Annotated in this window: 100 protein-coding genes, 1 tRNA gene, 1 other RNA gene, 4 pseudogenes and 1 other annotated feature (1 of these 107 running past the window's edge); of the genes and pseudogenes, 33 read left to right on the forward strand and 73 right to left on the reverse strand. The window is 42.5% G+C overall.

Translation table 11 applies throughout. The features are described from left to right. The 4 genes from MHN79_RS13435 to MHN79_RS13450 form a co-directional block, all read left to right on the forward strand. Positions 1–2,629: hypothetical protein (locus tag MHN79_RS13435; RefSeq protein WP_239173314.1), on the forward strand; the 2,629-nt coding region annotated here is incomplete at its 5' end. Beyond that, positions 2,622–3,335, forward strand: a complete 714-nt coding sequence (locus MHN79_RS13440; RefSeq protein ID WP_239173315.1) for a hypothetical protein — start codon at positions 2,622–2,624, stop codon at positions 3,333–3,335. The genes MHN79_RS13435 and MHN79_RS13440, both read left to right, overlap by 8 nt. Positions 3,336–3,369: 34 nt before the next feature. Next, positions 3,370–4,083 carry a hypothetical protein gene (locus tag MHN79_RS13445; RefSeq protein WP_239173316.1) on the forward strand — a complete coding sequence of 238 codons (714 nt, stop codon included), beginning with the start codon at positions 3,370–3,372 and terminating at the stop codon, positions 4,081–4,083. A 35-nt stretch (positions 4,084–4,118) separates the two neighbouring features. Further along, positions 4,119–4,832: a hypothetical protein gene (locus MHN79_RS13450; RefSeq protein WP_239173317.1), complete on the forward strand. Its 714-nt coding sequence runs from the start codon at positions 4,119–4,121 to the stop codon at positions 4,830–4,832. Positions 4,833–4,994: 162 nt separating this feature from the next. Here the strand turns inward: MHN79_RS13450 and MHN79_RS13455 are convergent. The 6 genes and pseudogenes from MHN79_RS13455 to MHN79_RS13480 form a co-directional block, all read right to left on the reverse strand. Next, positions 4,995–5,441: pseudogene (locus tag MHN79_RS13455) on the reverse strand (nucleotidyltransferase); the annotation flags it as partial. Positions 5,442–5,664: 223 nt separating this feature from the next. Further along, positions 5,665–6,720 carry a DUF6765 family protein gene (locus MHN79_RS13460; RefSeq protein ID WP_239173318.1) on the reverse strand — a complete coding sequence of 352 codons (1,056 nt, stop codon included), beginning with the start codon at positions 6,718–6,720 and terminating at the stop codon, positions 5,665–5,667. Positions 6,721–6,728: 8 nt separating this feature from the next. Further along, positions 6,729–6,998, reverse strand: a complete 270-nt coding sequence (locus MHN79_RS13465; RefSeq protein ID WP_239173319.1) for a hypothetical protein — start codon at positions 6,996–6,998, stop codon at positions 6,729–6,731. Beyond that, positions 6,995–7,660: a hypothetical protein gene (locus MHN79_RS13470; RefSeq protein WP_239173320.1), complete on the reverse strand. Its 666-nt coding sequence runs from the start codon at positions 7,658–7,660 to the stop codon at positions 6,995–6,997. The genes MHN79_RS13465 and MHN79_RS13470 overlap by 4 nt, the downstream gene beginning before the upstream one ends. Next, entirely contained in the window at positions 7,657–8,424 is a 768-nt protein-coding gene (locus MHN79_RS13475; protein WP_239173321.1) for a hypothetical protein, read from the reverse strand. The genes MHN79_RS13470 and MHN79_RS13475 overlap by 4 nt, the downstream gene beginning before the upstream one ends. Positions 8,425–8,794: 370 nt before the next feature. Continuing rightward, positions 8,795–8,965 carry a hypothetical protein gene (locus tag MHN79_RS13480; RefSeq protein ID WP_239173322.1) on the reverse strand — a complete coding sequence of 57 codons (171 nt, stop codon included), beginning with the start codon at positions 8,963–8,965 and terminating at the stop codon, positions 8,795–8,797. A 241-nt stretch (positions 8,966–9,206) separates the two neighbouring features. On the opposite strand from MHN79_RS13480, the gene MHN79_RS13485 reads away from it, so the two are divergent. After that, positions 9,207–10,145 (forward strand): WYL domain-containing protein, encoded by a 939-nt coding sequence (locus MHN79_RS13485; protein WP_239173323.1) that lies wholly within the window; start codon positions 9,207–9,209, stop codon positions 10,143–10,145. Positions 10,146–10,422: 277 nt separating this feature from the next. On the opposite strand, the gene MHN79_RS13490 is transcribed toward MHN79_RS13485, so the two are convergent. From MHN79_RS13490 to MHN79_RS20915, 3 genes are all read right to left on the reverse strand, one after another. Next, the gene (locus MHN79_RS13490; RefSeq protein ID WP_239173324.1) at positions 10,423–11,625 is read right to left on the reverse strand and encodes an IS256 family transposase; all 1,203 of its coding nucleotides are present in this window, start codon (positions 11,623–11,625) and stop codon (positions 10,423–10,425) included. A gap of 289 nt (positions 11,626–11,914) precedes the next feature. Then, entirely contained in the window at positions 11,915–12,193 is a 279-nt protein-coding gene (locus MHN79_RS20910; protein ID WP_275436350.1) for an NYN domain-containing protein, read from the reverse strand. Continuing rightward, complete coding sequence (locus tag MHN79_RS20915) at positions 12,193–12,423, reverse strand: NYN domain-containing protein (RefSeq protein WP_275436351.1); 231 nt, start codon at positions 12,421–12,423, stop codon at positions 12,193–12,195. The genes MHN79_RS20910 and MHN79_RS20915 overlap by 1 nt, the downstream gene beginning before the upstream one ends. A gap of 1,061 nt (positions 12,424–13,484) precedes the next feature. On the opposite strand from MHN79_RS20915, the gene MHN79_RS13500 reads away from it, so the two are divergent. Genes MHN79_RS13500 through MHN79_RS13520 form a run of 5 tightly spaced genes read left to right on the forward strand, consistent with a single transcriptional unit; the run spans position 13,485 to position 21,766 of the window. Next, positions 13,485–15,311, forward strand: a complete 1,827-nt coding sequence (locus tag MHN79_RS13500; protein WP_239173325.1) for a hypothetical protein — start codon at positions 13,485–13,487, stop codon at positions 15,309–15,311. Between the two features lie 2 nt (positions 15,312–15,313). Further along, entirely contained in the window at positions 15,314–19,303 is a 3,990-nt protein-coding gene (locus MHN79_RS13505) for an AAA domain-containing protein (protein ID WP_239173326.1), read from the forward strand. Next, the gene (locus MHN79_RS13510) at positions 19,303–20,106 is read left to right on the forward strand and encodes a hypothetical protein (protein ID WP_239173327.1); all 804 of its coding nucleotides are present in this window, start codon (positions 19,303–19,305) and stop codon (positions 20,104–20,106) included. Before MHN79_RS13505 ends, MHN79_RS13510 begins: the two co-directional genes overlap by 1 nt. Beyond that, on the forward strand, positions 20,100–21,266 hold the full coding sequence (locus MHN79_RS13515; RefSeq protein ID WP_239173328.1) for a hypothetical protein: 1,167 nt from the start codon (positions 20,100–20,102) through the stop codon (positions 21,264–21,266). Before MHN79_RS13510 ends, MHN79_RS13515 begins: the two co-directional genes overlap by 7 nt. Next, positions 21,266–21,766, forward strand: coding sequence for a hypothetical protein (locus tag MHN79_RS13520; RefSeq protein ID WP_239173329.1), 501 nt, complete (start codon positions 21,266–21,268; stop codon positions 21,764–21,766). Before MHN79_RS13515 ends, MHN79_RS13520 begins: the two co-directional genes overlap by 1 nt. Position 21,767: 1 nt before the next feature. On the opposite strand, the gene MHN79_RS13525 is transcribed toward MHN79_RS13520, so the two are convergent. The 4 genes from MHN79_RS13525 to MHN79_RS13540 are packed head-to-tail and all read right to left on the reverse strand — an operon-like array spanning position 21,768 to position 24,546. Next, positions 21,768–22,259 (reverse strand): hypothetical protein, encoded by a 492-nt coding sequence (locus MHN79_RS13525; RefSeq protein WP_239173330.1) that lies wholly within the window; start codon positions 22,257–22,259, stop codon positions 21,768–21,770. A gap of 19 nt (positions 22,260–22,278) precedes the next feature. Then, positions 22,279–22,584 carry a hypothetical protein gene (locus MHN79_RS13530; RefSeq protein WP_011149152.1) on the reverse strand — a complete coding sequence of 102 codons (306 nt, stop codon included), beginning with the start codon at positions 22,582–22,584 and terminating at the stop codon, positions 22,279–22,281. A 43-nt stretch (positions 22,585–22,627) separates the two neighbouring features. Next, entirely contained in the window at positions 22,628–24,010 is a 1,383-nt protein-coding gene (locus MHN79_RS13535) for a DEAD/DEAH box helicase family protein (protein WP_239173331.1), read from the reverse strand. Next, on the reverse strand, positions 24,004–24,546 hold the full coding sequence (locus MHN79_RS13540; RefSeq protein WP_239173332.1) for a phage tail tape measure protein: 543 nt from the start codon (positions 24,544–24,546) through the stop codon (positions 24,004–24,006). Before MHN79_RS13540 ends, MHN79_RS13535 begins: the two co-directional genes overlap by 7 nt. 92 nt (positions 24,547–24,638) lie before the next feature. Here MHN79_RS13540 and MHN79_RS13545 point away from each other — a divergent pair, with 92 nt between their 5' ends. Both MHN79_RS13545 and MHN79_RS13550 read left to right on the forward strand, forming a co-directional pair. After that, entirely contained in the window at positions 24,639–24,845 is a 207-nt protein-coding gene (locus tag MHN79_RS13545; RefSeq protein ID WP_239173333.1) for a helix-turn-helix transcriptional regulator, read from the forward strand. 147 nt (positions 24,846–24,992) lie between these two features. Further along, positions 24,993–25,853, forward strand: a complete 861-nt coding sequence (locus tag MHN79_RS13550; RefSeq protein WP_239173334.1) for a thymidylate synthase — start codon at positions 24,993–24,995, stop codon at positions 25,851–25,853. A gap of 21 nt (positions 25,854–25,874) precedes the next feature. On the opposite strand, the gene MHN79_RS13555 is transcribed toward MHN79_RS13550, so the two are convergent. The 9 genes and pseudogenes from MHN79_RS13555 to rppH all read right to left on the reverse strand — a co-directional run bounded on the left by MHN79_RS13555 (position 25,875) and on the right by rppH (position 38,238). Further along, positions 25,875–26,372, reverse strand: coding sequence for a hypothetical protein (locus tag MHN79_RS13555; protein ID WP_239173335.1), 498 nt, complete (start codon positions 26,370–26,372; stop codon positions 25,875–25,877). Further along, positions 26,372–28,429, reverse strand: coding sequence for a site-specific integrase (locus MHN79_RS13560; protein WP_239173336.1), 2,058 nt, complete (start codon positions 28,427–28,429; stop codon positions 26,372–26,374). The genes MHN79_RS13555 and MHN79_RS13560 overlap by 1 nt, the downstream gene beginning before the upstream one ends. Positions 28,430–28,431: 2 nt before the next feature. After that, complete coding sequence (locus MHN79_RS13565) at positions 28,432–31,836, reverse strand: tyrosine-type recombinase/integrase (protein ID WP_239173337.1); 3,405 nt, start codon at positions 31,834–31,836, stop codon at positions 28,432–28,434. After that, the gene (locus tag MHN79_RS13570; RefSeq protein ID WP_239173338.1) at positions 31,826–33,085 is read right to left on the reverse strand and encodes a tyrosine-type recombinase/integrase; all 1,260 of its coding nucleotides are present in this window, start codon (positions 33,083–33,085) and stop codon (positions 31,826–31,828) included. The genes MHN79_RS13565 and MHN79_RS13570 overlap by 11 nt, the downstream gene beginning before the upstream one ends. Before the next feature lie 145 nt (positions 33,086–33,230). After that, a pseudogene (locus tag MHN79_RS13575) lies at positions 33,231–33,788 on the reverse strand (thymidylate synthase); the annotation flags it as partial. Positions 33,789–33,802: 14 nt separating this feature from the next. After that, positions 33,803–34,624, reverse strand: a complete 822-nt coding sequence (gene lgt, locus MHN79_RS13580) for a prolipoprotein diacylglyceryl transferase (protein ID WP_160931992.1) — start codon at positions 34,622–34,624, stop codon at positions 33,803–33,805. Between the two features lie 45 nt (positions 34,625–34,669). Continuing rightward, complete coding sequence (locus MHN79_RS13585) at positions 34,670–35,440, reverse strand: sulfite exporter TauE/SafE family protein (RefSeq protein ID WP_239173396.1); 771 nt, start codon at positions 35,438–35,440, stop codon at positions 34,670–34,672. 33 nt (positions 35,441–35,473) lie between these two features. Continuing rightward, on the reverse strand, positions 35,474–37,717 hold the full coding sequence (ptsP, locus tag MHN79_RS13590; protein ID WP_239173339.1) for a phosphoenolpyruvate--protein phosphotransferase: 2,244 nt from the start codon (positions 37,715–37,717) through the stop codon (positions 35,474–35,476). Positions 37,718–37,719: 2 nt separating this feature from the next. Beyond that, positions 37,720–38,238 carry an RNA pyrophosphohydrolase gene (gene rppH, locus MHN79_RS13595; protein ID WP_114786956.1) on the reverse strand — a complete coding sequence of 173 codons (519 nt, stop codon included), beginning with the start codon at positions 38,236–38,238 and terminating at the stop codon, positions 37,720–37,722. Between the two features lie 616 nt (positions 38,239–38,854). Between rppH and mutH the strand changes: the two genes are divergently transcribed. Beyond that, positions 38,855–39,520 (forward strand): DNA mismatch repair endonuclease MutH, encoded by a 666-nt coding sequence (mutH, locus tag MHN79_RS13600; protein WP_160931986.1) that lies wholly within the window; start codon positions 38,855–38,857, stop codon positions 39,518–39,520. On the opposite strand, the gene MHN79_RS13605 is transcribed toward mutH, so the two are convergent. Continuing rightward, positions 39,517–39,828 (reverse strand): DUF6482 family protein, encoded by a 312-nt coding sequence (locus tag MHN79_RS13605; RefSeq protein WP_114786958.1) that lies wholly within the window; start codon positions 39,826–39,828, stop codon positions 39,517–39,519. The genes mutH and MHN79_RS13605 overlap by 4 nt on opposite strands. 124 nt (positions 39,829–39,952) lie before the next feature. On the opposite strand from MHN79_RS13605, the gene MHN79_RS13610 reads away from it, so the two are divergent. Beyond that, positions 39,953–40,987, forward strand: coding sequence for an NADP(H)-dependent aldo-keto reductase (locus MHN79_RS13610; RefSeq protein ID WP_239173340.1), 1,035 nt, complete (start codon positions 39,953–39,955; stop codon positions 40,985–40,987). Between the two features lie 70 nt (positions 40,988–41,057). Here MHN79_RS13610 and MHN79_RS13615 read toward each other — a convergent pair whose 3' ends face one another. From MHN79_RS13615 to rpsO, 6 genes are all read right to left on the reverse strand, one after another. Continuing rightward, complete coding sequence (locus MHN79_RS13615; protein ID WP_239173341.1) at positions 41,058–41,309, reverse strand: DUF1127 domain-containing protein; 252 nt, start codon at positions 41,307–41,309, stop codon at positions 41,058–41,060. A gap of 502 nt (positions 41,310–41,811) precedes the next feature. Further along, a complete protein-coding gene (gene vpsR / locus MHN79_RS13620) occupies positions 41,812–43,146 on the reverse strand; it encodes a cyclic-di-GMP-binding transcriptional regulator VpsR (RefSeq protein WP_239173342.1) in 1,335 nt (444 codons plus the stop codon). Between the two features lie 370 nt (positions 43,147–43,516). After that, complete coding sequence (locus MHN79_RS13625; protein WP_239173343.1) at positions 43,517–44,857, reverse strand: MATE family efflux transporter; 1,341 nt, start codon at positions 44,855–44,857, stop codon at positions 43,517–43,519. Positions 44,858–45,008: 151 nt separating this feature from the next. Beyond that, a complete protein-coding gene (nlpI, locus tag MHN79_RS13630) occupies positions 45,009–45,929 on the reverse strand; it encodes a lipoprotein NlpI (RefSeq protein ID WP_239173344.1) in 921 nt (306 codons plus the stop codon). Between the two features lie 99 nt (positions 45,930–46,028). Beyond that, a complete protein-coding gene (pnp, locus tag MHN79_RS13635; RefSeq protein ID WP_239173345.1) occupies positions 46,029–48,164 on the reverse strand; it encodes a polyribonucleotide nucleotidyltransferase in 2,136 nt (711 codons plus the stop codon). 318 nt (positions 48,165–48,482) lie between these two features. Beyond that, the gene (gene rpsO / locus MHN79_RS13640; RefSeq protein ID WP_006957756.1) at positions 48,483–48,752 is read right to left on the reverse strand and encodes a 30S ribosomal protein S15; all 270 of its coding nucleotides are present in this window, start codon (positions 48,750–48,752) and stop codon (positions 48,483–48,485) included. Positions 48,753–49,028: 276 nt separating this feature from the next. On the opposite strand from rpsO, the gene mtnN reads away from it, so the two are divergent. From mtnN to btuF, 3 genes are read left to right on the forward strand one after another with little or no spacing between them, the layout of a single operon-like run. Then, a complete protein-coding gene (mtnN, locus tag MHN79_RS13645; protein WP_239173346.1) occupies positions 49,029–49,727 on the forward strand; it encodes a 5'-methylthioadenosine/S-adenosylhomocysteine nucleosidase in 699 nt (232 codons plus the stop codon). Between the two features lie 23 nt (positions 49,728–49,750). After that, on the forward strand, positions 49,751–50,704 hold the full coding sequence (locus tag MHN79_RS13650; RefSeq protein ID WP_239173397.1) for a cobalamin biosynthesis family protein: 954 nt from the start codon (positions 49,751–49,753) through the stop codon (positions 50,702–50,704). Then, positions 50,705–51,547, forward strand: coding sequence for a vitamin B12 ABC transporter substrate-binding protein BtuF (gene btuF / locus MHN79_RS13655; RefSeq protein ID WP_239173347.1), 843 nt, complete (start codon positions 50,705–50,707; stop codon positions 51,545–51,547). A 33-nt stretch (positions 51,548–51,580) separates the two neighbouring features. On the opposite strand, the gene thrC is transcribed toward btuF, so the two are convergent. The 3 genes from thrC to thrA are packed head-to-tail and all read right to left on the reverse strand — an operon-like array spanning position 51,581 to position 56,296. Beyond that, the gene (gene thrC, locus MHN79_RS13660; RefSeq protein ID WP_239173348.1) at positions 51,581–52,867 is read right to left on the reverse strand and encodes a threonine synthase; all 1,287 of its coding nucleotides are present in this window, start codon (positions 52,865–52,867) and stop codon (positions 51,581–51,583) included. Further along, positions 52,864–53,820 carry a homoserine kinase gene (gene thrB / locus MHN79_RS13665; protein ID WP_239173398.1) on the reverse strand — a complete coding sequence of 319 codons (957 nt, stop codon included), beginning with the start codon at positions 53,818–53,820 and terminating at the stop codon, positions 52,864–52,866. Before thrB ends, thrC begins: the two co-directional genes overlap by 4 nt. A gap of 16 nt (positions 53,821–53,836) precedes the next feature. Beyond that, entirely contained in the window at positions 53,837–56,296 is a 2,460-nt protein-coding gene (thrA, locus tag MHN79_RS13670) for a bifunctional aspartate kinase/homoserine dehydrogenase I (protein WP_239173349.1), read from the reverse strand. A gap of 29 nt (positions 56,297–56,325) precedes the next feature. After that, positions 56,326–56,444 (reverse strand) — a sequence feature (Thr leader region). 278 nt (positions 56,445–56,722) lie between these two features. Here thrA and MHN79_RS13675 point away from each other — a divergent pair. Further along, positions 56,723–57,184, forward strand: a complete 462-nt coding sequence (locus MHN79_RS13675; protein ID WP_239173350.1) for a hypothetical protein — start codon at positions 56,723–56,725, stop codon at positions 57,182–57,184. A gap of 26 nt (positions 57,185–57,210) precedes the next feature. Here the strand turns inward: MHN79_RS13675 and MHN79_RS13680 are convergent, their stop codons facing one another. Beyond that, the gene (locus MHN79_RS13680) at positions 57,211–57,696 is read right to left on the reverse strand and encodes a putative 4-hydroxy-4-methyl-2-oxoglutarate aldolase (protein ID WP_239173351.1); all 486 of its coding nucleotides are present in this window, start codon (positions 57,694–57,696) and stop codon (positions 57,211–57,213) included. A 35-nt stretch (positions 57,697–57,731) separates the two neighbouring features. Continuing rightward, entirely contained in the window at positions 57,732–58,121 is a 390-nt protein-coding gene (locus tag MHN79_RS13685; protein WP_239173352.1) for a DUF3293 domain-containing protein, read from the reverse strand. A 325-nt stretch (positions 58,122–58,446) separates the two neighbouring features. Between MHN79_RS13685 and arcA the strand changes: the two genes are divergently transcribed. Next, on the forward strand, positions 58,447–59,163 hold the full coding sequence (gene arcA, locus MHN79_RS13690; RefSeq protein WP_152429586.1) for a two-component system response regulator ArcA: 717 nt from the start codon (positions 58,447–58,449) through the stop codon (positions 59,161–59,163). A 63-nt stretch (positions 59,164–59,226) separates the two neighbouring features. Here arcA and hldE read toward each other — a convergent pair whose 3' ends face one another. Together hldE and glnE are read right to left on the reverse strand one after the other, a co-directional pair. Then, on the reverse strand, positions 59,227–60,657 hold the full coding sequence (gene hldE, locus MHN79_RS13695) for a bifunctional D-glycero-beta-D-manno-heptose-7-phosphate kinase/D-glycero-beta-D-manno-heptose 1-phosphate adenylyltransferase HldE (protein WP_114786978.1): 1,431 nt from the start codon (positions 60,655–60,657) through the stop codon (positions 59,227–59,229). Between the two features lie 61 nt (positions 60,658–60,718). Continuing rightward, positions 60,719–63,559 carry a bifunctional [glutamate--ammonia ligase]-adenylyl-L-tyrosine phosphorylase/[glutamate--ammonia-ligase] adenylyltransferase gene (gene glnE, locus MHN79_RS13700; RefSeq protein WP_239173353.1) on the reverse strand — a complete coding sequence of 947 codons (2,841 nt, stop codon included), beginning with the start codon at positions 63,557–63,559 and terminating at the stop codon, positions 60,719–60,721. Between the two features lie 417 nt (positions 63,560–63,976). Here glnE and MHN79_RS13705 point away from each other — a divergent pair, with 417 nt between their 5' ends. Further along, positions 63,977–64,759: an ion transporter gene (locus MHN79_RS13705; protein ID WP_239173354.1), complete on the forward strand. Its 783-nt coding sequence runs from the start codon at positions 63,977–63,979 to the stop codon at positions 64,757–64,759. Between the two features lie 8 nt (positions 64,760–64,767). On the opposite strand, the gene MHN79_RS13710 is transcribed toward MHN79_RS13705, so the two are convergent. Further along, positions 64,768–66,285, reverse strand: coding sequence for an inorganic triphosphatase (locus MHN79_RS13710; RefSeq protein WP_239173355.1), 1,518 nt, complete (start codon positions 66,283–66,285; stop codon positions 64,768–64,770). A gap of 203 nt (positions 66,286–66,488) precedes the next feature. Here MHN79_RS13710 and MHN79_RS13715 point away from each other — a divergent pair, with 203 nt between their 5' ends. From MHN79_RS13715 to MHN79_RS13725, 3 genes are all read left to right on the forward strand, one after another. Then, entirely contained in the window at positions 66,489–67,169 is a 681-nt protein-coding gene (locus MHN79_RS13715) for a TIGR00153 family protein (protein WP_162814037.1), read from the forward strand. 125 nt (positions 67,170–67,294) lie between these two features. After that, entirely contained in the window at positions 67,295–68,554 is a 1,260-nt protein-coding gene (locus tag MHN79_RS13720) for an inorganic phosphate transporter (RefSeq protein ID WP_239173356.1), read from the forward strand. A 168-nt stretch (positions 68,555–68,722) separates the two neighbouring features. Next, positions 68,723–69,334, forward strand: a complete 612-nt coding sequence (locus tag MHN79_RS13725; RefSeq protein WP_239173357.1) for a TIGR04211 family SH3 domain-containing protein — start codon at positions 68,723–68,725, stop codon at positions 69,332–69,334. 39 nt (positions 69,335–69,373) lie between these two features. Here MHN79_RS13725 and MHN79_RS13730 read toward each other — a convergent pair whose 3' ends face one another. Next, positions 69,374–70,129: a general secretion pathway protein GspB gene (locus MHN79_RS13730; protein WP_239173358.1), complete on the reverse strand. Its 756-nt coding sequence runs from the start codon at positions 70,127–70,129 to the stop codon at positions 69,374–69,376. After that, on the reverse strand, positions 70,129–71,733 hold the full coding sequence (locus tag MHN79_RS13735) for an ExeA family protein (RefSeq protein ID WP_239173359.1): 1,605 nt from the start codon (positions 71,731–71,733) through the stop codon (positions 70,129–70,131). Before MHN79_RS13735 ends, MHN79_RS13730 begins: the two co-directional genes overlap by 1 nt. 90 nt (positions 71,734–71,823) lie before the next feature. Here MHN79_RS13735 and MHN79_RS13740 point away from each other — a divergent pair, with 90 nt between their 5' ends. Further along, entirely contained in the window at positions 71,824–73,044 is a 1,221-nt protein-coding gene (locus tag MHN79_RS13740; protein WP_239173360.1) for a multifunctional CCA addition/repair protein, read from the forward strand. A gap of 395 nt (positions 73,045–73,439) precedes the next feature. Here the strand turns inward: MHN79_RS13740 and MHN79_RS13745 are convergent. The 13 genes and pseudogenes from MHN79_RS13745 to MHN79_RS13805 all read right to left on the reverse strand — a co-directional run. Continuing rightward, positions 73,440–73,560 (reverse strand) — tRNA-OTHER (locus tag MHN79_RS13745). A 197-nt stretch (positions 73,561–73,757) separates the two neighbouring features. Further along, positions 73,758–75,077 carry a hypothetical protein gene (locus MHN79_RS13750; RefSeq protein ID WP_239173361.1) on the reverse strand — a complete coding sequence of 440 codons (1,320 nt, stop codon included), beginning with the start codon at positions 75,075–75,077 and terminating at the stop codon, positions 73,758–73,760. A 45-nt stretch (positions 75,078–75,122) separates the two neighbouring features. Next, complete coding sequence (locus MHN79_RS13755; protein WP_239173362.1) at positions 75,123–75,734, reverse strand: glutathione S-transferase family protein; 612 nt, start codon at positions 75,732–75,734, stop codon at positions 75,123–75,125. Positions 75,735–75,747: 13 nt separating this feature from the next. Further along, entirely contained in the window at positions 75,748–76,209 is a 462-nt protein-coding gene (locus MHN79_RS13760; RefSeq protein WP_239173363.1) for a GNAT family N-acetyltransferase, read from the reverse strand. A gap of 326 nt (positions 76,210–76,535) precedes the next feature. Then, on the reverse strand, positions 76,536–77,597 hold the full coding sequence (locus tag MHN79_RS13765) for a dipeptide epimerase (RefSeq protein WP_239173364.1): 1,062 nt from the start codon (positions 77,595–77,597) through the stop codon (positions 76,536–76,538). Then, positions 77,597–78,523, reverse strand: coding sequence for a diiron oxygenase (locus MHN79_RS13770; RefSeq protein WP_239173365.1), 927 nt, complete (start codon positions 78,521–78,523; stop codon positions 77,597–77,599). The genes MHN79_RS13765 and MHN79_RS13770 overlap by 1 nt, the downstream gene beginning before the upstream one ends. 45 nt (positions 78,524–78,568) lie before the next feature. After that, a complete protein-coding gene (locus MHN79_RS13775) occupies positions 78,569–79,807 on the reverse strand; it encodes an ATP-grasp domain-containing protein (protein ID WP_239173366.1) in 1,239 nt (412 codons plus the stop codon). Between the two features lie 3 nt (positions 79,808–79,810). After that, positions 79,811–80,857: an Ldh family oxidoreductase gene (locus MHN79_RS13780; RefSeq protein ID WP_239173367.1), complete on the reverse strand. Its 1,047-nt coding sequence runs from the start codon at positions 80,855–80,857 to the stop codon at positions 79,811–79,813. Beyond that, on the reverse strand, positions 80,857–81,597 hold the full coding sequence (locus tag MHN79_RS13785; RefSeq protein ID WP_239173399.1) for a TauD/TfdA family dioxygenase: 741 nt from the start codon (positions 81,595–81,597) through the stop codon (positions 80,857–80,859). Before MHN79_RS13785 ends, MHN79_RS13780 begins: the two co-directional genes overlap by 1 nt. Positions 81,598–81,615: 18 nt before the next feature. Further along, on the reverse strand, positions 81,616–82,491 hold the full coding sequence (locus MHN79_RS13790) for a branched-chain amino acid aminotransferase (protein ID WP_239173368.1): 876 nt from the start codon (positions 82,489–82,491) through the stop codon (positions 81,616–81,618). A 160-nt stretch (positions 82,492–82,651) separates the two neighbouring features. Then, entirely contained in the window at positions 82,652–83,839 is a 1,188-nt protein-coding gene (locus MHN79_RS13795; protein WP_239173369.1) for a sugar efflux transporter, read from the reverse strand. 127 nt (positions 83,840–83,966) lie between these two features. Further along, complete coding sequence (locus tag MHN79_RS13800; protein WP_239173370.1) at positions 83,967–84,149, reverse strand: hypothetical protein; 183 nt, start codon at positions 84,147–84,149, stop codon at positions 83,967–83,969. 177 nt (positions 84,150–84,326) lie between these two features. After that, positions 84,327–85,422: pseudogene (locus tag MHN79_RS13805) on the reverse strand (IS256 family transposase); the annotation flags it as partial. 110 nt (positions 85,423–85,532) lie between these two features. Between MHN79_RS13805 and MHN79_RS13810 the strand changes: the two are divergent. Together MHN79_RS13810 and MHN79_RS13815 are read left to right on the forward strand one after the other, a co-directional pair. Then, positions 85,533–86,036 (forward strand): hypothetical protein, encoded by a 504-nt coding sequence (locus MHN79_RS13810; protein WP_239173371.1) that lies wholly within the window; start codon positions 85,533–85,535, stop codon positions 86,034–86,036. A gap of 135 nt (positions 86,037–86,171) precedes the next feature. After that, positions 86,172–86,636, forward strand: a pseudogene (locus MHN79_RS13815) (ATP-binding protein); the annotation flags it as partial. Positions 86,637–86,875: 239 nt separating this feature from the next. Here the strand turns inward: MHN79_RS13815 and eno are convergent. The 5 genes from eno to rlmD form a co-directional block, all read right to left on the reverse strand. Further along, positions 86,876–88,174 carry a phosphopyruvate hydratase gene (gene eno, locus MHN79_RS13820; RefSeq protein WP_114786990.1) on the reverse strand — a complete coding sequence of 433 codons (1,299 nt, stop codon included), beginning with the start codon at positions 88,172–88,174 and terminating at the stop codon, positions 86,876–86,878. A gap of 80 nt (positions 88,175–88,254) precedes the next feature. Beyond that, positions 88,255–89,895, reverse strand: coding sequence for a CTP synthase (locus tag MHN79_RS13825; protein ID WP_152429571.1), 1,641 nt, complete (start codon positions 89,893–89,895; stop codon positions 88,255–88,257). Between the two features lie 163 nt (positions 89,896–90,058). Then, positions 90,059–90,853: a nucleoside triphosphate pyrophosphohydrolase gene (gene mazG, locus MHN79_RS13830; RefSeq protein ID WP_239173372.1), complete on the reverse strand. Its 795-nt coding sequence runs from the start codon at positions 90,851–90,853 to the stop codon at positions 90,059–90,061. 70 nt (positions 90,854–90,923) lie between these two features. Continuing rightward, positions 90,924–93,143, reverse strand: a complete 2,220-nt coding sequence (gene relA / locus MHN79_RS13835) for a GTP diphosphokinase (protein ID WP_239173373.1) — start codon at positions 93,141–93,143, stop codon at positions 90,924–90,926. 64 nt (positions 93,144–93,207) lie between these two features. Beyond that, positions 93,208–94,530: a 23S rRNA (uracil(1939)-C(5))-methyltransferase RlmD gene (gene rlmD / locus MHN79_RS13840; RefSeq protein WP_239173374.1), complete on the reverse strand. Its 1,323-nt coding sequence runs from the start codon at positions 94,528–94,530 to the stop codon at positions 93,208–93,210. Between the two features lie 170 nt (positions 94,531–94,700). Between rlmD and barA the strand changes: the two genes are divergently transcribed. After that, positions 94,701–97,475 (forward strand): two-component sensor histidine kinase BarA, encoded by a 2,775-nt coding sequence (gene barA, locus MHN79_RS13845; protein WP_239173375.1) that lies wholly within the window; start codon positions 94,701–94,703, stop codon positions 97,473–97,475. Here the strand turns inward: barA and acpS are convergent. From acpS to rpoE, 11 genes are all read right to left on the reverse strand, one after another. Further along, on the reverse strand, positions 97,460–97,843 hold the full coding sequence (gene acpS, locus MHN79_RS13850) for a holo-ACP synthase (protein WP_239173376.1): 384 nt from the start codon (positions 97,841–97,843) through the stop codon (positions 97,460–97,462). The genes barA and acpS overlap by 16 nt on opposite strands. Positions 97,844–97,848: 5 nt before the next feature. Next, the gene (gene pdxJ, locus MHN79_RS13855; RefSeq protein WP_239173377.1) at positions 97,849–98,580 is read right to left on the reverse strand and encodes a pyridoxine 5'-phosphate synthase; all 732 of its coding nucleotides are present in this window, start codon (positions 98,578–98,580) and stop codon (positions 97,849–97,851) included. Further along, positions 98,577–99,302: a DNA repair protein RecO gene (gene recO, locus MHN79_RS13860; protein ID WP_239173400.1), complete on the reverse strand. Its 726-nt coding sequence runs from the start codon at positions 99,300–99,302 to the stop codon at positions 98,577–98,579. The genes pdxJ and recO overlap by 4 nt, the downstream gene beginning before the upstream one ends. Before the next feature lie 77 nt (positions 99,303–99,379). Beyond that, a complete protein-coding gene (era, locus tag MHN79_RS13865) occupies positions 99,380–100,354 on the reverse strand; it encodes a GTPase Era (protein ID WP_114786999.1) in 975 nt (324 codons plus the stop codon). Beyond that, entirely contained in the window at positions 100,347–101,024 is a 678-nt protein-coding gene (gene rnc, locus MHN79_RS13870) for a ribonuclease III (protein ID WP_239173378.1), read from the reverse strand. The genes era and rnc overlap by 8 nt, the downstream gene beginning before the upstream one ends. 15 nt (positions 101,025–101,039) lie before the next feature. Beyond that, positions 101,040–101,936, reverse strand: coding sequence for a signal peptidase I (lepB, locus tag MHN79_RS13875; protein ID WP_239173379.1), 897 nt, complete (start codon positions 101,934–101,936; stop codon positions 101,040–101,042). A gap of 87 nt (positions 101,937–102,023) precedes the next feature. Next, positions 102,024–103,817 carry a translation elongation factor 4 gene (gene lepA / locus MHN79_RS13880; protein WP_239173380.1) on the reverse strand — a complete coding sequence of 598 codons (1,794 nt, stop codon included), beginning with the start codon at positions 103,815–103,817 and terminating at the stop codon, positions 102,024–102,026. Between the two features lie 105 nt (positions 103,818–103,922). Continuing rightward, entirely contained in the window at positions 103,923–104,393 is a 471-nt protein-coding gene (locus MHN79_RS13885; RefSeq protein WP_239173381.1) for a SoxR reducing system RseC family protein, read from the reverse strand. Then, the gene (gene rseB, locus MHN79_RS13890) at positions 104,390–105,355 is read right to left on the reverse strand and encodes a sigma-E factor regulatory protein RseB (protein WP_239173382.1); all 966 of its coding nucleotides are present in this window, start codon (positions 105,353–105,355) and stop codon (positions 104,390–104,392) included. The genes MHN79_RS13885 and rseB overlap by 4 nt, the downstream gene beginning before the upstream one ends. Beyond that, entirely contained in the window at positions 105,352–105,984 is a 633-nt protein-coding gene (locus MHN79_RS13895) for an RseA family anti-sigma factor (RefSeq protein ID WP_275436364.1), read from the reverse strand. Before MHN79_RS13895 ends, rseB begins: the two co-directional genes overlap by 4 nt. A gap of 14 nt (positions 105,985–105,998) precedes the next feature. Continuing rightward, on the reverse strand, positions 105,999–106,577 hold the full coding sequence (gene rpoE / locus MHN79_RS13900; protein WP_114787006.1) for an RNA polymerase sigma factor RpoE: 579 nt from the start codon (positions 106,575–106,577) through the stop codon (positions 105,999–106,001). 383 nt (positions 106,578–106,960) lie between these two features. Between rpoE and nadB the strand changes: the two genes are divergently transcribed. Further along, a complete protein-coding gene (gene nadB, locus MHN79_RS13905; RefSeq protein ID WP_239173384.1) occupies positions 106,961–108,574 on the forward strand; it encodes an L-aspartate oxidase in 1,614 nt (537 codons plus the stop codon). Positions 108,575–108,579: 5 nt separating this feature from the next. Here nadB and MHN79_RS13910 read toward each other — a convergent pair whose 3' ends face one another. Both MHN79_RS13910 and MHN79_RS13915 read right to left on the reverse strand, forming a co-directional pair. Next, complete coding sequence (locus MHN79_RS13910; RefSeq protein ID WP_239173385.1) at positions 108,580–108,987, reverse strand: hypothetical protein; 408 nt, start codon at positions 108,985–108,987, stop codon at positions 108,580–108,582. Further along, positions 108,959–109,219, reverse strand: a complete 261-nt coding sequence (locus tag MHN79_RS13915) for a succinate dehydrogenase assembly factor 2 (protein WP_114787008.1) — start codon at positions 109,217–109,219, stop codon at positions 108,959–108,961. The genes MHN79_RS13910 and MHN79_RS13915 overlap by 29 nt, the downstream gene beginning before the upstream one ends. Before the next feature lie 188 nt (positions 109,220–109,407). Between MHN79_RS13915 and ygfZ the strand changes: the two genes are divergently transcribed. From ygfZ to MHN79_RS13930, 3 genes are all read left to right on the forward strand, one after another. Next, complete coding sequence (gene ygfZ, locus MHN79_RS13920; RefSeq protein WP_239173386.1) at positions 109,408–110,376, forward strand: tRNA-modifying protein YgfZ; 969 nt, start codon at positions 109,408–109,410, stop codon at positions 110,374–110,376. After that, entirely contained in the window at positions 110,366–110,839 is a 474-nt protein-coding gene (locus MHN79_RS13925) for a YbaK/EbsC family protein (protein WP_239173401.1), read from the forward strand. Before ygfZ ends, MHN79_RS13925 begins: the two co-directional genes overlap by 11 nt. 620 nt (positions 110,840–111,459) lie before the next feature. Further along, positions 111,460–111,666, forward strand: coding sequence for a DUF1107 domain-containing protein (locus MHN79_RS13930; RefSeq protein WP_114787010.1), 207 nt, complete (start codon positions 111,460–111,462; stop codon positions 111,664–111,666). A 43-nt stretch (positions 111,667–111,709) separates the two neighbouring features. Here the strand turns inward: MHN79_RS13930 and MHN79_RS13935 are convergent, their stop codons facing one another. The 3 genes from MHN79_RS13935 to MHN79_RS13945 are packed head-to-tail and all read right to left on the reverse strand — an operon-like array spanning position 111,710 to position 114,727. Continuing rightward, positions 111,710–112,936, reverse strand: a complete 1,227-nt coding sequence (locus MHN79_RS13935) for an FAD-dependent 2-octaprenylphenol hydroxylase (protein ID WP_239173387.1) — start codon at positions 112,934–112,936, stop codon at positions 111,710–111,712. Positions 112,937–112,959: 23 nt separating this feature from the next. Beyond that, entirely contained in the window at positions 112,960–114,138 is a 1,179-nt protein-coding gene (gene ubiH, locus MHN79_RS13940; RefSeq protein WP_239173388.1) for a 2-octaprenyl-6-methoxyphenyl hydroxylase, read from the reverse strand. A 13-nt stretch (positions 114,139–114,151) separates the two neighbouring features. Further along, a complete protein-coding gene (locus MHN79_RS13945) occupies positions 114,152–114,727 on the reverse strand; it encodes a YecA family protein (protein WP_239173389.1) in 576 nt (191 codons plus the stop codon). A 236-nt stretch (positions 114,728–114,963) separates the two neighbouring features. Here MHN79_RS13945 and zapA point away from each other — a divergent pair, with 236 nt between their 5' ends. Both zapA and ssrS read left to right on the forward strand, forming a co-directional pair. Further along, the gene (gene zapA / locus MHN79_RS13950) at positions 114,964–115,272 is read left to right on the forward strand and encodes a cell division protein ZapA (protein ID WP_160931851.1); all 309 of its coding nucleotides are present in this window, start codon (positions 114,964–114,966) and stop codon (positions 115,270–115,272) included. A 22-nt stretch (positions 115,273–115,294) separates the two neighbouring features. Beyond that, positions 115,295–115,343, forward strand: a non-coding RNA gene (ssrS, locus tag MHN79_RS13955) — 6S RNA; it runs 135 nt beyond the window's last position.

The following is a 115,343-nucleotide window of genomic DNA, read 5'->3' on the forward strand; positions in this document are numbered from 1 at the left end:
TGAAGAGCTGAAAGTGGGCCGCAACCAAGAAAACGAGATCTTTGGTGATCGCAAAGAAGACATCCACGGTCATAAAACTTCTGTCACTAAGCAAACCTTTAAAGATCAAGTCGAGCAAGATGTGACTATCACCTACAACGCGAATGAATCCAAACAGGTTGCGGGTGAACAAAAGCTTACCACTTATGAAAATCGTAAGACGCTCATTGGTGATAATGATTCGCGAGAGGTTGGAAACGATTTAGATGAAACCATTCAAGCATCTCGTTCCGTAAATATCGGGAGTGATGACTCTCAAGGGGTAGGAAGGCACTTAGATGTCGAAGTCAGTGGGAATACTTCTCTTCGCTCAGATGGACAAACCGCCATTGTGTCTGCGGATGAAATAGCAGTGAAAGTCGGGTTTTCTGGACTGGTCTTAAAAAGTAATGGCAATATTTTATTGTATGGCTCTGATATAACGATAGATGGCCTGAGTTCAACGAAAATCCAAGGCGCACAAGTAAAAACGAACCCAGGAAAAGCAGCGGTACGGTTTACAGAGGTTACCACTCGAACACCCAAATCGGTTTCAGAGCTGCCTAAGCTACCAGTAGGCAATAACCAATCCGCTTTACCAATCACCTATATTGAAGCCCCCACACAATCAAAACATTGGTTAGCCTTAGAGCTGCGCAGTGAGTTAGATGTGTCTTTAGATGGGTTAGAAGTGACAATCACCCACTGCGCAACAGGACAACAACTTACTCAGACCATTCAACATGGTGGGGTGATTTTTGATGATATTCTTGATGGGGATTGGCGTATTACCGCGATGCGAGATGATTTGCTGAGCGAGGTAGAAAAGCATGCAAGCCGAGACGAGGCTTTGCTTTCTCCCGTTAAGCAAAGAGCGCACAGCGAGAAAGACGCTTCGGGTCAAAAGGCTAAGCATTATACCTACGCTGCTGTTGGTGACTTGTGGGATCAAGCGCCTGAAGATAAATTTTTGCTAAAGTACCACAATGCACTTGATAGCCAGCATGATAGAGAAAAAGCAGGCTTAAAACTTACTTCCAACCAAACGACGGTTGTTGAAATTAAAGCGCTTCGCAGTTATATGCCTTTGATTATCGACACTGATGAATACAGTCTTATCAACAGTTATACCTTTGCGCTTTTGACAAACCAAGCTTATGCAGGTGATGAATTTGGTATTCCAGATAGCAAGTCACCTTCAATACCTGACGGAGGGTTAACTAACGTGGCTGAGCAGATGAAAGCTAAAATTCGCCCAGTCTATTGCGCGGCTTTCAAAGAAGATTGGTTACTGCAAGAGGTGCCGTATTCTCAGCATTTAAATAGTAAATTTTACCAAGATTCGGATATTGGCTGTGAAGGGTATATTTTAAGCAATGATGATATAGCGATTATCGGCATTCGGGGCACGCAAACCTACTTTGGGAATGAAGAGGTGTATAAGCTTGGTGATACCACTTGGGCCCAAGGCGTAAAACAAGTAAATGGGGTGGCTTTTAAAGCGATAGAAACCCAAGATGGTGTTCGGGCATTTTTCCAGTCTGAGGGCTATAAGGATGTAATGACAGACTTAGATGCTTCCCAAGTTCCTATTGCTGAGCTTCAAGGAACCTACTTACACCAAGGATTTTATCAATACGCATCAGCATTTTGGGCATTGATCAAGAAAGATATAAAAGAGCTTCATAGTGACAAAATGTTTTATATATGTGGACATAGCTTAGGCGGTGCGGGCGCACTTATCGTCAGCGCACTATTGAAGCGGTATTTTTCACCAAAAGCACTTCGTCTTTATACCTATGGGATGCCAAGAACAGGCACACATTCATTTGTCGGGGCATATAACGACATTAGCCATTATCGCCATGTCAATAACCATGACCTAGTGCCCCAAGTGCCTTTTAAGTGGACGAATACCAACCCAGATGACACTTCTGATGCGAGTGTGTCAAAGCTTTCAGAGTCACTGCGCACATTAGTTTTAGAGCGTTTTGTAGATAATGATGAGGATAATTATCACCATCATGGCAATCTTGTTCAGTTACTGACTTATAGCCGCGAAAAGCACCAGCCCAAAGAGGTCAAACAGGTATTACTGACGCCTAAGCAAACTCATATTACCAGCCTAACATTTGCACAGAATAAACAAGATGATACATTTGTGTTAGCAGATACCCTTAGCAAAGAGCATATTGATCTAAACGGCTATGCGGCGACCATTCTTGATTCAGGGCTAAATCATATGATGTCCGAGTATATTCCTAACCTAAAATCGCAACTGGAAATGCTAATCCAAGGCACGTTATCCCAAAGTTATGACAGTGCCAATACAGAACTTACGGCGACAATAGACAATTTAAATCAAGCGATTCAAACCTTACAAGAAGAGTATCAACACAGTCAAAACATCCCCTATCATGTCGGCGAAGCCAAACGTGGCAGCTTAAAGCATGAAGAGGAAACCATAACCCAATTACTAGCCAATCTTAAGCGCATTCAACGAGAGCTAGGAGTACTGGTTAACTCCCCAACAGTACTTCCCCCTAGTGTGTTACTGTATGGTGATAAGAAACCATTACAGATTGATTTAGAGGGACAAATTGATGGCTAAGGTTTTAAAAATAGGCGCGATATTGGTAGCGCTCTGGGTCGCACTTTTTTATGTGGTCTACCCAGCCTTTGAGTGGTATGAGAGCAACAAGCCACCGTTTGGTTCATCTCCTGAAGATAGCTATATCTCAATTCAAGGGACAAAACCCAAAGATGCCAAGGTCAAAGCCTACGGCACTTTTTACGGAGGCGGAGATGAGTGTAAATCGTTTTCTTGGAGTGCCTCCGATGGTAAAAAGCGCTCTGGTGGGAAAGCGGTACTGCGTATCACTCATAACTTTTCCAGCGACGAGAATCATTATGAACTGCGCATGCCATATAAAAACTTTATATCCAGTGGTTGTGATATGAAGCTCTACAGCATAGTAGTGGATGCAGAAAATGCATACGATACCGTTGGCTTTGCTGAATTACGTATTTATCCCCCGAGAATGGCAAGTGACGAATTTATTTCAACGCAGTCAGTAATTGAAGCTAATAACTGTAGAGCAAAATACTATGAAAAATGGAAAGATTGGTCTGATGGTTTTGCTTGTGACTATTTTATAGATGAAAAATTAGAGGAAAAAATTGAGTTTAGTTATATGAAAATTAGGCTTGATTTCACTCAGTTCTCTGACGACACTGTGATTCAATACAATATCGTTGCTGGTGACAACTACCGTACAGAGCCGAAAGAGCAAACAAAGCCCAATGATCCGTCTTAGTGATGTATTGGGTACTGGCTTAAAGAGCAAATTGATGGCTAAGGTTTTAAAAATTGGCGCGATACTGGTAGCGCTCTGGGTCGCACTTTTTTATGTGGTTTACCCAGTCTTTGAGTGGTACGAGAGCACCAAGCCGCCGTTTGGTTCGTCTCCTGAAGATAGCTATATCTCAATCCAAGGGACAAAACCCAAAGATGCCAAGGTCAAAGCCTACGGCACTTTTTACGGAGGCGGCGATGAGTGCAAATCCTTTTTTTGGAGTGCTTCCGATGGTAAAAAGCGCTCTGGGGGGAAAGCGGTATTGCGTATCACTCATAACTTTGCCAGCGATGAGAATCATTATGAACTGCGTATTCCATATAAAAACTTTGTATCCAGTGGTTGTGATATGAAGCTCTACAGCATAGTGGTGGATGCAGAAAATGCATACGATACCGTTGGTTTTGCTGAATTACGTATTTATCCCCCGAGAATGGCAAGTGATAGATTTATTTCAACGAAGTCAGTAATTGAAGCTAAAAATTGTGAAGATTTATATATTTCTGATTTAAATCGATGGGCAGGAGGATACGCCTGCGACTATTACATTAATAACAAAGTAAAGCAGAAAGAAGAGTTCAATGCATATTCCGTTCGTTTTGACTTCACCCAATTTACTAACGATACCGTGATTCAATACGATATCGTTGCAGGTGACAACTACCGTACAGAGTCGAAAGAGCAAACAAAGCCCAATGATCCGTCTTAGTGATGTATTGGGTACTGGCTTAAAGAGACAAATAGATGGCTAAGGTTTTAAAAATTGGCGCGATATTGGTAGCGCTCTGGGTCGCGCTTTTTTATGTGGTTTACCCAGCCTTTGAGTGGTATGAGAGCAACAAACCACCGTTTGGTTCATCTCCTGAAGATAGTTATATCTCAATTCAAGGGACAAAACCCAAAGATGCCAAGGTCAAAGCCTACGGGACTTTTTACGGCGGCGGCGATGAATGCAAATCGTTTTTTTGGAGTGCTTCCGATGGTAAAAAGCGCTCTGGGGGGAAAGCGGTATTGCGTATCACTCATAACTTTGCCAGCGACGAGAATCATTACGAACTGCGCATGCCATATAAAAACTTTGTATCCAGTGGTTGTGATATGAAGCTCTATGACATAGTGGTGGATGCAGAAAATGCATACGATACCGTTGGTTTTGCTGAATTACGTATTTATCCACCGATAATGGCAAATGACGAATTTATTTCAACGCAGTCAGTAATTGAAGCGATAAATTGCAACGTGCAATTTTCACAACATAGACAAAAATGGACGGAAGCATTTGCCTGTGACTATTTTATAGATGGGAAAATCAAGGAAAAAGAAGAGTTTAGCTATCAAAATATTACACTTGACTTTTCTCGGTTCTCTGACGATACCGTGATTCAATACAATATCGCTGCTGGTGACAACTACCGTACAGAGTCGAAAGAGCAAACAAAGCCCAATGATCCGTCTTAGTGATGTATTGGGTATTGGCTTAAAGAGCAAATAGATGGCTAAGGTTTTAAAAATAGGGGCGATATTGATGCGCTCTGGGTCGCACTTGTTCTTCCAAACTCTTCCCATTTTGCACAGCTTCCGAAGGTTGCGGTTCTTCTGATCCACGAACTCCTTCATTGCTTTAATCTCTTCTCTGGGCTTAGTGATCTTCCATGAGCCTCCGTTATATGTATCTGGGTACTTGAAGCTTCTATCTGCTTGCTCAAACACGGGTTGAACCTCAACCATAAAGTCTTTGTAAAGAACCTGAACAACCAATCGATCTACTTTAACCTCAGTTTTTGGGTATCGGGTTTTGATGGCATCACGGGTATCAATAAGGAGTTTGGACTGCTTGCCATCCTTATAGTCGTCCCACTTACCCGCTGGCATGATGTACAACATATCCAAGTCAGAGATACCTCGGATCCCTGTCCAGCGCCCATAAGAGCCGACCTGAAGGCTGTTGGCGATTTTCGACTCAGTATCTCTAAACTTTTTGTTCAAGCTTGCCGTAATCTCACCGTATCTATCGCTTATCGTCTGTCCGTTGTTGATAGTCAGGTTTCCAAGAAAACTCTGGAACATCTCAGATGTAGTCAAAGTAATTTACCTCTTTGTTTACATTTAATTTGCAGGGCAAGAGCATGAAGCCCTTATATCTAAAGAGATACCAGTGCCTTTACAAGCTTTGCTGCGTAATTCGAGTTAACTAAATCTAGGATCTTACGCTCAGAACGTATCCTAAGGATACCTAAAGCTGCCCTCCAATAAGTTGTATTCTTGGCCCGCTCCAACGGGCCAAAATATCCTAGCTCACCATCAAACCATGCTGTGGCAAGAGCTCTCGCAATACATACCAACGATGATAAGAGGCCGCCTGATAGTAACGATAGATAGGATGTTCCATCGCCTCAGCGCTACTGCCATGGCGAAGAGCGTCAAACCCATCATTCCAATCTCGGTACTCTGGAATATCTTCTGCGATATTGAATAAATCACCATACTGAGCTTCGTGTTTCCACTTATCGATACGATCATTCCCTTTAGCTTGGAATGCGAGAATGCTCTTTATTTTTCCCTCGAGCACTGACCATTCCTGTTTTTGCACGGGATCAGTATACTCATCTGGTAACTCTGACAGCATGGAATGAAGCCTTTGGCAGTACTCGAGGAACGTTGCAGGATTATCTCTCCAACCTGAATCATGACCGCTGTCGTAATCGAAGCGCCACTTCAGGTACGGTCTGTCAGGAAATGTCACCACTCCTCCATGCCCCAACGCCCCAGACAACTCCTCCGCTAGATGAGATTTAATGTTGCGAACAAAAGGGGTAAATCGTGCAAAAAAGGTGTCCTTTTTACCCACAATATAAGCTTCCATTTGCTCGTCTAATTCTCTGAACTCAAAAGAGTCATTGACTACCTGATTATGACGAGAGCTTACTCCTGAGAAACCGTAGTGTGCGAATGTGTCAGCGTAGACGTGTGCCATTATCCCAAGTAATTCAAGGAAATAAGGTTTTGCAGCCTGCTCCAAGTGGTTTTGACACATTTGCTGGGCAATCACGCTGTCTTTGCGACATACCAAACGCTCAGTGAATGAACTGCCTTCATTTCCCGGCAAGAAATGGAAAGGAACCCAAACTTGTCTTTGGTCATCAGGATCAATGTTGCTTACATCCGCAGTGTGGTGAGCAGTTGCTTCAACTCGACAAGCCGAAGCATCCACCAAATCAATGCCGTTTGGCTGTGCGTTGTCGTCAACAAACTGAGCTGCGGTCGCAATAATACGAGCCGATTCTCGGTTTAAGCCTGCGGCGCGAGCCACACAATATGTTCCGTAATAGTGCATATCAATTTGCATAAGTCCTCCTAGCGAACGGCTTTGATAATATCTTGTGTGAGCTCCCAAGCCTCTTCACCCAACTGGCGAACATTGCTTTCAAACTCAGCCACACTCAAATTGCGTTCGGATGCAGCCAGTATCACATCCATCAAGGCTTGATATTGGGCATGGCCTTTAATTGCAGGACTTAACGTCTCTAGATTAAAACGAGTGTCTAACAATAACTGAAGCTCCCGCTTTGCCAATTGACTGTTTGCAGTTGCTACAGACTTCTTAATTCGGTTTCTCATACTCATTTGACTTTCTCCAGGTAAGGTTGTGCTTTCTGATCGAGTTCACGAACCTTATCTAAGCCTTTAGAAGCCTGATCCGATAACTCACTAAGTTGTTGATTGATATTATTTCTTAATTGATCTAAATTGCCACTTTCAAGTAGGTCGTTCTGCACATCTTGCACCTCTCTGATGCTATTAAGATGAGCAGTAATGGTCTGATTTCCCTGCTTCATTAATGTGAAGCTCTGACGGATATCAGCTAACATCACAGACTCCGCTGTTTCCAATGGGACTATGAGCTCACGGCGCTTCGCCTCTATTTCTTCAGTAGCAACAAGCGCCCATTCCTTCACGCCATTTAACTGAGCCGGCCTATTCAGCTTGTCAACGGCAACGAAATCTTCCACTTGGTTGTCGTAAACCACTTTCCCCTGAGCTATTTCAATCAGCATTCCTTCGACTATCCAATCCTCCAACAATGCAGGCACCCACTCGTAGTACAAGTAGTCTTCTCGCTGCTTTTTTAGGACAGCGATGTGCTGGCGAACCAAGTCCATATAGGCCAGTTCGATATGTGTCATGTCCCTATCCACTTTGTAAGACAATTCAACGACTTCTTTGGGTATTGAGGCCGAGCAAGCTGAGAGGAGCAAGGAAAGCATGGCTATCCACAGTGCCTTCATATTACTTCTCCTATAAAGGTTATGATCTGGGTGTTAACAGCCTCAAGGTTAAGCAGATACAACGGCATTGCTAATGCGATTGCCATCACACCGAGCTTTTGAAAATTGTTTGCGAAACCTCGCTCCGCATGTATGGTTCGAATAATATGAGACGCAAACACCGTGAGAGATAAAGCCCCTGCTTGGCTAATTGCAGTCAAAATGATGTGGAAAGGAAGGTAATCCAAACGGATAGCTTCAATATAGGCTTTTAACCCTTGCCCCTTTAACGCCTGGACGACACTGACGTAGTAAGGGTCTATTGGGGAAAGATAGATGGAATAAAGAATGTAAAACAGAACACCATAAGCTAGGGTTTTAATAAATTTTGTGTTCTTAGATTCAAAATAGCCGAGAGTAAAAGCGGCATTAAAAAGAAGAAACAATAGACTTAAACCTAGAGCCCATTCTTGATGTCGAATATAGAGAATAGCGGCGATAACCCCGAGCACTCCAAAGATAAAGACCTCACCGTCGCCATGCGACTTCGGTGGCAGGCCTCCGTTGTAATTATGGTTGTGATTGGTAACGTTATTGCCATGACCAATCTGGATATTACTGTCATCGCTCGCGGCGATTATACCGCTATTCGAGACGTTAACATGGTCCTTTGGTAGCCCCTCGCCGTTGCGAGAGTCTGCATTAAGTATTTTTGTCCAAACAATGCCAGCGATCGGGCCAATTAGAACCGCGAGCACGATTGGATCTGTCAGTAGATCTAACATAGGTTTGTACCTTTCTATAAGGCGGGTAACCCCGCCAAACTAAATTGATGTCACTTATCGTGGGTATGAGCGTTTATGCTTACAAACATATTCGAGTCGGCCGAAACGGCGACGCACATACGCGCAAACATCAACGAGTTTTGGTCGAATACTCATGAGAGATTCCTCCATACTTCTGAACCAAGAGGGAACTCAACGATTGAAGTGAATGCTATAGAAAGGTAGTATCGCAATTCTCACCGAGCGATTGGGTTTCTATAGAGACCTGAGACCTCTTAGTATTGGGTCTTGTAATCGATCACGCCAATGACGACTACATTTCACTTCGCTAGTAAAAAGGCACTTTTAGTAACTTACCGAAAGTGCCTTTTTATTTTTCTTTTCGGACGCATTTAAAGGGTGTACCATCTAGCTTCACATCCATAAAACGCCCTGTATTCGCATCACGCTTGACCCAATGACCCGAAGGGGTTTGAGTTTGTGAACGTTCGCGAACCATACCATAACGACGGTTATCGCCTGTTTTCCCGTTAGTTGCCATACGGTTCTTCTGCAAGTTCTATTAAAGTATCTTGGGGCAAAGCTATCTAGCATTGACCACATTTATTACTATGTCATAAAAACTGAGCAGAGATCAATAGAATGTTAAAAAATTAACCCATTATGATTAATTTTTTAATTATAAATTATTAATTATAATTAGCTAGATTCGAAGTTAAGCTTCTTTTTCTTGCTATACTATGGTTAAATTTAGTTAGCAAGAAGCTGAAAGAGGCATACAGATGTACACTATAAATGACTTGATAGAAGAAGTCGGTAACCAATCAAAAGCGGTTCGACTCGCGTTTATCGACTTTAAGGTTAGATTTAGTGGAAAGATTTATAGAACAGAAATAGTAGATGAATTTGGTGTATCTGAGCCTTTAGCAACAAAAGACCTTAATGAGTATAAGAAACTTACTCAACAAAATAATATTCACCCGAAGTCTCACCAGATCAAACTCGATACTTACTCCCCGTTGGTTGCTATAGATGCCTATAAGGCTCTCGAAATGCATTTTGAAGGTTTCTGTCGCCATAAGCTACATAACCACGAATCCCCGTATTATAAACGAGCATGTGATTTGAAGACCGATTTAGACCCAAATGCAGTCGCTGTAATTACTAGAGCTATTACAGACAGAAAACGTGTTGTAGGAGAGTACATATCTGCTAATAGTGATAATCGTAATATTCGCACATTGGAACCCTCTACAGTTTTCTTTGATGGGTTAAACTGGGTTTTTCGAGCAAAAGATATTAAAGAAGACTCAAATCATTCCATATTCAAAAGTTTTCATTTTTCACGCTTTGAGAGTATAAGGCCTGCTAATGAAGATTCACTATCATCAGTTAATGATGATAGTGAGTGGAATACGCTTATTCCGATCCAATTAAGCCTGCATCCCAATCTCGATGATAAAGGAAAAGAAGCTATTCGTATCGAGTTTGGCATGGGTAACGATGAAGACCTAGTGGTGGTTGAAAAAGCCGTGTTTGCTTGGTCATTATTAGAAAGATGGTCCGTCGACTCAGGTACAACACCTTGTATGATCCCTACGGAAGCGAATAGGTTCAATTTCTACTTGAAGAATGCTGATATGTTAAGACACGTAAACAGTGTCGAACGAATGATGCATGACTATGTAATAACAACTGAAATAAAGATGAGTACTGTCTGAAATATACTCCCATAACGACACGACCACAGCTGCGCCATTAACTTACAAACGAAAATCTAGTGGCGTTGTACCAACCCACCGCTAGTACCTTTTATAGACTGGGCAATCACGGGATGATGATTGATCAATTCAATCAGACAAGTTTGAGCAGAGCAAACACGGGGGGCGAGGTATGGATGAGTAAAAGATCTAACAAGCTAAGAGAGGCTTTTCCAAGCTAGAAAGTACCCACCGTACGGTTCGAGGGCGTTCAAAAATCTGTGTCAGCTAATTTTGGCTAGATATCTAAGACGTCATCCAAGCGCCCATCAAAATGAATCGCTAACTGAGACAATGTCATATTCCAGTTTTGGATTGGCATTGTCCACTTCTTAGAAGCATTCAATATCCCAGCGTACAGCAGTTTTAGCAAGCTATTTTCGTTCGGAAACCCACCCTTGGTTTTAGTCAGTTTACGGAACTGGCGGTGTACTGCCTCGATAGCATTCGTTGTGTATATGGCCTTTCGGACGTACTCTGGGTACTTAAAGTAAACCGATAGGTTCGCCCATTTGTTACGCCAAGAACGAAGCACGATTGGATAGTGCTGCCCCCACTTGGACTCTAAGCGATCTAGCTCCATCTCAGCTGCTTCTTTACTGACAGCTCGATAGACAGGCTTTAGGTCAGCCATGAACTCTTTTTGGTGCTTGGAAGCCACATACTTCAAGGAGTTGCGGATTTGATGAATCACGCACTGCTGAACCTCAGTATCAGGGTAAATGCTCGCAATGGCTTCAGGAAAACCGGTTAGACCATCGACACAGGCAATCAAGATATCTTCAACACCACGGTTATGGAGATCCGTTAATACAGACAGCCAGTAGTTTGCTCCCTCTGACTCGGATAAGTACAACCCAAGGAGTTCTTTCTTACCCTCAACCGTGAGGCCTAAGATGGTGTAGATAGCTTTGCTGACGTAGCGGCCATCTTCTCGAACTTTATAGTGGATAGCATCAAGCCAGACAAAGGGATACAGCGCATCCAGCGGTCGTTGCTGCCACTCCTTAAGCTCAGGTATCAAACGGTCGGTAACGCTCGTGATGGTGGCTTCAGAGACATCAATACCGTACATGTCTTCGACATGACCACGAATGTCACGATAGCTCATACCGAGCGAGAACATGGATAAGATCTTACGGTCGATCTCGTCAGTCAGCTTAGTCTGATTCTTCTTGACCAGTTTCGGCTCAAACGAGCCTTGGCGATCGCGTGGTGTATCGAGTTCAAATTCACCGACAGAAGATTTAACCGTATTCTTACTAGAGCCATTTTTACGGTTCGGTCGCTCATCCGTTTCTAGATGTTGTTCAAGCTCTGCCTTTAAAGCAGCTTCTGTGATTTGTTTGATGAGAGGTGTTAAAAAGCCATCTTTCCCCGTCAGATCTTGTCCTGATTGGAGAGCTTTAATGGCTTGTTCTAAATCGAAGTCTTTGGTCATGTGTCATTCCTGTTTTGTATATTCTACTGAAATGACACAGATTTCTAAACACTACCTACGGTTCTGGGCAATTTTGAACGCCCTCAGTTCGTTTGAGCCATCAGTGAAGACAGCAAATCATTTTTGTTTGCTAGTCTTTATTATCAACTGAAACTCCATACCAGAACTTTTAGTGTTGCGTGTTCTATAACGCGTTGGATACTTATCGAAAAATCAGATAACTTCTTTAACCGTAGTTTCGAGGGTCAAAATCTGGCTTCAATCTCTTTAAAATACTTGCCAATTCACCTCAATAGTTCTGCCAAGCTTGATGCATTAATCGCCATAATTCGCGTTCTGTGTCTTGACTAGAGCTTGATTCAACGTCTGCGTTTAAGTTATCTATAACTACCAAGTCGTCACAAGCATTTTTAAACGAAGTCGGAGTCATCGCCTTTCCGACGCCGATAACGTGTATCTCTGACTCTCTTAATCTAGTGGCAAGATTTGTAAAGTCACTATCACTGGATATCAAAGCAAAAGCATCAAACCTTTGGCTGTACAAAAGATCCATTGCATCAATAATCATTAAAAAGTCTGTCGAGCTTTTCCAGATGTATAGGCGAATTGTTGCTTAGCTTGAATCGCTAGCTCATTCAAAGGCTGCTTCCAGTTTTTTAGTTGTTCAGCAGAAAAATCACCATATGCACGTTTGACGATGATCTGCCCAAAACTAGATAACTCTTCAATAATCAGATTTAACTTTGAGTATGAAGTGTTTTCTGAATCAATTAATACAGCGATTTTTCTATTGCCCATAATCCGTGCGCAACCATGCTTTACGCAGTTAGTTGCACATATAGATATTGGTAATATATATTCAAATATTGGGCTTCAAAAATGTTATGAGTAACAACTCTAAACAGAAAATGGGCAAATCTGATCTAGCTCACAATAGCTAGATCATTCTTGGACATAGCTGAGTGAGTGACTTTGCCAAATTGGCAACTCATGGATAATTCCAAATATGTTGCTTAGTCGTGTATCCAGCAATACTAGTGCAGTTAAGTCTGGAACAAACCTTTGATTACTGCTTGCCCCCCTTCGCGCCAAAAGTGGTTTCAGTTAAATTAGTTAGGTTTGTTTGAGATGTAGTAGAACCTTATTTCTAAGGTCTGTTGACCTTTAGCAGTTGAATTTTATTCGAGATAACTGTGTTTTAGTCACGGTGGGAGATTTATGGCCCAGCCATTCTAAGCAAAACACCTTTCTACAAAGAACACTTTTAGATGCCCCCTCGGGCTAAGTTTGTGGTTCTTTTCTTCTGCATTTTCCGCTTTTCCGCGTGGGCAACTATAACCCTAAGTGTCAGCCTTGCATCACGAATCCACCATCTACTGCAAAAATCAGCTCAAAAGGTCAACGGTCTCTAGTGATTGTAGCCCAAAAATGAGTTATTTTACAGTGCATTAGAGTTATCAGCTCATTCAAATCTTCATCATATTGCGCCATTGAAAGTTCGTAGCACTGATTTTCACTTGGAGTCTATTAACATACATCATCGTATGTCGGAGTTTGTGTTGACACCTCTAGATTCATATTAGAAGTTCAAATGAATCGATTATTTTTTTGGGGCTCAGATCGGAAGTAACTTTCAAAAGGCCTTGTTTGTACATATTTTTACCTATCAATAGTTTGGGATTAAAAATAGAATTATGTTAATTGGGAATGATACCTATTTGGACCCTAGGGATTGTGGAACTTTTCTCTGTTGGAGATTCACCACAAAAAATGGGCAAACAAGAAAGGCTGAAGAAAAACTGACAAACGAAACTTTAAATAAATCAAAGCTAGTGTTTCAAGGTAAAAAAGAGCCTGTAATGGCCATTCGAGTCAAAAGCCAAGACGGTTATAAAACGGTTGACCTACTTCCAGCGTCATTGCCATTGGATCAAACACTTCTCATCGAGACAATGGAAGAAAAAGCCGAAAAGATACTTATAACTCTTAAATCACCTCACAAGCAATGGCAAATTTTAATTCAACCTTCAGACCCTTTTTGCAAATATCTTTGGCTGCTTGAAACCGATATCCAAATTCAAGTACAACTGGTTAAAGGAAAAGATCGATTTCATCTGAAATTGCTGGGGTCAGAAGTTCCAAAATCACTATCTGGAACTCTTGGTAAATTCACAGCAACAAAGTTTGGCTATGAAGCATGGATGGAGAGCTCTCTTGGTGGGAAGAACATTAGCGTTCCTTGTTCCTTGGCTAAACAAGTGTGCTGGTCCAATTGTATTGATTCCTTCCTCAATCCTGAGAGCACAACATTATCAGCAACCATATCATGGTCAGAAAAATACAAACAGTATCAGGTCTCACACATTGAGCCACTGTTAAAGCCTGGAATACACCGTTTCGAGTTTATGAGCTACAGTACAAACTCAGGCAGACAATTTTTAAAGCTAGTTTCTGACTGTCAGGAACTAGCGGGCATCCAATTCAGTGCTTTTTATCCGCAGTTCGCTCCACACATTGAGTCTTTCCAGCGATCTAGCACACATCCCATTTTCTTAAACGTGGATATCCTCGAAGATGGCGATAATCTTCAGTTGAATCTTATGAACTTTGACGTACCTCCTGAGCTGTCACTAACAGGAAAAATATCCGCTGTATCAAGTGAGGGAGCATTAGAGCAAGCCCAATCGATGTACCAAATAGAAGTGCTCGGTTTAGGTGGTGTCAAATTAACCATGCTTTCAAAGCTGAAGGTCCCTGCAGATATCGAACTCACTTCAGCAGCATCTCAGCATGAAGTACCCATCAAATTCTCACCGGATAAGTTAAGCCTACTAATCGGGCTCTCGCGTAATGAAGGTACAGAAATAAAAGGCACTTTTTATTCAATTGGCTTTTCAAAGGACTTACCCGATTACGCCCTCTTCACACAGAAAGTACAGGCAAACACCTTTGCCTTCCGTATTCATATGAGTGAACTTCATAGATTTGGTATTGCACGCATTCAAAAACGAATACAAATAGAGCTTACACTCATCAGCCATAAACCACCTTCAGGCAAAGGTCTTGAGTGGAAAATCGCTGAGATCCATAACATGGAAAACTTGGTGAGTGGATTAAAACTCGCTGAAACAATCACTTCAAAAAGTACTCATGTAATAAGGAACTGGTCTGCAATGCAGCCCAGTCCATCGGTAGAGCTCTGTGATCTTTCTTCTTTTTACTACCATGGCGGTGCTCTAGCAGCTGTATCGGTTGACTCTGCCGTATATTTTTTGTTGCCTCTCTCCGCGTCGCTTCTTTCCAAGAAAGGAATTTTCCACCTGAAAGAAGACGAAGAACTTTCTACATCGTTTCAAATCAGCCTAGACCGAAAAGCGAGGAAGTATGTTTTGGCATGCTCTGACTTAGATGAAAATAGAATTTCGAGCAATCAAACTCAGTATTCTGAACTTAAGTACATTGGGCAACACAAAGAGAAAGAAAACACGCTCATATTTAAAGTAACCAAGTCAGAAAGTAGTGGTCCTGCTGTTAATAGTGAGATCAGCTACACGCTGAGAGAAAAAGAAAAAATACCTTTTAAGTCAATCCTTAATCAAAAGGAAGTGAGATTTACTGTTGTAACAAAACAGTTCCGAGGTAAAAACTATATTGCCCAATTTTCAAGAGTAGACATAGGCCGGTAATCATGAAAAAACACAGATACCTTAATCTGCTTAAAAACCTATGTACGCTTCCCAAGTTTGAAGATTTACAGATATTGAAAGGCACAAGACATAAAGATGTTCTTGCAAAAGAGATTGAAGTTCACGGTGTATTCAACCTACCAGATGAGCCGAGACTGCTGGAAGAGTTTATAAAAAAAACAACAGCAAAGAACCAATATTCGCCTAAACCACCTATCTATATTGTCTATCAGCTGTTCATGGAAGATCTGAATGAGGCGATTCCTTTTCTAGCCATTCCAACAACCATAGATCGTCTAGATACAGACGCCAGTTTTTGTTCTCTAAAACCAGCACTGACACTACCGATTTTGTTTAACTCCTCTTATCTTCGCCATAAAGAGAAACCAACACCTGATCGAGTGCTTGGTGATGGCGAGCAATACACCCAGTTTCGATTAAAAAATCCACCACCAGAGACAGATAGCTGGTCAAAATGGCATGATCATGGTGAGCGGATCTGCCAAGCGACAACTGGAGTCTCTATTGACGATTTAGCGCCTTATCTTGCCAAGCGTATTGATACGGAATGTCGCCTTGACGTAGCTATAGCATCATTTTCTGCTGGAGATACGAGCTCAATAAAAGCCGTCTTGGAGTTATATGAATCGTTAGATGCGTCTAATCAACAGAGTCCACTTATTGCCGCGATATCCGCTCATGAGCAAGGGAAACCAACATCCCCCACCCAAGACGATACGCTAGCAGAAGATATATTGACCCACCCTGGCTATCTATTGGGACACATGGATGAACAGCTTTCAGAGAGCCTTGCATCAAGAACAGATAGAGAAATGTTCGCTTTGGACAACTCTCAACGCCTCGTTGTCCATAAGTTGTCTCAGTGCCTTGCTGGTGATGCTCTCGCGGTAAATGGCCCTCCTGGATCAGGGAAAACAGCAATGTTGAAGGCGGTGGTTGCCAACCAATGGGTTCTTGCGGCTTGGCAACGCAAGCCCTGCCCGATAACAATAGCCGTAGGCGCCACTAACCAATCAGTGACAAATGTAATTGGCGCGTTTCCTAAAGTCCTTTATCAAGGGGATGAAAATCCCGACTCATGCCTTTTGCACTTTAAACGTTGGATACCGCACGCTGAAAGTTATGGCACTTACTTTCCTTCATCTTCTGAAAGGGAAAAAATAAATGAAAGTGGGCGTGATAATGATTACGTTCTTGGGGCAATAAGCAAAAACGACGAGCCATCCGTTTTTTGCTGGCAAGGCAAAGATACCCCGCTCTCTGAATACGAACAGTTAGCAAGCTTGAAGTCAACATACCAAGAGCATGCATGTGCTTTTTTTCAAGAAGACTTTGATGATATGCACGAAAAGATCGTTGATGCATGCCATAAAAAGCTATCTGTAGTTTGTGAAGCAATTGTGTCTTTACTCAAGGCACTCCCTCGTCATAAGAGAGATATCAACTGGTTATATAAAGTGTGTAAAGTATACAATCTTGTACCCGATATTCAGGCTCAAGAGGCCCACAGCAGCAGGGAGCAAGCTCATCAAACGGCGGGTAAACTGCTAACAATATGTGGAAACGATAGAAAAGCACAGGTAGACGTATTATCTGAGGTACTTCGTGAACGAATCTCAGATAACGCGATTATCCTATCCTCTCTGCCAGATAGGGACTTTAACCTCCTATGTGATGACGCTTTCACTTTACTCTTTGATCGATTACTCGATGTCACCTTACGTCCTGAAGCCTTTCACCTAGCGGCTAGATATTGGGAAGGTGTATATCTTTCTGAGAGTTCTTCATCACTCCTGATATCTCGTACAGAAGCCAATGTGGAACAAGGGTTACGACGATTATCGATGTTGACGCCTTGCCTCGTCGCAACACTCAACACAGCCCCGAGGTTATTTGCATTACAAAAAGCAAGCGCTGCTTCAAAGCAGCATTTCCTCCTCGGCCAGGCCGACTTACTAATCATGGATGAAAGTGGACAAGCACAACAGCGCCTCGCAATGCCTTTACTCTCACTGGCAAAAAATGCACTTGTCGTCGGAGATGTCGATCAGCTCCAGCCAGTAATAACAGATGTTTCATTGGGTGATGAAGCATATGCTTATTCCACGCATGGTTACTCCAACAAAGAGTTCATGCATGCTTACGCACACAATATGACAACGGGACGCGGAAGTATGCTAAGTATTATGCGCCGAGCGTCTCGTTTCTCGCATCAAGGACATGGTCTCATGCTAAGGGGACATTACCGTTGCCAAACCAACATCATCCAGTTTTGCAATGAGGTGGTTTATGACAACAAGCTCATGTTCTTACCTCATAACAGTAAAGAGCGGGGGCCCTTACACTCTTTTTCATGGGTCAATTCAGATTTCAAAAATGCTCGAAAAGGTACATCAAGATACAGTGTTGGGGAGGCAAAGCTGATCGCTGGGTTTATATTGAAAAAATGGGAAGAAATATTTCATTTCTATCGAGAGAAAGACCAGAAAAAGAATAAACCTGTGCGAACTGCTTCAGAACTGATTGCTATTGTCACCCCTTTTAAGGCGCAAGCCGAGCAGTTAAAGAAAACACTCATTGAACATGTGACAGCCCCATCTGTTGAAATGGAGGGGCTCGATAAATGTGAGGTAGAAGACATGGTTATTGGGACCGTCGACTCCCTCCAAGGTGCAGAAAAACCCATAGTCATATTCAGTGGCGTTCATGGTGCGAGCGAAAATGGTACTCCTTATTTTGACGAACAGCCTTTTTTACTCAACGTGGCAGTTTCCAGAGCTCAAGACTGTTTTGTGGCTTTTATCTGTGAGAAAACATACGGGGTCGGGTCATCCAAGCGACTTCCTATTCAAGAAAAACGCAGTTCAGCACGTAGTCTAGGATACTACCTTGGACATGCAGAACATGAGCCTGGAGGTTTACGTAGATGTACACGTCTATTTCCAAAGCGACTCGTTATAATCGAAGCAGCAGGCAAAAAGAAGGTGCTATCAGAGTATCTAGGACAAGAATACCTGGTCTTGGACACCCAAGGCTCCATCACTGAATATGAAGAATCATCAAGGTCGCTGGAATATTTATTTAAATCAGGGTTTAAACCTCGTTTTAAGCTTCGTGAACATGCTGGTTTGCTCCTTTCTAGTATCACAGAGCAAGCACCTATGGTGGATGAAATTATTCTCGCCACAGATGCGGACTACGTTGGAGAAACTATCGCGTGGCATTTGTACATGCAGTTTCGCGATATGCCGGATGTTCAGAACAAGATGACTAGAGTGCGATTGGGCGCAATGACCAAGGAAACAATATCGGAAGCGTTTGACCTGCAAAGTGTTGCTCAATTGGATAAGAAAGTAGCATTATTAGGAGAAAGAGAGCGGCAAGCCGCGATCTGTGAATACCGCACCACACGCGAAAAAATCAATCATAGCGTAGTCAGGGCGGAGTTGTTCCGAGAGTTAGCCGATACAATTATCACCGCACTTTGTCGTGACATAAAAGGCAGTAACGAAGACAAACAACTCAAGCAAAGGCTTTTAGAACATGAACTCATTAGTCCTCAAGAATGCAAAATACGGCCGGAAGCAATGGGACGTGTTCGGCTGGGCATTTTAGATATATTGCTTCGCGATGCGATGCAAAAGCATCAAATCACCGACAAAGGCGAGCCAAAAGTTGTATTAACAGCCGCAGGGCGCGAAATAAATGGAAAGCTTACTGGCACCTGCAAAGATAGTATCACGACATTACTAGGCAAGCTTGCGTCAGCAAGAGAGAAAACTGGAACGATGTCCATCGCGGGAGACCCGAGGAAATGGCGATTTGTGCATCCATCCGAAAGTTCAGACATAATCTTACCAGCTCCCGGCGTATCAACCATGGAAGTCATACGTTATGCGCATAAAAATCATAAGCTGGAGCCTGCGACAACAATGCGTATTCTTCAAGCCCTCTACATGGGAGATTTCTAGTGAAAAATAGTGCACACGACGATATTCGTTTAACAATTTCCAGTGACGATATTCCTAAATTTGCTACATTGCTTGCGACAACCCGTTTTGGGCAACAAAATGATGCAATCAACCTTGTGTCGTTGATTGATTCACTCGGTAAAGCAAACGGCATCGGAGAGGCTACGATACAAAACATCACCATCGAGCTGGTCAATGTCAAAGCCGAAATCAAGCTGTCCTTTAATATGTATGCACTGCAAGACCCTGGATGGTTGCAGTTATTTGAAAGTGAAGAACGTGAATTCAATACACAAGATGAAATTTCTGCACTTTGCTCTGCGTTGGCATCGCGACAGTTCTCGCTGAGCTTCTCTCCACAAGAGTTCTCCGGGATGTCATTTTCATCCCTTTTAGAGAATCTGGACCTTTTCACTATTGGACGTCCTTCATCTTTGCCTTCCGTGTTATCAGACCTAGTTAAGCTTAGAATGATCGAGCTAGACAGCCATTCAGATGAAGTGAAATTGACCTCTTGCGGTCTAGACACACTTACGGCAATTAAATCTTCACATCCAAAAATTACCTCAGGTGATTTATCCGTTTTAATGACCTGTCTCCAGCAACAAATTGAAAGCGGGAAAGTAGATATTGAAAACGCCCTAGCTAAACTGCTGTCAACTATTACCGTTATCGAACAGCCTCATATGTATACTCAAGGTATGTGGCATGATATAGATGAACTCTACAACCATGACGAAGATGACAAGGTCGTACAACAAAAAGAAGGCATTATAAAATACAGTATGGAGGCGCAGTGGTGACAAGTATCATCACCTATCCTCGCACTGATGGGGAGCTAAGAGCAGAGAGAGATATCTATCAGTTGGAACGCTGGATAAATACTATGTTAGGCACTCTTTCCGCTGAAAGCATCAGCTCATTATTAGCGTTGGTAGAAAGAATTGGCTGGAATAGTTTACCTCCTCGTTTGAAAGCGCGATTATTGTCTCTACTTCGACAAACTATGTACAGAGTCAACGATGAGAGTAGCTATGTGGACGCTGAATCATTTGAGTCTGCTCAGGATGATATCTGTGTCCTAGGTGACAAAGTAGATAGACGGGAAGCTGAGTTTTATACCCTCACGCAAAAGCAAGGTCTTGAACCATTTTCATTGCGCGGTGTCGGTTACCGTCTATATGCCATGAAAAAGGCGATCAATGAAGAAGGTTATACGCCTAAATACAATGACTTGGAACTTAAAAGCATGGCAGAGTCCGGCTCTGTTTCGAACGAACGTTATCAACTGAGGTTTATGGAGAGTAGGTTTCTTCGAAACGATGATACTGGGGGGGCGGGAATGCTAGGGCGTGAAATGTCAGGACAGACAGGAGAAGGAGCGCAGTACTGGACCACGACATTCGATCAGATCGAAGACTCTGACACTGACCCCAAGCTCATCGCAGGTAAGCTTGGACTCGAGTTAAATCAAAACGCAGAGTATGCGTTAATCGCAGTTGATGTAAACAAAGCCGCAACAATCACTAATATTGAGACTGTATCAGCCACTTTCTCAAATGTAGGCAACTTTGCTGTTCGAGAATTTCCTCAATTGTTTAACAAAGACTTTGTGACGAATACTATGAATGATGAATTTCAAGCTCGTTATGCTTCATCGGTGGGAGAGGCTATACAACAAGGTATATTAAGGTGGTCTTCAGATGAGGAATCATTTAGACATTTCTTGGCGATTAAAAATACTGACCAAGAAACGACGTCCCTAATGTTAAATAGAATGAGAATGCATGCAGCCATAGGTAACAACGAGCACTTTACAGGTGATGGGTTGACGAAAAACTTAATTGAAGGCACTGATAACAAATCTGGCGCAGTAGAGTTGCTCAACTTCGAGAGACGAACAGTCAACCTGGATGAATACAAGGCATGTGGTGCACTGAAAATCATCAAAGAGAAGTTGTAATGAAGTCATACCCTTTGTCTCCATCACTACCTAAAATTTTGGACCCAGCAGCACTTCCTTCTGGTGTTTCAGAACTTGGACAAATTGTTGATACCTCTAACTTTAATCAGCGATTTGTTTTTTACAAAAATAATGGTTTTTTATCGATTGTTGAGATTGATCAGCGAACCCTCCCCAATGGTACAGAGATGCTAGCGCTGTATCAGAGTGACTTTCCCAATGACTTGTTAACATGGCTTCCAAACACACTAGCTTTGTTTCGCCAACCCCCAAGCACTAGCCCACACTCGAAGATGATGACATCTGAGGAATGCATTGATGGTGAAATGCTAGCTATATCCCGGGATGTGGCAGCAGGCGGTTCAGGTCGCCCAGGGTATAGTGTTTACAACTTTTCACGCGCTCATCACGATAGTCACGGCCTAATGAAAATAACGTGGATGGAGAATTTTCTATATCAAGGTGGATTGCTGGATTTCATAGAAGGGATTGACAGTTAATTTAATAATCCGCTGATTTTAAGCCACGAATTTCATAGATAAGTTCACTAGTGACGCCCTTGCCAAACTCTGAACGTAAGTAACGTTCAGAATAGGGTTCTAGTAGTTCCTCAGAACCAATTTCTCCGCAGACGTACCATTGGGCATTCAATCCATGTGCATGGGCTATCATCCGACGCACAGGATCGTTGTCGTCCATTTGCATCCTGAAGGGTAATTCTGTATCAGGCGCTAATTCATCAGCGGAAAACACACCATGTTCAATAAGGTATGAACGATCATAAATAATCCCTAACGGGTAAAGTAGTAGCCCCGATTCTGACGCTGCATTTTTTAGCTTTGCGATAGCTTGAAAATCCGGTTCCACCATTTCTAACAGTGTCTTTGTGCGAGTATGGAACCATTCTTTATACTTAGTGTGCACACTTGCATTACGTTTAAAATACTCATTCGAATAAAGCAAACTAAGCGTATCAAAATATAAAACCTTCACTGAAACCACCTAGTTCGTATTAGGCATAGTTAAAATGGTGCTTCATGAAAAAGTCCAGATGACATCCTCTTTCTAACGCTCTTTCCTCAATTTGCTTCCATAAGAGTGGTAAATAGGCTTTCAGATCTTCCGCTTCCGATTGATGATATTCATCCTCACAGTCCCCTGCAGCAGCTTTTAGCCACTCTGAAGGTGTTAAAATAGTGAGCCCAAGATGAAAATATTCTGGAATGGCTGCCCGTATTGATTCTTCGCTACCGCTAGCAACATACATTGTGAGGCCTTCACCTGTTGCGTAATAATGGCTAACACCGATGTAGAACATATCAATACCTCGCTAACATATTGTCTAATATTAAAAATATTTATTACTGAAATGCAGCAATTACACGCTCTCTGAAATTTCCTAAGTTCAATTGACCAGAAGAAGCTGAGTATGCAGTTATGATTGACGGTTTTTCCAAACGTTCTTTATCCCAACTAAGCTGTGTCTTCCCAATATCAGTTTTTTTCTTTTGTTGATCAGAGAAATAGGCTCGATCTAACGAAACAGAAGCTTGAGGTCTATCTTGCCAATTATCTGGTTTGATAAATAAGCATGAGTCCGGAATATCTTGCTCGATCTGCTCAGCAAAACTCACCAGACTTTCTTCAGCAAAAGTGTACAACCAAGCTTGCTGATTCGAGGATTCATGCGTTCGCAAAATTCGTCCTAAAACTTGCCTGAAATAAAGTTCTGTCTTCACAAAACTTAAATGGCAACAGACTTGTAGACGTGGGATATCGGTTCCCTCACTAATCATTCCGACGCTGATAATCCACTGAGTCGTTCCGTTTCGATACCCATTGATTTTTTCTAGTGGATTTTCATGATAGTAAGTGACTATCTCTGTACTTTGCTCATATCTCTCAGTCAAAACTTTCTGAATTTCGATTGCATGTCCTACTGATGAAGCAACAACCAAACCACCGGCATTAGGGTTATCCATACGTATATCTGCTAGCTTTTTGCAACCAAGGCCAAGTACATAAGTCATTGCATCAATATTTTGCAAAATGCTTTGATACGGAGTTGCTGATTGCTTTAAAAGGTCAGGAATTGACGAAAATGACTTTGATTGTCCACTTTCTGAAATAGATAAGCGATCATTATCAATTAGTACAATTTTAGGTGAGCGGCAGACCTTATCGATAATCGCTTGCTTTAAACCGTATTGATAATCACAGTGGATACGACCTTCTGCATCAGAATACTGTGCTAACGTAATTGGCAATAAATCTGAGCGCCAAGGAGTGCCAGATAGGGATAATGTAAACGCAGCAATCCCTTGAATTTGTCTCAAAATTTGCTCACCCCATACATTAGCATTTTCAATTTCATCACCTGAACAATGGTGAATCTCATCAAATACAACCAATACGCGGTGCTTTTTAATTGTTTTCCAAAAGCTATCTCTAAGGTATTTCATACTCTGATATGTAAACGATGCACCTATTGAACCAAGTCCACCGGAAAAAGAGCATCCCAATCGCCATGAAAAGGTATTTTTGATACCATCAGCAATCGTTAATGATGGCGAAAAACAGAGGACCAGGTCAATTTTGTCTAAGTCATACAGCCTTTTGGCAATTTCGGCAGCGGCCACCGTTTTTCCAGCCCCTGGAGTCGCCTGAACCTGAAAATGTGAATGTCCAGCTAGATACTTTTCTAAAGCCGATCCAACACACTCCTCTTGCCATAGTCTTAACATTTTACTTCCCCACAATTACTAAGCTTTAGGGCGTGATTAAGAACATTTATTTTGGCTAGATATCTAACAGAGCGTTCTCTAGTTTCTTCGGATAGTTTTAACAATGATGATTTCTGTAAAGGTAACCTTTCAGACAATAGTTGAAATTCTTCGATCTCAGCTAAAGCTATCGCAAGTTCAGCTTCATACTTTCGTCGTTCCAAAGTCAGCTCATCAAGGGTAAGTGCTTCATCCGAATTTTTTACGACTGTTTTTAGCTTTTGTTGCTTACGCTTTTTCGGTTTGAATACAGTTTCTTTAAACTGCTCTGATTTGTGGTATGTCCTAGTCCGTCCTTGACCCTCAGTCCAAAGTAGCCCTTTCTTTTCTAAAGGTAATAACTGACGATAAAGAAATTTACGCGCTTCCGTTATGTCCTTAAATTCTCCCGTAATCGTTAGTAGTTCGTCCCTTAAAGCAGGAACAGTTAATCCATCAAGTCCTTTCTCGATGAATAGGGTAAAAATGTATTCATTAATCGCTGTTTTCTTCGTCATAAGAGCTCAACTACGAAACAAAATACGGATTATAGTCCGTGGCTATAAAATCCGCAATGACGGATATTCTTTCATTTTGAGTACCATTAAAAATGAAAGACTTAGCAAAACGGTTTGGGGATAACCTACGTAGAGAGCGCAAGCTTAAAGGTATATCTCAGGATAAATTGGCCATTTCAGCAGACATCGACCGGAGCTATGTCGGTCGTATCGAAAGAGGAGAGGTCAACATCACTCTAGAAAAGGTGTACCAGTTGGCAAGAATTCTTGGTTGCGATGTGCGTGATTTACTTCCATAAGGGAAACCCTAACTTGTGTAATTCATAGGAACTTACTCACCTAAGTGCTTACATACAGGTCAAGAGAAATCTGCTTTAGTGAACGCATGGAGAAATGAGATCAGAGTATGATAAGATCACTATCATAAAATATACTTGGTAGATAATATGACACATATATACAGCCAATACGAAGACTTGTGTAAACGAGTTATCGATGAAGGTATTTGGATTGAGAACGATAGAACAGGCAAACGATGCTTAACCGTTATCAATGCAGATTTAGAGTATGATCTGACCGCGAATGAATTTCCTCTAGTAACAACGCGCAAAGCTTTTTGGAAAAGTGCTATCGCTGAGATGCTAGGTTACTTACGTGGCTATGACAACGCAGCTGATTTTCGAAAATTAGGTACCAAAACTTGGGATGCCAACGCCAATCAGAATGAAGCCTGGCTTAATAATCCTCATCGTAAAGGTGAAGATGACATGGGTCGTGTATACGGCGTTCAGGGACGGAAATGGGCGAAACCTGATGGTGGTTTTGTCGATCAATATAAGAAGATCATTGCTCATTTAAGCAAAGGTATTGATGACCGAGGTGAAATCCTCAACTTTTACAATCCTGGCGAGTTCCACATGGGCTGTTTACGCCCCTGCATGTATAGTCACCATTTTTCACTGCTAGGTGATACCCTTTATTTAAATAGCACTCAACGTAGTTGTGATGTGCCTCTCGGCTTAGTCTTTAATCAAATCCAAGTAGCTTGGCTACTCCAGATTACAGCTCAGATCACTGGGTTAAAGGCCGGAAAAGCGTTCCATAAGATCGTCAATGCCCATATCTATGAAGACCAAGTTGAGCTAATGAAAGATCAGATCAAAAGAGAACCTTATGCCGCACCTAAGCTCATTATCAACCCAGAGATCAAATCACTTGAAGACTTGGAAACATGGGTAACAGTTGATGATTTCGAAGTTGTTGGCTATCAACATCACGAACCAATCAAATACCCATTTTCGGTTTAGCTTATAAAAAATAATGGGACATCAAGTCCCATTATTTTTTTCTGATTTTTCGTTGAGTAAACTCTCCAATAACTCAATCCTATCCTCAAGCATTTTTTTATCGTTCCGTTCTTTTCCAATTTCTGATTTGTGCCATTCAAGACTTTCATAATCACGCCTAGAGCGTATTCTTAATTTATCTAACTCTCTTTCTGATTCAGAATATTTAGTAAACCAATGTAAAATTTCTAGCTTTGATTGATCGAGTAACGCTTGTAAGTTCTGTTCTTGTTGCTTTTTAGTAACTCGGTTGCGCTTTAAATCTTCTTGTCTCTGATTTTTTATTATTTCGAGCTCAACACCAACCCAAGCCCTCACTCCATTTGGGTCAAAAGTATTACGATGAAGTCCAGTTAACTCAATTACTTGAGCTTTAGTTGTCTTTAACTTCTTATCTTGCCTTATAGAATCCAGTGCAGCCCATATTTTATCTGTATTTTGATCAAACAATTCTTTGTTTTTTTCATCGTATTCAGCCATCAGATCAACTCCTCGCCCAAATAATTTAAAACTCTTTTAGACTCTTCTATTGCTTCAGCTATCTGATCTTGCCTGTCTTCGTATCCTTCTGCACCGACCAACTTAATATTAGAAAGATATATTTCGCGCCACCTTGGCGCATTTGCTTTAGTTACTACAGCATTGTGACAACGAACTGGGTTACATCTTAAGCCACCAATACACGGCAAGGTCTCATCAAAATCCTCAACGCCACCAAAACAGTAACCACTTCCGACATTAATAATCGCCAGTCCTTGTTTAACCATTGCTTCGTATATTTCTTCTTCTGAGTAACCAGCTTCCATGCATCCATTAAAGAACTTTTTGATTTTTGAAATATGCTCATCAGCTTTCCCCCCCATGTATTTACCGTTCGGATCAAAATTAGCTTTTACAGCTTCTAATTCAGCCTCATGTCTAAAATTTACTGACTTACCTTCAACACTTATTAACTGATTTGCAATCCCTCCATAACCAAGCGTTGTTTGACTCACTTTCCCCTTACGCGCGAGCGCCTCCGTTGCAGAGACAATATGCTTTAGCTGATAAGAAATAACAGGTAAGCCAACATCAGCTCGGTACATTTGATGCGCAAGGCTATGTCTGAATACATAGCCATTGATCTTACTGTTAATATCTTTTGAGGATACCCCCATTAATACTGAGAAGCTTTTTTCAACTATATGGGTAAGATTGCCCATCGGGGTATTAGTCTCGTCTGGCATTAATGTAAAAGTATTTGCAAATACATATGTGTTTTGAAATACCTTTCCGCCTATCAACTCGACAACCTTTATGGCATCGATCATTATTGGTATAGCTATCCAGCGATCATTAAACAAATTCCAGCGATTATCTCGTCCCTTGTGTTCTTCTGAAACGATAGTCTTATCTTCTAAGTCCAGACATCCACTAATTTTTAGATCAGAATACACATTTGGTCTTGCGCCCATGAGAGTCCCGATCACCCATAGTGCAGAGTAAAATGCTTTATTAATTGCTATTTGAATAGGTCCGGTAACGCATAATTTTTTTTGTAATATATATGTTATCTGCTCTCGTGTTAGTTGCACACTGCAATCAAGTTTAGCTATATGATTAGCTGGAAAAGTAGTATTGATATCTGCGAGTGAGTATCCTTGCTTATTGAGACGGTAAGCACCATAGTCTTCAAAGTTTTCCTTTGAATATTTAAACTCTTTATGGCTTGAAGCGAGTGTCTCATAATGTTTTGTGATTACAGGATCATTCACTTTTTCGTCAACTGCTTTTAAAAAACTCACGATATTAAATGACGCTCTCTTAAGAGCCAAATCGAAGTTTTTAGTTTCAAGGTAGGGTAATTTTTCTTTTTTCTGATTATTATTTTTATTAGAGTTTTCCTTATATGCTTTTTTTATTGCTTCATAATCAGCATCACACTTAATACCAATGCTTTCTTTTGTTTTATGACAACCTAAATAATCAAAAAAAACTTTATAACCAGTTGGATTTTGCTTCTCTGACACTATTTTCAACTTGGTCCTTTTAGCCGCTTCTTCAAAGTCTAGCAGAGTTATATCACCAAGTTTATGACACTGTTCTTGTATATACTCTTTTCCAAGTCTCCTCTCGACTTGAGAGAAAACAAAATTCAAAAATCTTAGTCCATTTTTGAATGGAGCAATCAAGGTGTTGGGCTGTAGTTCGTTTTTCTTACTACCAAATTCTTTTGGTGACGAATAAACACTCAAAAATAAGCACTTTAGTTCGGTTATGACTCCTAATGGAATATGGCTATAGTCGCTAAAGTCAAGCTGAACTTTTGATATAGAGACTGAAGGTGCTCTGTTTGAAGTATCTTCATCGAAATCCCATAACATGTCACGAAAAACACTCTTCTTAGATATAGGCAGTGTAGCAAGTTGAACGATATAAGGACTAATATCATCAACTAGTTCGTCAGAATTAGTTTTGTTTAAAATCAGTAAATTAGAAAATACATCTTGCCAATATTGATTTATTAACTGCAAGTGTTCGAGATGCTGTTTTTTCACTATTAACCACCCCAACTATCTAATATAGTGGTTTCTATAAATAACGAATTTTCTTTCGCCAGTATTAAAGTATCCTCCTCAAACTCTGAAGTTTCAGGGTTTAAAATATCGTCAAGTAGTGATAGATTTTCTAACACAACAACATGGTAAGGAGTATTAACTACTTCGCTACTTTCTAATGTTGCCAAATAGTCTCTTTGCATTGCAAAAAGCTCTGGAAGATGTTTCTCAGTCAACATAACATTATCACAAGAAAGGCACTTATTATATTGTGAACAGGGTCTTCCCTTAACATACAAGGATGATTTTTTGATAAATTCAGGTGGATCAAATATGTTTTTACAACCACCAAGTGGCGTTTTCATTATGATTTGATTATCGTCATATCTACGCCGTTTTTTCTGATGAGAATTATGCTTATTTGTTCGAATAGCCTTACTGTAAACCCCTTCTATTGCTTTCCTTGCTTTATCTTTTATAACTCTATCGAAATCTAATTTCTCTAGGTAGCACATTGTCGTATAAATAGAAGCATGCCCTAATAAATATTGGATCTCCCTTATTGAAACACCAGCATCGACTAACTCACTCACTAGAGTAGGTCTGAATCTTGTTGTAGTGAGCACCAATGGATTACCATCATCATCTTCCAACTGATATTTATCGACCAGTTCAGAATAGAAATTGGACATAGTTGATTCAGTTATAGTTATGCATTTTTTGTAATATGTTATAAAAAGTCTATTTGATATCTCACTTGGCGCATATTTTCTTGCCTCAGAAGTTAACTGAATAACTTCATTAAATACTGTTTCGACAAATTGCTTTTGGCTTATTGTTAACCATTGAAGATCAGCTTGAAACAGGTCTAGATGAATCATCTTTTCTCCTGTCGATCTTTCTTTCCAATAAGTTAGACAAGGCTTATTAGTCAAAGGGTGATTTTTTTGGTAATCGTCAATTTCCAGATCTAAGATAGGGTTTAAATTCATACCAAGGACTTGTGCCATCTTTAATACATACAATCCCACATCCCGCAGTGCAGTTCTTCTAGTTTTTACCCCCCATTCATCATACAATTCATTAAGGGAAATTCTTCTTGAGGTCACGTAATTATTTAATTTTCTCTGCCCAACAGTGTATTGTTTTATTAGCTCTTTATTTCTATAGATGGGAACACAGTTACAATGATCTTCAAAAATAATCCTTGCCTGGATCTTTGGATCATCAAAATCAGCTTGTTTTCTGTCTAACTTTTGATACGGCGCTAACTTCTTTTTAACAAGTACAATTTCCTGCTCTAACATCTCGTGTATTTGTTTTCTCTCGTAAGGCGAGTATGGCTTATATGCTATAGACTCTCTTACAATTTCAAATCCATCAGCAGGGTAATAACTGAAATTGTAACTGCGAATCGTTTTCAGTTTATCCAGCGTCACTCGCAATGACGACAACGTTGAATTAGCAGTTGATGTTGCTAATACTCCTTCGCCAATTTTTTCACCTAGATACTCTTTAAAATCCCTTAGCGACCATGAATTAAAACATTTTTTAAAACTACTATTTGGTGAAATTTCTTTGCTCTCAAGGAAATCACAATAATGTTTGTACCCGGTATAATAACTAGTAATTCCTGATTTAGACGAAATATTCAAAGAGCCAATAGCAAAAGCATGTTGTACATCCTCATAGCGCCCTCTTTTAGAACTAAAGTCATCAATTGATGTGAGTTTCTTATCTCTTAATTTACTAAATACTGAATACTTACTCTCTTCTTGATTCAAACGTTTTTCTCTGCGAGCTTCATCACGTTCTTTCATTGTTTTATAATCGATGCCTTTAATCTCTATAACTTCTCTGGAAAAACGTAAATATTCGGCCCTCAACAAAGGACGTGCAATAGCTTTACTATGGGTTGGAATTAAGTGGCTGAATGTTTTCTGAGTTATCACATTTCTAAACATTGGAAGTGCTAGTTTTTCTTCATATGTTAAGCTGTTTTTCCACTTAAGGAAAATCCTACGATTATTCAAATCATAACCAATAGCATGACTGCTATTTTTAATTTCACTATATGGAAGAGAGACTTTGTACTCCAATAACAATTTATTAAGCTGTTTTCTGAGATCAAGTAATTCTGGTCCCTCGAGCCGTTTGACCTTACATGAAAGCTTATTTGATAAGTATTTTGTAGAAATAAGGCCATACTGTTCAAAGTAACTATCCGGATTTTTATCTACCAACTTTGAATTAAACATACCAACAATTGACAGCTCAACATCCCATAACAGATCTGGATTAACTTTACATTCAGAGATAAAGTCGCTCATCAATGTAACAATCGTGTCATCGTCAACATTCTTTAAAACACCTAATGACTTAAGCTCCGCATTTATTTTTTTGATGTCTTCTTTCAAATATAAGCGTATTGGATTATATCCTATCGGTGCTTTACTAAATAAAAAACGCAAATCGATTGAATTTTGACTTATTGAGACGTTCTGTTTTTGTTCATTCGTTAATGACGCCCACCAATCCAGCAAACGGGATCTATATGCTACACGGTCAAACAAAACATCTAACGACTTGAGTTCTTTATCAATATTATCGATTTCTTTATGAAAAATTTGCCTTACCACATGATATTTTATAGGTGAATCAGCAAATAGATCTCGCAGATCTATGGTGTTATTTACAACTGGTAAAGTTTTCTTTTGATCATTAGTTAACGACTGCCACCAATTGAGCAGACGAGCTCTATAAGCTTCATGATCAAACAAAACACCTAAAGACTTAAGCTCGGCTTCTATCTTATTGATATCATCTTTTAAGTATTGGCGTATTTGGACGTAAGTCACCGGAGCATCACTCAGTCTATCACGTAAATCAATTGTATTTTGATTCGTTGGAACCGTTAGCTTTTGTTCATCAGTTAAAGAGTGCCACCAATTGAGTAGACGCTTTTTATATATTTCAACATCTAATAAAACACCTATCAACTTAAGCTCTGTGTCTATCATCTTTATCTCATTTTTCAGATATTCACGAACTTTTCGATGAGAAACCGCTACATCACTAAACAAATTTCGCAAGTCAACAGTATTATTTGTCTTTGATGTTGGAACTGCTTTCTTTTGATCATTAGTCAATGACTGCCACCAGTTGAGCAGACGGACCTTATATTCTTCACTATCGGGTAAAACACCTAACGACTTAAGCTCCGCATCTATCTTTTTGATGTCTTCTTTCAAATACATACGCAATGTATCGTATTTAATTGGAACATGACTAAATAGCTGATGTAAATCAATCGTTTTTAGCTGAGTGATTGGAACCGCTTTCTTCTTTTCGTCTGTTAACCCTCGCCACCAGGTATTCAAGATCGTTCGGTATTCTTCAGATTTCATTTCGGTGCTTCCTTTTCAATCTAGTTCGATCTTTTAATTTTTTCATTAACTGATATCTTTTGAGTGGAGCACCGTTGTTATCTACAAATTTTTCCCATACTCCGACAGGTATTTTGGTGTACTTTTGTGTTGTATCTAATGATTCATGTCCAAGGCATTGTTGTAAAAGCAAAAGTCGGTCTAGCTGTGATTTGCCTAAATCTTCAGAATTGAGAAGCATAGCACCAAAACCATGTCGAATTTTGTGTGGTGATAACGGCGAGTTGATCAATCCAAGCTTTAAAGCTCTTTTAGACAGTTTTTTAATTAGCTTACTAACTGCCTTTTCGGTGTAAGGATTACCATTTTGATTCAAGAAGGCTGGAACAGGAGTATCACCCCATTTACGTTTGTGTTTCTTGAATTCAAGGCTTGAGTGATATCTCTGGACTCTATTAATCGTTTCTTTTGAAACAACTGTATATCTATATTTTGCTTCTCTCCCCCGCCCCTTATTACCTTTAATTTCTATTGATACATAATCACTAGGTATCTGAATTGTATTGCCATCCACAATTACGCTCTTACGAGACTCTCTGGATAACTGTAAAATACTTTCTTGAGATATATCTTTTACTTCAGCTCTACGGACACCTGAGTCGTACATGAATTGAATGAGACTTTTTTCTCTTTCATGATTAGCGACGAAAATCAAAGCTTCAACATCAGTAAAAAGCGCAGGCCTAATTAGCGACTCCTTGGCAGCTACGACTAAACTTCCATTTTCATAAGGATTTTCTTCCCTCAAGAGTTTGTAGCCAGCAGGAGGATTGCATAGAAATTCCGAGAAGAACCTGCCGTAAGTCGCATCTCTGTTTGCTAGGGTTTTTCCACCTAGTGCAGGTTTATCTAACCCTTTTTTATCCTTATCGCGTCTACAATAATCAAAATACTTCTGAATTTCTGTCGCATGCACTGTCAACAAACAATCATCTCTCTTAGTTCCAATGTGATTATCATCATGTGTAATCAGGTACTTAACTAAGTAACGTAAGTTGTTTGCGTATGTATTTACAGAATTATCACTATGATTTCTTCTGTAATCAGTAAGGAAGTCGGAGATGAGTGGCAACAACTCCATTTGGTCATTAAAGACAGCAACACCTTCAGCAAGTAGAAGCACATTTGGATATTCTTCAAAATCTTCATGCGCAACAGATTTTGATATATCAAGATTCTGACCAGACGATATGACAACAGACTTATCCATAAAACCTCGCACTGTGCATTAAATTTACACAACATTATGATTAATTACGTATTGTGCAAATCAAAATGAACACAATAAATTCAACATTAACAGAAACGAGGATTATTTTACTTACTGATTATGCATTTTGTGCAGGGGATTATAAAAGAGGCACATCACAAGAGCGCTGAGTACTGTTCAAGTACAAGGTATCACCAAGCAGAGAAAAATGATGACTATACATGCATGGACGTAGGCAGCCCATGTGAAATTCTCCGGGGTTATAGAAATTGAGGATTTCTCCCCTATCATCAACACCTCGGGTTAAATCATCGACAATCTTCCGCAATTGATCGACATAGCCACCATCTGGCTTTGCCCAAGAGCGTCCCTGAACACCATAAACACGGCCCATATCATCGGTGCCTTTTCTATATGGGTTATTCAACCAAGCCGAATTTTGGTTAGCGTTTGCATCCCATGTTTTCGTGCCAAGTCTGCGAAAGTCCTCGGCGTTATCATAACCTCGGATATAACCGAGTAGTTCTGCAACCGCGGCTTTCCAAAAGCTTTTTCTGGTTGTCACCAAGGGAAACTGATTCTGAGCAACGTCATAAGTGAGATCTGAGTTAATCACAGTTAAGCAGCGTTTGCCTGTACGTTCATTTTTGACCCACTCACCGTGGTCTACAATACGCTGACACAGATCTAAATATTGTTTCACATTTGTTCCTTATTTTATTTCGTCTGCTGTGGGATCACATCTTTATAGTGGCCACGTTTATATGCCCACAACATCATCAAAATGCCGCCAATAACCATAGGCAATGACAAAATTTGTCCCATGGATATAAAGCCGCCAAATAACCCTAAGTGCGCATCGGGTTCACGAACATATTCAACTAAGAAACGGAATGAACCATAGCCCGCTAAAAACAATCCAGACACGGCGCCAAGTGGACGTGGCTTTTTGATAAACCAATTCAAGATCAGAAACAAAACAATCCCTTCAAGGGCCATTTCATATAACTGAGAAGGATGGCGAGGTAGAGGCCCGCCAGTTGGGAAAACCATTGCCCATGGCACATCCGTTACACGTCCCCAAAGCTCGCCGTTCATAAAGTTACCAAGTCTACCCATACCTAAACCAAAAGGAACCAGTGGGGCAATAAAGTCAGCAACTCCGAAAAACGTACGGCCATTTTTTTTGGCATACCAGAACATGGCGCTAATCACACCCAACAAACCACCATGGAATGACATGCCACCAGTCCAAACTTTGAATAAGTAAAGAGGATCTTGTAGGAAGAGATCAAAGTTGTAGAATACAACATACCCTATACGGCCGCCGATGACGACACCTAGGAATCCAGCAAATAAGAGATCCGAAACCTGTTCTCTTGTCCAACCGCTATCAGCTTGGTCTGCTCGTCTATTAGCCAACCATAGAGCAAACGCAAAACCAATTAAATACATCAAACCGTACCAACGAATTGACAAAGGCCCCAGAGAGATCAGAACAGGATCGATATTGGGGAATTCAAGGAATCCTTGAGACATAAAACTACCACTCTTTTGGTGTTAAGATAATTAAATGAGAGTTCGTTACCACAGCATAGTTCCCGCTACAAATAGTAAAAACACCGCAAAGATTTTTTTCAATGTATGAGTCGGCAAAGATGTCGCCATTTTAGCACCAATACGTGTCGTCAACATGGACGCTGATGCAATCGCGACAAGGGCAGGTAAATAAACATAGCCCAAACTATACATTGGCAGAGATTGTGCCTGATAACCATGCAAGATGAAACCTATCATTCCCGCCATGGCAATAAAACACCCACACACAGAGGAAGAACCAACAGCCTTGCGCATTTCCACACCATGACGGTTAAGAAAAGGAACTGATAATGAGCCACCACCAATACCCGCAAGACTTGATACCATACCAATACCAGTACCAATAGAGATAGTCGCCAAGTTGCCTGGCATGGTTTTAGTGCTCTGCCTTTTAATCGAGAACAGCATTTGGATAGCCAAACCTAACACAATAAAACCAAAGACCTTAGGCAAATATTCAGCTGGTAGCCATTCGGCAATATTTGCTCCGAAAAAACCACCAACCACAACGCCAGGCATCAACCACTTAACAACATGAATATCGACATTACCGAGCTTAAAGTGATTAAAAGCTGAAGAACCTGAAGTGACGATAATTGAAGCAAGAGAAGTGGCTAGTGCTATTTGCATACAAATTGAAGGATCGATTCCGGCAAGTGGTAAAAGAAATAGTAATGCGGGTACAACAATTAAACCACCACCAATACCGAGTAGCCCTGCCATTATCCCCACAACTCCCCCAAGAAGGACTAGCATAGCTAAAAATTCAATATTCACATCGTTCCTTTTTTATTTTCCTGCGCGGATAAAGCCAGAGAAGCCTTTGTCATCAAAGAAGGTTTTCATCATAGTATAAATCTCGTTACCATATGGCTTCATCAAAGCTTGAGTAGCGAGATCCTGTAATTCATGGCTGTCTGTGTGTCGCAGTAAATACTTAATTTTTGCCACGTTTGAGGTATTCATACTCAAGCTTCGATATCCAAGGCCAACCATAAGCAGAGCCCCGATAGGATCGCCAGCCAATTCTCCACAAATACACACGGGTAACTTGAGTTGCTCACATGTTTGATGAATATGCTCAAGCGCCATCACAACAGATGGATGCATAGATTCATAAACATCGGCCACCCGAGCATTGTTTCGATCGACGGCCAGCAAGTATTGGGTAAGATCGTTGGTGCCAATTGATACAAAATCGACTTTCTCTGCAATAAGAGGCAACAAATATATCATAGATGGAACTTCAATCATGACTCCAATGGCCGGCATAACGATTCTACTGTCTTGCTTAGCCAGTTCCAAATGAGCACGATCGATCAATTCCAAAGCACTATCAAGTTCTTGGGTACCTGAAACCATAGGAAGTAAAATACTGAGATTTTGATGATCGACACTCGCTTTCATCATAGCTCTTATTTGCATTAGAAAAATATCTGGATGATCGAGTGTAAAGCGGATACCTCTCCACCCTAGGAAAGGGTTATCTTCCTCTATGGGTAGATAAGGTAATGCTTTGTCCCCTCCTATATCCAGAGTACGCATTACTACACGTTTATCTGGGTATGTGTTAAGGACCGCTTTATACTGAAGGACCTGCTCCTCCTCAGATGGGAAACGATGATGGAGTAAAAAAGAAATTTCCGTTCTATATAAACCCACGCCATCAACACCTTGATTTATTGCTATGTTAGCGTCAGCGCTAAGTCCGGCATTGAGCATTATTTCGATACGTACATTGTCCTTGGTCTGCGCAGGTTCGAGGGCTGTTTGATTGACCAAGGTAGCAAGCTCTCCTTCTTCATCAACCAACTCACCATATTCCCTCAGCAATTGCTCATTAGGTGAAATAAATAACTTGCCACTGTATCCGTCTACAATACCCTTCTTGCCATTAATTTCCTTTAGGTTTAACGTAACCCCCATCACAGTGGGGATCCCGAGAGCCCGAGATAATATTGCCGCATGAGAGTTTGCCGCTCCTTCCAGAGCGACGACAGCAAGTAACTTTTTTCTCGGTACGGACGCAAGCAATGTTGCTGTCAACTCACGAACAACCAAAATCACAGGTTTTTCAAATTCTGGTTGGCTCCTCTCAGTATTCTGGAGAAAAAAAAGCAGGCGCTGTCCAAGTTCTTTCACATCCTGAGCTCGCTCACGCATATATACATCTGACATTTTTGCAAAGCGATTAGAGTAGCTCTCAACCACTTGCCTCAATGCCCAATCCGCGCGGTCTCCTTTTTGCACCTGACTTTTGAGATCCTTGCGGAGCATAGGGTCATTGAGCAAATGTGTAAACAGATCAAAAATAGCGAATGCATCTTTGTTAATTTCACCATCAAATTTTTTTCGCATTCTACGAAAATCACTTAGGGCTTCTTCAATCGCTAGCAGTAATACCTCTTGCTCACGTTCGATATCTAGAGTTGATGCAGGATACACCTCTGATAAATCAACTAGGGTGTCGTCCCAACGAAACTCACCAATAGCAACACCCGAAGAAGCGGCAATACCTCTAATCTCATCTTGACCTTTCTCTAAGCGCCATTGGCCTTGGCTTTGGGCATGGGCAATAATCACAGCCAGCTGCGCAGCAAGTGTTACCAGAAATGACTCTTCAATTTCATTAAATTGACGGGGTTGCTTTTGCTGCACGACCAAGACGCCAAGCACTTGTCTGCGGTAAATAATGGGAGTGCCAAGAAAACTATGGTAGATTTTTTCACCAAGCTGAGAAAAATATTTGAAATTAGGGTGTTTTGAAGCTTCTGCAAGATTTAACGGTTCAGCACTGCGCTTAACTAGACCAACTAGCCCTTCACTGAAGCTTATGTGGATTTTTTTTCCCTTAAACTTAAGCCCCTTTGTAGCCATCAGTTCTAAACGCTGCATATCTTCATTGGCAAGGTAAACCGTGCAGCATTCAGTCTTCATCGCACTGCACGTTTGCGTAACGAGAACTTTTAAAGCCTGATGAATATCCTCTAATTTGGATACCTGTTCAACAATGTCCCTTAGTTGAGAAAGCATGTCTACCCTCTTCTGTGCTTACGCTTACCTTTCGCTTTACGCTCCTTAAATGGCATAGCCACCGAAGAAAACTCTTTCATTGCCCTGCGATAAACATCGCGTTTAAAAGACACAACTTGCCTAACCGGGTACCAATAACTTACCCACCGCCAACCATCAAACTCAGGGGCATTTCCTCGCTGCATATTAATCCGTGATTCATCACAGTCTAAACGAAGAAGAAACCACTTCTGTTTTTGTCCAATACAGACAGGTTTGGAGTCCCAACGAACCAATCTTTTCGGTAACTTATATCTTAACCAATGACGACTTGTTGCGACGATCTTGACATCTTTACTAGTAAGACCAACCTCTTCGTATAACTCCCTATACATTGCCTGCTCAGGAGTTTCCCCATCATCAATTCCTCCTTGAGGAAATTGCCATGAATGTTGTCCGTATCGTTTAGCCCAGAAGACCTGACCATGGTTGTTACAAATTACTATCCCGACATTCAAGCGGTAACCATCGCCATCTATCACTGGCCGACCTCTAATAAATTCTTAATTACTGTGATTTTTCCACATATCCCCAGATGTAGCAAACATCCTCTTCTAATTGACACATAAAACATGCAGTGCAAAACAGTTTATGAATAAAAATCCCCCCAATGGATAGTTATTCACATAACAATGAGAGACTCACCACATTTATTCACCTTTTCTGTGTATAAGTATGTGAAGAATTCAAAAAAATGAGAATTGCTTAGTCTTAAGATTAAAGCTCCCAGTTGATTTTTTTGACGAACAAGGAAATAAAATAAATTAAAATCATAGTCTTAATAAAAAAATACAACCCCTAAAAAAAAAGAGTAAAGCTAGAATCACGACTAAACCTTAGATCGGTCAAAGATCCATCAGGGTTCAATTTATCCACAAAAAGATCTTGCCAGATACCTATTTTTCGTAAAATACAAGCCCTAAATCATCAAAAAAACCTGTTTATTCATACACTCTCCATTAGCGATTTCCTATGTATCTACATAGTGTGTGGATAACTTGGCTGACAGTGATCTTTTTATCGAGTAAGATCGACGGTAAGCACTTTTAACTATAAATCCGGTACAATAAAGTCATACCAAAGATCAAATAAAGCACTATGAAAGTTGAACCAAAATCTGAACAGGAACTATTTCAACGAGCAATGGAGGTTGCAGGTATTAGCTTTAAGGAATTGGCACAAGAAGCCAACCTGACAGTTCCACCAAACCTAAAAAAAGACAAAGGCTGGGTAGGCCAGCTCATAGAATGGCACTTGGGTGCGCCTGCAGGAAGTAAAGCTGAGCAAGACTTTAAACATCTAGGAATCGAATTAAAAACGATACCTATTAGTTACACAGGTAAACCATTAGAAACAACCTTCGTCTGTGTGGCACCATTGATCGGAATCCAAGGGCTAACATGGGAAACTAGCCACGTATGTAATAAGCTTTCTCGAGTACTATGGGTCCCAGTTGAGGGCGAACGGGAAATACCGCTCGCTGACCGCCGAGTTGGAACCCCCCTAATATGGACACCTAGTGAAGAAGAAAACGCTCAACTCAAAGCAGATTGGGAGGAGTTGATGGAAATGATCGTCCTTGGTCACGTGGAAAAGATTACCGCCCATCATGGTCAAATTCTGCAACTTAGACCAAAAGCAGCTCACAGCCGCATCTTGACTGAGGCATATGGAGCCTCTGGGAAACCGATTATGACCTTACCGCGCGGTTTCTACCTTCGTACACAATTTACTTCAAGCATTCTAGAAAAACATTTTTTCTAATGCGTTGTTAGGGATAGTTCAACATCATAATATAATGGACCATCGCCTGCCCCACATTCATCATAGGTATTGTGCAAACGCAGATATGCTTTATTAATCCCAAGCTTTAATAGTGCTTCTCTGACCATGTCTAGAGATTCGAAATGAATAAGCTCATCCTTTTCTTTAATCGGCTCTAATCTGTGTTTATATTCAACAGCAAGAAGATAGTGAGACAGATCAGAGCACCCTATTACAAAAACTTTCGGCGGCTGATAGTTATCTTTATGATGACCGTGGATCCATTTATCTAGTTGACTTTTTTGCATACTTCACCCCCATGTTAGATTTTAGTTAACATTAACAGTTTTGCGAAATTGTTACCGAGATAGATTTCATCCAACGCTTCGATACCCTATATTGGTATAAAAGCGATTAGTGTAAGGAAGGTTTATGCAATACAACAAGTTACCTCACTCCTCTCTTGAAATCAGTCAGATATGTCTCGGCACTATGACCTATGGTGAACAAAATTCAGAGAGAGAAGCATTTGAGCAGCTAGATTACGCACTAGAGAGAGGGGTAAATTTTATAGATACTGCAGAAATGTACCCAGTCCCACCCAGCTCTGAGAGCCAGGGGTTAACAGAAACATACATTGGTAACTGGCTAAAAAAGTCAGGGAAACGAGAAAAAGTCATCCTAGCCACCAAAGTCGCAGGCCCAAGAAATATACCCTATATTCGCGACAATATGAGTCTAGATCGACGCAATATTCATCAAGCGATCGATGACAGTTTAAAACGACTACAAACCGATCATATCGACCTCTACCAACTTCATTGGCCACAGAGACGTACAAATTGTTTCGGCCAACTCAATTACCCCTATCCAGATCAACAAGAAGATGTGACTTTAATCGAAACTTTAGACAGTCTCGCCAGTCTTGTTCAGGCAGGAAAAATACGTTACATCGGCGTATCCAATGAAACGCCATGGGGGGTAATGACACTACTTCGCTTAGCAGAAAAACATGAACTCCCACGTATTGTTTCTATCCAGAATCCATATAATCTTCTTAATAGAAGCTTTGAGGTGGGGTTATCAGAAATTAGTCACTATGAAGGTGTAAAGCTATTAGCATACTCACCGCTTGCTTTCGGTTGCTTGAGCGGTAAGTACCTAAATAATACTCGCCCAAAAGGAGCGAGGTGCTCTTTATTTGAGCGTTTTGTGCGTTATTTTACACCTCAAGGCATTCAAGCGACAGAAGCGTATGTGAGCTTAGCAAGGGATCACGGCTTAACTCCAGCCCAAATGGCATTAGCATTTGTTAATCAACGTCCCTTCGTTGCTTCTACCATAATAGGCGCGACCAACTTAGAACAGCTAAAATTGAACATTGATAGTTTGGATATTGAACTCAGTGAGGAACTACTTACTGAGCTTCAAGAGATAGGAACAACTTACTCCAATCCATGTCCTTAAAGAAAAACCAGTTAGATAAACCAACTGGCTTTAGTTTTGGGGCCAATTGAAACTCAATTGGCCCGATAAATTACGTCGGTATTCGCGAGGAGAGCACTCGTCGAAGGTGGCGGACACGGCGTTCGGTTTTCACATCATCAGGGACAGTATCTGCAATGCAACGGCCACCTTTTTCTAAACCTACATCACGCATAAGGTGCTCGTTAGCAAAAGGGATTTGAAACGCAGCACGACGAACTCGGCGTTTCCACTGTCTTTCTTCACGGCGTAAATCGATTTTAACTAAAAAAATAGCAAGCTTTAAATAAACAGAATGACTCATAATGATTCTCCAGTCGGTGCGGCTGGGGAAAGTCAACGATCGAACCAAAGATAGGCTTTATTTTAATTCGCTGCTTTCTCCGCAGCCAATTAAAATAAATAGGCACGGATTAATTAAATTACTTTGCTACTCTTAAAATCACAGGCACCAGATGTGATGCTTTTGTCTGAGATAAAGAAAGATTCACAAGTAGAGGCATTGTGAGATGGTACAAATTTAAAATGTGTCATTCTTTGCCTCCAAGTAAATTATTAATCCATAGTAAGATAGATATGATCTTTTAAATCACATGTTGATTATATACATACAGAAACATATATCAATTTATTTCTGTCGATAATTTATAATAAGGATTATTAATCTGATATTAGCCATGAGAAAATAAATAGAACACCATATTTCACTTAGGAAAAGTAATTATAGCCGTTTATCTGCTATTACTCGTGCTAACCTCTTACAATATGACCACACATATGAAATATGTGGTCATACCCGATTAAACCTAGCTAGTAATATCAGCAATCAGATTGTGCTTGTTGAGTAGTCGATACATAGTTGCGCGAGAAACACCGAGTTCCTTAGCTGCCATTGCAACTTGTCCCGAATGTGATTCCAATACCAGCAACAGCGCATCTCTTTCACTGCTTTCGCGTATACTCTTCAAACTGCGCTTCACTTCACTTCGCTTTGGTAGATCTAAATGCTGCTCATCCAACATCACAGTATCCGACATGAGAACAATGCGTTTTATCTGATTCATCAACTCACGAACATTACCAGGCCAATGGTATCGAGTTAGATCACGAACCGCTTCTTCAGTAAAACTCCTTGCCTGAGCGTTATATTCTTTAGAATATTCTTGGAGAAAGTGACGAGCTAAAATGGCAATATCACCAGCTCTCTCTTTTAAGCTTGGCACATTTATACGTAATACATTGATGTAATGATATAACTCATCATTAAAATTACCGTCCATTAGCGCCTTTTCAATATCACCAGAATTTGCAGCCAAAATACGTACATCTACCTCTTTAGTTCCTTCTTCCGTATCTATGGTCCCTTCCTGCAAAAATCGTAGTAAATTTAGTTGCTGAGAATGAGGCAAAGTCAAAATATCATTAAGTAGAATCGTTCCTCCATCCGCTTTCTCTAGGATAGATGGCTCAGATAAATCATCTCGATTAATACCAAAAAGATCACTTTCTAATCTTCTTTCAGACATGGCACGGCAGTTTACCGAAATAAACTCTTTCTGCGAACGAGATGATGTTTTATGCACTGCTCTAGCAACGGTTTCTTTACCCGTGCCACTTTCACCGTAAATCAAAATACTGACATCAGTCGGCCCGATGCGTTTTATCTGATCCCGCAGACGCTTAAGTGGAATAGAGTTACCAATTAGCCCCATATTGTCATTGCTTCCGTAATAGGGCCACACTTTCTTCTCGAGCTTTAACATACCAAGCTGATGCCCAATGGTACTCAATAATTGAGCATCGGGTATAGGTGCAGTAAAAAAGTCGATACAAAAGTTAACAATGAACTGGCAGATAGTATCTGAGCTTAGCTGAGATTCTCTGATAAATGCTAGCCAACGGACTTGCTTATGATTACTTACTAAATTGGCGATACCATTGAGACTAAACTCATCATGACTCAAATCAACGATACCAATACAAGGCCCTGTTTCACTAAATAATGAATCTGCTTTACGCAAATCTGCACACTGAGTACAGTACCATCCGACCTGCTCTAGGACTGATAACCATGGTTCATATGTCCCGCCTACAACAATAAGTGAACCAGGAATGGAGTCCATTCGGAATTGACTAGCCATGCAATACATCCCTTTTATTTTTTGAATTATAACTATGTGTTCCCGAAAACACGCTGACACAAGGTTACATTATCGAGACTCTTCTAGATAATCTGTCTCAAGATTAAGACTAGTGAGTTAATTATATAATTTAAAGAAAATTCCTCGCCATTTAAAAAATAAAAAAATCAATAAAACTCCACAAAACGAGATATTGAGCCAAGTTATTTATAAGCCTTTGAATGGTATATTTTTTAAACTTAGCGTTCTCTTGTGAATCGTAAAAACAATATTATTACTTGTTTAGATAAATTTAAAGTGAATTTAAAGACAAATTAAATGAATAAAAAATCATCAAGAGCATTTAAAACTTACCCCGTTAGTAAGGAAATTACTGTGATAAAAATTGCTCTTTCCGTCGAGTTCTATCGTCACGTACATCCTTAGATAACATAACAACAACAAACAAACTTAAAGTTATATTCGACAAAGGGTAAGCTATCCATATACCTGTCATACCGATTAACTTAGGCATTATATACAAGAATGGTAATTGAATGAGCATATTACCCACGGTAACAAACATCGCTTTTGACCCTTTATTGATCGCTTGGTAATAAGCTGCAACGACAACGAGAAAGCCATCAAATGCTAGCGCAAACAAGTGTAAGCGAATGCCGATAATCGCATTTTCAATCAATAATTCACTAGTGTGATTAAATACTGATACAAATTCTTTAGGAAATACATTCAACAAGCACACAGATCCAAGCCCAATCGCTACGGTACTTATCATTGCCATTTTGAGTAATTTTCTGACATTTTCTTGGTGATTTGCCCCATGATTATAACTGACTAAAGGCTGCATACCATTTGCTATTCCCTCAGCAATGAGGTAATAAACGGTAACAATATAGCCAAGGATTGCATAAGCCCCAATAACCATTTGATCACCATAATGAGAAAAAAGACTATTGTGAACTGCAATCATAAGTGCGCCATAGGCATACATGAAAAAGCTCGCAAAACCTATGCTAACAATCTTGGGTGCCAAATATAACCTGGGGCTAAATTCTGACAAGCGTAGGCGCAATGTCGCTTTATGGGAAAAAAAATAGAACACTCCGATTAGGCTTACAAACATCTGAGCCAATCCTGTCGCGATAGCAGCGCCGGTTAATTCCCAACCTAGAAAAGCGATGAAAACATAGTCAAAAAGAATATTAAGTAGAGCACCGGCAATCATTAAAGAAGTGGCAAGATTAGGGCTATTATCATTACGCAGTAAAAACGGCATAGCAATGGATCCCAGGGTAAACACGCAAGCCAGAACAAGAACCTCCAAATATTGCAAACCCAACTCAAGTACCCGCTCTTCAACCCCTTGCCAGCGTAAAAAATCGTCCGATAACCAATACAAAGCACTGGCAATAATTGGCATCAATAAAGCGAGTAGTAATAGCCCTGTTGAAAGAACCTGTTTAGCTCCTTTACTATCTTGCTGACCTTGACGAATGGAAATCAGCGCGCCAGTTCCTACGCCAACCATCATACCTATAGCCAGAATAGAGCCAATTACAGGCCATGCGACGTTAATTCCCGCTAAACCATCAGCCCCAACAAAACGACCTATAAAAATACCATCTACTACTTGGTAAAATCCTGAGACTAGCATTGCTAATACTGTGGGAAAGGTATATTTAAAAAACTGACGATGAATTGATATTTGCATAGAAAGCCATTGTATAAAATCAGTAGCAACGACGTGAATCACTCTAGATAGGTCACAGTCTGATACCTGTGTTATGTACTTGTAGGTGCGTGCTCTTGCAATAAAAAGCCGCAGTTTGACTAAACCGCGGCTTCAAACTTAAATGGTTGAGTTAACGAGATGCTTGTTTATCCATTGAGCCAGACAGCTCCCTTTTCTGTATTTGCTCATAGATTCCCTGCAACTCAAGAAATGCGTAGCGATGCTCTACATAATCAAAAACATTAAAAGAAATCGCTAATTTATAGAAAGAAACCGCTTTGGCTAAATCACGCTCAGTTCCTTTTGCCTGATAACGCTTACCTAAATAAAAATACGCTTCCGTCAATCGTTGTGCTCGAACCGTTCTATCTTTGCTCGTACTGTATATTGCATTAAAGGCATCTTTCTCAGACACCTCATCTAGCATGATTGCAACAAGAAACCATCCCCATTGCCTGTCACTATTTTTATAACGCTGCTCAAGCTCTTGTTTTGCAACATCAGGGGAAATCTCAGACTTTACTATATACAGCCATAGAGCCCTAAAAGGGTCGCTCGGATCTTGATCATAGTGCTTTTGCATATCCTCTAAGGCTAGCTCAAACCGATCACCATAATACAAAGCAATTGCCCTATTTCGGGCAGCATACGCATTCTCTGGTGCAAGCTCTAGCGCTGAATCAAACGCATCATACGCGGCATCAAAGTTTCTATTTTCAGTAAAATAAACACCGAGCAAATTAAATAAATCAGCCTGAGCAGGAACAATGGCCAATGACTGTTCGTAGTCTAGTCTTGCTAAGTTTCTCAAGCCTACACTGTCGTAGTAACTCCCTCTTTCAAAATACATCTTAGCTCGAGTTTCATTCGGCAAGTCATTCCTTTGCAGCAATTGACTCAATCTAGCGATTTGCACTTCTTGCTGTAATGTTGGTTGCAGAGCTTCCACCATTGGAGGTAATACCCAATCGGGTTGGCGATCAATCAAAGAGGAACAACCCAGATTACCCAACAAAGTCACACTTAATATGGCAGCTTGAAACCATTTCACAAATAAATACTCCTATCGCTAAAATCCTGATTGCCTAATAGACATAAAAAAGGGAGCTCAATGCTCCCTTTATACCATGCTTTAAGTCAAATTAGCTAATTACTCGGCATCAACAGATGGCTTATCTGCTACTGCTTCTTCAGCTGGCTTTTCAACTGCTTCTTTCATACTTAAACGCACACGACCTTGGCGATCAATTTCAAGTACTTTAACCTGAACTTCTTGACCTTCAGCTAGGTAGTCAGAAACTTTTTCTACACGCTTCTCTGCAATTTGAGAAATATGAACCAGACCATCTTTACCAGGTAGAATAGTCACAAATGCACCAAAATCAGCTAGGCGAGCTACCTTACCCAAGTAAATACGGCCGACTTCAACTTCAGCGGTGATTTCTTCGATACGACGAATCGCCTCTTTAGCTGCAGTACCTTCTGTTGCGGCAATCTTGATCGTGCCATCATCTTCAATTTCGATAGTTGTACCCGTCTCTTCGGTTAGAGAACGAATAACAGCACCACCTTTACCTATCACATCTTTAATCTTTTCAGCACTAATCTTCATCGTATGGATACGAGGTGCAAATTCAGATATATCTTCACGAGCGTCAGAGATAGCTTCATCCATCACGGACAAAATGTGCTTACGCGCGCCTTGGGCTTGGTTAAGCGCAATTTGCATGATCTCTTTAGTGATACCTTCGATCTTGATGTCCATTTGAAGTGCAGTAATACCTGTGTTCGTACCTGCTACTTTAAAGTCCATGTCACCTAGGTGATCTTCGTCACCAAGGATATCAGAAAGAACGACAAAATCGTCACCCTCTTTAACAAGGCCCATTGCGATACCAGCAACAGAAGACTTGATTGGCACACCAGCATCCATAAGTGCTAGAGACGTACCACATACAGAAGCCATTGAAGAAGAACCGTTAGACTCTGTGATTTCTGATACAACACGTACAGTGTATGGGAACTCTTCTACAGACGGCATAACTGCTGCGATACCACGCTTAGCAAGTTTACCGTGGCCGATTTCACGACGCTTCGGAGAACCAACAAAACCTGTTTCACCAACACAGTATGGAGGGAAGTTATAGTGTAGTAAGAAGTGATCTTTACGTTCACCCGTTAGCTCGTCGATGATTTGTGCATCGCGCTGCGTACCAAGAGTTGCAGTTACAAGCGCCTGAGTTTCACCGCGAGTGAATAATGATGAACCGTGGGTGCGTGGTAGAACACCAGTACGTACGTCTAGCGCACGAACCATGTCTTTTTCACGACCGTCGATACGTGGGTTACCAGCGATGATGCTGCGACGCACTACTGTCTTCTCTAGATCATGGAAGATAGTGTGAATTTCTTTTGTATTTGCTTCTGGATCTTCAGCAAGCAGCACTTCGTTAACTTCGGCAGCAATCTCGTGGATACGGTCGTAACGCGCCATCTTTTCAGTGATTTGATAAGCTTCAACAAGCTTCGCCTCTGCAAGTTCAGCAATCTTAGTGTTAAGCGCAGTGTTCTCTTCAGGAGCAACCCAATCCCAAGCAGGCGTAGCAACTTCAGCTTTAAACTCGTTAATAGCTTTGATAACCGCTTGCTGTTGGTCGTGACCATAAACCACCGCAGATAGCATTTCTTCTTCAGTTAGATTGTCCGCTTCTGACTCAACCATGAGAACCGCTGATTCAGTACCAGCAACAACTAGGTCTAACTTAGACGTTTCTAGTTCAGTATTGCTTGGGTTAAGAACAAGTTGACCGTCGATGTGGCCAACACGTGCAGCTCCGATAGGACCGTTGAACGGGATACCAGAGATAGCTAGTGCTGCTGACGTACCGATCATTGTTACGATATCTGGCTGAACATCAGGGTTTACAGACACTACTGTAGCGATAACTTGCACTTCATTTTTAAATGCATCAGGGAAAAGTGGGCGAATTGGACGGTCGATTAGACGTGCCGTCAGAGTTTCGCCTTCTGAAGGGCGACCTTCACGTTTAAAGAAACCGCCAGGAATTTTACCCGCAGCATATGTGCGTTCTTGATAGTTAACAGTTAGAGGGAAGAAGTCTTGACCTTCTACCGCTTCTTTTTTACCTACAACCGATACAAATACGGCTGTATCATCCATAGTAACCATTACTGCTGCGGTCGCTTGACGAGCAATAACGCCAGTTTCTAGAGTAACGGTGTGATTACCGTATTGAAACGTTTTAACAACTGGTTTTTCGAACATTGTTATTCCTTGATTCTGAGAGATCCAAATTGACTCTCAGAGTGTGTTAAATGACACTCAAGACACTACAAATCGCGACTAGTAAAAATGCACTATCTTGACGCCAGTAAACAGGGGGCAGTAATGACATTTATAATAGCCGCGACCTTTTGGTCGACGAGGTTGACTGTAATGTAATGAGCTATACCTTGACGAACTCCTACAATATGAGAACGCGCGTGCGTAGTATAACGAGTTAAATTTGATTTGGCTAAATTTAGCCAACAAAAAAGGGGCAAAAGCCCCTTTTTCGACAAACTGCTCTATGCAATCGCTAAATTAGCGACGTAGGCCTAGACGCTTGATTAGGTCATGGTAACGATCCAGATCTTTACCTTTTAGGTAGTCTAGAAGCTTACGACGACGAGAAACCATACGTAGCAGACCACGACGGCTGTGATGATCGCCTTTGTGTGCTTTGAAGTGACCTTGTAGGTGGTTAATAGAAGCAGTAAGTAGAGCTACTTGAACTTCTGGTGAACCTGTGTCGCCTTCGCCACGTGCGTAGTCAGCAACGATTGCTGCTTTAGTTTCTGCATTCAGAGACATAATTCTCTCCTAATAAGAGTAAGTTAAACATTGTGCCAGCCAATCTCTGATTCAGCCGACACGAGAAGCGCGGATTATAGGCGATAGGCTTTGCTTAAGCAATAGAAAATTCATCATCGACCCTATCACCCTGTTGAACCATCAATATCATTATTTACATACACTTTATGCTTAGCCCAATAAGCGATGCTTCGATTCACTCTTCATTCCTATCTGCCGCATTTCTGTTACACTTAGTGCAACATATCCTATCTTTCTGAAATAACAGGAATCTGCATGAAAATTGGCATTATAGGTGCGATGGAGCAAGAAGTTACGCTTCTTAAACAAGCAATCACAAACATGACACAAGCATCTAAAGCAGGCTGTACCTTTTTCTCAGGTCAACTTGATGGCGTAGATGTGGTTCTTCTCCAGTCTGGCATTGGCAAAGTTGCTGCTGCAATTGGAACCACGATTCTTCTAGACGAATATCAACCAGATATTGTAATCAACACGGGCTCCGCTGGAGGCTTTGATTCATCCTTGAGCCTAGGCGACGTAGTTATTTCTACAGAGGTTCGCCATCATGATGCCGACGTCACTGCTTTTGGCTACGAAATGGGCCAAATGGCAGGCCAACCAGCAGCCTTTTCCGCAGACTCGAAATTAATGGATGCAGCAGAAAAAGCCTTGTCTCAAATGGAAGGCAAACATGCTGTTCGCGGGCTGATTTGTACAGGTGATACCTTTGTCTGCTCTAGCGAAAAACAAGCCTTTATCCGCCAGCACTTCCCATCTGTGGTCGCTGTGGAAATGGAAGCGTCTGCAATTGCTCAGGTTTGCCATCAATTCAAAGTACCTTTCGTGGTTGTTCGCGCAATTTCTGATGTTGCAGATAAAGAATCTCCTATGAGTTTTGATGAGTTCCTACCTTTAGCTGCAAAAAGCTCGTCTGAAATGGTATTTAAAATGGTCAATCTGCTCAAGGCATAATAGTAACGGACGTGCTGATGAACGTGGAAACTCTCTTTAATCAGCTCTACTCAAATGGCGCCTTACTCGTATTGTGGGGCGCTTTACTGTTTCATCTTATCCTTCCTTTTCCACGTGAAGCTCACCCAGCGATTCTATGGCATAAATTTGCAGAGCAGCTCGCTGATAAGGTCAATACCAACTCAAGTTATTCGCAAAGCATGCTATCTGGTACGTTAGCCATGCTACTCATGACTCTCCCCATGCTTGCTCTTCTTATTGCACTTAAGCCACTGGTATGGCAAGCCCAATTATTTGATTTGGCTCTGCTGCTGCTCGCAATTGATTGGCGCAATACCGATAAGTTCACCAATCAATTTGTGCTGGCTTTGGCAAGAGAAGATAAAGAACATGCCAAAATGCTTCTGACTCCGATCGTTAATCGGTCTACTCGGTCGTTGTCATTAATGGGTTTGGGTAAAGCAGGAGCAGAAACTCTTATCATGTCTTATGGAAGAAATGTTGTTGCGGTACTTTTTTGGTATGCGTTAGCCGGAGGTATAGGCGCTTTTCTTTATCGTATGACCGTTGAGCTAGCCAGAGCCTGGTCTCCATCTCGTAAACGGTTTTCTCCTTTTGGCGTTCCAGTTATTCGACTGGTTGCTATCTTGGATTATGTTCCACTGCGCCTTTTTGCTCTCATGATCGCTATTGGCGGAAGAACTCGAGAGGTCTTTGCCCTTCTCAAATTACAAGCAAGCACATGGCCACTGCCAGGACCTGCATGGCTACTTGTTTCTGTCGGAGCAAAACAACAGCTCTCTTTAGGTGGTCCTGCAATGTACGATGGAAGCAAAGCGGTTCGAAGTAAACTTGGTGGCAGGATTGCTCCTTCTGCGATTCATATTGCTCAAGTGCAACGTTTGCTCGCATGGCGAATGTTTGCTTGGATAGTACTGCAAAGCGTTATCATGGTCGCCATATATCAAGGAATTTAAATGCTGTTTCAGCGCCTAGCTTTATTATTAATTCTGTTCACAACAAATTTATTCGCAGCACCCGTTGAACGCGTAATAAGTTTGGCTCCTCACATCACAGAGCTATTATACGCTGCGGGCCTAGGAGCTAAACTGGTTGCTGTAAGTGAGTACAGTGATTACCCACTACAGGCAAAGCAGATTGAAACTGTATCGAATCATCAAGGACTTAAGTTAGAGCGCATTATCGCACTTAGACCAGATCTTGTGGTCGCCTGGCCAGGAGGAAACCCAGCTAAAGAAATAGACAAACTCAAAGCATTTAATATCAATGTTTATCCTATCAATATCCAGTCACTAGACGATATTGCCCATTACCTTGAAAAACTCAGTTTATACGCCCCTGATCCTGATATTGGCCAGCAGGCTGCAAAAAGCTTTAGGCAGCAGCTGTCCGAGATAAGACAAAAATACCAAGTGGACACTCCTATTCGCTATTTCTATCAACTGAGTGAGCAACCACTTATGACGGTCGCCAAAAATCACTGGCCAAGTGAAGTTTTTTCATTTTGTGGTGGCGTCAATGTATTTGAGAATAGCCCTGTTCCATACCCACAAGTGGGTAAAGAACAGGTTATTTTGAAAAACCCTGATGTGATTTTCGTATCACCATCTTCCTCTGCCACCTCTTTATGGGCAAACTGGAAGACACAAATGACAGCGGTGCAAAACCATCATATCTGGTCTATCAATTCAGACTGGCTAAGTAGACCCACACCAAGAACCCTCAAAGCCATTGAGCAAGTGTGCACTCATTTTGAAACATTGAAAAAATCAGCTGTTGCAGATAAAAACTCGCATTAAAAAAGGTCACCGAAGTGACCTTTTCTTTTTACATTATTGCTTTGCTACTTGATACAAAACATCTTTAAGCAATTCAAAGTCATTTGCTAAATCTTCTGAGAGTAGCTCCATTGCGGCATGTTTTGCTAATGGACCTGGAAGATCAATATCTGTTCCCAAGATATCATCAACTACTTCCTTAAACTTAGCTGGGTGCGCCGTGCATAAGAAAAGCCCTGTTTCACCCTCTCGTAACTGCTCACTCAGTACGCGGTAAGCTATTGCACCGTGAGGTTCACAAAGATAGCCTTTCTCATAAAGCTCTTGTACAGTCTCAGCACTTTGTGCATCAGTAACGGCCCCTTTACCAAGCGTTTCTAGCCCCCACTTTTTAACGCGACAAAGCTCCTCAATACGCGGCCAGTTATTTGGCTGACTCACATCCATTGCATTTGATGTGGTAGCGATTGTGGCTTTAGGCTCCCATTGCCCAGTTTCTAGGTATCGAGGCACAGTATCATTGATATTAGTCGCAGCGATAAAACGTTTTATCGGTAATCCCAATGCCTTTGCCAAAAGCCCTGCAGTTAGGTTACCGAAGTTACCGCTTGGAACGGACACAACTAGGTTTTCACGCTGCTCTTTACTCATTTGTGCAGCGGCTTCAAAGTAATAACAGATTTGCGCCATTAATCGACTGATATTAATTGAGTTTGCAGAGTTTAGGCCTATATCATCTCGCAGTTTCGCATCATCGAACGCTTGTTTAACGAGTGCTTGACAGTCATCAAAGTCACCATCAATGGCCACAGTGTGAATATTCTTGCCTAAAGTACAAAATAGCTTTTCTTGTAATGGGCTAATTTTTCCTTTCGGGTACAAAATGACAACATTGATGTCTTCCATTCCATAAAAGGCATGCGCAACAGCAGCACCAGTGTCACCAGATGTAGCCGTTAAAATAGTGATCTTACCGCCATCTGAAACCGCTGCCAAAGATTGAGCCATAAAACGGCCACCAAAATCTTTAAAAGCAAGTGTGGGGCCATGAAATAGCTCCAATGCATAAACATCATCGCTTACCCCCTTAATCGGTGCTGGGAACTGAAAAGCCGCATCAACCATGGCATTCACTGTTTCTTGGGATAGCTCATCACCAATCAACGCAGACAGTATCTTAGTGCTACGAGAGATGAAATCTTCAGCTAATAATGCGTCAATATCATCAAACGTTGGTAATTCTTGAGGAAAAAATAAGCCTTGATTACGCCCCAAGCCTTGACGAACGGCTTGAGAAAAAGAGACTTTCTGATCATTTTCTTTTATATTATAAAGCTTCATAGCTCACTTCCTGTAACTTTGGATCCCTGCTTGTCTAACTGACAAATATGAACGAATCCTTCTTTATTTTGTACGTAATTTTGTTCTAGCCACCGAGCTACTCGCTCGGCTACATCTTTGTCTTTACAAACACTAAACAGTGTTGGGCCACTGCCTGATATACCTGTTGCTAAAGCACCTGCTGTCGAAGCATACTGCCTCGCTTGAGAAAAGTTTGGTAATAACTTTTCTCGATATGGCTCAGCGACAACATCTTTCATCATTTTTGCCGCCAGCTCTGGCTGATTCGAGTGACAAGCATGAATAAACCCTGCCAAATGGCGACCATGAGCAATAATATCTTGGCGACGATATTGAGATGGTAAAATTTCACGAGCTTCTGCGGTTGAAACTTTAATACCTGGGTAAGCCATGACCCAATACCAGTTATCAAAACAAGGAACTTCTTGACTGATAATACCAAGCTCTTCCAACATTAACTGCACACCACCTAAGAAGCATGGAGCGACATTATCATAGTGGACTCCACCAGATATCTTCCCTTCCATTTCTCCCATCAGTGCAAGCAACTGTGTCTTATCGAGTGGATTACCATGAAATTGATTTAGTGCATCTAAAGCTGCGACTATTGAGCAAGCGCTAGAGCCCAAACCTGATCCAATCGGCATATTTTTCTCGAGAGTCATCTCAACAGGTAGTAAAGCAACGCCTTTTTTGTCCAGCTCTCTCGCAAACACCTGCCAGCAGTCGTAAACAATATTTTCTTTAGGATCGGTTGGCAATTTTGAAACAAAATCCCCAGCTGTTAATAGGCTAAAAGGCTCATCACCTGCCTTTATCATAACTCGATCGCCCAGCAATGTACCATCAATGGGAGAAACGGCTGCACCTAGGACATCAAAGCCCACACTAACATTACCAATCGACGCAGGAGCGTAGACAACGACATCCATACCATTACTCATTCGATTAAACCCCTAGTTTCCATCCTAATGTGCGCATTACATCTGAGAATACACCAGCTGCTGTCACTTCTGTGCCCGCACCATAACCGCGCAGGACAAGCGGTATTGGCTGATAGTAGCGACTGTAAAAAGCAAGCGCATTTTCACCATCTTTTATCTTGAACATAGGGTCATTGTCATTCACTGCGGAGATGCTTACGCGGCACTGACCTGCGTCAATTTCTCCCACATAGCGCAATACTTTACCCTCTTCAGCCGCTTTAGCTGATAACTGTTGGAAATAGGCATCAGCTTCAGGTAACCGAGCCATAAATTCTTCAACATTGCCTGAATCATCAAAACTAGGCGGCAGTGCTTTTTCTACAATGACATCTTCAAGTTCTAGGTTCATTCCAGCTTCACGGGCCAGAATCAACAGTTTACGGGCAACATCCATACCAGAAAGATCATCTCGAGGATCGGGTTCAGTAAAACCGTTTTCTTTTGCTATGTTTGTTGCCTGACTCAAGGTCATACCTTCATCTAACTTGCCAAAGATGTATGACAGTGAACCTGAAAGGATACCACTAAAGCGTTCAAGCTCGTCACCAGCAGAAATAAGATTCTGTAAATTTTCAATCACAGGCAATCCTGCTCCAACCGTTGTCTCGTACATCAATTTGCGACGAGAGCCGCGAGCTATTTCACGAAGTTGATGATAATAAGCCATACTCGCCGTATTGGCTTTCTTATTGGGTGTCACAACATGAAACCCTGCGGCTAGAAAATCAGCATATTGGCCCGCAATCACCTCTGATGAGGTACAGTCGACCAACACAGGATTAATAATATGGTTACGTTGTACCAATGAAGTAAGACGGGCAAGGCTAAATTCTTCGCTGGCGTCTTTCATGCGATCTCGCCAGTGCTCTAATGGTAAGCCTTGGCTATCAAGAAGTAAGCCTTTGCTGTTGGCTAAACCACAAACTCTTATCACTATACCTTTTTCCGCTAACTTAGCTTGCTGACGCTGAATTTGATCAACCAATTCACCTCCAACACCTCCCACGCCGACAACAAACACATCTAGGAAATGTTTAGAATTGAACAAATTTTCATGACACGCCTTAATCGCTTCTGAAATTTTATCCTCTGGTATCACTGCAGAGATAGCACGTTCTGAGGAGCCCTGAGCAATAGCAACAATGTTGACATTCACTTCAGCTAACGAAGAAAAGAACTGTGACGCAACCCCTTTCGATGTCCGCATTCCATCGCCTACCAAAGTCACAATGGCAACGTTATCGATAAAATCAACAGGCTCAAGTAAGTCGTCTTTAAGTTCCAACTCAAATGCGTCGTTGAGTGCTTGCTCTGCCATTGCTTTATCTGCAGACTCAATACAAAAGCTGATGCTATATTCCGAGGAAGACTGGGTGATTAGAACAATCGATACTCCCGTCGATGACATAGCACCAAACACTCGGCTTGCCATGCCCACCATGCCCTTCATACCTGGCCCAGAAACATTAACCATTGTTAGATCACTGAGCGTCGTGATCCCTTTGATAGATAAGTTATCTTCACCGGTATCTTGACCAATCAGAGTACCTACACCTTGAGGGTTGAAGCTGTTTTTAATAAGACAAGGAATATGGAACTGAGCAATAGGGGCAATAGTTTTAGGATGCAATACCGAAGCTCCAAAATAAGACAGCTCCATTGCTTCTTGATAGCTCAATGATTTTAGCAAACGGGCATCATCAACCAGTCGAGGATCACAATTGTATACACCATCCACATCAGTCCAAATCTCACAGCATTCGGCACGCAGGCAGGCTGCTAAAACCGCCGCAGAATAATCAGAGCCATTACGACCTAAAGTGACAATCTCCCCCTTGTCATTACCAGCTGTAAAACCAGGCATAATATTGACATAACCTTGCGGCAAAGGGGTTTGACAAAAGTTCTGGGTAGACACCTCAACATCTACCATAGCCTCTAAATACTCGCCTTGTGCATAAAGGTACTTTACGGGATCAATTAAGCTAGCTGGCTGACCTTTGGCTTCCAATACCGCTTTCATCAGTTGAACAGATATTCGCTCACCCTTACTTATTATCCGAGCATTAACGTTGCTTGGGCACATACCTAATAGGTTTATCCCATGAACAAACTGTCGCAACTGATTCATCGACGTTTTGACTTGGTTGTCGAAGTCAGAGCCATCTATGCTTGGGATGGATTGTTTTATTTCTTGATACAATTCCTGAAAAGAATTCTCTAGATCAGCGATTTGTGTCTCTACCTGACCCGCTTTTAATGCTCCATCAATAACAGCAACGAGTTTATTGGTTGTTTTTCCAGGAGCTGAAAGCACAACTGAAACGTCTTCTTGCTGAGCGTTGTTAGTAATAATATCTGCTGCTCGTAGAAATCTATCTGCGTCAGCTAACGATGAGCCACCAAACTTTAAAACGCGCATTCCTTCCTCCAAATGCTTGTAAATAGGTATAAAAAAAGGCCTGTATCTCATGGGATACAGGCCTTTTTTTGAATTTATTTCGCTTAGCAGCCCGCCCCAACATGCGTAATGTCGGTAATAATAATGGTTGTGGTCATTACTGATAGGCTTAAATGATGCATATGCGATTTTTCGATAATAATGTGTCTGCTTCCCCTACGTTTAACCTATTCCCTTATCACGAGTCAACGTTTTTTTTATTTTTTTTATTTTACGCTTCCGATTTAGCTTCTTTTAATCCCATCAACAAGTTACATTAGATACAATCAATATTAAATAAATTTCATATCGATTAGTAAATCATTTTATCGCAAATGTGCCTAGCGATGATCGTATTTTATGCTTTAATTGATCCTGCAGTGGGAATTAAAAATGCGGGAGCGAAATATGAAAAAACAACTATATCTTATCCTCGCTCTTACGGCTTGTTCAACGGTAGCTGCCGATCTACCCACATTGCCCTCTCAAAAAAAAGCATCGCCACACAAGCTTTTTCTGTCTAGCGAAACCAATCACTACGACTTTGACACGTGGAAAATTGATGGCGGTTACTCTTACAACCTCTTCAATAAAATAGATTTCTACGTTGGAGCTCGGATCAATCAAAGCACATCAATCAACGAAAGTGGTTTTTTAAGTGGCGTCAGTTATCAAGTGACTCCGAGAGTATCAGTGCAAAGCAGCCTACACTCCTACCAAGATGACACCAACACTCTGGGTAATGAGACAATGATCTCCGCCGAAGTCTCAAGCAGAATGCGATTGACAGAAAATCTAGACCTACATGCAACACTTGAGCACCAAGAGTTACAACAAGAGTTTGAAGTGGGTATTGGCTTTCGGTTTTAAGCCTCACAATCTAAAACTAACTCGGATCAACTCCAATCGAGTAACTCAGTGGACATGAGTACACCATTCCAGTCCGCGTATACATAATCACCTGGCTGGATCATCTGATTATGAATCGTTAAGGTTACATTCATTTCACCTGCACCGCGTTTTTCTGTCTTGAAAGGGCTAGTACCCAAGGCCTTGATGCCAAAGTCCATTTCTGCCATCACAGCAACGTCTCGAATGGCTCCATAGATAATGACACCTTCCCAATGGTTATCAATAGCTAGAATCGCCAATTCATCTCCTAACAAGGCTTGTTGACATGACCCATGGCCGTCAACAATCAATATTTTTCCTTTACCATCTTGACTTAAAGCTTCTCTCACTTTTGAGTTATCGTGATAACAACGAACCGTAACTATTTCTCCCCAAAAAGCACATTTACTGCCAAAAGTGTGTAACGGTATGTCCAATAAAATAACTTTGTCTTCATATTTATCGCATATTTCCGGTGTTATATCTTTCATAATGCCTCCTTTATCTTTGAACATACCTTTGATAACTATCTACAGCGCTGTAGCCAGCTTCCAAGATTAGTTTTCGTTCCATCGGCGAAGCAAGAAAGTAAAAACAGCTCATCTTTTACTACATAGTAAATAGCATTTTGCTGATACTTTTTCCCGATCTCCAAGGCTTGTTGCTCAGATATTGCAACAGCAAAACTGATTTCTGCCCAACTAAAGCTACTATCCCCAACCAAGACCTCACTGTAATAAGTATGACCAAATTCTTTGACTAGGTTGTGATTGCAACGATCATTTTCCAATTTGGACTGCCGCTGACTTTTCGGGTTCCACGCCGTGATAATAGCGAATTCATCCAGTATAGGCTGACAAGTGAACTTAAAGTAAGGATCTGAATACTGTTGCCACAAAAATGCATCTATCATCATATTCATTATGCTTTAGTTATGTTATCGACGATTAATTTTTGTTACATTCTAACTCTTGATATAAATCAACAAAGTGAATGGAATTAACATTCTGACATTGTTAGCAGGCTGTTAACATTATAGAATTCGCAGCAAAGACTAGTAGAAAAAGCGTGATCACAAGGGATCTCAAACGCGCATTGAACCCAAGGAAGGCGGGCAACCAAAGAAACAATGTACTTTTTCAGCCTTTGGTTTATTATCAGCATCACATTACCTGTATGTTAGGTTTTTGCCTAGAATTTATTCTATTAGCACAATTTTTTCACAAGTTTAGGTACCGCCAATGCAAACCCCGCACATTCTTATTGTCGAAGATGAGCAAGTAACTCGTAACACTCTAAAGAGTATTTTTGAAGCAGAGGGATACGCTGTTTTTGAGGCCAGTGACGGTGAAGAGATGCACCAGGTGCTGTCTGACAATCAGGTTAATCTGGTCATTATGGATATTAACCTACCAGGGAAGAATGGTCTTCTGCTTGCTCGAGAGCTTAGAGAGCAAGCTAATGTCGCACTTATGTTTCTAACTGGACGCGATAATGAAGTTGACAAAATTTTGGGCCTTGAAATAGGTGCTGATGACTATATCACCAAACCATTCAACCCTCGTGAACTCACAATCCGAGCTCGCAACTTGCTCAGTCGTTCCATGAGCTCTAGCGCTGTAAACGAAGATAAACGCAGTGTAGAAAAGTACGAATTTAATGGCTGGGTTTTGGATATCAATAGTCGCTCACTTGTGAGCCCAAGTGGTGATGATTACAAACTCCCGCGTTCGGAATTTAGAGCATTACTTCACTTCTGTGAAAACCCTGGCAAAATCCAAACACGAGCAGACTTGCTCAAAAAGATGACTGGTAGAGAGCTTAAACCTCATGACAGAACAGTGGATGTGACGATTCGAAGAATACGTAAGCATTTTGAGGCTGTTTCAGGTACTCCAGAGATCATTGCAACCATTCACGGTGAAGGCTATCGCTTTTGTGGTGACCTTGAAGAGTAAAACTACTCAATAGTGGATTAAAAAATGGAGCCGTGGGCTCCATTTTTCATTTCAGTTGAGGGCTTACCCTCTTCCACCTTTGATCGCATCAATAATCTCTGTGGTTGAGCAACCTTCTTCAAAGTTGAGAACTTTGACTTCACCACCGTTTGCTATGACCTCTTTACCCCCCGCAATATCTTCGGGCTTGTAATCTCCGCCTTTAACAAGCAAATCCGGTAAAACTTCAGCAATCAGGCGCTGTGGTGTTTCCTCTTCAAAAGGCACCACCCAGTCTACTGCACCTAATCCTGCCAATACGGCCATTCTTCGATCCGTTGGATTAACTGGGCGTCCTGGTCCTTTGAGACTTTTTACTGAATCATCGGTGTTAACAGCAACAATCAAACGATCTCCAAGCTCGGCAGCATGGTTAAGATAAGACACATGTCCAGCATGAAGAATATCGAAACAACCGTTTGTCATCACGACTTTCTCTCCCTTAGACTGCGCTTTTTTAACCGCATCAATTAGGGATTGCTCAGTCACAACACCAAAGTCTGTGTCTTGACTACCGTGAACCGCTTCCGCGAGCTCGATCGTTGATACTGTAGAGGTGCCAAGTTTACCTACGACGACGCCAGCAGCAGCATTGGCCAGCGCGCAAGCCTCATCAAGAGGTTTGCCAGAGGCAACTGAGGCGGCAAGAACAGAAATAACCGTATCTCCAGCACCCGTTACGTCATACACTTCTTTTGCTAACGTTGGTAAATGGAACGGTTCTTGTCCACGGCGCAATAAAGTCATGCCATGTTCGCTACGAGTCACAAGGAGCGCTTCAAAATCGTATTCTTCGATAAGCGCTAGCCCCTTTTCTACCAACTCTTGATCATTTTTAACTTTACCAACAACCAGCTCAAACTCAGTGAGATTAGGCGTCAATAATGTAGCACCGCGATAACGTTCAAAATCAGCGCCTTTAGGGTCAATAAACACAGGAACTTTGGCTGCACGCGCTTTTTGAATAAATTGCTGTACGTGCTCTAAGGCCCCTTTATCGTAATCGGACAACACAACCGACTTCACCTTGGGCAGAGCTTGCTCCATCCTATCTAAAATAAGTTCCGCATCCGTATCTTCAAATTTATCTTCAAAGTCCAAGCGTATGAGTTGTTGACCACGACTCAAAATGCGCAGCTTTGTGATTGTCGGATAGCTGGGCAAAGCGACAAAATCACATTTCACTTTCAGAGCTGACAATGTCTCATTAAGAACTTTAGCGGGTTCGTCAATCCCAGTTAAACCAACAATATGCGCATGACCACCAAGAGAAGCAATATTCATTGCCACGTTCGCTGCTCCACCAGGGCGCTCTTCGTTATTTTCTACTTTTACTACAGGAACTGGTGCCTCTGGAGAAATACGTCCAGTTGGACCATACCAGTAACGGTCTAACATAACGTCACCGATAATCAATACACCAGAGTCACTATAGTTCGGTAGGATTGGTTTCATTGCGGATCTCCAAATTCTAATTCGGGCAGAAGTCTAACACAGGCAGGTCAAAGCGCTAAATCTATTCTAACCACTGATGCCAAAGAGTCTTCACAAGCTCGCGCTCTTTCAACAGCTTTTCTTCAGCGACGTCGGTTTCTAAATTGAGTAAGTTCCTATGGTGAATATGATTACGTATGGTGGTATAAGCATGCGTCAAAGCCATTGCTGGGGCTTCTTCCATCACACCTTGCACTATCATAGATTCAAGAATTCTTACGTTGTCGCTCCATCGGGTTAACTTTGGTTTATCGTGACTGAACCTCAAAACCAAGTACTGTGTAAGAAACTCAACGTCTGTTATCCCGCCAGGATCCTGTTTAAGTAAAAAACGTCCAGCTTTCTTTCCACTAAGGTGATTGCGCATTTTCTCACGCATTTCAACCACCTCTTTTTTGAGCAGGGATTCTTCGCGAGGTTGGCTTAGAATATGAAACCTTGTGTGAGAAAATGCTTTCTCAAGCGCTGAATCACCATAGATCATACGGGCACGAACTAGCGCTTGATGCTCCCATGTCCATGCATCATTTCTTTGATACTCATCAAAGGCTTCGGTCGTTGTCACAAGAAGACCTGATGCACCAGATGGGCGTAAGCGAGTATCAACGTCATACAGGATTCCTGACGCGGTGCGAGTAGAAAATATATGTATTATTCTTTGCGCTAACCTGAGGTAAAACTGCCGGCCATCAAGCTCTTTCTTGCCATCAGTGTAGCTATCCACTGGGCAATCGTGAATAAAGACTAAATCTAGATCTGAATTGTAACCCAGTTCCCAGCCCCCTACTTTGCCATAACCGATCACGGCAAAACCCCGCCCTTCTCGATCTTTAAGATGAGCTGGTTCACCATACTTTTCTACCACTTGCATCCAAGCTTGGTTCACCACTGAGTCAACTATCGCTTCAGCAAGATAAGTCAAATGATCGCTGACTTTCATCACAGGTAAGGCTCCCGCAATATCCGCAGCCGCAATACGTAAGCTGCAAATTTGCTTGAACTGACGCAAAGCTTCCATTTGTTGTTCCATATCATCTTCTGGGATACGGGCTAAATAGTCTCGTAACTCCGAACGATAGCTTCCAAGTGGCACAGGATTATACAGGTGTTGTGGGTCAATCAACTCGTCAAGTAAAATGGGATAACGACCGAGCTGCTCTGATATCATCGGACTCTCGGTACACAAACGTACTAACTGAGTTAATGCTGCTGGGTATTCATCCAATAATTCCAGATAAGTGGTACGAGTGACTATTCTGTGTAGCAAATGAAGTACGCGCGGCAGCCCATATCGTGCATCTCGGTGCGCAAAAATCGCACCAAAAACCTTAGGCATCAATCTATTAAGAACTTGTCGCCCTCTTGGCCCCAATGTTTTCTTCGCTAAATCCCGTTTAAAGCCAATAATAGTCTGAGCCATTTCTGCCCAATGCTCACTAGCAATATCTTGAGCAAGAATGCCCTCAATAACATCTGGCTTTGCAACCATGTCCCACAGTTCATGGTAATGTTTATCAACGTCTAGTGAGTCCTCTTCATCATCTCCAATTAAGTTAGAAAAAACTTGGTGGACCTTGTGCATATGCATTTGGGTTTCTTTAAGCAAAGAAGACCAATCCTGATAGCCCATTGCAATCGAGAGCTGCAACTGCTCTTGCTCATTATCTGGTAAAGTTTGAGTTTGTTGGTCAGACATTGCTTGCAGCAAGTTCTCTAAACGTCGCAAAAAATGATAGGCATGCCTAAGAGATACCACTTCCTCAGTGGTTAGTAGCTCAAGAGTTTCTATTGCCGACAGGGTTTTCAATAGTCCTCTTTGGCGCAGGCTTGGTTCTCTTCCTCCGCGAATAAGTTGAAAAACTTGAGCAACAAACTCGATTTCACGGATCCCTCCAGCGCCCAATTTTATATTGTTCTTAAACCCTCGACGCCTAACTTCACTGCTTATCATTGATTTCATTCTGCGCAGTGACTGAATAGCACTAAAATCGATATAACGACGAAACACAAAAGGCCTTAACATTTGCCGCAATGCTTTATACTCGGAGTACATTTCACTGCCCATGACACGCCCCTTGATCATGGCGTAGCGTTCCCAATCTCTGCCTTGCTCTTGGTAATAATCTTCCAAAGCGGCATAACTCATCACCAAAGGGCCACTTTCACCAAAAGGGCGTAGCCGCATGTCTACCCGATAGCAAAAGCCATCAAAAGTTTGCTGATCTAAGGCCTTAATGATCCTCTGCGCTAGACGAGTAAAAAACTGGGCATTTGATAAACTTCTTGTTGCCCCTTGAGTATCACCGTTCTCTGGGTAAGTAAAAATAAGATCAATGTCAGAGGAGAAGTTAAGCTCGCCACCACCAAGTTTGCCCATGCCAATAATCAACATAGGTTGCGCTTCACCTGAAGAGTTACAAGGCGTTCCCCACAACTTGCAGCACTCACCATACTGCCATTGATAGGTTTCAAACAACATCGCCTCTGCCAGCTGCGACAAATGTTCAAGGCTTTGCTCTAAAGTCCAACTACCCATAAAATCCCGCCATGCAATGTATACCATTTCTCGGCGACGAAATTGCCTTAAGATTCTGTGACCTTGAGCTTCATCCGTGCAGTCTGCCAAACACTTTCCAAGGCGAGCACGATATTCTTGATGGCGAGACGACTGTTCTAACATTCCGGGGAGCTGCTGTTGTAAGTTCTGATCTTGGTGTAAAGAATCAACAACAAACTTACTCAAACCAGCAATATAGTTTAGTTGCTCTCGCCTATGCTCTGGCCAGAGTCCAATAGCATTATGTTCATATAGAGGCTCGAGAGCACTTTGGGACACACAAGCAAGGTTGTGGGGCAGTTGCATTCTTCTTCCTTGGATTAGTAAAAAAGGTTGATAAGAATGTTATACCAATAAAAAACCTTCACTAACAACGAATGAGTGTAGATTGAATGGCATTCTGACACTCAAACAGTGAAGGATGTGATCTTAGCGTCGAGAGCTCTCATTGGTATTCACTCGAAGAGGCCTACACGTGCACGGATATTAACATCCTAAATTTATCTATTATCACTAAAGTGCACAGAACCGAAGGCTAGGTTATTTGGTAAATCAATAGAATATAGGTGATCGCTGATTTCCATTACCTAACAATGCCGTTTCAATGTTACTTCGCTACTAATTCTTATATAGTTACCAGGAGTTTGGGGCACTATTGGCACATTGATAACTGCCCTCATTGTTATCATTGACTTAAAAACCAAGTATTAATCTGGGCCAAATATGAAACAAAATAATATCAAGGACGATATAAAGCCAATGAGCTTGTTGTCTCTCATCTTGTCATTTATGGCACTATTTGTGATTTCTGCATTATTGTTCTTTCCACTCAAAGAGCCTACACGCCAAGTACTTATCGGCTTAGATTTTATTATTTGTAGTGTTTTTCTACTCCAGCTAAGTATTGATTGGGTTCGCTCTGACAATCGGCTTCACTATATAAAACATCATTGGATTGACTTCCTAGCCAGCATTCCCATGGTGGAGCCTCTGCGTTTTGCACGTTTGTTCCATATTTTGCGCGTGATTTTAGTCATACGCTCTAGCCGCTCCTTAATCAAACAGCTCATGGTCAATCGCCGCGAGACAACCCTAGCTTCTATACTCTTACTTATGGTGATATTACTCACCATAGGCTCAAGTTTGATGCTGTTTGTTGAAAGCAAAGCGCCTGAGGCCAATATACAAACGGGGGGGGATGCAATGTGGTGGGCGTTAGTCACTATCTCAACGGTAGGCTACGGTGACCATTTTCCTGTGACTAATGCAGGGAAGATTCTCGCATCAGGGCTAATTATTTGTGGAGTAGGTATTTTTGGTATGATTTCAGGTCTTATCACATCACTAATTACTTCACCAACGGAAATTCAAGAAAAACGCTCAGAAAACAAAGAGCGACTGTTACTCGAAGTACTAGAGCGACAGCAAGAGATCCTAATACGTTTAGAGAAAATCGAAAGACAGCAAAGCAAAAATGAGGAGCCACAAGACTCCTCAAAAAAATAAACTCAGAGTTACTCTTGCCAATACGGCTGCGCTTCGATACAAATCACTCGTGTTTGTTCCATAGCATGTAGAATGGAGTTCTCTTGACGAGAGAGCCAACGTTTTAATTGCTCTTGCTCTTCTCCTTCCAATTTATCGATTAACTTGTCTAAGGTCCTGAGTTTTAACAAATCATCGATACCATGTAACAAATCGCGCCACGGCAATCTAAACCGATTACGTTCCTCTGCATCGAACAAACTGGCAAAACTAACACCAGTGTATAGATTGCGCATCAGTCTATACCTTTGGTCAATATAATCCTGACTGATCAAAGAGCGCTCTGGAGGAAAAGCTTCTATTAATTCGGCCCAGGTACGATCAAGCTGTTTGAAAGAGAAAGGTTCAATGGTGAGACTCATTTTATCTTGAGCTTTATCATCAAGAAATGGCTGCCAACCACGAGTAAGAATCCAGCGACTAAGGTCTAGCAGTAAACCTATATACCTAGCTGAATTAAATAGGGTTAGAATTTCTTCTCTATCGGGCAAGGAGTCTTGAATGAGTTTAAGCTCCTCAACCAAAAACTTACGCGCATCGAGCTTTCGCAGTGCATGTCCTTTGTCATCCAGCAATGCGTCGAGATATTCAAAATCATTGAGCCATTCCAATGACTGCTCTAACCACTTTAATTCTTGGCGAATTAGCGCACTTGCTCTTCGAGGTACTATTCCACCATATACAGTAAGTAACTGACGAATAAAACTAATCGAACTTTTTATTTGATGTAATGCTTCAATTGACTCTCTTTCAGAATAGATTTGTTCGTGATAAAGCCAGTGGGATAACCCATGCTCAAGGGAATGTACGAAACAAGACTCGACCGTATCCTGCTTATCCGTCGCCACCAAAGCCAAAGGTTTGACCTCGTCGCCTTGATAGTTATCAGCGAGCCGATAACCCTTTGCGGCTTTACTTAGGTTACCTAGACGCAAGCCTCCATGTTCAGACAAACGGCGAGCTAGGGTAAAGAGTGCATCCGCTTGCCCTGATTTCAGCTCTAGTTCAATTTCACAAATCGGCTCTTTACGCTCACCAGCCTCAACCATACCTTGATCAAAAGCCACCTCGATCTGGCTGCCATCGGACATTGCTATCAGCCATTGTTCACGAGTAAAGTTGGTGGAAAATATAGGCTCAAGCTCTGACTGTAAGTCTTTAACACCTTTACCTTCAGGCCAAATATCCGCTGGATGAAGTTCAAGCAGAGGCTCATCGCAATCATGCTCAGCATTGTACTCAGGTCTCTGATGCAACCCAGCGACAACACGACCAGAAGTTTTGACCGTCTGAACATAAACATCGTCAAAACGACGAATACGGAGACCAATATCATGAACACGCAACCAATTTTCTTTGGTATCAAAATAAATATTGCCAAGTTTACGGCAACTATGCTGAAGCACTTTTTCTTGTACAATCAGATCTTGTAAAGTATTTGAAAATTCAGGAGAAACAAAAAACTTCAGTTCTATCTCGTTTTCCATAGTGGTCCCTTTTAGCACAGATACAAACAGAATATTGCCAATTTCCAAACCGAGCAAGAAAGAAATATCATCTCAATGATGATCTAAAACAGTTTTAATGATGGATTTAATGGGTTACCATGCGCGCCTTTATAGCCATCGTTCAACATTTCGCCATGAATGGTATATGTTATTTTTGGGTTATATAAATAGGTTGAATGACCATGCCAGTGAATACAATTATGGGGTTATTTGCAAAGTCCCCAATCAAGCCTTTGCAGCGCCACGTTGTGTGTGTCAATGAATGTTGCTCACACCTAGTCAACTTCTTTGAAGTAAGTTCAAAAGGAGACTGGGAGAAAGCATCAGAAATTCGCGCGCAAATCTCACATCTAGAAAAAGAAGCCGACGTGTTAAAGCGTGAAATTCGTCTCAAGCTTCCTCGCGGTTTGTTTATGCCTGTCGATCGTAGCGATATGCTCGAACTTCTGACTCAGCAAGACAAACTGGCAAACCTAGCAAAAGACATTGCCGGTCGAGTATATGGCCGACAATTAGTCATACCCGAACCTCTCCAAGAAAATTTTATTGCGTATGTTAAGCGCTGCCTTGATGCAGCCAACCAAGCGCAGAAAGTAATCAACGAACTCGACGAGTTATTAGAAACTGGATTCAAAGGCCGCGAAGTTACTCTTGTAGCCGAAATGATTCACCAACTAGATGAAATTGAAGATGACACCGACGCGATGCAGATTGATCTTCGCCAGCAACTAATGGCAATCGAGGGCGATCTAAATCCGATTGATGTCATGTTCCTTTATAAAATTCTTGAATGGGTAGGTGGCATAGCCGATCAAGCGCAGCGCGTTGGCGCACGCCTTGAACTTATGCTATCTCGCTCATAAACAATAAGTAACTAAATAACGAAGAGCATTTTAACCATACCCCTACTAGGCGATACACAAACAGACGCCAAGGGGTTTTGTTGTGTCTAATATGCTCCGCTTGTTATCAACAACTAGGTATTACGATGGATATCCTTGCGAATTACGGCACTGTCCTGATTATTATTGCAGCAGTTTTTGGTTTTATGATGGCGATCGGTATTGGCGCAAATGATGTGGCCAATGCAATGGGAACCTCGGTAGGCTCCAAAGCATTAACTGTGAAACAAGCGATTATTATCGCAATGATTTTTGAGTTTGCAGGTGCTTACCTTGCTGGTGGTGAAGTAACTGACACCATTCGTAAAGGGGTTATTGAGACTTCTCTGTTTGCCAGTCAGCCCGATGTACTTGTATTCGGTATGATGTCTGCTCTTCTTGCTGCGGGCTCTTGGCTACTACTTGCCTCTTACATGGGGTGGCCTGTCTCTACCACTCACTCCATCATAGGAGCAATAATCGGCTTTGCTTGTGTGTCAGTAGGGACCGAAGCGGTCGATTGGGGCTCAGTTAAAGGCATAGTAGGCAGTTGGATCATCACCCCTGTCATCTCTGGATTTTTCGCTTACGTGATCTTTGTCAGCGCGCAGCGGCTAATTTTTGATACAGAGAAGCCATTGTTCAATGCCAAACGCTTTGTACCTGTGTACATGTTCATCACCACTATGGTGATTGCATTGGTAACTATCAAAAAAGGCCTAAAACACGTAGGCCTGCACCTCACAAATGGTGAAGCTTGGGTATGCTCTGCCGTAGTTTCTGCCATAGTGATGGTCGGTGGATACTTATATATTCAGAAAAAGTTCTCTAGTCGCGAAGATGATCATGGGTTTGCTGGGGTTGAAGGTATATTCAGTGTGCTTATGGTGATCACTGCCTGTGCAATGGCCTTCGCTCACGGGTCTAATGATGTAGCGAACGCGATTGGTCCTCTTTCCGCCGTTGCTTCCACCATAGAGCACATGGGTGAAATCACTGATAAAAGCACTATCGCTTGGTGGATCCTGCCTCTCGGTGGCTTTGGTATCGTCGTAGGATTAGCCACACTTGGACACAAGGTAATGGCGACAGTCGGTACTGGCATTACTGAACTAACACCAAGTCGCGGCTTTGCAGCTCAGCTTGCAACAGCCTGTACTGTTGTACTTGCTTCAGGTACTGGACTTCCTATTTCAACGACCCAAACGCTGGTAGGTGCTGTACTAGGTGTCGGTTTTGCTAGAGGCATCGCAGCATTGAACTTAGGCGTTGTTCGTAACATCGTTGCTTCATGGATTGTGACCCTTCCAGCAGGTGCTCTGCTTGCGGTGGTATTTTTCTATGCCATTCAAGCGATGTTTGCTTAAGCAACAAGGTCAATGATGTGTTAACTCACTGTCATTATTGATTCAAATCCACAGAAAGGGAGGCAAAGCCTCCCTTCTTTGTTGCAGTAGAGTCTGAAACTACTTACTATTTGTTATCGGGGCTTGTTAGCCCAGCAAATGATAGAGAAGACTGCTAAAGGATTGATCGTGAAAAAACTGGTTTGCTTGGTTTTAGCTTCAATGTTAGTCGCACCAGCGGCTTTGGCTAAAAACCGTTATATCGCAGATAACTTATTTACTTATATGCATTCAGGTCCGAGTAACCAATTCCGCATTATCGGCAGCGTCGATGCCGGGGATAAAGTTACTTACATCACTGCAAACAAAGAGACAGGATATACTCAAATCCAAGATAGCAAAGGTCGTAAAGGCTGGGTTGAAAGTCGCTTTGTTACAACTCGTGAAAGTATGGCACTGCGCCTACCTAAAATTGAAAAAGAATTATCTGATGTGAAAGCGAAACTGGCTAATGCTCGCTCTAATGCCGATCAAGAAAAAGCAGGACTAGCAGACTCTTTAGAAACCAGAAATCGCCAAATTGCTGACCTAGAGAAAAGCTATGGTGACATTAGTCAGCAACTTACCGCATCACAGGAAGAAGTGCGTAACCTCAGAGCCAAACTAGATACACAAAAAGATGATCTATTACTTAAATACTTTATGTATGGCGGCGGTGTCGCTGGCATAGGCTTGCTGTTTGGTCTTATCTTACCTCACATCATTCCACGCAAGAAACGCTCTCCTTCAGGTTGGGCATAGTAACCAGATTATATATAAAGGTCGCCTACGCGACCTTTTCTACCCCTTCCAATTATACAGTGCGGGAACCTGAATCTCGGTACCATTAAAACTAATAGTACTATGCTGGGATTCAATATTTTTCAGCAGAATATTGTCACTTATCCAGTCCCCCTCCCTATATTCAGTGCCATTAACTTTAACCCAGCGTTTGTTTGGATTACTCGAGTAAACGTGCGTTTGGAAGTTAAGAGGAGGTAACCTCCCCTGCCACTCTCGGCTATTTACAGCAAGATCAGATGCCTGATTGGTTTGGCTAATAGTTTCATTACTCTCAAGGGCTGACTCAACCCGTAATGCAATCTCAGGTGGTAACCCAGACAGGTCCAAGCCTTTTAACAAGGTATCGCTTTCTTCTGTAACTATTGCCTCGTCTTGCTGGGTGGGAATAGTATTCAAGTCGGTGTTCGATATCGCAGGCTCAGGCTTAGTGACAGCCAGCGGCGCAAAGTCAAAGGTCTCTCTGAGCTGTCCAAATGAAGGATAAGGCAACACTTGGTATTTAAAAGGGACTTGCTGAACTTGCGAGCTAGGCTGATTAGATACCTGCCATACCGCTAATTTCTCGGTATAAGTTTGGTAAATACCCACAAGGCTGCTTACCAATGCTGGTGTACAGACAAGGGCCACCAACAACCCTTTTGGTATCATCCGATGGTTTGAAAGACTGGTCTTTTCTTGGGCGTAATAATCAAACGTCTTAAATGTCTGATGATGCTGCTCTGAATGCTCTAATGCCTGCATGACTTTTGACATTATGCTTCTCCCTCTGTAACTCTCAATGATGGTGCCCTATCCTGAGAAAGTCTTTCTAAACGCTGCAAGGTCTGTTGTCCCGCGATCCCATCAACATGTAAGCCCTGCCATTGCTGGAACAATCTCACTTTTCGTATTAAGTCTTTATTGTAAACATCGTTTTCTATTTCAGATTCACCCAAGACTTTTGACACGCGTCGATTCAATTCATAGATTGCAGGTCCGGACATATTGGGTTTAAGAGTCTGGCGCCAATAGTTTTGCCAAACTTGATAATATTCCCCATTCCATAGGGTCTCTAGCTTATCAAGCGGCAATTCAACTCTTTGCCCTGCGACCAATAACTGGGCAGCATCATCACTCAACTTATACAAAACCGCATAACTGCTTATACCTTCACGATGAAGGGACAATAGTACAGGGACATTCGCCTCTTTTAATGTGGAAAGCTCGCCTTGTGATTGAATACAGCTAAACGCACTCTCATCGCCTTGGCGACATAATCGCTCCACGACAGATGCCTTAACCCCCCATACTCGATAGAGATCTTCCATCGCTAACTGAAAATTATCGGACTTGGAGAGCGCCTGTTGTAACTGAGCGGGAAAAGTCTCCTCTTCAACCAAAGTAATGGTTTGGGCAGGGTTGGTGTCAAGGATATACTGCTGAATCTGATTTTCCATTATCTGGGGAACAAGCCAATAACTCGCCATGGCAAACGCTAGAGATAAACTACTGACTTTTAGCCAATTTAAGCGAGATTCTTTCTGCTCGATAACGACTGGCCGATAGGAAGTCTGGAAACTCATGATCTCTTCACACGCAGCTTCAACACTGGATTGACTTGGCGCCGACTCACCAAGGCTATAGGCTCGCTTCAGTGCCGCGTCACAGATCAAATTAATTAAGCGTGGAATCCCTAGAGAATACTCTGATATAGATTTTAAAGACTTAGCTGAGAATAAACTGCTCTCGCCACCCGCCAACTCCAAGCGATGACGAATATAAAGACTCGCCTCCTTAACGTCTAAAGGTAGCAAGTGATATCGGCCAGTAATGCGCTGGGCTAGCTGACGAAGTTGAGACATTTGCAGCCTCTGCTGAAGTTCAGGCTGTCCTACCAGTAGCACTTTTAATAATTTCTGGTTATCTGTCTCGAGATTGGTCAACAGCCTCAATTGCTCAAGTACCTCAGCCGAGAGATGCTGAGCCTCATCAATGACGAGTAGTGTTTGAATGCCATTTGCATAACTCGTAAGTAAAAAATCATGGATCGATTGATTGAACTGCTTTAGCGTCGCGCCTGAAGGATAATTTATAGAGAACTCATCGCAGATCGCCTCTAGCAGCTCTATGCTTGAAAAAGTGGGATTAAGGATAAGGCCAGTTTGCGTATCCTTATCCAAAGACTTGAGCAAAGCTCTTACTAACGTGGTTTTCCCTGTACCCACTTCACCAGACAGCATGGCAAAACCACCACCTTCACCAAGACCAGCCTGCAAACGGAACAAGGCTTCTTTATGCCGCTGGCTTTGAAAGAGAAAACGAGAACTCGGCACGATTGAAAAAGGCAGCTCAGTGAATCCAAAATATTTCTTATACATGTCTCTCGTCTCTGGGAATTTACTGACAAGAAAAGTAACATTGCTGACAACAATAGCCAATGCAAATATCCGAATATAAGAGGAACATCTGTGCAAATATTTTTAGTTGGTGGCGCAGTACGCGATAAATATCTCAATATCGAGGTTCATGACCAAGATTGGGTCGTAGTTGGTACCACCCCTGAAGTGTTAATTAGTAAAGGGTTTTCTGCTGTTGGCAAAGATTTCCCGGTATTTTTACACCCAGAGACCAAGCAAGAATATGCTTTGGCACGCACAGAGAGAAAAACGGGTGCAGGCTACAAGGGGTTTGATTGTTATTTTTCACCGGATGTGACTATTGAGGACGACCTTCTGCGCCGCGATCTCACCATCAATGCTATGGCGCTTGATGATAAAGGCAAACTGATCGACCCCTATGGGGGCCAAACCGACCTCAACAATCGTGTCCTGCGACATGTGTCTAGTGCCTTTACCGAGGATCCTTTGCGCGTTCTTCGAGTCGCTCGTTTTGCCGCTAAGCTTCATCACCTAGGTTTTAGCATTGCCGATGAAACTCAAGACTTGATGAAACAGATTGTGGCCTCAAAAGAGCTCGAACATTTAACCGCTGAGCGGATTTGGCAAGAGTGGCATAAATCCCTGTCTACTCAAGATCCACAAGTCTTCTTATCTGTGCTTCGTGATTGCGGAGCACTTAAGGTTATTCTTCCTGAGCTTGATTGTTTATTTGGTGTACCTCAACCAGAGAAGTGGCACCCAGAAATAGATACTGGTATCCATAATTTAATGGTGGCTAAGCAAGCCGCTATTTTGACCCCATCGACTAAGGTTCGTTTCGCCGCGCAGATGCATGATCTAGGCAAAGGGGTGACCCCAAAAAATGAGTGGCCTAGCCATAAAATGCACTGCCATACTGGCCAGAGCATAATCAAACAGTTATGTGACAGACTACGAGTACCGAATGAGTATCGCGAATTGGCTTTGATTGTTTGCAAGCAGCACTCAAATGTCCACCGAGCAGAAGAGTTACGAGCAGAAACACTACTTAAGGTGCTCAACAGTTTTGATGTGTGGCGTAAACCAGAGCGCTTAGATGAAGTACTAGTAGCTTGCATGGCTGATAGCCGAGGTAGAACTGGATATGAAAACATCGAGTACCCACAGAAAGCTATTTTTGAGCAAGCCTATCAAGCCGCTCTATCTGTTAAAGCGAAAGATATTATTAAAGATGGTTATCAGGGGGCAGACATTCGTCTAGAGATGGACAAGAGAAAAGTCGAAGCAATTAAACGCTCTCGATGCCTTTAAATTTAAAGTGATGTCGCTGGACAATAAAGATCGAAACTTAGATTCTATCAACTGACTATCTAAGAAAAGTGTGACAAAAAGTTTGAAACTCATTTTTGTCCCAAAATCATTTTTGCGCAACAAATCATCGAAAGGCGGCACATGATATTTCCCATATAAAATCTCATGAGCTAATGCCTCCCAATTACAGGGTAAATTGGTGTTTCAAACTCACTCATCTTAGTGTCCAATTTTTATAGAGCAGAACACCAAGCAACCCATCCATTGAAGCGAACACATTAAAACTGTAACGGTCAACTAAAATTGGATACTGTTTTAGGCACTTTTGAGTAATTCCATCTCGTATTGTGCTGGAGAGATATTTCCTAAGCCGATAAACGGCAGTTATGCAACTTATTCGACTGGATTTGAACCAGCGGCCTCCCATGTGTAGCCTTTATCGCGAAATCATATCTTCAGCGCATGCAATAACCGAAGAAACGGCGTGGTGCTCTGTCTAGCTGAGCTACAGAACCTATGCGAATAAGCAGCGACTTAAGGCCGCTAGTCTCGATGCTCGCTTTCCCACGATATCACTCACTGTCAAAAATGAAACGAAAAGAGGAAGAGTTTACGTTAACCATTCACTTCCTCAAGGGTGTTGCGTTTCATTTGACGGAGGGGACTCTATATTTGCGACAAAACCCCAAAATCGGTGCACTTTATATCGAATTTCAAACCTCCCAAAAGAAATAGTTTTTACCAAATGCTGGTTTCAATTGATCGATCCAAGTCGCCTCGCAATTATATTGGGCAAAGAATACCTTATTAATCCACTCTGGATTGCGAGCCTGTATAAATTGCAAGCAAAATACTTTTTCACCATTTACAATAGAAATATCCAAAAGTTGGATTTTTCCAGGATCTGTACTCATCACAGGTCCTCTGACGGTTTTACATAATCCAGAGATCTTTCTATAGGCCAAAGTATAAATCTCAAGTGCTCTCTCCAGCGGTACTTCAAAATAACCTTTGGCACCAGTATCCCGGTCAATAAACATATAATAAGGGATTAAGCCTAAACTTACCTGCAAGTTCCACATTTCAACCCAAATGTCCGGGTTATCATTAATGCCTTTCATCAAGGGGGCCTGAGTCCTGATGGTAACCCCGGATGTTTGTAAATTCCTTATCGCCCGTCGCACGATTGGTGTCGATAACTCGTTCGGATGGCTAAAATGTGCCATGAGGGCGACACTCTTACCATGCTCTACAACCTTTCTGAATAGGTTGCAAAGCTCTTGGGCATCACCGTCAGAAACAAACCTTGATGGCCAAAATGCGAGCGATTTAGTGCCTATGCGGATGTTTTTTATATGCTGGCACTCATCACGTAACATGACCTCGAGATACTTCCGCATTTTGTTGGCCCGCATGGTCATAGGGTCGCCCCCGGTGAGCAAGACATCAGTCAACTCTTGATGACGGGCCAAATAGTCAAAAAGCAGCTCCGCATCGTTATTGTTCATGCGCGTCGCCTTAGCGGTAAATTGGGCCCAACGGAAACAATAACTGCAATAGGCATGGCAATACTGTGCTTGAGAGGGGAAATACAGCAAAGTTTCCTTATACTTATGCTGGAAGCCGTTAAGCGGTTTCCCGTTGATAGCTGGCCTGTTTTTTGTGACCTGCCCCGAGGGATGAGGGTTAAGTGACGCCCTGATTTTCTCGACTTCCTGTTGAATAAGAGCTTTATCACCCCTTTCACGCACCAGCTCGAGCAGGCGCTGATAGCTTGCCTTATCCAGCATTTCAGACATAGGAAATAAAAGCCTGAACATAGGGTCGCTGGGAATATTATCCCAATCGATCAGTTCATCCAGCACATAATCATTGACCCTGAATGGAAATACCAAAGAAGTCACTTCTAGTTCAGTAGCAATATCTTCGGGAATATGCTCCCGAGCAATATTTTTTAAATTTGCTCTCTGATATGACTTATATCGGCGATCTGAAACAACCCTTACAGGCTGTTCGAACTTATCTATATACATAACACTTCTTAACTCTTAGTAACCTGATTTTTACCAATGAAAAAGTTATCCTGTAGGTAAAGTTTCCTTAAAAAAATCCAAGTGGCAAAAATTGTTGTAACTCTGATACAAGTCTCGGTAGTTATTGTCGATATCAAATTCTGGGTGCCTCAAGTTAACATAATCGACAATGATCACCAGCCACACATTTAAAATGGAGAACGACTCATCTCCCCGTGAGTTTATGCCTTGATCGAAATAATTGAGTCCCCTGGTAATCGCCTGGCGAAAACGCTGCGAGAAAAACTCGGAGGCAACTTCTTCCGGTTCATCTCTGCGATATTTTTCCCCTCGCAACATAATACAGCTGTCGACCAAGCCCTTGCATAGGGAAACATCTGCCCGATATTGCCAGTCCTTTTCCAAGCGAGCGGTTAATTTACCTGCGCCTAGCTCTCTGTCGAGATACAGGGCGATCACCTCGCTGTCCATCATTGACTGACCGGGCCCCAAAAGCAAAGCAGGCACCTTGACCAAGGGGTTGGCTTCCAGCAGTTTTGGGGAGTTGTCATACGGGTGCAATGCGATTTCGGTTATCTGATTTTGCAGCTGGTAGTACCTCATCACCACCCGCGCTACTCTGGCATAAGGTGAATTGGGCGAATACAATAATTCCATTATCTACTCCTGTTTATAAGTGATGTTTCATGCCTTCATGGGAATCAACAAAGCCGAGTTGCTTGTAAAATTCAATAGCTCTAGGTCTTTGTTTGTCTGAAGTCAGTTGCACCAGATGGCAGCCCTTGACTTTTGCCTGTTCGATCGCCCACTCAAACATTTTCTGTCCCAGACCTTCACCGCGATAATCATGGGAGATTCTCACCCCCTCAATCAAGGCGCGCCATCTCCCCTGATAGGTAAGATAGGGGATGTAAGTCACTTGCAGCATGCCTACCACCACATCATCTATTTCCACCACCGTCAGCTGGTTATTCTGATCCCGGTCAATAGCATCAAAAGCATGGTAATAGCTATCGGGCAAAGGTTCGGCGTAGTTCTCCCTTTTTTTTCCCAATTCGTCATCCGCTAACATAGCTACCAGGATAGTGACATCTTCGCGCCGGGCATTTCTAAATTTTATTTTTTGAGTCATAGATAAACATTCCATTTTTATTGAGCCATGGCGGTGTTAACACAGGCCATTTATTTTTTCACACTAAATCTGGAGCAAGCCATAAACAATAGTAAGGAAACCAGCCATAAATCAGGCAGCGCATATTGTAATCCTTCAAGCCTCCAAAGAAACGACGCCAGGTATAAACCGGATATACCAAACAGGATCAAACACATAAAATTTACCATGAGCGAGAATTTAGGGTTTAAATTAAGTTGATCAGATCCAGGGGCAAAACAATACTAGGCTACTCTACTGCCCAATATATTTTTCAAACTGAAAGATTATCTGTTTACAGCATTACCTCACTTTCCATTCTTCTTGTATAAGTCCGGGTGCCTTTTTAAAAAAGCTGAGGTGCCCGGCGTCTGGTTCAAGCTGATCTCGCCCTTTTCTACCAACACCCCGCCGGCAATAGAGTTATCCACCATGGTTATGCTGTCGACTTCGATACTATCCAAGAGGGAACTTAGCTGGCAGATCGCGGAAATCCCAACATAACTCTCTGGCATACAGCCCATCATGACTTGCATATCCAATTCACGTGCCCGTTTGATCAGTTGTAATGCCGGGGTAATACCGCCGGACTTCATCAACTTCACGTTACACTTGTCAAAGGCCAGGCTGCAGCGGTCTATGGATACTAGCGAAGTACAGCTTTCATCGGCGGTAAAGATGATCTGACTGCTTGCTTTCAACTCCGCCATTTCCTGCCAATGGTCGACTGGCAAAGGCTGTTCTATCTCTGTTACGCCAAGTGCATCAAATAGGGGTACCTTCTCCTTAGCCTCTTCAAAGGTCCAGCCACAGTTGACATCAACAATAATCGGCTGGTCAGTGACCTCCCGGGCCATTTGTAAGATTTTGATATCATTATCGCTGCCCAGCTTGATTTTCAGCGCTGGCCAGTGCAAGGCCTGGAGGATCCGCTCACGCATCACTTTTGGCTCGGCCAGTCCGATGCTCAGGTTAGAGCGGGGAAGATCTGTCGCCGACAAGTTCAAGACCTGGTATAGGGGGAGCCCCTGACGACGGGCATACAGATCCCAGTAGGCGACATCTATCGCACACTTGAGAAACGGAAATCCCTGTAATAGCTGATCCAGCTTTAACCAGAAGTCCTGGGGATGCATGCCTGCACACTCGGCAATCAGCCGCTGTACAGCTGCTTGTTGTGCCATCATCAGCTCGATATTTGCCTGGTAGACATCCGCCATAAACTCGGTTGCTTCCCCCAGGCCAATGTGCTCGCCATCACTGATGGCCACAAAAAGGCAGCGGAGATCTTTGTATTTCTCCCTAGAAACACCAAACTCATAACTGAGAGAGATTTGATCTGGAATAAAATGTACGTTAAACAGCATCATCAGATTCCAAAATCAAAATCGATTTCATTTTCGATTTCCAAATCAAACACTATATGCTTCAGGCCTGAATAGTCCCGTATCAGGTTTTTCTTGGATACAGTTAATTCGCAGTCACCGATGATAGTGTCTACTTTTTTGAAATTAAGCTGTTCCAGAGTTGCTCGCCAAACGCTATAATCATTGGCAACAAAGGCTTTCAAAGCCAAAGGCAGAAAATCAACAAAATAGCGCTTTTGTTTTTTATTCATATTGGCATAAATCGACTTGGCTACTTCAAAGCAGATTTTGGCATGGCCGTATTCATCCAGATTATGTGCTTTGGCAATATCGCAGTGCACTTGCTGGATATCTTTCGCGTCCTCAAGCAGGCTCAAGTAGGCGTTGATACTGATCTCTGACACTATGGCCCAGACCACTGTCAGCAGGTCTTTTTGCCAGCTTTCGGTGGCATCCTCCTGCGCCTTCAAAAAGTGGCGGTAAGATACTGAATGGGGTAGCACCAGCTTGTTGAGGGCGCGGATCCTTTTGGTGGCGAAGTTTGCCGACATATGCATATAGGTATGATAATGCTCATCAATCAAAGCCTGAATCATGTTTTTCTTCATGCTTTCATAATGCGTTCCGGGAAACTTGTCTGTCATCATCAGATAAAAGGCCGGATTTGCGACATTCTCCTCCGCTGTGATGGTATTGTTATTGTAGTTAACCCAAGCATGTGACAATAACTTAAATTTCAGGTCCGCATCATGGGCCTGGAAATCCGGATGTTCCCAGAAAGGGATCAAGGTGGACGGGTAATCAGGCTTGCTCTCATCTAGTAGTTTTTCATGAAAAACCGGAGCTTGCTTCACGGTGGCACGACGATCCCAGCTGCCAGCGATCCGGGTAAGTTTAGCTGTCATATTTTCTACAGAAAAATTATCCATTACATTTCCATTAATATTTATTTTTTCAAAGGGTAATCTGCCGCTTTATTTATTCGAAATATCTTCATTCAGTTGCCAGCTCACATGCTGGGTGAGCCAGGATTCCAATTCATCTAGATATTCCCTCACTTGCCTGTAGCCTGCGCCTGTGACCACTGCCTGCAGAATATTGTCTGCTGCTTTTTGTCCCTTATCAAAGGCTTGCCCCTGATGCGCATTCGGCAAATAATACTTGACCCATTCAAACGGCAAGGTTTCCGGTATAGCGGTTAACACCCCGTGCTGTGGCGGCAGTAAAATCCAGCCTGCCACTTGATGCTCTTTGGGTAGATCCGCAAGCACTTGCACGAACGACTCAGGTTGAGATTGCCCTTGCAGAGCCAGATCATCAAGGCGATAGCCAGTAACGGCCTCCAAGGTTTCCATGATGGGGCCTCCTCCAGCTCGGCAGGCGATTTCGCAGAAAACCAGCTTATTTTCCGAGGTGGAAAACAACTCAAGATGAAAAGGTGAAACGTCGTCAAAAGTAAAGATCCCCACGACTTCTTCACTCGCCGACTTGAGCTGTTCAAAAAGGGGATGATCAGCATCTAGCATATAACTACCTATACTCTTACCCTCTTGGTAGGAGAGGCAGGAACTGCGGTAACAGGAAATATGGATCAGCCGGATCTCGCCATTAACCAATATGCCATCTATATGGTACATGTCCCCTTCGATGAAACTTTCAATCAGATAGCTCTCTGATATTTCCTTGTAATCAAACAAGCTTGAGGAAAATAGCCGCTTGAGCTGCTGCTCATCACGAAGGATAAAAGTGTTGCTTCCGCCAGAACCTGAAACCGGTTTGATGACCACGGGGTAGCCGTGTGCTTCAATAAAACAGATGATGTCAAATGGCACGGATACAGGGGCGTAATCCGGCACGTTAAAGTTCGCTGCAGCCACTTTATCTTTCATCAGCAACTTATTGCGAAACGCCAGAGCATTGCCAAAGCTCAGCTTGCCATTGGCAATTATGTCATTGAGTGCCGATACCCTTAAAACATCGCCCTCCGAAACGCCAAAAACAGCCAGTCTCGGGGTTTCACGGGCAAGTTCTAGGGCTTTGAACTCGACTGCACCGTTATTATGAAAGTTATCAAAGCGATAACATTTCAGGTTGTCGGCAAGCGGCACCTCGGTCGACTCGCCTGTCAGAATATAAACGCGTTCATATTGCGCCATAATCCTCGCCAAGACGTTAGATACAATCGATTTACCTAAAAAAAACAAAGCGTCCATAGCTCAGCTCCTGACCAGTTCGTTTATCGTGCGCGCAGGATCAAAATGATGCTCAACCGAGAGAAAATCTTCCAGTTCTCCCTGACTCAGGGGCAGTGCTTGTATCCGCTTTTTTTCCGTCGCTAGCTCTTTGTCACCTGCAACTAGGATCTCTTTCCCCGATTGTGGAGAGCTGTTACGTACCGAGTCCATATAAGCGGTCAGATTCTGCTTAAATTCTTCTATAGGCATGAAACGCCCGGGATCCAGCGCAAGGACAAAATGGCTTACATCCCTTTTTTTATCAAACGGCTCCCTATCCAGGTGGCTCATTTTTAATCCTAAAGTAGAGCCGGTCAGCACAGAGCACATGATTTCCACCATCATAGCCAGACCTTGCCCCTTATAGCCTCCTAAAGGTAAGAGTCCCTTCAGGGCTTCGATCGACTGGCAGGCTTCGCCCTGCGCATCGATGGCCCATTCCTTGGGCGGCTGCTCGCCGTTTCGAAACATACCCTTCACCTTAGAATACGAAATCTGGCTTGTAGCCATGTCTAGGCAAAAGGGCTGCTTTGTGCTCGGAGCGGTGAAACAAATCGGATTGGTGCCAAACAGCTGGTCTAGGCCGCCGAACGGCACTACACGAGGTGCGGCATTGGTCATTACTATGCCGAGAAAATCATGTTCTGCCAGCCAACGTCCGTATAGCTGAGCAGCACCAAAATGGTTAGAATTCGTCACACAAACCACGCCACAACCGCTGTCAAGTGCCAGTTCCCTGGCTAATTCCGCTGCCTTAAATCCAGCAAGAAAACCCAGACTTTGTTGAGCATCCAAGCGGCTCAGCGATGAGGATAATCTGTCGACCTTAAATCTCTGGCTTGAGCGGACCCTGCCCCCGACTAGCTCTTTGACATAAGTTGGAAATAAACGAATACCATGGGTATCAACTCCCCATTGCGTCGACTGAACCATGGCCCGGGTTGCGAGCAAAGCATCTTCTCGACCAAGCCCGAGTGACATCAATCCTTCGCTGATATAGCTTTCGATATTTTGAACTGAAATCTCCATTAGGCGGCCTCTTCTTTATCGGACAACCAGAAGCGTAGCAAATGGCGGCTTTTATCCTGGAAAGCGGCGCGGCCATGCAGCATGCGGTGATTATCCCAAATCAACAGGCAATTCTCCGGAATACATATACTGACCTTGTTTTTCTCGCATTCATCAAGTAATTTGTTAAATAACTCCTGATGTTCGATGATCAGCGGTTCGAGCTCCTGACCTTTCACCGACACGGGATTGAGATCCCCCCAAGTGAATAAGTTGGTGCTGAAATTAATCTGCACCCTACCGTCCTCGTTGGAAACCACAACGTTTTTACACGAGCTGGCACTGGACTCATCGGAATAATTGCCTTTGGTCTGGAAATTGACAGGCAAGCTGCAGCATGTCTGCCATTGCGCCCTGTCCAGTTTAGAAAGAACCCGGTAACCGTCATAAATATGGGTTTCACCGAGTTCCTTCGCTGGCTGTAGGCAATATAAGGCCAGGTACTTAGGCGGCTTTTTTAAGGCAACCCCTTCAGTATGGGGACCAATTTCCCCGTGGGCCTGAGAAAGAGGTAAGTTACCGTACTGTTTTTTGGCTTTAACTTCATTGACCAGCTGGCCGTCATATTGGCGATCGAGTTTCCAGTGCTGATCTAAAAACTGATGGCAGCTTTCCTCATCTTCCAAGCCTTCAACTAGGGCAAAACCCACCGTTTTCAGGAGCAAACTAATGGCAGTCTTATCGGCCGTAGTACAATACATCACAATAGATATCCTTAATTAGTCTTCTGTTCCATAACACAGTGCGGTGTAATCATCGATGATAACTCGGGTCACATCCGAACCGGTAAACACATGGCCATCGAGTTCCCTGACCGCCGTAACTTCACAGGCGGTTCCCGTGATGAAAGCTTCGGAAAAACTGCTAATTTCTTCTAGCAAGATTTCCCTTTCGACAATTTTCAGCTGTCGCTTAGCGGCAAGCTCGAACACGGTTTGCCGAGTAATGCCATTAAGAATGTTATCGGTTTTAGGGGTATGTAATTCATTGCCCGAGCAAAAGAAAATATTGGCACTGCTGGCCTCGGCAACCGCGCCGTTCAGGTCTAGCAATAGGGCATCATCGAAGCCTTTACGCATGGCTTCATGCTTGCTTAAAGTCAAAATCATATAATGGCCTGATGCTTTTGCTTCGATCGGCGCCGACTGAGGATCCGGACGCCGCCAGTTCGCCACACACATGCGGATCCCTTCGAGTTTTTTCTCTTTGGTGTAATAGCTCGGCCATTGCCATGCGCATATGGCGGTATGGATTTTGTTATCTGGGGCAAAGGTCGCGATAGAATCGCTGCCTCGCCACACCACAGGGCGCACATAGGCGTCTTCCAGCTGGTTGGTGGCAATCACCTCCTTGGTGGCAATTTCCAGTTCCTCTGAGGTATAGGGGATCTCCATATCCATGATCTCGGCAGATTTGAATAGGCGGGCGATATGTTCCTTGATTTTGAACACCTTGCCCCGATAACTCCTTTCTCCTTCATAGACACAGCTTGCATAATGCAAACCATGGGTAAGCACCGGAATATTCGCGTCTTCCGCTTCCAGATACTGACCATCAAACCAAACTTTACCAACAGTTTTAATAAAACTATTCATTATTTATTCTCCATCATTTTAAAAACTTGTCCTATGCGCATAAATAGCCATTATCTGATCCTAAAGTACGTGATGTTGCCTTTTACAAATCGAAACGGTTAAGCTGGAAGCTGAGACCCACCTCATGTTGGGGTAAAAATTCAGGCTAGGGAGATTCTGGTCACAAATTCGATTGGATTGATTTTAAAGCTGGAAGTTTCGAAATGTAGGCTATTAAAAATAAGGCTAACGAAGCCGATACTAAGGATGCGTATAAAGCAGTTTTTAAACCAAAATATTGCGCAATAAAACCAGCAACCGAAGTACCTAACAGCATCCCGATTCTCATCATATTTATATAGTATGCAGAAGCCATACCTCCCTTATTAGGGAATGCATCTTGAATGAGACTAATACCTAACCCTATAAAAACCCCGAAAAACAAACCATTGAAAGCCTGACTCAAGATAAGAAGTGGGATTGTAGTAACATACTGTATTAATAAATAATAAATAACCGCACAAATGAATCCAAATGCCATTAATTGTTCTTTTCCGTATTTTTCTGAAGCTCTGGCAGCGTAGAGCATGACTGGTATTTCAAACATAGCTGTTATCCCTAGGAGCAATCCAGGGAAATACAATGGTATGCTTAGCTCTTGAGTTAAATATAGTGGCATTATCGTTAGATAAACATGATTTGCTAAGTTGCCTAATAAAATGACCAGGCCTAAAAGTAAGGCGAATATTGGAACGGCTGAAGGTTGACCTTTTGGCGGTGATGGAGGTTCAATTATTTTGTTAAATGTCGGAAGATATTTTATAGTCAGAATCATCACAAAAACAGATAGAGTAAAAACAATATAAAAGTTTGCAATGTATCCCCATGAGTCCGCGACTATAAAAGCTAGGGCTGGACCAACAATCCAAACAGCAGAAACACCTGATCGCATTTGTGTATTTAAGCTAGTGATATTTTGGCCGGATTGGTCTGCAAACCTTTTAATCATAGATAATAACAAAGGTATACTGGCGTTACCCGGCCCCAATAGAATTGTACCTACAGCTAATGCTTGCCATGGTTCAGTGACAAAAGTAAATGAGACAGAAGAAATCATAATGCAGACAACTGATATTATAAATAGCAAGCGGTCATTGACCCCTTTATCTGCCAATGCTCCGAACAGGTGGCTAAAAAATATTCCTGAAAGGGCGACGCTCACACTGTAGTAAGCAATGAATGATAAGCTTGCACCAATACCATCTACTAGGTAAACGCTCATTACCGGCAATATAAATGCATACGAAAATGCATTTAAACTATTGATTATAAATAAATTTCCAGAAATTCCTTCAATAAATCCTCTCACTATAGAGATCCTCTTAATGAAACTTTCTTGGGTAGATTACTCGCTTGGGCTGATAGACAATCTAAATCGTAGTTGTAGGGACGTTGTAACAATATTTCTATAAGTAGTGGATGATCTGGGTTCTTCTCTATAAATTGGACTTCCATGTTTCCTCTATTTTGAGGCTTAACGTATCAAATGTGATGGAATCATCGACAGACAATACCGTCAGGTTCATTTCAAAGGGAGAAGAAACAGCTTGGAAGCTTTGGACTTTAAATGTCCCGGAGACCCCTGAAACTTCAAAGGTGAAATCTATTCGATTTACCATACTCTACGACTCTTATAATAATGAAAAACTGAACGGGAAATAGTTCACCGTTTCGCATTAAGCTGCTGAAATCTAATGTATTGTAATTAATTTGTCAATGGAATGATTAAATTTTGTTAACTTATGTAACATGTTCTGATCCAGCTAAACTGGACACTTCATTAAAGGGAGCTATAGTCAAATCTGGTGTACGACTTCCAGCGCAGTATCCTGTTGATCGTCCTGATTTGAGCGGATGCCATCTTTGAGGTCTTTCCCTTCAATGACATCCCCAAGTAACTTGAAGCCTCTTAATCTACGCCAGTTGGCTTCAGCGGTTTTCATTAATTTAAATGCCATGGTCATTGTCGTCGTCCGACTACCACAACTCTTGGTTTTATTGGTTCTCAACCGAACCGTTGCAAACATTGACTCAATAGGGTTTGACGACCGAATATGAGTCCAGTGCTCTGCTGGAAAATCATAGAATGCCAGCATTTCTTCTTTGTCTTTAGCCAAGCACTCTACTGCCCTGGGGTACTTGGCTTCGTACCACTTTTTGAAAGCACCGTAGGCGCGATAAGCATCATCCCGAGTCTCTGCCATCCAAATATCATGTAAGGACTCCTTCATTCGCGGTTGTACTGATTTAGGGACTTTGTTGAGTACATTAGCGGTCTTGTGTACCCAACATCGTTGCTGCTTCGTTGTCGGCCAGTGCTTTGTTACGGCATTCCAGACCCCAAGTGCTCCATCAGCGATAGCAAGCTGTGGCGCGCTCATTAAGCCTTGTGAAGTCAGTTGATTCAAAACTTCAAGCCAACTCGCTTCTGATTCTCGAAAACCATCGACAACTGCGAGCACTTCTTTTCGGCCTGTTTCATCCACCCCAAGCATAACAAGCAGACACAGCTTGTTATCCATACGCACTTTACTGTAGATACCGTCGGCCCAGACATACACAAACCGACGTTTACTGAGATCTCGCTTACGCCATTGGTGATAGTCTTCTCCCCACTATGCCTTAAGACGAAACACGGTATTGGGAGACAAGCCACCGGCATGTTTTCCAAGTAATGATTCTAAAGCGGGCTGCATGTCGCCCGTCGATATCCCACGTAAGTAGAGCCAAGGAATAAACTCTTCTAGGTGCTTAGTTCGCTTCAAGTATGGGGATCAAACGGCTATTGAACTTGATCCCGTTTTTAGAGCGATCACTAACCTTCGGGATCTTCACCTTGATGTCACCCAGCTCAGTTTGTATCGAGCGCTCAGGCTGATAACCGTTGCGTACTGCGTATTCCGGAGCAATCAGGACACCGATTCCGCAATTATCCGGACACCCATTCCCCCCTGTGTCAGCATAGTTGTCTCCTATTTATTTAACTTATTTAAGGAGACAACATGGCAAGGCCTGCAATTGATTTAGAGGTAAGAGAGCAAGGAAGAGTTTGGTTACTTCCCCCATATAGTTATTCGGTTCGGCATATTGCTGATAAATTGGATGTTGGGAATGGAACAGTTAACAAGTGGAGACAAGAATTGAAAGAAGAAGGTTTGCTGCCAACTAATGACGACGGAGGGAGTGTAAATTACAGTGCCGAACAGATATTCTCTTTTGTTATTGAGACGGCCACAATGTCCGAGCATGAGCTATCTGCCTACTGCCGAGAAAAAGGCCTCTTCGTGGAACAAGTAAAAAAGTGGCGAACTGCATCCATTCAAGCTCACCAAACGCAAAGTGAAAGTAAACACAAACAAGACTCTCAACGCCGTGCAGATAAGAAAAGAATCAAGGCACTAGAAAAAGAGTTGGCCCGAAAAGATAAAGCCTTAGCGGAAACTGCTGCCCTCCTTGTTTTGCGGGAAAAGTTCAATGCCCTCTGGGAACCAAGCGAGGAAGATTAACTCCTCTCTCTGAGCGGCTAAAAATAGTTACATTCATTGAAGAAGCTATCAATAGTGGAGCGACTAAAACTAGAGCGTGCAGCTGCGTTGGGATATCGATAAGGACGATGCAACGCTGGGTGAAAGACGACGGGCTACTTGCAAAAGCGACAAAATGTACTGATTACAGGCCCAACAGGTGCGGGAAAAACCTACGTGGCATGCGCGCTGGCCACCCAAGCTTGTGAGCAACTCTACAGCTCTCGTTATTATCGCTTAAGCCGATTGCTGGACGATTTGAGCTCAGGGCGCTTAGACGGCACCTACCAAAAACAGCTTCAAGCTCTGGCGAAGAAACAACTTCTGATAATCGATGATTGGGGAATGGAAAAACTCACCCCAGATCATGCAGGACATTTACTTGAACTACTCGAAGATCGCTATCAAGTGAACAGTACCATCATGGTCAGCCAACTCCCAGTAAAGGAGTGGTATAACATGATCGGCAACGCGACCGTCGCAGATGCACTGCTAGATCGGCTACTGCATAATAGCCACCGCATAGAATTAGGAGGAGAGTCAATGCAAAAACAGACGGAAATCATAGAGACGGCTCGATAACAATATCGAGCAATCACGCACTTTTTTCGTACTGAATCAAATGGGGCGAGATATACCAAAACGATTTCTGTCCAGAAATCAGCCATACCCAAAATAAGCAGCCAAATAAACCCCAAAAGTTTCGATCTTAGGTTTCCTCTGACAGGTGATGAAGAGTACTCTGGATAAAGTGATAGCCATAAAAAATCGCCTCTAATAATAGAGGCGATGTTTAAGAAAGCGAACTAAAAGAGCAGTGTTTACTGGCCTTTAACTTCTTTAAGACCGTTGTAAGGAGCACGTTCACCTAGCGCTTCCTCGATACGGATTAGCTGGTTGTACTTAGCAACGCGATCAGAGCGGCTCATAGAACCCGTTTTGATTTGACCTGCTGCTGTACCAACTGCTAGATCAGCAATGGTTGCATCTTCAGTTTCACCACTACGGTGAGAGATCACAGCTGTGTAGCCTGCATCTTTAGCCATCTTGATAGCAGCTAGTGTTTCAGTCAGAGAACCAATTTGGTTAAACTTGATCAAGATTGAGTTAGCAATGCCTTTCTCAATACCTTCAGCAAGGATCTTAGTATTGGTTACAAACAGATCATCACCAACAAGTTGGATCTTGTTGCCAAGTAGCTCAGTCTGGTGCTTAAAGCCATCCCAGTCAGACTCATCTAGGCCGTCTTCGATAGAAACGATTGGGTACTCTTCAACTAGACCAGCTAGGTAATGGTTAAACTCTTCAGAAGAGAAGATTTTACCTTCACCTTTCATGTTGTAGTTACCCGCTTCTTTGTCGTAGAACTCAGATGCAGCACAGTCCATCGCTAGCGTCACGTCTTTACCAAGCTCGTAACCCGCGAGTTCAACCGCTTCTTTGATTGCTGCAAGTGCAGCAGCGTTTGATTCTAGGTTAGGCGCAAAACCACCTTCATCACCAACTGCTGTGCTCATGCCTTTCGCTTTCAGTACTTTAGCTAGGTTGTGGAAAACTTCTGCACCGATACGTAGACCTTCTTTCAGAGTTTTAGCGCCAACAGGCTGAATCATAAACTCTTGAATATCAACGTTGTTATCTGCGTGTTCACCACCATTGATGATGTTCATCATAGGCAAAGGCATAGAGAATTGACCTGGAGTACCGTTAAGCTCAGCAATATGCTCAAATAAAGGCATACCTTTGGCAGCTGCCGCAGCTTTAGCATTCGCTAGAGAAACAGCTAGGATAGCGTTAGCACCGAAGTTAGATTTGTTTTCTGTACCATCTAGGTCAATCATAACCGCATCAACAGCAGCTTGATCTTTCGCATCTTTACCAACTAGAGCGTCTGCAATCGCACCATTTACTGCTTCGATTGCTTTTAGAACACCTTTACCTAAGAAACGTGCTTTATCACCATCACGAAGCTCAAGAGCTTCACGTGAACCTGTAGAAGCGCCAGATGGTGCTGCTGCCATACCAACAAAGCCACCTTCTAGGTGCACTTCAGCTTCAACGGTTGGGTTACCACGTGAGTCGATAATTTCACGACCTAGAACTTTAACGATCTTAGACATTGATGATTCCTCTCGTTCAAATATAAATGTCAAACTTAAAAGGCAGCAGCACAACTTTTGCTACTGCCTATATCCTTTTTTTACTTCTCAAACTCACCGCGGGAAAATTGACCTGCAGCTTTTACAAAACCAGCAAATAGCGGGTGTCCATCTCGCGGTGTGGAGGTAAACTCTGGATGGAATTGAGCCGCTACAAACCAAGGGTGAGCTGGATTCTCAATCATCTCTACCAATTTTTTATCCGCAGATAAACCTGACACTTTCAAGCCAGCTTTTTCAATTTTAGGTCGAAGCACATTATTGACTTCATAGCGGTGACGGTGACGCTCATGGATAGTCGCACTACCGTATAACTCTCTCGCTTTAGTGCCTTTCTCTAGGTGACACAACTGAGAACCAAGACGCATAGTACCACCAAGATCTGAGGTTTCTGTACGCTCTTCAACTTTACCTTCGCCATCAACCCATTCTGTGATCAATCCAACCACGGGGTACTTAGTCTCTTTATTAAATTCTGTTGAATGCGCACCTTCAAGACCTGCGACATTGCGCGCGTATTCGATCAGTGCAACCTGCATCCCAAGACAAATGCCTAAATAGGGAACATTATTTTCACGCGCATATTGGGCAGAGCGAATTTTACCTTCAATACCACGATCACCAAATCCACCAGGAACTAAAATCGCATCAAGGCCAGCCAACGCTTCATCACCTTTACTCTCAACATCTTGAGAGTCTACATATTTGATGGTGACATTGAGTCGATTTTTAAGACCCGCATGTTTGAGCGCTTCGTTGACGGATTTGTATGCGTCTGGTAGCTCGATGTACTTACCGACCATGCCTATGGTGACATCGCCTGTCGGGTTAGCTTCTTCGTAGATGACTTGCTCCCACTCAGACAAGTCAGCTTCAGGTGCGGTAATACCAAAACGAGCGCAAACAAGATCATCAAGGCCTTGAGATTTGATCAACTGTGGGATTTTGTAGATAGAGTCGACGTCTTTCATTGAAATGACGGCTTTCTCTGGAACATTACAGAATAATGCAATCTTCTTACGTTCATTGGCAGGGATCATGCGATCGCTGCGACAAACCAAAATATCAGGCTGAATACCAATCGAAAGCAGCTCTTTTACAGAGTGCTGAGTGGGTTTTGTTTTCACTTCACCAGCGGCGGCTAGATACGGAACCAAAGTCAGGTGCATGAACATAGCACGCTCGCGCCCTAATTCCACCGCTAACTGGCGAATCGCTTCCATAAATGGCAAAGATTCAATATCACCGACTGTACCACCGACTTCAACAATAGCGACATCATGACCTTCAGAGCCTGCAATCACACGATCTTTGATCGCATTCGTGATGTGAGGAATAACCTGAATCGTCGCACCTAGATAATCACCACGACGCTCTTTACGCAGAACATCGGCATAAACACGACCAGCAGTAAAGTTGTTACGCTTACTCATCTTAGTGCGAATAAAACGCTCATAGTGACCAAGATCTAGATCAGTTTCAGCACCATCTTCCGTTACAAAAACTTCACCGTGCTGAGTTGGGCTCATAGTACCCGGATCGACGTTAATGTACGGATCCAGCTTCATCATAGTCACTTTAAGACCACGAGCTTCAAGAATAGCGGCAAGTGATGCTGCTGCAATACCTTTACCTAGAGAGGATACGACCCCGCCAGTAACAAAAATGTAATTTGTCGTCATGTTTAACCTGAAATTGGTTGAATGAGGGAAATGGGTTTTCTTCTGGACGGGAGATAAATATACCAGAAGACCCTTATCGCCACAACGTGAAATCTATCACACTGTCATTTTTTATTTCTTGCTTCAAATCAAATTAGAATAGCGCATTTTTGGCTATGTCGAACTATGACTCTTGCTGTTTGACTTGATTCCAAAACTCGTCAAGCTGCTCTAAATCGTAGTCTTTCAATTGTTTACCTTGTGTCGCAACAATAGATTCTATCCCTTTAAAGCGGCGCATAAATTTATGATTAGCTTTACTCAATGCCGATTCAGGATCTTTTCCTAGATGACGACTTAAATTCACTGTGGCAAACAATAAATCTCCCAGCTCTAGTTCAAGTTTTTCTTCATTTGGCGATACCTGAAGCGCTTCATCCATCACCTCATCAATTTCTTCTCGAACTTTATCGACCACTGGCCCTAAAGAATCCCAGTCAAATCCATAACGGGCACACTTTTTTTGAATTTTATTTGCTCGCGATAATGCGGGTAATGAACTAGGGACAGAGTCTAAAATACTTTGTTCAGAACTGCCTTTTTCAGCCTTCTCTTTGGCTTTTTCTGCTTCCCAGTTGTCTGCAATTTCTTCTTCACTTGAAAACTCAACATCCGAAAATACATGTGGATGGCGACGAGTCAGCTTCTGGTTAACATCAGTAACAACATCGGAAAATTCAAACAACCCCTGCTCTTTCGCTAACTGACTATAAAAAATCACTTGAAACAAAAGATCGCCCAACTCTTCTTGTAAATTGGACCAGTCTCGCTTGTGAATGGCATCAACCACTTCATAGGTTTCTTCAATCGTATGTGGAACAATAGTGTCAAATGTTTGTTGTAAGTCCCACGGACATCCTTGCTCAGGGTCACGTAACTTCATCATTATTTGTTCTAATTCTTCTATTGGGTGACTCATTACTCTTTTCCTTTAAACAAAAAAGGTGAGTGGCATCAACCACTCACCTTAAAATCAAATTGAAAACCAACTAGCCTAATCTCTTCACTGACATGACGTCTTTTATCTGCTCCACCCGCTTGGAGACGCGAGATAAAACTTCGACATTGGTCACTTCAAGATCAAAGTCCATAATCGATAACTGATTGCGGTAATCAACTCGGCTCTTCATGCTGGTCACCTTTATTTTCTCATTGGCAAATAATGTGGTGATATCCTTAAGCAGGCCGCTACGTTCCATAGCCTCGACACGTACAGTGAGTATATAAGAACCCACATACCCATTTCCCCATACAGTATCGATAATTCTTTCCGCTGCATGGTGGCGAAGTTCTTCAAGTTGCTCACAATCAGCTCTATGCACTGAAATACCGCGCCCTTGTGTGATATAGCCAGCGATTTCATCACCAGGAATAGGCTGACAACAACGGGCTAAATGCGTCATCAGATTATCAACCCCTTCAACCACAACCGCATCTTTTTTCGGACGACTCAATACTGGCGGCTTGTTTTCCGCTTCTTGCAGCTTTTCAAGGGCCTGCTGATCTTCTTCTTCAGCGGTAGGTTTGTTCACCAGTGCATTGATATGGTTGATGATCTGGTTAATGCGTAAATCACCACTACCAATCCCAACATACAGTTCATCAGCGCTATTGACATTAAATCGCTTGAGAGCATATTGCTCAGCATCTTTTAGTGTTGCGCCAATTTTATTTAGCTCGGTTTCAAGGATCTCACGACCAGCTTCTAAGTTTTTCTCGCGCGATTGCTTGCGGAACCAAGCATTAATTTTAGCCCGTGCACGACCTGAAGTCACAAAACCCATCGATGGGTTTAACCAATCACGAGAAGGATTAGGCTCCTTCGAAGTAATAATCTCGACCTGATCCCCCATAGACAGCTTATGCGTAAAAGGAACAATCCGGCCCGCAACCTTGGCACCTATACAGCGATGACCCACTTCTGAGTGAATGTGGTAAGCAAAATCGAGTGGCGTGGCGCCCATAGGTAAATCGACCACATCACCACGAGGCGTGAAGGCATAAACGCGATCATCAAACACCTGACTGCGCACTTCATCCAACATTTCGCCAGAGTCTGACATCTCTTCTTGCCAATCAAGCAGTTTACGCAGCCAAGTGATTTTCTCATCGTAGCCACTTCTACCGCCACCACCTTCTTTATATTTCCAGTGAGCAGCAACTCCAAGCTCAGAGTCTTCATGCATGTCTTTAGTGCGGATCTGAATTTCTATGGTTTTCCCTTCAGGCCCAAGAATCACAGTGTGTATAGATTGATAACCATTGGGTTTGGGGTTGGCAACATAGTCATCAAATTCACTCGGTAAGTGTTTGTACTTAGTGTGGACGACTCCAAGAGCTGCATAGCAGTCTTGTAACTTATCAGCGATGATACGAACAGCGCGTACGTCGAAAAGCTCATCAAACGCCAAACTTTTCTTCTGCATTTTTCGCCAAATACTATAGATATGTTTGGGACGTCCGCTTACCTCTGCATTGATTCCTGATGTTGTGATTTCATTGGAGAGATCGTCAACAAAATCTTTTATGTATTGCTCTCGTACAATGCGTCGCTCAGACAGCTGCTTAGCAATTTGTTTATAGGTTTCAGGTTGCTGATAGCGAAACGCATAATCTTCGATTTCCCATTTAAGCTGACCTATTCCTAGACGGTTAGCGAGGGGCGCATAAATATTGGTACACTCTTTAGCTGCCGCGCAACGAACTTCACTTGGTGCCTTTTTAACTTCAATTAAGTTACAAATTCGCTCGGCCAGCTTGATGATAACACAGCGAAAGTCATCAACCATGGCGAGTAACATTCTTCGGACATTATCAACTTGAGCTGAAGCAGCGCTCCCTTCGATCGTCACGTTCAACTGTCCCAGTGCGGCCATTTCCTCCACACCATCGATCAATTTAATGGTTTCCTTACCAAAGTCTTCAGCCAAAACTTCGCGATCATAAGCCCCACTTGATACCAGAGGAAACAATAAAGCGGCAACTAAGGTAGCTTTATCCATAGAAAGCGTTGTCAGGATTTCGATCATTTCTCGGCCACGCCACAACAGCAAAGGCCTTTGTTCACTCTGATCCAAAATGGTTTCGCAACGGAGGTAAACCTCCTTAAGGCGTTTAGCCACCTTGGCATCTTGCTTTAAACTGACTATCCAAGTATCTAAATCAAACTGTTCATCTTGATTCAAATGTGCGCTTCGTACCGCAACCATTCTCTTTATCCTGTTATCACTTTCTATTTTCGTAGGGTAAGACTGCTCTTATCGAGTTAAGTTCTTATTTAGCCTTCACAAATAACGCCATGGATTCTAGATGACTCGTATGCGGAAACATGTCTAGCATTCCGAGCCTCTTCAATTCATAGCCCTGCTCAAGCAAACTGCGAGAATCTCGCGCTAAAGTTGCAGGATTACAAGAAACATAAACGATTCTCGTGGCACCAAAAACGGAAATTTTCTCTATGACACCATTCGCTCCAGCTCTTGCCGGATCAAGGAGTATCTTATCAAATTTTTGATTTGCCCATGGCTCACCAGACACATCTTGTTCCAAATTTGCTTGAAAAAATGTCGCGTTCTCTATGTTATTTATTTGGGCATTGTGAGCAGCTTTTTCAACCATCTCATCAATCCCTTCAATACCAACCACTGAATTCACTAACTTGGCCATAGGCAAACTAAAATTACCTAGCCCGCAAAATAGGTCTAATACAGTATCTTGCGACGATAAAGCTAACCAGTCTAATGCCTGCGCGACCATCTTGGCATTAACCTCTTGGTTTACTTGTATAAAGTTATTAGGCTCAAAGGGGATGGTTGGCCCAACCTCTTGGTAGACGCCCGACTCTCCCCATCCAAGCACCACATCCTTGGAGGATGGCATCAGGTACAAACTGATTTGCTTAGCGTTAGCAAAATCAATTATCGACTGACGGTCTCGGTCAGGTAATGCTTTGGTATGACGTAAAACGAGAATACAGGTATTGTCCGCTTTGACTAATTCTACATGACCAATATGCTCAGATTGAGAGAAACCCTGCAACAATTGGGACAAATCAGGCAATATTGCATTCAGGTCAGGCTCCAAAACAGGACAATGTGTTAGGTTGACAATATTGCTACTGTTTTTTTTGCGAAAGCCGAATTGAAGCTGGCGAGTTTTTTTATCCTGCATTACGCTCACTCGAGCACGCCTGCGATACCCTTGGGTTCTCCCCAAAATTGGCAATTCTAACTCAAGAGTTTGCCGCGCAAATTTACTCATAAGCTGACTCAAGGTCTGCTGTTTATACTCCCACTGGTTCTCACTGCTTAAGTGCTGCATATTGCAACCTCCACATTCGCTGTAATGTGGACAAAAAGGTTCAATACGCTGCGAGCTAGCGCTCTGAATCTTAATTAAAGATGCTCTTGAAAACTTGCTCTTGCTTTCTGTCAGTTGAGCAATCACTTCTTCTCCAGGTAGTGCGCCCTCAACAAAAATAGGCTTTTTGTTTTGATAAGCAATACCAGCACCATGATGATCAAGCTTTTCAATTTTCAGTACTTGGTGCTTAGTATTCAGTTGAGTTTTCTTTTTAGGTTGGAAGAAACGCGCCATAACTCTGTTCTTTGCCTTGTTACAATTGCTCGATATTCGTATCCAAGTATCATCTTTTCATACTTGAATGATTGTCTGAGCCGAGCGAGTTTATTATGCTTAAGTATTCGACGGCTTCTTTTTGTTTGGAAGTTATTTTCCCATATCCATACCACGATGTTTAGATAATAATGACCAGATATGGCTTACGCGCCCGCGTTATCACTCTTACTTTAGCGCCGACTTTAATTATTGGCTTGCTCCTGAGTGCCTTTTTCTCCTTCAACCGCTATCACGACCTTGAAAAGCAAGTCATCAACTCGGGCTTAAGCATTGTCGAACCCTTAGCCATTGCCAGTGAAGAAGGATTGAAAAACAACAGTCGAGAAGCGGTAAGAAGGATCATTAGTTACGCTCACCGTAAAAATTCCAAGTTCGTTCGAAGTATCGCTGTTTTCGATTACAACCATGAGTTGTTTGTGACCTCTAACTTTCATCCTAGTTTCGAGTCACTGACATTTCCTCGTAATGAACCCATTCCACTTTTGGTCACATCAGATCTGCAAGAAAACACCCTCATCTTAAGGGCCCCTATCGTCGCAGAATCAGGTCTACTTGCGGCAGCTAAGAGTCAAAACAAAAACTCTGCATTAGGCTACATCGCTATTGAACTGGATCTGTCGTCATTAAGGCTTCAACAATATCAAGAGATCTTTTCTGCGTTTTTAGTGCTCATTTCGGGGCTTGGATTATCGGCAATCTTTGCACACCGACTCATGCATGACGTCACCCGGCCTATTTCACATATGAAAAATATGGTGGATAGGATTCGCCGAGGGCATTTAGACGTCAGAATTGAGGGTAAAATGCATGGTGAGCTCGATACGTTAAAAAATGGTATTAACGCCATGGCTGTATCCTTGTCTGAATACCACGTCGAAATGCAGCACAGTATCGATCAAGCCACCTCTGATCTAAGAGAAACCTTAGAGCAGCTAGAGATTCAGAATGTTGAGTTGGATATTGCTAAAAAACGAGCGCAAGAAGCCGCCCGAGTAAAATCTGAGTTTTTAGCCAATATGTCCCATGAACTTCGCACCCCACTTAATGGCGTCATTGGCTTTACTCGCCAAATGCTCAAGACCAAACTAACCAATAACCAAACTGACTACCTGCAAACAATTGAAAAATCAGCTAATAACTTACTGAGCATTATCAATGATATTCTTGATTTCTCGAAACTTGAAGCAGGTAAACTGGCCTTAGAGAATATTCCGTTTGATTTTCAAGAGTCACTGGAAGAGGTTGTCAGTTTACAAGCCACTAGCGCCCATGAAAAAGGGCTTGAAGTAACGCTGAAAGTCGATCCTAAAATTCCTAGTGGAGTGGTCGGTGACCCGCTTAGAATTCAGCAAGTTCTCACTAATTTAGTCGGCAACTCGATCAAGTTTACCGAACGCGGCAACATTGACATCAGCGTTGAATTACGCTCACAAAAAGAAGACGTTATCGAACTACAGTTTATGGTTCGTGATACGGGTATTGGCATTTCAGAAAGGCAGCAAGCTCAGCTATTCCAAGCATTTAGTCAAGCTGATGCCAGTATCTCTCGTCGCTATGGTGGTACAGGTTTGGGTCTAGTCATCACGCAAAAGCTCGTAGGTCAAATGGGAGGTGAGATTAGCCTCACAAGCAGGCTCCACCAGGGTTCTACATTCTGGTTCACATTAAAACTTCACTCGACCGACATGCCAGTAAGCGGACTGCTAGAAACTGAGTCGCTCAATCAGCGCACCTTGCTGCTCATAGAACCAAATATGCAAGCGGCATCCGTTATCCAGCAATCACTTGTTCAGCAGGGCTTGATCGTCACTTATCGTTCATCCGTTCCGCTTGAAGAGAAGCACTATGATTACACCATACTCAACTTAGCACCTAATAAGACACATTCACTGGAACAAATCGAACAATGGGTCAAGCAAGCGAAACAATGCTCTCCTCATGTAGTGGTAGGTATCCCAAGTACTGATCTCGCTTTATCTGATCATCTGATTCAAACTCATGATGTTCATTGTATTACCAAACCTTTGTCACGTAGAAAATTGCTACAGATTTTAGCGAAAAAGCAACAGACTCTAGCTGCTGTCGAGATAAAGCCTACCTTTAACAAAAAATTACCGCTCACGGTAATGGCTGTTGATGATAATCCAGCAAACCTAAAACTTATCAGTGCTCTGCTGCAAGAAAGAGTCGAAAAAGTCGTGACGCATACCAATGGACTCGATGCCGTCACTGAAGCCGAGCAGCAAGACTTTGATCTTATTTTTATGGATATTCAGATGCCTCAAATGGACGGGGTGACGGCTTGCCATAAGATCAAGAATATTAAGCGCAACGCTAGTACCCCAGTCATTGCTGTCACTGCTCACGCCATGAGTGGTGAAAGAGATAGACTACTGAGCGCAGGAATGGATGACTATCTAACCAAACCCATAGAAGAACATGTTCTACAACATGTTTTGATCAAATGGAGCCCTTCAAGTACAGGGGCTAGCGAAGCAGAAACCTCTCAACACGATAACAAACAACAATCTGGCGATATTCTCACTACAGATAATTCTACGGTTATCGATTGGAAAGCTGCACTAAAACAATCGGCGAATAAAACTGATCTTGCACGAGATATGTTACAAATGTTGATCGATTACATACCGGAAGTCAGGGAAGTGGTTGAGTCTTCACTCTCTCAAGAAAACGACGACACTGAGGCTCTACTCCGCCATGTTCACAAGCTGCATGGTAGCAGTGCCTATTGTGGCGTGCCTAGACTAAAACAGATTTGCTCCACTATTGAAAAAGGACTGAATTCTGGCTCTAGTATTTTAGACCTAGAGCCAGAGTTATTTGAGCTGCAAGATGAAATGGAGAAAGTAACTAAAAGTGCTGCTTCTTATTTAGATTCATAAATGACTGTTGCAACAGCATAATGACGTTCATCAGAAATAGACAGGTGAATATTGTTGATTTGCTTCTGTTGCGCAATCTCCAATGCTTTACCAGATAGCGACAAACAGGGTGCTCCATATTGGTCATTGCTAATAGTAAAATCATGAAAAGAAACGCCTTGAGCAATGCCAGTGCCGAGTGCTTTAGACGCTGCTTCTTTTGCTGCAAATCGCTTGGCTAAAAACCTAGCCTGCTGCTTTAAAGAGGCAAACCGCTCTAGCTCTTGCTCTGTTAAAACACGCTTTGCAAAACTCTCTCCAGAGCGAAGAAATGCTTTCTCAACTCGCTCAATTTCCGCAATATCTGTTCCTATACCAACAATTGCCATAATAGTTACTTACGAGCGTCAACCATAAGCGCTTTCATATCAGCTACCGCTTTGTGAAGCCCATCAAAAGCAGCACGTCCAATAATTGAATGCCCAATATTTAGTTCATGAATCTCGGGAATAGCAGCGATTGGTGTAACATTATGATATGTCAGGCCATGGCCTGCATTAACGATAATACCCAGATCAGCAGCGTAACTTGCCCCTGCTGCAATTTTTTTCAGTTCATCTTGCTGATCATCGTCATTCTCGGCGTCAGCGTAATGCCCAGTATGAAGCTCTATGAATGGCGCGCCACACGCTTTTGCAGCATCAATCTGCTCTCTGTCTGCATCGATGAACAAAGAGACCTTAATACCAGCTTCACTCAAAGCCTTTGTCGCCAACTTTACTTTTTCTAGATGCCCAACAACATCAAGTCCACCTTCTGTTGTGAGTTCTTCCCTTTTTTCTGGAACGAGACAAACATATTCTGGTTGAGTCTTTAGTGCAATCTCAACCATTTCATCCGTGACTGCCATTTCAAGATTCATACGAGTTTGAATCGTTTCACGTAAAATGTGAACATCACGATCTTTAATATGGCGACGATCTTCTCGTAGATGGATAGTAATTCCATCTGCACCCGCCCTCTCTGCAATTTCAGCGGCATGGACAGGATCCGGATATTTAGTGCCTCGGGCATTACGCAATGTCGCAATATGATCAATATTCACACCCAGATAAATAGAACTCATTTTCCAATACTCCGTGAGTTGGAAGCCATAACTTGCATAAATAACTCCCTACTTTTTAATGGTTTCCCGCCAAGATAAGGCTTTAAGGCTATTCGTGTAAAGCGTTTTGCTGCTTTTAATTGCTCTTTTGTAGTAAATCTACGTTCACTAATTGCTATTAGCTCATTACCTAAAAAGGTTAAGTTGTCTTGACGAACCGACGCAATAAAACCCTTTTGTTCTCTGTAGCGGTATGTCATATCTGGCTCAATAAGCTCTCCTGTCCCCGCGCAGTGCATAAAATCGACACCGTACCCCATCGCAGAGAGAAGTGCTAACTCAAAACGCCTCAAAGCAGGCTCAGGGTTATCGCACTGAGCCAGCTCTGTTAAAGCGGCAAGATAATCATGAAATAGAGCTGGCATAGGAACTTCAGCCATCAAAACTCTCGCCAACAATTCATTGACATACATGGCTGAATACAAAGTGAGACCTGAAAGAGGCAAGCCAAGGCTGATGGGCTCTGCTTGACGAAGTGTTTTCATTGAACCTTTACCTGACCACTTAAGTAATAAGGGAGTAAAGGGTTGTAAGGCTCCTTTAAGTTGAGAGCGTTTGCTACGAGCTCCTTTTGACATCAAGGTTAGCCGGCCATATTCCTCACTGAATACATCGAGGATCAAGCTCGACTCACTATAAGGACGCCTATGGAGTACAAAACATCGCTGTAAGCCTTCTGCTATCATATTGATACCCAAAAAATAAGGAGCCAAGGCTCCTTATCTCAATTGATGGGGGAGCAATAGAAGCCCTCCAAAAATCAGAGGTCGTCGATATATCCCAAAGATCTTAGAGCTCGTTCATCATCTGCCCAGCCAGATTTCACTTTCACCCAAGTCTCTAAGTACACTTTACGACCGAACAACTCTTCCATATCAAGGCGAGCTTCCCGGCCTATAGTTTTGATTTTTTCGCCGCCTTTACCTATCACCATTTTCTTCTGGCCACTGCGCTCAACAAGGATCAAGGCATTGATATGAAAACCATCTGTTTCTGGGTTGTAATCAAAGCGCTCGATCTCAACGGTTACAGAATAAGGTAACTCCTCACCAGTAAACCTCATCAGTTTCTCGCGAACTATCTCAGAAGCCATAAATCGTTGAGAACGATCTGTAACGTATTCTTCTGGGAAATGGTGGGTTGCTTTGGGCAAATGATCACGCACATGTTTACGTAATACATCAATATTCTTACCATGTTTAGCAGAAATAGGCACCACATCGACAAATTCCATCTTTTTCGACATGTCCATCATATGCAACATAACGTCATTGCGGTCTTGAACGTTATCAACCTTGTTCACACACAGCACAACGGGGAAATTGGATTTTTGCAACTTAGTTAGGACCATCTCATCGTCTTTGGTCCAGTGAGTACCATCAACAAGAAAGAACACCAGATTTACATCACTAAGCGATGAGTTAGCCGCTCGATTCATTAAACGGTTGATGGCTCGTTTTTCCTCAATATGCAGACCTGGAGTATCAACATAAATTGCTTGATAATCTCCTTGAGTATCCACACCCATAATACGATGTCGCGTGGTTTGTGGTTTGCGCGATGTAATCGAAATCTTTTGTCCAAGAATTCGATTTAGCAAAGTCGACTTACCCACATTAGGTCTTCCAACAATAGCAATAAAGCCACAATGTTGGTTCTCTGGAGTGCTTTTCTCGCCACTTGATGCAAAAAACGCATCAATATCAAAATCGTTTTTTTCTGATGAATCAGTCATTATTTAGTTGCTCTAGTGCAATTTCCGCAGCCGCTTGTTCTGCCTTGCGGCGGCTGGTGCCTTTACCTATCACAGGCGTTCCTATACCTGCTACTTCGCACGAAACAGTAAATTGCTGATTATGTGCTTCACCTTTAATATTAGTCACTGTATACACAGGTAGTGGTTTTCTTCGCCCTTGAAGAAATTCCTGCAAGCGCGTTTTAGGATCTTTTTGCGATACTCCAGGCTGAATAGCCTCAAGGCGCTGCTGGTACCAACTCAAGATAATACCACGTACCGCTTCAATCCCGCTGTCTAGATAGATAGCACCAATCACAGCTTCAACCGCATCTGCAAGAATAGAATCGCGGCGAAAGCCACCACTTTTCAACTCACCTGGACCTAACTTTAAGTAATCTCCAAGTTCAAACTCTCGCCCTAACTCAGCTAGGGTATTGCCTCGAACCAAAGTTGCCCTCATACGACTCATATCCCCTTCATTGATGTCAGGGAAACGGTGATAAAGGTCATCAGCAACAACAAAACTTAAAATTGAATCGCCAAGAAACTCTAGGCGCTCGTTATGTTTTCCATGAGCGCTGCGATGTGTCAGCGCTAATTGAATAAGCTCAGCATCATTGAAAGAGTAACCAAGCTTTTTTTCTAATTTAGATATGGGAGAATTCATGCTCTCTCGATATATTTATTTAATACCACCGATGCGATTAAAGCGCACACCTGTTGGAATCCATGAAGGCAGTATACTATCTGCATCACGGTCAAATTCGAAGCTTATCCAAATCGCAACCGCCTTACCGACCAAATTAGCTTCAGGCACAAAGCCCCAAAAACGACTATCGGCACTATTGTCTCTGTTATCACCCATGACAAAGTAATGCCCTTGTGGCACCACCCATTCAGTAGTACCACTGCGAGGATAATACTGCTCTACAGGGTTACGAACCAACGGATTAACCAAAACATTATGCGCCACACTACCTAGTTGTTCTGTCATCTGAATCTGCTGAATTCCTCTGTCACTAAATTCACTTTGTTCAACATTAGACAGTTTTACAGGTTCACACACTGACGTGCCCGACTTTTGAATACATAACTGCTTATCACCACTATAACGAATTAAATCGCCAGGTAAGCCGACCACACGCTTGATGTAATCAATGTTTGGCTGTGGCGGATACTTAAACACAGTGACATCGCCGCGCTCCGGTTTACCCGTTTCAACTAACTGGGTACGCCATACCGGATCTTTAAGACCATAAGCGTATTTTTCCACTAAGATAAAATCACCGACAAGCAAAGTGGGCATCATAGAACCCGATGGGATTTGAAATGGCTCATAAATGAACGAGCGCAATACAAGCACAACAGCAATAACCGGAAATATAGATACACAGTTTTCAATCCACCATGGCTGCTTAACCACTTTTTCTGTCACTGTAGTATCGAGCTGTTGGGTTTGAGCTTCGATTGTCGCCAGTTGAGCATGACGCTTTTTAGCAAACACCAGCTTTTCCAGTATCCAAACAATACCGGTTACCAAAGTGACAATAACTAGGATCAGTGAAAATGTATTCGCCATTGACTTCCCTTATCTCTTAAAACACGAAAGTGAAAGAGCTGTAACCCTTTCACTTAGTCATAGGTTAATTTATCAGAAAACGATTATCTAATCTTTACCAACATGCAAAATCGCAAGGAAAGCTTCTTGAGGCAGCTCCACATTTCCGATCTGCTTCATACGCTTCTTACCTTCTTTCTGCTTCTTCAACAGTTTCTTCTTACGGCTAACATCACCGCCATAACATTTTGCAATTACATTTTTACGTAGCTGCTTTACTGTTGAACGGGCAATGATGTGATTGCCTATTGCAGCTTGAATAGCAATATCAAACATCTGACGAGGAATAAACTCTTTCATCTTTTCAACAAGCAAACGACCACGGCTTTGAGAATTATCTTTATGTGTAATCAATGCCAAAGCATCGACTTTATCACCATTGAGCAATACGTCGACTCGCACCATGTTTGACGCTTCAAAACGCTGTAAGTTGTAATCCAGTGACGCATAACCACGAGAGGTCGATTTCAAGCGATCAAAGAAATCAAGCACCACTTCTGCCATAGGAATATCATAAGTTACCGCGACTTGATTGCCGTGATAAACCATATCAACTTGAATGCCACGCTTTTCAACACATAAAGTAATCACGTTACCTAGGTAATCAGAAGGAACAAGAATATTACAACGTGCAATAGGTTCACGTATTTCTTCAATATCATTAACTGCAGGAAGTTTAGCTGGGCTATCCACATACAGAAGTTCACCGTCTGTTTGCTTGACTTCGTAAACCACAGTCGGCGCTGTCGTGATAAGATCTAAGTCATACTCTCGCTCAAGACGCTCTTGAATGATTTCCATGTGCAGCATACCAAGGAAACCACAGCGGAAACCAAAACCTAATGCAGCAGAGTTTTCTGGTTCATAGAATAAAGACGCGTCGTTGAGGCTAAGTTTACCCAAAGCATCGCGGAAGTTTTCGTAATCATCCGATGATACGGGGAAAAGGCCAGCATAAACTTGTGGTTTCACTTTCTTAAAACCAGGCAAAGGTGTTTCACAACCATGTTTTGCAAGCGTTAAAGTATCACCAACTGGAGCACCAAGGATATCTTTGATTCCACATACAACCCAACCTACTTCACCAGTGTTAAGCTGTGTTGTGTCCTCTTGTTTAGGCGTAAAAATACCCAGACGGTCAACGCCCCAAACTTGTCCTGTGCTCATAACTTTGATTTTGTCGTTCTTCTTCAGCACGCCATTTTTAATGCGTACTAGAGATACAACACCAAGGTAGTTATCAAACCAAGAGTCAATGATAAGCGCCTGCAATGGAGCGTTTTCGTCACCTTCTGGTGCAGGGATCGCTGAAACTATATTTTCAAGTACCTCTTCGATACCAAGTCCGGTTTTTGCCGAGCAACGGGTTGCCTCCATCGCATCAATACCGACGATTTCTTCGATTTCTTCAGCAACGCGCTCTGGGTCTGCTGCTGGCAAATCAATTTTGTTTAATATAGGAACCACTTCAAGGTCCATCTCAATCGCCGTGTAACAGTTTGCCAGAGTCTGTGCTTCTACGCCTTGGCCAGCATCAACGACCAATAAAGCGCCTTCACATGCAGCAAGAGAGCGAGATACCTCGTAGGCAAAGTCAACATGCCCAGGAGTGTCGATAAAATTCAGTTGATACGTCTCACCATCTTTAGCTGTGTAATTGAGTGTCACACTCTGAGATTTAATGGTGATACCGCGCTCACGTTCTAAGTCCATAGAATCGAGAACTTGAGCTGCCATTTCACGGTCACTCAATCCTCCACAGTCTTGGATCAAACGGTCAGATAGGGTCGACTTACCGTGGTCGATGTGGGCGATTATCGAAAAATTACGAATATGCTTCATGATATGGTGTGACTAAACTCTTAAAAATAGGGACATAAAAAGGCCGCGTTTTCGCGGCACTTCGATCAAGTTGGCAGATTCTAACCAATTTCTAGACAATTCGCACTAGCTAATTGGTTTGCCTAATACACGCAGCAATTTGACATCTGTTAACGATCCTTGCTCCAGCTTCATCACTAGCCGTTTGGCACAATAGACTCCAATAACCGCACAAAGAGCAGAAGAGACAATCACTAAGCCTTCTCCGAAGCCTAATGCAGGCGTTAGTAACCACTCTCCTAATAGCGCTCCGAAAATCATGGCAAATAGTGGGACTAGGTAAACCAAACTTGCTGATTGTAAGATGTTTTTCTCTGGAAGGCCGATTTCAACCACTTGACCTGCTTTAACTCGCTCAGAAGTATTTAGTTGCCAATGTAATGATTTGCTACCCATTGCTTTAGATACAATTCCAGTACCACAACTTTTTTGAGATGAACACTTAGAGCAGCTGGTTTGTTGATCGCAACTTAGTTCAACAATAAAACCGTCTGCATTAGGAGTAACCGAGGTAACCGTCGCCAGAGCCGTCATCATTGTGCTGTGCCCATAGGTTTTGTAATCGTCACCGACTGGGCAATTCTTTTAGCGGTTGCAGGTGGAATATCACCAACCACAGAAATCTCTTTATCACCTTTAACATAGCTGTGCAGTGTACGGCGACCTTGTCGAACAAGTTGACCTTTCAATGAGTAGTCATCGCTTTGTGAGACATAGACTGAGAAACTAAACAGACCATCGCTGAACATTTGCGTTTCCACCATACGTTCAGAACTTCCCATTCTATAACGATTCAGCTCAGTGGATTCAAAACCCTTGGGAATCCATCCCACAGTCCAGAAACTGTCCTCTAATGCACCTTTGGGTAAAGACAATACGCCAGGTAACTTTACAGTGTTTAGCGCATCTAATATCTCAGATATATTGTCATCAACGCTGTATGAGATGGTGCGATACTGCTCGAGCACTTCACCATCTCGGTCAACGAGATCCGCTCTAAGTGGCAACTTAGTCTTCTCATCAACCCACAATATATAGGAGTAACGAAGGCCGTCTTTGGAAGCAACTCTCAAAACTTGACAAGCCACACCAGCCTCTCGAGCACGACCAACCTGAATAAAATCATAAAATCGACTTAGCTCTTCCACATCACTATTTAAAAGTGGGATAGTGGGTGCAACTATGTTGCCCGATTCGATAGTAAAAGGCTCAACGCCAGGTTCAATATAACTAACCTCACTACCACGTCTTATTACTTCCCGACTTGGACCACTTAGATAAACGAGATGAGCAAGCTGCTGATTATTGTTGCGAGCATGGCGGTATAAAAGAGGCTCAATACTATTTTTCTTAATCAGAATATAAGAAAGTTCATAGCTGAGGTGCTGACTGGCCTCGTTCATTTGATGCAACAACGCCTCTGCAGTTCTTTCTTCTGCAAAGGCGAGTGGCGAACTCAAACTGAACAGTGCCAGTACACTGGTCAGAATTTTTTTCATTCAACTACCGTTTCTGGGTTGTCATTATGTTCTGTAACATCGCTATTGAGGCGTAATTGCAATTCATAATCCTGCAACATAGCGTTAATACGTCGTCTCTGTTCCTGAACATTGGATGTATTAGATGCAGCTGGATGCTCAACTGAACTGCGAGTCAAACTTACAGGTTCTGCACTACCCGAAAACGGGATAGTTTGCAAAACGGGGAGCTGTTCTAAATCTGCCTGTCCAGGTTCACTACCACCATATTGTTGTACGCCAAGGATTACCGCCAAGGAGACGCAGGCAGCAACTGCAACTTGGCCAAACTGATTTAGCCATGCAGGCAGTTTAAGCCTTGCTTTCACTGGATTGGGCTGCTCTATGGGTGAATGAACTTTTGTCACACCTTTCGCAGATGCTCTGGAATGAGCCGGTTCTTTTTCCAATGCAAGCGCAACGCTATCGGCGATATCCCACTCCATTGTTTGGGGAGATTCACCTCTCATCACATCACCAATCAAATGATAATTGTTCCAAGTTTCTTGGCTCAATTGATCTTGCTCTAATTCGCTAATTAGTGCTTTATCAACCAATTCTCCATCCATGAGTGCTGAAATTTTCTCTTTGTCAGCCATTCTTTTCACCATTAACCTTTTTGGTATTAGCGTTGCAAAAGAGGTTGAATCTTCTTCTCAACCGCTTCACGAGCCCGGAAGATACGTGAACGTACCGTTCCTACTGGACATTCCATTACCGCAGCAATTTCTTCATAACTCAAACCATCCAGTTCTCGTAGTGTCATTGCCGTTTTTAAATCATCAGGCAGTGCTTCGATCGCACCAAAAACCACTCGTTTCAATTCTTTGGACAACGTTAAGTTCTCAGGGTTCGAAATTTCTTTCAATGCACTACCTGTTTCGTAGTATTCAGCTTCTTCAGTATCTACATCTTGCGCTGGTGGCCTACGCCCCTGAGCAACAATGTGATTTTTAGCAGTATTAACCGCTATCCTATACAACCAAGTATAGAAGGCACTTTCACCTCGAAAACTTGGTATGGCACGATAAGCTTTAATAAATGCCTCTTGTGCTACATCAGGTACATCACCAGGATTATTGACGTAGCGAGAGATAAGGTTACAGACTTTGTTCTGGTATTTTACCACCAAGAGATTAAAGGCTTGCTTATCTCCATTCTGAACTCGCTCAATAAGCACTTGATCGGTCAGCTGCTCGTTCATTCGAGCCTGTACTCCTATTGTTATCGACCCCTACCTTACAGATATGAGTATTAATTATTCAAAACGCAGTATTGACACCACCGCTTACTTGAGCACTATTGTGACTCAGTGATAAATATAAAGTTCAAATTTTTTGTAGATTTTATCTAACAAGCGATGATTCGATAACTGTATAATCAATGATTGTGGGGACGAAAGCACCCAAAAGCAATGCTATTTACAAAGAATTGCATTCATTGAAATGTTAGTATTATCGATGTACTCCACTTCTGAGAGCTTGATGAAAGTAATTCATTCAGCTTAATGAACAACCATATTTAATGGCTGATGCTCTGCATCTTCCAAGGTATCAGCACTACTTTATTCAGGAATTTAAAAGTGTTATGAACACAAACCGTGAGCATCAATGCGATGTGTTAGTGGTGGGTAGTGGCGCAGCGGGTCTGTCGCTGGCGTTACGTGTGGCCGAATACGGCAAAGTGATAGTATTGAGCAAAGGGCCAAGAAGTGAAGGTTCGACTTATTACGCACAAGGTGGCATAGCTGCCGTGTTTGACGAATCCGACAGTATTGATTCTCATGTACAAGACACTCTTATTGCTGGTGCAGGATTATGTGAACAAGAGACGGTTGAGTTTATTGCCAAAAATGCAAAAACTTGCGTCCAATGGCTGATCGATGGTGGCGTACCTTTTGATCGAGAAGAGGGCGATAGCGATGATAAACCTCGTTATCATTTAACCCGAGAAGGCGGGCATAGTCACAGAAGGATCTTGCATGCTGCCGATGCCACTGGAATGGCGATGCAAACATCACTTCAAGATAACGCTCACCATCATCCTAATATCACCGTTTTAGAACGGCACAATGCTCTCGATTTAATATGTGAAGATAAAATTGGTGGTGATTCTGCCAAAATCGTCGGCGCCTACATATGGAACCGTAATCAAGAACGTGTTGAAACGGTTAGAAGCAAGTTTGTCGTACTCGCGACTGGCGGCGCATCAAAAGTTTACCAATACACATCTAATCCAGATGTTTCTTCAGGAGATGGTATTGCCATTGCTTGGAGAGCAGGATGTCGAGTAGCCAACATGGAGTTTAACCAATTCCATCCAACATGCTTATATCACCCAGAAGCAAGAAATTTCTTGTTGACTGAGGCCTTACGAGGAGAAGGCGCATTTTTAAAACGTCCTGACGGCACTCGGTTTATGCCCGACTTTGACTCGAGAGAGGAACTTGCCCCACGTGATGTCGTCGCCAGAGCGATTGATTTTGAAATGAAGCGTCTTGGGGCAGATTGCATGTACTTAGATATCAGCCACAAGCCTGCAGAGTTTATCGAAAAACACTTTCCAACCATTTATAGTCGGCTTATCGAGTTGGGCATTGATATGACCAAAGAGCCGATTCCCGTAGTCCCTGCCGCCCACTATACCTGTGGAGGTGTTATGGTCAACAAACAGGGTGAAACTGACTTATCACGACTTTATGCTGTTGGTGAAGTAAGTTATACAGGTCTTCACGGGGCCAATCGCATGGCTTCTAACTCTTTGCTTGAATGCGTTGTGTACGCCTGGTCTGCCGCAAACGACATAATAGAAAAGCTTGCCAAAGCGACTATGCCACCCCCACTCCCTGCTTGGGATGAAAGTCAGGTTAGTTGTTCTGACGAAGAAGTCGTGATCCAACATAACTGGCACGAGCTGCGTTTATTTATGTGGGATTACATGGGGATAGTGCGCACAGATAAGCGCCTTGAACGAGCCCTACGGCGTATCCAATTACTTCAGCAAGAAACGCACGAATATTACAGCAACTTCAAAGTATCGAATAATTTACTTGAACTGCGTAACCTACTTCAGGTAGCAGAACTTATGGTACGCTGCGCCATGGAGAGGAAAGAGAGTCGTGGACTACACTACACTCTCGATTATCCTGAGCTCGCACCAAATAGCGGCCCAACTATATTGTGCCCTGAAAAATTGCTCTAAATGATTTAAAGGGGAGCTTGTCGCTCCCTTTTAAACATTGATAATAACAGCCGGTAGTCCTTTTCAGACACACTGTCGCGCCACAAAATGTGCCTCTCTCCACCATCAAATTGCAAAAGCAAACCAAGTGCTGGTAGCAGCATTACTTTCTTTTTGACCATGAACTCTCGACCATTCAATTCACCCAAACCAGAGTTAGATATGATCAGATTACCTTTGATGGCATTGACTAACCAGCCAGAAAGACAATGATACCTATAAACACAAGCAGCAAGGTAGAGAGCTAATGGTAGTGGAAGATTCGAAGCCGAAAAGACACTGCAGGCTAAAATCAAGATAGTGAAATTAACCTGACAAGCGATAAATGACGTTGAGGCAACTAACCTAACGTACTTTACTGAGGTTGTGAGCAACGATTTTGTCAACCATAGAGGCGTGACCTAAGTTATCACTACGCCCGTGCCCCATTATCCAAGTAAATAAATCTGGATCATCACACTCTAGTAGTGCAACAAAGTCACGCTGTTCCTCTTCTTGTAGCTCTTCAAAGCATTCTTCAAAAAATGGCATAATGACCACATCGAGCTCCAACATACCTCGACGACATGCCCATTTAATACGAGCTTTTTCTTCCGGAGTATACAATTTTAATTTCCACCTTTTAGGTTGTTTGCCGCGAGTGTAACAATCAATAAATCGAACCACCACTAACTAAGTCACAATCCCGAGTGAGCTAACAGATTTATAACACTTCCCATACTGGTTGAAAGGTTGTTTCCTAAGGTCGTTCAGCGCTAACATAGCAAACAAACTATTGCACTCAGGTAAAGAACATGAATTGGCAAAACGACTTTAATCAACTCTCATTATCCAGTACAGACCCACTTCCAGAATTGTCATTAACTTATTTGGCATCATGGGGGATGATTACCGCTGAAGGTGACGACAAGAAATCTTACTTACAAGGTCAAGTAACATGTGACGTAGTCAAACTTGCTGAAGATCAAAGCACCCTAGGCGCGCATTGTGACGCGAAAGGAAAAACATGGAGTATATTTCGTTTATTTCACCACCGCTCTGGCTACGCAATGTTTCAGCCAAAGTCAGCCATAGAGAAAGAACTTGCTGAGCTAAAAAAATACGCCATTTTTTCTAAAATCGAATTTCTTGCTAGTACCGATGTACTGCTCGGCTTAGTAGGTAAAAATGCCATCAATACAATTAATAGCTTATCTTCACAACAAGGTTCAGTTCGACCCATAGATGGGGGCACAGCGGTACAAATAGATGAGCAAAGGTGGTTACTCGCGGTCGATAAAGATACTGCGTCCAAACTCTGTCAATCTATTGATGCACCTAAAATCTCTGAAGAAGTTTGGACATTATTAGACATTCAATCGGCGATACCTATCGTAAGTGAAGCTGTGCAAAACGAACACATCCCACAAGCGTTAAACCTGCAAGCTCTGGAAGGTATTAGCTTCAGTAAAGGGTGTTACACAGGTCAAGAAACCGTCGCCAGAGCCAAATATCGAGGCATGAATAAAAGGTCTTTGCAAATCGTATCAGGTGACTACTCCGAAGCACTATCAGAAAACCCAGAGCTGGAACGTTCAGTGGGTGAAAACTGGCGCAGCGCTGGTGATTTAATCGCAAGCTACTCGTTTAACGACAACAAAGCCCTAGGCCTTATTGTTCTGCCTAATAATCTTGACGCTGATACTAAGCTTCGTCTATCAAGCCAACCAGATTCTTCTTGGACAATCCAACCGCTCCCATACTCGCTCGATGATGACCAATAGCCTTGATACCACCATTACCCGCTACCTGAACGCGCAGCGGGTTTCGTTTCGCGTACTTCCTCACCAATCTCCAGCGACTACTATTGAAGACGCTGCAAAGCAGAGAGGGATCTTACCAGAGCAAATGGTTAAATGTATTCTTCTGCGAGATATGGGGAATTTGTATGCGCTGGCTTGTATCCCCGGCGATCGCTTAGCGGATCCAAGAAGGGTGCGGAGCCTATTAGGCTGCCGACGCATGACATGTGTCGATAAGTCCGACATAGAGAAACTGACTGGATACCAAGTAGGTACAGTCACTCCTTTATTGTTGCCAACCAAGATGTCCATCATTTTTGACCATCGACTAATGCAACAAAGCGAGGTCACTATCAGCAGTGGTTCTCTGCTTGCTGGTCTTTCATTACAGATCGATGACTTGTTTAACCTATGTAATCCTGTCTTAGCGGATATTTGTCGCTGACCTATGTCTAACTGGCAAAGCTCAAGAACCAAACATCTAACATTTAAATGTGAGTCAATACTCAATAAGAGATAAAAATCAGGGCATTTATATTCATATAAACGGCATTTGAAGTCATTTAGCACATCATGAATTACACTTGTATTGTTAGAAACATTCATGCCTGTACCTAAGTGTTACTTGCGATGTTTATCATCGCAATTGCCTTTAGTTACGAGTACTAGGCCAAATGTCTAACCACACAGTGAGACCACTGAACACATCAGTGATTTCACTCTTGTGTAATGCATCTGTGACTGTTTGCCCGCGATATGCGGGCTTTTTTTATGCAAAAAATTTACCTTAAATTGTCACATAAAAAAAATATTAAACTATTCTTAATACTGTCATAAATCTCGGGTTTACTATTTCGTGAATAGATAGTACGAGATGATTTCCATAGACAGAGCATAACTGAGGAAAACATCACATAGAAATGGGTATTTATCTATAATCTTGCTTGATGAAGCACAAATACCCAAAAGAAACTCATTTTACTGCATATATTTCCATCATAGTCACATTAATATTGAGCGGAAAATTATAAACTTGCGGTGCTTGCTACATATAAGGATCACTCTATGAGACTGTTTAAGCGCTACATGCCAGGTATGATTGCTAAACATGTAAGTCGATTGTTTAAGGGAAGGATTTATATTTGTGGAGTTGGACGATTTGAATTCGATAACGGAAAGCTCGTGCTACCAGAAAGGGCAGAAAAGCGTCACTTTAAAACGGTGAAAGAAGTTAATCAGGAAATAATGCGCCTACGCTGCGCATACATATAAAAGTTTTACAGGGGGCTGGTCAAAACCAGCCCTTTTCATTACATCAAACCGCTTCTTGCTCTAAATACTTTGCTAATACAGGTAAATTCCCTTTAAGTCCTAGCGCTCTTTTCATGATCTCATCTTTGGCACCTGGTAACTGGCCAACCAAAGTCATGCCTAGTCCCCGAACCAATTTCTTAGCAGGATTATTACCGGAGAATAAGTCTTTGAAACCTTGCATCGATGCAATCATTTTCGCGGCTTCCGATTTGCGCCAGCGTTCATAGCCCCGTAAATGGCGGCGACTACCAATATCATGGCCTTTACGCCAACTGGTTTGAATTTCTTGAGCGAGACACGCCGCATCCAGCAACCCCAAATTCACCCCCTGCCCCGCTAAAGGATGAATGGTGTGCGCAGCATCACCAACTAATGCGACTCTATCCGCCACAAAATCCCGTGCATAACGCATTTTTAATGGGAAGGACGCACGCTTACCAACTACTTCGCACAATCCCAGTCTTGCATCAAATTCAGCTGTCAGTGTTTTGTTGAATTCTTGATCGGGTGCTGATACCAAATATTCAGCACGCTCAGGCTCTGTTGACCATACGATGGAACTCATATTACTCTGAACCATGGGCAAAAACGCAAGAGGGCCTTGTGAAGTAAATACTTGACGGGCGACTTTACCATGCTCCTCAGCCGTCCAAACATTCGCGACTATCGCACTATGACCATAATCCCAGTGAGTGAGCGGAATATCCAATTGTCTGCGTACCCAAGAGTTAGCGCCATCTGCGCCCACCACGAGTTTTGCTGTGAGCCCTTGCCCATTCGCCAGATTCAGCCATACTTCACTTTCACCAACCGCCATCGAATGACACTGAGCAGGTAGATGAAGGCTTACATTCGGCATTTGCTTGACCCTGTCGAGCAAAGCCAGTTGAATAACTCTATTTTCCACAATGTGTCCGAGATCCGGTTGAGCGAGCTTCTTTGCATCAAACTCAATACGAGCAAAACTATCTTGCTCCCAAACTTCCATTGCCGAGTAAGGGGATGCCCTGCGTTGAACTATCCCCTCCCATGCACCCAGGTTACGTAAAATGACTTCACTCGAACGGCTGAGAGCAGAGACTCGGACATCAGGGAGGTCATTGATTTCACACTCTGGTATCTGACTTTCAATTACCGCTACTCGCAAGTCAGTGTCTTTGAAAGCAGCAGCAAGCGTCAGCCCTACCATGCCTCCACCAACAATTGCGATATCAACGCTTTGTATCATCGAACCCTTCCTCACTCAGGTTGCTACCTAGCAACCAAACCTAATGTTCTTGTTAATAAAGGAGCTTTGAGCATGGTCGCATTGTCCATTGCCGCTAACCCCAGATTACGAGCAACCCTAAAACTCAGATAATCATTGGAAAAAATATGAACCAGCGATGAAGTCAATGATAGTGTCATGGACCTATCAAGCTCTCGACGACGCTGGTACTGACTCAACACGGAGTAATCACCAGGGTCTTGAACGTGAGACATTATTGATTCTGCCAGTGTCGCAATATCTCGAATGCCTAAGTTGAATCCTTGTCCGGCAATTGGATGAAGGGTTTGTGCTGCGTTACCAATAATGGCTAATCGATGCGAAGTGTTTTGCTGGCGAAAACTTTGTTGCAATGGATAACTACTTCTGTGACCAATGGTTTGGAACTCCCCTAGCCGCCAACCAAAAGCCGCTTGCAATGCCTGTTTGAATTCTGAATCATCTAGAGACATTATCTGCGTGGCTTGATCGGGTTTAAGGCACCAGACCAAAGACATTCTTTGCTCACTCATAGGTAAAAGTGCCAAAGGCCCTGATGAAGTGAAGCGTTCAAAAGCCCTACCTTGGTGAGCTTGAGCAGTTTTAACGTTTGCTATAACCGCCACTTGTTCAAAATCATGCAACTCTGACTCAACCTCCAATTGTTCACAGCAAGTTGATCTCGCACCATCGGCAGCAACCAACAGTTTACTTGCTAACGATTGACCATCATTGAGAGTAACGCAAACTTGATGCTGTAACCTTTCTATCTGGCTCACGCGAGCAGGGCACAGCAGGTGAATATTCTTATGCTGGCTCAATTGTTCGCTGTAGTATCGCCCTACGTCAGTAAGCTCAACCACATAACCCAGTGCGTCTACTGGTATTTCTTGGTGATCAATATCTGTCATACCTGCATGACCCCGGTCAGACACATGGATGTGCTTTATTGGCGTCGCAAACTCGGCCATACCTTGCCAAAGATCATACTGCTTAAGAATGTTGACTGTACCAAGTGATAAAGCAATGGCTCGCGAATCGAATCCCGGATGAGCGTCATAATCAGCCTGATAGGGTTCAACGACAGCAATGGACAGCGAACTACCAGATAACTTACTCACCGCCAGCGCCAATGTCATCCCTGCCATTGCACCTCCGGTGATGACAATATCAAACTGCTTCATGAAATATCCTACATTAATGAATAGTCGGGGCCTTTTGTTTCTCAGGTTTCTGACCAAACTCAGCATGTATGGTTAATACACAAACCTTGATGTGTTCGATCACTTGCTCAAGCAATTGCGCTTGTTCTTCAAGATCATCGTCTTCATCAATACCTAATTTGGCTATTTCTTCTAGGTCTGCCAACGCCTCTTTGGTGTCCTTGGATGCTTGCCTAAGTTCAGCGCCAACTAAACCAAGTCCTGAAATGTAGTGATTGACCCATTCGGCGACACCATCCGCCATATCAAATACGCTAGCGCTCGCCTCTTCATCAGGGAGCAAGATTGAGATATTCATAGCGGAGCTCATAAACTCAGCAACGGTCGCGTCTAATGTGGTTTGGGCCAGTTGTAGTGGTTTAGCAGGCCATCCCATGCCATCATTGGTATAGTCAAAAATTATCGGCTGCCAACTTTTGTCTGTTAGGCTTAAACCGCCACTTAACATACCAGCCAGTAATCCGTGTAACTCAGCAGGATTGACCGCTAAACCAGCGGTTTGAAGTTCACTTGCTAGGGTCAAATAGGCTGGCAACTTATGTTCGCTCATACAAGCATCCCAAAAATAAGTAAATAATACCGATTCTAGCATTTACTTGAGGGAGCGAAAACGAACGATTAGCCGATTGTGAGTGGGTTTTATACAATTTGGTTAATTAGTGTAGTTTTGCATGGGAATTTATACTGTCGAGAGGGAAAAGCTTGAATCTTAACAAGCCTTTTTCTATAGTTTCTTCCTTGGTGATCATCTACATATCACACCCAACTAACGTATTCAGGGTCGCTATGAGTAATCAAGCAGTTGAAGTTGAAATTTTAGGCAAATTAACTCGAGTAAACTGCCCTGCAGGGCAAGAGGAGTCGCTACGTAATGCGGCTCAGCAACTTGATGAACGTCTAAAAGATATGACTTCTAAGACAAAAATCACCAATGAAGTACAATTACTCACCTTTGTGGCATTGAACGTCTGTCATGAATTGGAAAGCCGTGATACATTAGAAGTAGAGCAAAAAAAAGCGCTCGACAATAAGTTGGAACAATTGACCACTTTATTAAGCGATGCGCTCGGTCAAGTAAAGCTGGAGCAGCAATAAGCTTTTGGGCCAACAATAAGAATTTACCCTGGAGTGTTCGTTAGGGGATTAAGTCCCTGAGCCGATAAGCA

Origin of the sequence: Vibrio sp. Of14-4, from assembly GCF_022347625.1 — a bacterium.
Taxonomy (GTDB): domain Bacteria; phylum Pseudomonadota; class Gammaproteobacteria; order Enterobacterales; family Vibrionaceae; genus Vibrio; species Vibrio pristinus.

Coding starts and splice junctions, on each gene's coding strand:
- MHN79_RS13440 (WP_239173315.1), top strand. CDS start 2,622: ATGGCTAAGGTTTTAAAAATAGGCGCGATATTGGTAGCGCTCTGGGTC.
- MHN79_RS13445 (WP_239173316.1), top strand. CDS start 3,370: ATGGCTAAGGTTTTAAAAATTGGCGCGATACTGGTAGCGCTCTGGGTC.
- MHN79_RS13450 (WP_239173317.1), top strand. CDS start 4,119: ATGGCTAAGGTTTTAAAAATTGGCGCGATATTGGTAGCGCTCTGGGTC.
- MHN79_RS13460 (WP_239173318.1), bottom strand. CDS start 6,720: ATGCAAATTGATATGCACTATTACGGAACATATTGTGTGGCTCGCGCC.
- MHN79_RS13465 (WP_239173319.1), bottom strand. CDS start 6,998: ATGAGTATGAGAAACCGAATTAAGAAGTCTGTAGCAACTGCAAACAGT.
- MHN79_RS13470 (WP_239173320.1), bottom strand. CDS start 7,660: ATGAAGGCACTGTGGATAGCCATGCTTTCCTTGCTCCTCTCAGCTTGC.
- MHN79_RS13475 (WP_239173321.1), bottom strand. CDS start 8,424: ATGTTAGATCTACTGACAGATCCAATCGTGCTCGCGGTTCTAATTGGC.
- MHN79_RS13480 (WP_239173322.1), bottom strand. CDS start 8,965: ATGGCAACTAACGGGAAAACAGGCGATAACCGTCGTTATGGTATGGTT.
- MHN79_RS13485 (WP_239173323.1), top strand. CDS start 9,207: ATGTACACTATAAATGACTTGATAGAAGAAGTCGGTAACCAATCAAAA.
- MHN79_RS13490 (WP_239173324.1), bottom strand. CDS start 11,625: ATGACCAAAGACTTCGATTTAGAACAAGCCATTAAAGCTCTCCAATCA.
- MHN79_RS20910 (WP_275436350.1), bottom strand. CDS start 12,193: ATGATTATTGATGCAATGGATCTTTTGTACAGCCAAAGGTTTGATGCT.
- MHN79_RS20915 (WP_275436351.1), bottom strand. CDS start 12,423: ATGGGCAATAGAAAAATCGCTGTATTAATTGATTCAGAAAACACTTCA.
- MHN79_RS13500 (WP_239173325.1), top strand. CDS start 13,485: ATGGCCATTCGAGTCAAAAGCCAAGACGGTTATAAAACGGTTGACCTA.
- MHN79_RS13505 (WP_239173326.1), top strand. CDS start 15,314: ATGAAAAAACACAGATACCTTAATCTGCTTAAAAACCTATGTACGCTT.
- MHN79_RS13520 (WP_239173329.1), top strand. CDS start 21,266: ATGAAGTCATACCCTTTGTCTCCATCACTACCTAAAATTTTGGACCCA.
- MHN79_RS13530 (WP_011149152.1), bottom strand. CDS start 22,584: ATGTTCTACATCGGTGTTAGCCATTATTACGCAACAGGTGAAGGCCTC.
- MHN79_RS13535 (WP_239173331.1), bottom strand. CDS start 24,010: ATGTTAAGACTATGGCAAGAGGAGTGTGTTGGATCGGCTTTAGAAAAG.
- MHN79_RS13540 (WP_239173332.1), bottom strand. CDS start 24,546: ATGACGAAGAAAACAGCGATTAATGAATACATTTTTACCCTATTCATC.
- MHN79_RS13545 (WP_239173333.1), top strand. CDS start 24,639: ATGAAAGACTTAGCAAAACGGTTTGGGGATAACCTACGTAGAGAGCGC.
- MHN79_RS13550 (WP_239173334.1), top strand. CDS start 24,993: ATGACACATATATACAGCCAATACGAAGACTTGTGTAAACGAGTTATC.
- MHN79_RS13555 (WP_239173335.1), bottom strand. CDS start 26,372: ATGGCTGAATACGATGAAAAAAACAAAGAATTGTTTGATCAAAATACA.
- MHN79_RS13565 (WP_239173337.1), bottom strand. CDS start 31,836: ATGAAATCTGAAGAATACCGAACGATCTTGAATACCTGGTGGCGAGGG.
- MHN79_RS13570 (WP_239173338.1), bottom strand. CDS start 33,085: ATGGATAAGTCTGTTGTCATATCGTCTGGTCAGAATCTTGATATATCA.
- lgt (WP_160931992.1), bottom strand. CDS start 34,624: ATGTCTCAAGGATTCCTTGAATTCCCCAATATCGATCCTGTTCTGATC.
- MHN79_RS13585 (WP_239173396.1), bottom strand. CDS start 35,440: ATGCTAGTCCTTCTTGGGGGAGTTGTGGGGATAATGGCAGGGCTACTC.
- ptsP (WP_239173339.1), bottom strand. CDS start 37,717: ATGCTTTCTCAACTAAGGGACATTGTTGAACAGGTATCCAAATTAGAG.
- mutH (WP_160931986.1), top strand. CDS start 38,855: ATGAAAGTTGAACCAAAATCTGAACAGGAACTATTTCAACGAGCAATG.
- MHN79_RS13605 (WP_114786958.1), bottom strand. CDS start 39,828: ATGCAAAAAAGTCAACTAGATAAATGGATCCACGGTCATCATAAAGAT.
- MHN79_RS13610 (WP_239173340.1), top strand. CDS start 39,953: ATGCAATACAACAAGTTACCTCACTCCTCTCTTGAAATCAGTCAGATA.
- MHN79_RS13615 (WP_239173341.1), bottom strand. CDS start 41,309: ATGAGTCATTCTGTTTATTTAAAGCTTGCTATTTTTTTAGTTAAAATC.
- vpsR (WP_239173342.1), bottom strand. CDS start 43,146: ATGGCTAGTCAATTCCGAATGGACTCCATTCCTGGTTCACTTATTGTT.
- MHN79_RS13625 (WP_239173343.1), bottom strand. CDS start 44,857: ATGCAAATATCAATTCATCGTCAGTTTTTTAAATATACCTTTCCCACA.
- pnp (WP_239173345.1), bottom strand. CDS start 48,164: ATGTTCGAAAAACCAGTTGTTAAAACGTTTCAATACGGTAATCACACC.
- rpsO (WP_006957756.1), bottom strand. CDS start 48,752: ATGTCTCTGAATGCAGAAACTAAAGCAGCAATCGTTGCTGACTACGCA.
- mtnN (WP_239173346.1), top strand. CDS start 49,029: ATGAAAATTGGCATTATAGGTGCGATGGAGCAAGAAGTTACGCTTCTT.
- btuF (WP_239173347.1), top strand. CDS start 50,705: ATGCTGTTTCAGCGCCTAGCTTTATTATTAATTCTGTTCACAACAAAT.
- thrC (WP_239173348.1), bottom strand. CDS start 52,867: ATGAAGCTTTATAATATAAAAGAAAATGATCAGAAAGTCTCTTTTTCT.
- thrB (WP_239173398.1), bottom strand. CDS start 53,820: ATGGATGTCGTTGTCTACGCTCCTGCGTCGATTGGTAATGTTAGTGTG.
- thrA (WP_239173349.1), bottom strand. CDS start 56,296: ATGCGCGTTTTAAAGTTTGGTGGCTCATCGTTAGCTGACGCAGATAGA.
- MHN79_RS13675 (WP_239173350.1), top strand. CDS start 56,723: ATGAAAAAACAACTATATCTTATCCTCGCTCTTACGGCTTGTTCAACG.
- MHN79_RS13680 (WP_239173351.1), bottom strand. CDS start 57,696: ATGAAAGATATAACACCGGAAATATGCGATAAATATGAAGACAAAGTT.
- MHN79_RS13685 (WP_239173352.1), bottom strand. CDS start 58,121: ATGATGATAGATGCATTTTTGTGGCAACAGTATTCAGATCCTTACTTT.
- arcA (WP_152429586.1), top strand. CDS start 58,447: ATGCAAACCCCGCACATTCTTATTGTCGAAGATGAGCAAGTAACTCGT.
- hldE (WP_114786978.1), bottom strand. CDS start 60,657: ATGAAACCAATCCTACCGAACTATAGTGACTCTGGTGTATTGATTATC.
- glnE (WP_239173353.1), bottom strand. CDS start 63,559: ATGCAACTGCCCCACAACCTTGCTTGTGTGTCCCAAAGTGCTCTCGAG.
- MHN79_RS13705 (WP_239173354.1), top strand. CDS start 63,977: ATGAAACAAAATAATATCAAGGACGATATAAAGCCAATGAGCTTGTTG.
- MHN79_RS13710 (WP_239173355.1), bottom strand. CDS start 66,285: ATGGAAAACGAGATAGAACTGAAGTTTTTTGTTTCTCCTGAATTTTCA.
- MHN79_RS13715 (WP_162814037.1), top strand. CDS start 66,489: ATGCCAGTGAATACAATTATGGGGTTATTTGCAAAGTCCCCAATCAAG.
- MHN79_RS13720 (WP_239173356.1), top strand. CDS start 67,295: ATGGATATCCTTGCGAATTACGGCACTGTCCTGATTATTATTGCAGCA.
- MHN79_RS13730 (WP_239173358.1), bottom strand. CDS start 70,129: ATGTCAAAAGTCATGCAGGCATTAGAGCATTCAGAGCAGCATCATCAG.
- MHN79_RS13735 (WP_239173359.1), bottom strand. CDS start 71,733: ATGTATAAGAAATATTTTGGATTCACTGAGCTGCCTTTTTCAATCGTG.
- MHN79_RS13750 (WP_239173361.1), bottom strand. CDS start 75,077: ATGTATATAGATAAGTTCGAACAGCCTGTAAGGGTTGTTTCAGATCGC.
- MHN79_RS13755 (WP_239173362.1), bottom strand. CDS start 75,734: ATGGAATTATTGTATTCGCCCAATTCACCTTATGCCAGAGTAGCGCGG.
- MHN79_RS13760 (WP_239173363.1), bottom strand. CDS start 76,209: ATGACTCAAAAAATAAAATTTAGAAATGCCCGGCGCGAAGATGTCACT.
- MHN79_RS13765 (WP_239173364.1), bottom strand. CDS start 77,597: ATGATGCTGTTTAACGTACATTTTATTCCAGATCAAATCTCTCTCAGT.
- MHN79_RS13770 (WP_239173365.1), bottom strand. CDS start 78,523: ATGGATAATTTTTCTGTAGAAAATATGACAGCTAAACTTACCCGGATC.
- MHN79_RS13775 (WP_239173366.1), bottom strand. CDS start 79,807: ATGGACGCTTTGTTTTTTTTAGGTAAATCGATTGTATCTAACGTCTTG.
- MHN79_RS13780 (WP_239173367.1), bottom strand. CDS start 80,857: ATGGAGATTTCAGTTCAAAATATCGAAAGCTATATCAGCGAAGGATTG.
- MHN79_RS13785 (WP_239173399.1), bottom strand. CDS start 81,597: ATGTATTGTACTACGGCCGATAAGACTGCCATTAGTTTGCTCCTGAAA.
- MHN79_RS13790 (WP_239173368.1), bottom strand. CDS start 82,491: ATGAATAGTTTTATTAAAACTGTTGGTAAAGTTTGGTTTGATGGTCAG.
- MHN79_RS13800 (WP_239173370.1), bottom strand. CDS start 84,149: ATGGTAAATCGAATAGATTTCACCTTTGAAGTTTCAGGGGTCTCCGGG.
- MHN79_RS13810 (WP_239173371.1), top strand. CDS start 85,533: ATGGCAAGGCCTGCAATTGATTTAGAGGTAAGAGAGCAAGGAAGAGTT.
- eno (WP_114786990.1), bottom strand. CDS start 88,174: ATGTCTAAGATCGTTAAAGTTCTAGGTCGTGAAATTATCGACTCACGT.
- MHN79_RS13825 (WP_152429571.1), bottom strand. CDS start 89,895: ATGACGACAAATTACATTTTTGTTACTGGCGGGGTCGTATCCTCTCTA.
- mazG (WP_239173372.1), bottom strand. CDS start 90,853: ATGAGTCACCCAATAGAAGAATTAGAACAAATAATGATGAAGTTACGT.
- relA (WP_239173373.1), bottom strand. CDS start 93,143: ATGGTTGCGGTACGAAGCGCACATTTGAATCAAGATGAACAGTTTGAT.
- rlmD (WP_239173374.1), bottom strand. CDS start 94,530: ATGGCGCGTTTCTTCCAACCTAAAAAGAAAACTCAACTGAATACTAAG.
- barA (WP_239173375.1), top strand. CDS start 94,701: ATGACCAGATATGGCTTACGCGCCCGCGTTATCACTCTTACTTTAGCG.
- acpS (WP_239173376.1), bottom strand. CDS start 97,843: ATGGCAATTGTTGGTATAGGAACAGATATTGCGGAAATTGAGCGAGTT.
- pdxJ (WP_239173377.1), bottom strand. CDS start 98,580: ATGAGTTCTATTTATCTGGGTGTGAATATTGATCATATTGCGACATTG.
- era (WP_114786999.1), bottom strand. CDS start 100,354: ATGACTGATTCATCAGAAAAAAACGATTTTGATATTGATGCGTTTTTT.
- rnc (WP_239173378.1), bottom strand. CDS start 101,024: ATGAATTCTCCCATATCTAAATTAGAAAAAAAGCTTGGTTACTCTTTC.
- lepB (WP_239173379.1), bottom strand. CDS start 101,936: ATGGCGAATACATTTTCACTGATCCTAGTTATTGTCACTTTGGTAACC.
- lepA (WP_239173380.1), bottom strand. CDS start 103,817: ATGAAGCATATTCGTAATTTTTCGATAATCGCCCACATCGACCACGGT.
- MHN79_RS13885 (WP_239173381.1), bottom strand. CDS start 104,393: ATGATGACGGCTCTGGCGACGGTTACCTCGGTTACTCCTAATGCAGAC.
- rseB (WP_239173382.1), bottom strand. CDS start 105,355: ATGAAAAAAATTCTGACCAGTGTACTGGCACTGTTCAGTTTGAGTTCG.
- MHN79_RS13895 (WP_275436364.1), bottom strand. CDS start 105,984: ATGGTGAAAAGAATGGCTGACAAAGAGAAAATTTCAGCACTCATGGAT.
- rpoE (WP_114787006.1), bottom strand. CDS start 106,577: ATGAACGAGCAGCTGACCGATCAAGTGCTTATTGAGCGAGTTCAGAAT.
- nadB (WP_239173384.1), top strand. CDS start 106,961: ATGAACACAAACCGTGAGCATCAATGCGATGTGTTAGTGGTGGGTAGT.
- ygfZ (WP_239173386.1), top strand. CDS start 109,408: ATGAATTGGCAAAACGACTTTAATCAACTCTCATTATCCAGTACAGAC.
- MHN79_RS13925 (WP_239173401.1), top strand. CDS start 110,366: ATGACCAATAGCCTTGATACCACCATTACCCGCTACCTGAACGCGCAG.
- MHN79_RS13930 (WP_114787010.1), top strand. CDS start 111,460: ATGAGACTGTTTAAGCGCTACATGCCAGGTATGATTGCTAAACATGTA.
- MHN79_RS13935 (WP_239173387.1), bottom strand. CDS start 112,936: ATGATACAAAGCGTTGATATCGCAATTGTTGGTGGAGGCATGGTAGGG.
- ubiH (WP_239173388.1), bottom strand. CDS start 114,138: ATGAAGCAGTTTGATATTGTCATCACCGGAGGTGCAATGGCAGGGATG.
- MHN79_RS13945 (WP_239173389.1), bottom strand. CDS start 114,727: ATGAGCGAACATAAGTTGCCAGCCTATTTGACCCTAGCAAGTGAACTT.
- zapA (WP_160931851.1), top strand. CDS start 114,964: ATGAGTAATCAAGCAGTTGAAGTTGAAATTTTAGGCAAATTAACTCGA.